Annotated in this window: 74 protein-coding genes, 1 tRNA gene, 1 pseudogene and 1 other annotated feature; of the genes and pseudogenes, 22 read left to right on the forward strand and 54 right to left on the reverse strand. The window is 50.0% G+C overall.

Annotation, left to right across the window (positions count from 1 at the left end):
- The 6 genes and pseudogenes from JZI27_RS14045 to JZI27_RS14070 form a co-directional block, all read right to left on the reverse strand.
- Positions 1–736: pseudogene (locus JZI27_RS14045) on the reverse strand (transposase); the annotation flags it as partial.
- Entirely contained in the window at positions 720–953 is a 234-nt protein-coding gene (locus tag JZI27_RS14050; RefSeq protein WP_280207865.1) for a helix-turn-helix domain-containing protein, read from the reverse strand. The pseudogene JZI27_RS14045 and the gene JZI27_RS14050, both read right to left, overlap by 17 nt.
- A gap of 392 nt (positions 954–1345) precedes the next feature.
- Entirely contained in the window at positions 1346–2809 is a 1464-nt protein-coding gene (locus tag JZI27_RS14055) for a restriction endonuclease subunit S (protein ID WP_280207866.1), read from the reverse strand.
- Between the two features lies 1 nt (position 2810).
- Positions 2811–4280: a class I SAM-dependent DNA methyltransferase gene (locus JZI27_RS14060; protein ID WP_280207868.1), complete on the reverse strand. Its 1470-nt coding sequence runs from the start codon at positions 4278–4280 to the stop codon at positions 2811–2813.
- Between the two features lie 30 nt (positions 4281–4310).
- Complete coding sequence (hsdR, locus tag JZI27_RS14065; RefSeq protein WP_280207870.1) at positions 4311–6671, reverse strand: EcoAI/FtnUII family type I restriction enzme subunit R; 2361 nt, start codon at positions 6669–6671, stop codon at positions 4311–4313.
- Positions 6672–6706: 35 nt separating this feature from the next.
- Positions 6707–6910 (reverse strand): helix-turn-helix domain-containing protein, encoded by a 204-nt coding sequence (locus JZI27_RS14070; protein ID WP_280207871.1) that lies wholly within the window; start codon positions 6908–6910, stop codon positions 6707–6709.
- Between the two features lie 596 nt (positions 6911–7506).
- On the opposite strand from JZI27_RS14070, the gene JZI27_RS14075 reads away from it, so the two are divergent.
- Positions 7507–8211, forward strand: coding sequence for a toll/interleukin-1 receptor domain-containing protein (locus JZI27_RS14075; protein ID WP_280207872.1), 705 nt, complete (start codon positions 7507–7509; stop codon positions 8209–8211).
- Positions 8212–8582: 371 nt separating this feature from the next.
- Here the strand turns inward: JZI27_RS14075 and JZI27_RS14080 are convergent.
- Positions 8583–8658 (reverse strand) — tRNA-Ala (locus JZI27_RS14080).
- A 343-nt stretch (positions 8659–9001) separates the two neighbouring features.
- Here JZI27_RS14080 and JZI27_RS14085 point away from each other — a divergent pair.
- From JZI27_RS14085 to htpG, 6 genes are all read left to right on the forward strand, one after another.
- Positions 9002–9508, forward strand: coding sequence for a GNAT family N-acetyltransferase (locus JZI27_RS14085; protein WP_280207874.1), 507 nt, complete (start codon positions 9002–9004; stop codon positions 9506–9508).
- Between the two features lie 103 nt (positions 9509–9611).
- A complete protein-coding gene (locus JZI27_RS14090) occupies positions 9612–10748 on the forward strand; it encodes a methyl-accepting chemotaxis protein (RefSeq protein ID WP_280207876.1) in 1137 nt (378 codons plus the stop codon).
- Between the two features lie 65 nt (positions 10749–10813).
- Positions 10814–11046: a binding site (T-box leader), on the forward strand.
- A gap of 139 nt (positions 11047–11185) precedes the next feature.
- Positions 11186–12739, forward strand: a complete 1554-nt coding sequence (locus JZI27_RS14095; protein ID WP_122910519.1) for a 2-isopropylmalate synthase — start codon at positions 11186–11188, stop codon at positions 12737–12739.
- 35 nt (positions 12740–12774) lie between these two features.
- Positions 12775–13008 (forward strand): YbaK/EbsC family protein, encoded by a 234-nt coding sequence (locus tag JZI27_RS14100; protein ID WP_280207879.1) that lies wholly within the window; start codon positions 12775–12777, stop codon positions 13006–13008.
- Positions 13009–13157: 149 nt separating this feature from the next.
- Positions 13158–14324, forward strand: coding sequence for a PstS family phosphate ABC transporter substrate-binding protein (locus JZI27_RS14105; RefSeq protein ID WP_280207881.1), 1167 nt, complete (start codon positions 13158–13160; stop codon positions 14322–14324).
- A 97-nt stretch (positions 14325–14421) separates the two neighbouring features.
- Complete coding sequence (gene htpG / locus JZI27_RS14110) at positions 14422–16299, forward strand: molecular chaperone HtpG (protein ID WP_251243765.1); 1878 nt, start codon at positions 14422–14424, stop codon at positions 16297–16299.
- An 86-nt stretch (positions 16300–16385) separates the two neighbouring features.
- On the opposite strand, the gene JZI27_RS14115 is transcribed toward htpG, so the two are convergent.
- The gene (locus JZI27_RS14115; protein ID WP_122910515.1) at positions 16386–16985 is read right to left on the reverse strand and encodes a TetR/AcrR family transcriptional regulator; all 600 of its coding nucleotides are present in this window, start codon (positions 16983–16985) and stop codon (positions 16386–16388) included.
- Between the two features lie 122 nt (positions 16986–17107).
- On the opposite strand from JZI27_RS14115, the gene JZI27_RS14120 reads away from it, so the two are divergent.
- Both JZI27_RS14120 and JZI27_RS14125 read left to right on the forward strand, forming a co-directional pair.
- On the forward strand, positions 17108–17647 hold the full coding sequence (locus tag JZI27_RS14120; RefSeq protein ID WP_251243764.1) for a hypothetical protein: 540 nt from the start codon (positions 17108–17110) through the stop codon (positions 17645–17647).
- A 209-nt stretch (positions 17648–17856) separates the two neighbouring features.
- Positions 17857–18057: a cold-shock protein gene (locus JZI27_RS14125; protein WP_122910513.1), complete on the forward strand. Its 201-nt coding sequence runs from the start codon at positions 17857–17859 to the stop codon at positions 18055–18057.
- A gap of 409 nt (positions 18058–18466) precedes the next feature.
- Here the strand turns inward: JZI27_RS14125 and JZI27_RS14130 are convergent, their stop codons facing one another.
- Positions 18467–21058, reverse strand: a complete 2592-nt coding sequence (locus JZI27_RS14130) for an Ig-like domain-containing protein (RefSeq protein WP_280207882.1) — start codon at positions 21056–21058, stop codon at positions 18467–18469.
- A gap of 213 nt (positions 21059–21271) precedes the next feature.
- Between JZI27_RS14130 and JZI27_RS14135 the strand changes: the two genes are divergently transcribed.
- Complete coding sequence (locus tag JZI27_RS14135; RefSeq protein WP_280207883.1) at positions 21272–21886, forward strand: YdcF family protein; 615 nt, start codon at positions 21272–21274, stop codon at positions 21884–21886.
- Here JZI27_RS14135 and dnaI read toward each other — a convergent pair.
- The 3 genes from dnaI to nrdR all read right to left on the reverse strand — a co-directional run bounded on the left by dnaI (position 21883) and on the right by nrdR (position 24906).
- Positions 21883–22821, reverse strand: a complete 939-nt coding sequence (gene dnaI, locus JZI27_RS14140) for a primosomal protein DnaI (protein ID WP_122910511.1) — start codon at positions 22819–22821, stop codon at positions 21883–21885. The two genes, JZI27_RS14135 and dnaI, sit on opposite strands and share 4 nt — an antisense overlap.
- A gap of 6 nt (positions 22822–22827) precedes the next feature.
- Complete coding sequence (locus tag JZI27_RS14145) at positions 22828–24276, reverse strand: replication initiation and membrane attachment family protein (RefSeq protein WP_280207884.1); 1449 nt, start codon at positions 24274–24276, stop codon at positions 22828–22830.
- Positions 24277–24420: 144 nt separating this feature from the next.
- Positions 24421–24906 (reverse strand): transcriptional regulator NrdR, encoded by a 486-nt coding sequence (gene nrdR, locus JZI27_RS14150; RefSeq protein WP_122910509.1) that lies wholly within the window; start codon positions 24904–24906, stop codon positions 24421–24423.
- 135 nt (positions 24907–25041) lie between these two features.
- Here nrdR and JZI27_RS14155 point away from each other — a divergent pair, with 135 nt between their 5' ends.
- Positions 25042–26211 (forward strand): HD-GYP domain-containing protein, encoded by a 1170-nt coding sequence (locus JZI27_RS14155; protein ID WP_122910508.1) that lies wholly within the window; start codon positions 25042–25044, stop codon positions 26209–26211.
- 73 nt (positions 26212–26284) lie between these two features.
- Here JZI27_RS14155 and JZI27_RS14160 read toward each other — a convergent pair whose 3' ends face one another.
- The 5 genes from JZI27_RS14160 to polA all read right to left on the reverse strand — a co-directional run bounded on the left by JZI27_RS14160 (position 26285) and on the right by polA (position 32383).
- Entirely contained in the window at positions 26285–27331 is a 1047-nt protein-coding gene (locus tag JZI27_RS14160; protein ID WP_251243760.1) for a glyceraldehyde-3-phosphate dehydrogenase, read from the reverse strand.
- Between the two features lie 262 nt (positions 27332–27593).
- Positions 27594–28157: a lytic transglycosylase domain-containing protein gene (locus tag JZI27_RS14165; RefSeq protein ID WP_122910506.1), complete on the reverse strand. Its 564-nt coding sequence runs from the start codon at positions 28155–28157 to the stop codon at positions 27594–27596.
- A complete protein-coding gene (gene coaE / locus JZI27_RS14170; protein WP_183185192.1) occupies positions 28154–28762 on the reverse strand; it encodes a dephospho-CoA kinase in 609 nt (202 codons plus the stop codon). Before coaE ends, JZI27_RS14165 begins: the two co-directional genes overlap by 4 nt.
- Before the next feature lie 22 nt (positions 28763–28784).
- Positions 28785–29612, reverse strand: a complete 828-nt coding sequence (gene mutM, locus JZI27_RS14175) for a DNA-formamidopyrimidine glycosylase (RefSeq protein ID WP_251243759.1) — start codon at positions 29610–29612, stop codon at positions 28785–28787.
- 128 nt (positions 29613–29740) lie between these two features.
- The gene (polA, locus tag JZI27_RS14180) at positions 29741–32383 is read right to left on the reverse strand and encodes a DNA polymerase I (protein ID WP_280207885.1); all 2643 of its coding nucleotides are present in this window, start codon (positions 32381–32383) and stop codon (positions 29741–29743) included.
- 141 nt (positions 32384–32524) lie between these two features.
- On the opposite strand from polA, the gene JZI27_RS14185 reads away from it, so the two are divergent.
- Positions 32525–33325, forward strand: coding sequence for a divergent polysaccharide deacetylase family protein (locus tag JZI27_RS14185; RefSeq protein WP_122910502.1), 801 nt, complete (start codon positions 32525–32527; stop codon positions 33323–33325).
- Here the strand turns inward: JZI27_RS14185 and JZI27_RS14190 are convergent.
- Positions 33314–34042 (reverse strand): N-acetylmuramoyl-L-alanine amidase family protein, encoded by a 729-nt coding sequence (locus JZI27_RS14190; protein ID WP_122910501.1) that lies wholly within the window; start codon positions 34040–34042, stop codon positions 33314–33316. The two genes, JZI27_RS14185 and JZI27_RS14190, sit on opposite strands and share 12 nt — an antisense overlap.
- Positions 34043–34168: 126 nt before the next feature.
- On the opposite strand from JZI27_RS14190, the gene JZI27_RS14195 reads away from it, so the two are divergent.
- Positions 34169–35116 carry a DMT family transporter gene (locus tag JZI27_RS14195; protein ID WP_251243756.1) on the forward strand — a complete coding sequence of 316 codons (948 nt, stop codon included), beginning with the start codon at positions 34169–34171 and terminating at the stop codon, positions 35114–35116.
- On the forward strand, positions 35079–35219 hold the full coding sequence (locus JZI27_RS14200) for a hypothetical protein (RefSeq protein WP_183185190.1): 141 nt from the start codon (positions 35079–35081) through the stop codon (positions 35217–35219). The genes JZI27_RS14195 and JZI27_RS14200 overlap by 38 nt, the downstream gene beginning before the upstream one ends.
- Positions 35220–35246: 27 nt before the next feature.
- Here the strand turns inward: JZI27_RS14200 and JZI27_RS14205 are convergent, their stop codons facing one another.
- The 12 genes from JZI27_RS14205 to citZ form a co-directional block, all read right to left on the reverse strand.
- On the reverse strand, positions 35247–36818 hold the full coding sequence (locus JZI27_RS14205; protein ID WP_280207888.1) for a DHA2 family efflux MFS transporter permease subunit: 1572 nt from the start codon (positions 36816–36818) through the stop codon (positions 35247–35249).
- A 13-nt stretch (positions 36819–36831) separates the two neighbouring features.
- A complete protein-coding gene (locus JZI27_RS14210; protein ID WP_122910498.1) occupies positions 36832–38049 on the reverse strand; it encodes an efflux RND transporter periplasmic adaptor subunit in 1218 nt (405 codons plus the stop codon).
- 4 nt (positions 38050–38053) lie between these two features.
- Positions 38054–38713, reverse strand: a complete 660-nt coding sequence (locus JZI27_RS14215) for an HlyD family secretion protein (protein ID WP_280207890.1) — start codon at positions 38711–38713, stop codon at positions 38054–38056.
- Between the two features lie 9 nt (positions 38714–38722).
- On the reverse strand, positions 38723–39154 hold the full coding sequence (locus JZI27_RS14220) for a MarR family winged helix-turn-helix transcriptional regulator (RefSeq protein ID WP_122910496.1): 432 nt from the start codon (positions 39152–39154) through the stop codon (positions 38723–38725).
- A 177-nt stretch (positions 39155–39331) separates the two neighbouring features.
- Positions 39332–40267, reverse strand: a complete 936-nt coding sequence (locus JZI27_RS14225; protein ID WP_280207892.1) for a VanW family protein — start codon at positions 40265–40267, stop codon at positions 39332–39334.
- A 63-nt stretch (positions 40268–40330) separates the two neighbouring features.
- The gene (locus tag JZI27_RS14230) at positions 40331–41419 is read right to left on the reverse strand and encodes a hypothetical protein (protein ID WP_122910494.1); all 1089 of its coding nucleotides are present in this window, start codon (positions 41417–41419) and stop codon (positions 40331–40333) included.
- Positions 41420–41572: 153 nt separating this feature from the next.
- On the reverse strand, positions 41573–42229 hold the full coding sequence (phoU, locus tag JZI27_RS14235; RefSeq protein WP_122910493.1) for a phosphate signaling complex protein PhoU: 657 nt from the start codon (positions 42227–42229) through the stop codon (positions 41573–41575).
- A gap of 63 nt (positions 42230–42292) precedes the next feature.
- Positions 42293–44080: a two-component system histidine kinase PnpS gene (pnpS, locus tag JZI27_RS14240; protein WP_280207895.1), complete on the reverse strand. Its 1788-nt coding sequence runs from the start codon at positions 44078–44080 to the stop codon at positions 42293–42295.
- A gap of 14 nt (positions 44081–44094) precedes the next feature.
- Positions 44095–44790, reverse strand: a complete 696-nt coding sequence (locus tag JZI27_RS14245; protein ID WP_122910491.1) for a response regulator transcription factor — start codon at positions 44788–44790, stop codon at positions 44095–44097.
- Positions 44791–44944: 154 nt separating this feature from the next.
- Complete coding sequence (gene mdh, locus JZI27_RS14250) at positions 44945–45883, reverse strand: malate dehydrogenase (protein ID WP_122910490.1); 939 nt, start codon at positions 45881–45883, stop codon at positions 44945–44947.
- 51 nt (positions 45884–45934) lie between these two features.
- Positions 45935–47218, reverse strand: coding sequence for an NADP-dependent isocitrate dehydrogenase (gene icd, locus JZI27_RS14255; protein WP_122910489.1), 1284 nt, complete (start codon positions 47216–47218; stop codon positions 45935–45937).
- 148 nt (positions 47219–47366) lie between these two features.
- The gene (gene citZ, locus JZI27_RS14260; protein ID WP_280207897.1) at positions 47367–48479 is read right to left on the reverse strand and encodes a citrate synthase; all 1113 of its coding nucleotides are present in this window, start codon (positions 48477–48479) and stop codon (positions 47367–47369) included.
- A gap of 428 nt (positions 48480–48907) precedes the next feature.
- On the opposite strand from citZ, the gene ytvI reads away from it, so the two are divergent.
- Complete coding sequence (ytvI, locus tag JZI27_RS14265; protein ID WP_251243749.1) at positions 48908–50032, forward strand: sporulation integral membrane protein YtvI; 1125 nt, start codon at positions 48908–48910, stop codon at positions 50030–50032.
- An 83-nt stretch (positions 50033–50115) separates the two neighbouring features.
- Here ytvI and JZI27_RS14270 read toward each other — a convergent pair whose 3' ends face one another.
- The 11 genes from JZI27_RS14270 to JZI27_RS14320 form a co-directional block, all read right to left on the reverse strand.
- Positions 50116–50514: an FxsA family protein gene (locus JZI27_RS14270; RefSeq protein WP_481752812.1), complete on the reverse strand. Its 399-nt coding sequence runs from the start codon at positions 50512–50514 to the stop codon at positions 50116–50118.
- Between the two features lie 60 nt (positions 50515–50574).
- Positions 50575–51006 carry an acyl-CoA thioesterase gene (locus JZI27_RS14275; protein WP_122910486.1) on the reverse strand — a complete coding sequence of 144 codons (432 nt, stop codon included), beginning with the start codon at positions 51004–51006 and terminating at the stop codon, positions 50575–50577.
- A 396-nt stretch (positions 51007–51402) separates the two neighbouring features.
- Positions 51403–53664 carry a ribonucleoside-triphosphate reductase, adenosylcobalamin-dependent gene (gene nrdJ, locus JZI27_RS14280; RefSeq protein WP_122910485.1) on the reverse strand — a complete coding sequence of 754 codons (2262 nt, stop codon included), beginning with the start codon at positions 53662–53664 and terminating at the stop codon, positions 51403–51405.
- A gap of 353 nt (positions 53665–54017) precedes the next feature.
- Positions 54018–55772, reverse strand: a complete 1755-nt coding sequence (gene pyk / locus JZI27_RS14285; RefSeq protein ID WP_251243748.1) for a pyruvate kinase — start codon at positions 55770–55772, stop codon at positions 54018–54020.
- A 40-nt stretch (positions 55773–55812) separates the two neighbouring features.
- Positions 55813–56772, reverse strand: coding sequence for a 6-phosphofructokinase (gene pfkA, locus JZI27_RS14290; protein ID WP_122910483.1), 960 nt, complete (start codon positions 56770–56772; stop codon positions 55813–55815).
- Positions 56773–56985: 213 nt separating this feature from the next.
- Entirely contained in the window at positions 56986–57942 is a 957-nt protein-coding gene (locus JZI27_RS14295) for an acetyl-CoA carboxylase carboxyltransferase subunit alpha (protein WP_122910482.1), read from the reverse strand.
- A complete protein-coding gene (gene accD, locus JZI27_RS14300; protein WP_122910481.1) occupies positions 57909–58853 on the reverse strand; it encodes an acetyl-CoA carboxylase, carboxyltransferase subunit beta in 945 nt (314 codons plus the stop codon). The genes JZI27_RS14295 and accD overlap by 34 nt, the downstream gene beginning before the upstream one ends.
- A 21-nt stretch (positions 58854–58874) precedes the next feature.
- Positions 58875–59057, reverse strand: a complete 183-nt coding sequence (locus JZI27_RS14305) for a glutamate decarboxylase (protein WP_122910480.1) — start codon at positions 59055–59057, stop codon at positions 58875–58877.
- Positions 59058–59133: 76 nt separating this feature from the next.
- The gene (locus JZI27_RS14310) at positions 59134–59805 is read right to left on the reverse strand and encodes a FadR/GntR family transcriptional regulator (protein ID WP_122910479.1); all 672 of its coding nucleotides are present in this window, start codon (positions 59803–59805) and stop codon (positions 59134–59136) included.
- Positions 59806–59883: 78 nt separating this feature from the next.
- Positions 59884–61128, reverse strand: coding sequence for an NADP-dependent malic enzyme (ystJ, locus tag JZI27_RS14315; protein WP_122910478.1), 1245 nt, complete (start codon positions 61126–61128; stop codon positions 59884–59886).
- Positions 61129–61307: 179 nt separating this feature from the next.
- Positions 61308–64736, reverse strand: a complete 3429-nt coding sequence (locus JZI27_RS14320) for a DNA polymerase III subunit alpha (protein WP_280207902.1) — start codon at positions 64734–64736, stop codon at positions 61308–61310.
- Positions 64737–64878: 142 nt separating this feature from the next.
- Between JZI27_RS14320 and JZI27_RS14325 the strand changes: the two genes are divergently transcribed.
- Positions 64879–65196, forward strand: a complete 318-nt coding sequence (locus tag JZI27_RS14325) for a YtpI family protein (protein ID WP_280207904.1) — start codon at positions 64879–64881, stop codon at positions 65194–65196.
- Positions 65197–65348: 152 nt separating this feature from the next.
- Here the strand turns inward: JZI27_RS14325 and JZI27_RS14330 are convergent, their stop codons facing one another.
- The 3 genes from JZI27_RS14330 to JZI27_RS14340 all read right to left on the reverse strand — a co-directional run bounded on the left by JZI27_RS14330 (position 65349) and on the right by JZI27_RS14340 (position 68845).
- Positions 65349–65993 (reverse strand): DUF2087 domain-containing protein, encoded by a 645-nt coding sequence (locus tag JZI27_RS14330; RefSeq protein WP_280207906.1) that lies wholly within the window; start codon positions 65991–65993, stop codon positions 65349–65351.
- A gap of 174 nt (positions 65994–66167) precedes the next feature.
- Entirely contained in the window at positions 66168–67478 is a 1311-nt protein-coding gene (locus tag JZI27_RS14335) for a DRTGG domain-containing protein (RefSeq protein WP_280207907.1), read from the reverse strand.
- Between the two features lie 209 nt (positions 67479–67687).
- The gene (locus JZI27_RS14340; protein ID WP_280207908.1) at positions 67688–68845 is read right to left on the reverse strand and encodes a DUF445 domain-containing protein; all 1158 of its coding nucleotides are present in this window, start codon (positions 68843–68845) and stop codon (positions 67688–67690) included.
- Between the two features lie 93 nt (positions 68846–68938).
- Here JZI27_RS14340 and JZI27_RS14345 point away from each other — a divergent pair, with 93 nt between their 5' ends.
- From JZI27_RS14345 to JZI27_RS14370, 6 genes are all read left to right on the forward strand, one after another.
- Complete coding sequence (locus JZI27_RS14345; protein ID WP_280207909.1) at positions 68939–70354, forward strand: YheC/YheD family endospore coat-associated protein; 1416 nt, start codon at positions 68939–68941, stop codon at positions 70352–70354.
- Between the two features lie 5 nt (positions 70355–70359).
- Positions 70360–71448 (forward strand): YheC/YheD family endospore coat-associated protein, encoded by a 1089-nt coding sequence (locus JZI27_RS14350; protein ID WP_122910471.1) that lies wholly within the window; start codon positions 70360–70362, stop codon positions 71446–71448.
- A 2-nt stretch (positions 71449–71450) separates the two neighbouring features.
- On the forward strand, positions 71451–72827 hold the full coding sequence (locus JZI27_RS14355; RefSeq protein WP_122910470.1) for a YheC/YheD family endospore coat-associated protein: 1377 nt from the start codon (positions 71451–71453) through the stop codon (positions 72825–72827).
- Between the two features lie 113 nt (positions 72828–72940).
- The gene (locus JZI27_RS14360; RefSeq protein WP_251243741.1) at positions 72941–74251 is read left to right on the forward strand and encodes a YheC/YheD family endospore coat-associated protein; all 1311 of its coding nucleotides are present in this window, start codon (positions 72941–72943) and stop codon (positions 74249–74251) included.
- Positions 74252–74257: 6 nt separating this feature from the next.
- Positions 74258–74734 (forward strand): GNAT family N-acetyltransferase, encoded by a 477-nt coding sequence (locus JZI27_RS14365; protein ID WP_122910468.1) that lies wholly within the window; start codon positions 74258–74260, stop codon positions 74732–74734.
- A gap of 139 nt (positions 74735–74873) precedes the next feature.
- Entirely contained in the window at positions 74874–75824 is a 951-nt protein-coding gene (locus JZI27_RS14370; protein ID WP_280207910.1) for a hypothetical protein, read from the forward strand.
- Positions 75825–76052: 228 nt separating this feature from the next.
- Here the strand turns inward: JZI27_RS14370 and JZI27_RS14375 are convergent, their stop codons facing one another.
- The 10 genes from JZI27_RS14375 to JZI27_RS14420 form a co-directional block, all read right to left on the reverse strand.
- The gene (locus JZI27_RS14375) at positions 76053–76604 is read right to left on the reverse strand and encodes a hypothetical protein (protein ID WP_280207911.1); all 552 of its coding nucleotides are present in this window, start codon (positions 76602–76604) and stop codon (positions 76053–76055) included.
- 71 nt (positions 76605–76675) lie between these two features.
- Positions 76676–78370, reverse strand: coding sequence for a hypothetical protein (locus JZI27_RS14380; protein WP_280207912.1), 1695 nt, complete (start codon positions 78368–78370; stop codon positions 76676–76678).
- A gap of 3 nt (positions 78371–78373) precedes the next feature.
- Entirely contained in the window at positions 78374–79300 is a 927-nt protein-coding gene (locus JZI27_RS14385) for a hypothetical protein (protein WP_280207913.1), read from the reverse strand.
- Between the two features lie 5 nt (positions 79301–79305).
- Entirely contained in the window at positions 79306–80673 is a 1368-nt protein-coding gene (gene glmU / locus JZI27_RS14390) for a bifunctional UDP-N-acetylglucosamine diphosphorylase/glucosamine-1-phosphate N-acetyltransferase GlmU (protein ID WP_280207914.1), read from the reverse strand.
- On the reverse strand, positions 80670–80876 hold the full coding sequence (locus tag JZI27_RS14395; protein WP_122910462.1) for a YwzD family small protein: 207 nt from the start codon (positions 80874–80876) through the stop codon (positions 80670–80672). Before JZI27_RS14395 ends, glmU begins: the two co-directional genes overlap by 4 nt.
- Positions 80877–80926: 50 nt before the next feature.
- A complete protein-coding gene (glmS, locus tag JZI27_RS14400; RefSeq protein WP_280207916.1) occupies positions 80927–82759 on the reverse strand; it encodes a glutamine--fructose-6-phosphate transaminase (isomerizing) in 1833 nt (610 codons plus the stop codon).
- 48 nt (positions 82760–82807) lie between these two features.
- Positions 82808–84169, reverse strand: a complete 1362-nt coding sequence (locus JZI27_RS14405; protein ID WP_280207917.1) for a nucleotide sugar dehydrogenase — start codon at positions 84167–84169, stop codon at positions 82808–82810.
- 25 nt (positions 84170–84194) lie between these two features.
- On the reverse strand, positions 84195–84983 hold the full coding sequence (locus JZI27_RS14410; protein WP_122910459.1) for a response regulator transcription factor: 789 nt from the start codon (positions 84981–84983) through the stop codon (positions 84195–84197).
- Entirely contained in the window at positions 84980–86422 is a 1443-nt protein-coding gene (locus tag JZI27_RS14415; protein ID WP_280207918.1) for a glycosyltransferase family 2 protein, read from the reverse strand. Before JZI27_RS14415 ends, JZI27_RS14410 begins: the two co-directional genes overlap by 4 nt.
- A 17-nt stretch (positions 86423–86439) precedes the next feature.
- Positions 86440–87615: a HEAT repeat domain-containing protein gene (locus tag JZI27_RS14420; RefSeq protein WP_280207919.1), complete on the reverse strand. Its 1176-nt coding sequence runs from the start codon at positions 87613–87615 to the stop codon at positions 86440–86442.
- Positions 87616–87771 lie beyond the last annotated feature (156 nt).

An 87771-nucleotide genomic window follows, 5' to 3' on the forward strand; every position in this document is an offset into this window, starting at 1 on the left:
ATACGTCGGACGCATTGTACGGAATGCACTTCGTGCCTAGTGTGTACAGTACGCGAATGAGCTTCCCGCAGAGTACCACGATGGACTGCTTCTTCTTGAGCGGATTATGACTTCGCTTCGTAAAGTAATGGTGCAACGCCTTGAATTCGGCGTTTTTGGCGACCATCGGCATCATCGCCCGAAATAGCAAGGCTCTTAGTCGGGATCGTCCACGCTTGGTAATCGTGGACTTGCCCTTCTTCTTGCCGGAACTATTCTCTTTGAGGTTAAATCCGGCAAGCCGGATAATCTGCTGCCCATGGTCATAACCGCTAAGATCACCAACTTCAGCCAAGAAGCCCGCCAGCGTAACAACGCCGATTCCTGGTACTGTCAGCATTTCATTTGTACCTGGAATTTGTGCAAGCAATGCTTCCACTTGCGCCATGATTTCTTCAAGTTGTCTCGAGAATAGTACATATTGTTCCAGTAAGGCCCTGAGCTCGATTTTCGCCGCCGTCAGCCCTTCGGTAAGTCCAATTGAGTTTGTGGCAGCTTGTAGGAGTTGCGCTGCACGTTTGGAGCCAACCGCTCGCTTCACGTCTTCCTTCCATCGGCGCACAATTGTACTCGCGCCAAGCGATACAATCTCCTGTGGCGTCGGAAATTCACGAAGCGTGATGAGCGAGGCCTTTCCTTCCCAATCTTTAAACACAAGGCTGTACTCCGGAAAGAAGCGATCAAGCCAGGTCCGGATGTTCATTTAACCAGCCAAGAATCCTATCCCGATAGGGATTCAACTTTTTGCTTCTGTGATTAAGGGAATTGACCCAATCGGATGCCTCCTCAAAAGTCATATCTAGATATTTATAAACCGTGTTCCTTGACAGATCCAATTTCTTTGCGATGGCTGCCACCTTAAATCCTTGTTCTTTTAATTGATGAACCCGAAGATACAACAGTAATTTTTCCACCTTTCCAATCCTCCAGCTAAGCCAAGTTGAAAAAGTAATGATAGCTTAACTAGGTTAATATTTGAAGAAAAAGTGTTAAATTCTATTTGGCGGAAACTGTTGAATTTAGTTTAGCAGTTACAAGTGCCTCCTGTACGGGTAATTGTTCTTTGGTCGGAACGTTTCCCAGTTTACAGAAGGTGCTTTTTTTATTCAAACCCCAACGCCCCCTTGAGGGTTTGGTATATATTACCTTCTTTATAGGAGGTTCACAACAAGGTATTCTCATTGTTTTAGTTTTATTTAATTGTCGCATAAAATAGCCAGGTCATCCTCAATACCCCGGATTGGGGATACTCGGACGATCTGGCTTGAAAGGTTGTATTGAATGATCAAAGGTTTAGGCGAAGGATTCATTTTACCAATTGCTTTGTGTAAGGCATTAGTTCTTCGATCTTGGCTACGATTCTCTTTTGTTCTTTGAGTGGAGGGAGTGGGATGATGCAATGCCTTAAAGTTTCTTGAGTAATTTGATTAATTGTAGTAGTACCAGTTTCCGGTAACATTGAGTTTCGGAAGTACGCTGAATTAATTATATAAAGAATGTACTCATTGCATACACTCCTGTATATTGCCATGAATGCACCAAAACTCATTCCTCCTTTGTCAATCATCGCAGCTTTACCTACTAGCCTCTTACTTCCGTTCCTAGCACAAATCAAGATATCCCCAGTTTGACACATCTTATTATCTGGGATAGTACAGGATACTTTAACAAGGTCGTTGTAGTCTAATTGTCCATCCTGAATATTACTGGAGCGCAGTACAATTGTGCCTTCATTTGTAATATCGGTCGGCTTATATGTTAAACCAATGTTCGTCGTCCCTATTTCCCCAAGCCTCACCCATTTCCAACTCTCGGGAATGTCGTATGGTATCTCTTCTTCCGTAATAACAGGCAAGGGCTTCTCACGTTTAATCTTACCTTCTTTAACCAGCCTTTCTTTCTCTGATTGAATCTGCTGATACAGTTCCTCGGCGGTTCCTTCTTCCTGCCGCTGTTCAACTAATTTGCCTTGGATGGCGTACTGCAAAATCGACTTTTGCATTTCTTCAGGAAATCTCTTGTTGAGTTCCTCCACCTTGGCATGGGCGTTATCGTATTGACTGACGTAAGGCAATAATTCCTCGATCTTGGCTACGATGCGCTTCTGTTCATCGAGTGGGGGGAGGGGCACCAGCGTAAGTCTTACTTTATCTGAGTTTAAGTTATTAACAACTGCACCTGCTACTCTTGATTGAAATTGATTAAATACCATTTTCGAGCTTAGTAAATAATACAAAAAGTCCCTGTTAAAAATCTCTACCATCTGGCTTAAAACCAGCCAACCGTCATGGATGCAACCATCAATATTTAAAATATATGGTCTGCCAAAACTCATTGAATTACTTAAGAGAAAATCCCCTTTTCTTACATATCTGCTTTTGTTCATTCCTTCTTTTATGATTTTTTCGTTAGTGCTGTTAATATATTTCCCGCCCTTATCCGTATCTCCAATCTTAATCCAATTGATACCGTCAGCGGAGTTAGTTATATATGCTTTAATTGGTCTCGGGGAACCCCCTCGTGCGATCTCGAGTACGTCCCCCAGCCTGGTCCATTCCCAACTTTCAGGTATATCGAACGGAATCTCATCTTCTGATATCTCCGGCAAAGGCGTTTCTCGTTTAATCTTGCCTTCCTTCACCAACTGTTCCTTTTCTGCCCGAATTTGTTCCAATAGTTCTTTTGCCGTTCCTTCTTCTTGCCTCTGTTCAACGAGCTTGCCTTGGATCGCTAGCTGGAGGATGCTATTCTTCAAGTCTTGTCCGTTCATCTCATTTACCCCCAAGCATGGATGTGATCTGCTCGAGTACATGATCAATTTCTGCGTTCAGAGATGCCCGTTTCTCCTGGTATTCCTGAATTAGCGCCATCGGGTCAAGGATTACTTCCTCCTCGTGAGGGAAGCCGCAGAGGTCAATGTTATAGCTTCGGTCTACGATCTCTTGGATGGTATACCGTTTAGCTTTCGGATGACCGTCGACTTCGATCTCTTCCCGGTGATCCCACCACGCTAGGGCATCAGCAAAATGCTCCAATTTCATCGGGCGCGTCTTCGAGAAATTCTTTACCCCCTCGGGCATATCGAGTCGGTAAAACCAAGTATCCTCAGTCGGCTTCGAGTGATCAAAGAACAAGATGTTCGTTCGAATCGACGTATACGGGGCAAACACGCTATGCGGCATTCTGACCACCGTATGGACGTTAAACTCGCTGAACAATTTCTTCTTTATGTTGAACTTCGCATTGTCCGTCCCAAACAAAAAGCCATCGGGAATAATGACCGCTGCCCTACCGTCTCGCTTTAAGCGGTACATAATCACATTCATAAAAAGGTCGGCCGTTTCCGAACTACGAAGCTCTGTCGGGAAATTGGCTTTCACGCTTTCCTTCTCGCTTCCGCCATAAGGAGGATTCATCAAGATGACGTTGAAGGGTTCCAGCTTCCGCATCTCTTTGTAATCCATCTCCAGCGCATTGCCGTGGAGGATTTCGGGGTCATCCAGATCGTGAATGAGCATATTGGTGACGCACAGTAGATGGGGCAAGGATTTCTTCTCGATACCGTACACCGACTGGTTATACATTTCCCGATTCTCGAGCGAGTTGCCGACTTGGGGCTCCAGCGCATTCAATGCCGAGGTTAAGAAGCCTCCGGTACCGCAAGCGAAGTCCCCAATCCTTTCGCCGAGTATAGGCTGGATCACCTTGACCATAAAGTCAGTAACAGCTCGGGGCGTATAGAATTCCCCGGCATTTCCAGCGCTTTGCAGATCCTTCAGGAAGGATTCGTAGATCGCTCCGAACTCGTGGCGCTCCTTATACTCGGTGAAGTCAATCTCGTCGATAATATTGATCACTTGCCGTAAGAGTACACCGTCTTTTTGATAGTTGTTCGCGTCTTCAAACGCAGATTTTACGATAAGTTGCCGCATCGGCGTATCCTCATCGATCTCAATATTTTTAAGGGCAGGAAATAACGAGTTGTTGACAAAATCCAATAGCGCGTCCCCGGTCAATGCTTGTCCGTCTTTATGATCCACTGCCCAATCTCTCCACTGTAGTCCTGCTGGAATGATTGACTTGTAATCATCGACAACAAGCTCCCACATTTCTTCCTTGGCATCGTAGATCTTTAAGAACAGCATCCAAACGATCTGCTCGATTCGCTGGGCATCGCCATTGACCCCCGAGTCATTCCGCATCACATCTTGAATTCTTTTGACAATATTCCGTATGGTCATCCTTCGTACCTGCCTTGTCTTCGTTGTGGTTTACGCATAGTAAATTTCGTTCTTCAACTCTTGAACGGCTTTCAAATAAGCCTCTTTACCCCCGAATGCTTTGATGATTTTCATCGGGCTGCCCATTTGGGCGAATTCCTTGAGCATGAGAACCTTAGTGTCCTCGATTTCTTTAATTCCGTCGTTAGCGTACTTGTTCAGGAGTCCTTCAATAACTTGCTGCGCGATATCGGAGTACTGGTACAGATAATGCCGCTTCTTCACTTGTTCGGCTCGCTCTTTCTTGGTGAGCGGCGGCTTGTCGTAGGCAAGATGGCAAATGAGGTCAAAGTCATCCAATTCGTTATCGCCAAGTTCTGCTCTGACCGCATCGAGCCATACACCGCGCTCTTGAAGTTCGTCGATGATCGCTTGTTTTTTCTCGGCTTGGCTCCATGAGCGCAGGAAGTCGTCCAGCCGCGCATAATGCTGCAAGATGTTCTTCTTCGTGTAGTCGATCAGGCTCTCCGTGATGAGCTTACCATCTTGCCCTACATATTGCACGCGCTCGGAAAGAACCGTTACAGCCACGTCTCCGATGTAATATTTGCGGGGTTTCTCTTGTTCGCCATCGTCAGTGCTATTCCCTGCCCCGGAGCCATATCCCGGCGGGTTTTCCCGTGTGCCTTCATCTCCACCTTCTGGTTCGGGGTAGCCAGCTTCCGGATCATCAACCGGATCATCCTGATCCAGATCAATGACCACCTCCGGTCGTCCGTCAAAGGCAGGATCGGCGAACAGGCGACTGGAGTTCCGGAAGTCCATGATGGTAAAGTATGTTTTGCCGTACTCCTCAAGGAGCCGGGTACCCCGACCGATGATCTGCTTAAACTCGGTCATACTGTTAATGTTATTTTCCAGCACGATCAACTTGCACATCTTCGCGTCTACCCCGGTAGTCATGAGCTTGCTTGTGACCGCGATGACAGGATAGGGGCTCTCCTCATCAATGAAGTTTTCAAGCTGCGCTTTGCCTTCATCGTTGTCCCCCGTAATTCGCATAATGTACCGATGATTCTGGGCATACAAGTCTTGATTCGCTTGGATCAGCGCTTGTCTCATCCGCTCCGCATGCTCAATGTCGATACAGAACACAATCGTCTTACTCATGCGATCCGTCTTCTGCAAAAACTCGGTGATTTTGGCTGCGACGACCCTGGTGCGATCATCGATGACCAAAGTGCGGTCAAAGTCCTTCACATTGTACTCGCGATCCTCAATTTCATTGCCATATGTATCGACTTTCCCAGCTTCGGGTCGATAGCCTTCCAAGTCTTTATCCAATCCGATACGAATTACTTTATAAGGAGCGAGGAAGCCATCGTCAATGCCTTGCTTGAGTGAGTATTCATAGATCGGCTCGCCAAAGTATGAGAAGCTTGACGCATCCTGCGTCTCGATAGGTGTGGCGGTACAACCGATATGGGTAGCGGATGAAAAGTAGTCGAGAATCTTTCGCCATGCAGACTCTTCCTTGGCGCTACCCCGATGACACTCATCAATGACGATGAGATCAAAGAAGCTCGGCTGAAACTGACGAAACGTTTCCTCACCATTTTCGCCCGTCAGTTGCTGATACAGCGCAAGGTAAATCTCGTAGGAGCTATCCAGATTCTTATTCTGCACCTTGGTCATCTTGCCGCCAAAAGGCTTAAAGTCCCCAGACATGGTCTGGTCTACCAAGACATTGCGGTCGGCAAGAAATAGGATCTTCTTCTTTAACCCCGATTTCCAGAGCCGATAAATCATTTGAAACGTCATGTACGTCTTACCCGTTCCAGTGGCGCTCACGAGTAAGACGCGTTTTTGACCTCGTGCCACAGCATCGACCGTTCGATTGATCGCGATGCGTTGGTAGTACCTTGGCGTTTTGTATTGCGGTACATAGTAATACGGCTCCAGCATCACTTGCTCTTCTGCTGCACTAATGTTCTTATCGCGCAAATAGCGGTCATATAGTTCTTCTGGGGAGGGGAAGGCATGTAGAGGCAACTCGCTCACTTCACCTGTAATGAGATTTTGTTCGACGAAAGCATCGCCATTGGATGCGTAGACATAACTGATGTCCAGTGCTTTGGCATAATCAATAGCTTGCTGCAAGCCTGCACCGACCGGTTGTCGGTTGTCCTTGGCTTCAATGATAGCAAGCGGAAAGTTCGTTTTATAAAAGAGCACGTAATCGGCACGCTTCTTCCGACCGCGAGCCGTCATGCTGCCACGCAATATAATTCTACCCGCTGTAAATGCATATTCCATCCGAACCTGTCGTTTCAGATCCCAGCCCGCATCCGTAACCGCTGGCGTAATATACTGGGCTTTAATATCTTCCTCCGATAACGATCCCTTTCCCATACGCCCATTCCTCCCCTCGTCATGGGTAAGTCTGTTTACTCAAATTCAAATTCGACAATGTCGCCGATATTACAATTGAGACACTTGCAGATTTTATAGAGACTCTCCAAATTGACAGGCTGTCGCTTCCCAAGTCGAGCCAAGATGTTGAAGGTAAGCCCTGCCTGATCTTTCAGATCGGTCTTATTCATCTTCTTATCGATCAACAGTTTCCACAACTTATCGTAGCTGATCACCATATGAAGTCCTCCTATTGACAGTGGCCGACAAAACTACTCTTTCCATTATATCACATTAGCACACAGGGAAGTGAGGTAATCTTACGATAATGCAAGATTGAGAGTGGGGATGAGAAAAAGTGAAAGTCGCTGACTATCAACTGGCTTGGGTGTGGATATGAGAGATGGTTCCCCCAAACAGCACCGGATGCACGATGTCTAAGCCTACCAGAGCACAAGATTGCCCCAAGGTTAGAAGCCACCAACTAGTACCACCTTCATACCGATCTCAGCGCGGCGGCTGACATCAGTTTGACAGTTGACAAATTCGAGGTTCAATTTGAGATACGGCTGCATGAGGGAGAGCAGATGCCGCTCGGTCGCAGGGTCTATTTTCGAGTTGATATACATGGATAGGTTTGATCATGAAAAACGCTTCCTTGGAAGTTTGTTGTGTGGTAGATTTCTTGGGGCGTTGTTTCAAGATATTCTCATCGTTTTGGTTGAATTTGCTGGAATGAAAAAAGCAACTGGAATGAGGGACTGGAGATAGGATACATCTACGGAAACATGATACAATAGTTTTAATATTCAAGTTATTTAGAGGAGGTAGAGACATGGCTAGATGTACAGCCCCAGTAGAAGGACATCGTTCGGCGAGTGCCGCAGCCAACTGCCCAGCATGCAGAGGGAGTTATCGCCGCTATAGTAGTGGTGGCGGCTACAGCTCATACTCGCCCTCGCCTTACTCCACTTCCCTGACAAGTGGGGGCGGCAGAAGCAGCGGCGGCGGTTCCGTCCGCAGTTCAAAGCCGCGCTGGTCAGGAGCAGGTTCGGCTCTATTGTACACGTCCGAAGAAATTCGGTCATTAACACCAATCCGCAACAGCGTCGAAACCCTAGCAAAACAACCTGACCTTCGTGACGTCTTCCTTTGCCATGCGTGGGACGACAGGAAGGGAGCCGCCAAGGAGTTGCACGATCTGTTAGAGTCACACGGTGTCTCCGTCTGGTTTAGCGAGAAAGACGTTGGCCTTGGTGTGCCGCTGCTTCGCGCTATTGACAAAGGCTTGGCCAACTCGCGAGTTGGAATTGTGCTTGTGACTCCTGCATTGCTACGCCGCCTCCCAACAGAGGGCATTGCCGACAAAGAACTTTCGGCACTCCTTGCAGGTGATCGGCTCGTTCCGATTGTGCATGATACAACATATGAAGCTCTCCGCGAAGTCAGTCCCTTACTCGGATCACGAAGCGGATTGAACACTGCAGAAGAGCCCATGGCAGACGTCGCGGCCAAGCTCGCAGAGTTAGTCGCCCTTTAAGCTCTATTAATCTACCAAAGTTTGCTGTTCAGTTGGGACTGTTAGGATGCTTTGTTGTTTCACGCTTACTTGGCAGACGCCGTTGTACAAGGGTTAGAAAAGGAGACCTCGCTATATGCAAGGTCTCCTTTACTTTAGATTTGAGCAGTACTGTCACATCTCATTTCGTACCATCAATATTAGGCACTCCACATGATTGGATTGCTTTGATTTAGCATTTAAAACCAGCACGATGACTCCAATTAGAAGCCACAGGGTCAACGAATAGTTGCAGAAACACTACTGGCGCTGGAGACATACACTCTCTGCCATCCAACAACTAATTCTAGATACAAAAAAAAGGCATCTCTGCCGTTTCGTCGTTGGTTGTTTGGTGGACCTTAGCGGGATCGAACCGCTGACCTCTTGCATGCCATGCAAGCGCTCTCCCAGCTGAGCTAAAGGCCCATATATTTCCTTTCAAGGAAACGAATTACATGTAACGCTGGTATTCGATTTTCAATCATTCTTGAGGCAATGTTTCCGACAACGACGTACTCCCAGCTGAGCTAATGCCCCATGAACTGAACAAGATTTATCTTAGCATGGAGAAAATTCAATGTCAACAAAAATTGCGCCTAAATTATCCATAAACGAATACTGCTGGAATGAACCCAGTCGGGCTTCTCATCCTATTCGATATAACTGTATCCGCCCCATAAATAACAACATCAGCTTGACGAAATAACGGTATACAAAATACATTTAACCGTATAAATATCCAAACCAATGCGAACCGGGAGGAAAGCTCGTGCCACTCACTCAAGATCAACTTTGGACCAGAAACGATGAATTCACTATCAGTACAAATAAAGATTATTTAGACGTCGAAGCCATCTATCAATTCCTCAATAAAGAATCCTATTGGGCGAACGGCATTGCAAAAGAGCTGGTACAAGCAGCGATTACCCATTCAAGCCTATGCTACGGAATCTACGAAGGAAACCCTTCGATCGGTCAGGCTAAACAAGTGGGTTTTGCTAGAGTTGTTTCCGATTTTGTCCGCTTCTCTTGGTTAGGCGATGTCTTCGTTCTACCCGAATACAGAGGAAAGGGGCTTAGCAAATGGCTGATGAGCATCATTGTTGAACATCGCCACTTAAAAGGAACCAGTTTTACACTCGCCACAAATGATGCCCATTCCTTATACGCTCAATTTGGTTTTCAGCCACTCGGGCAAATGGAAAAACGGATGGCTCGGCCGCTGAATTGGGACGAGGTGTACAGAGGTTACAATTTAACCAGGAACCAAGAATGATCTTCACGGACACAGACACATGCTTATCTATTCTAACTATACAGCGCAATACAAAAAACCATGTAGGCCTTATCCCGGTTTAATTCACCAAGATAAGGCCTACATGATCCTCGTCATGACCGTCGCCGCAGTCCTTGTCATTATCCTGGCAATCATCATCAGCGGTACGATATCCAAACCGATCACGAAGGTCATTGAGCAGGTAAAGCGGATTGCCAATGGCGATCTGACCAACAGTGTCACCGTAAAAGGCAACGATGAAATCGCTCAGCTCGGGCGCCATGTGCAGGACATGACAGATCAGCTGCGAGAATTGATTGGCAAGGTAGCTCAGACATCCGAGCAGGTGGCAGCATCCGCCGAAGAATTGACAGCTAGTGCGGAGGAAGCGAGCCGTGCCACGGAACAAATCTCATCTTCCGCCCAGCAAATCGCTGCTGGTGCAGAACAGCAGGTAACGAATACTGACGTTTCCCAAAAAGTCGTTAGAAAAATGTCCAGCGAGATCTCGCAAATCTCTTTGCTGAGTCAAAAAGTGACTACCCTTTCTGACGAAGCAGTCGAGACCTCTGCGAACGGAAATCAGGTCGTCGTCCAATCGATGGAGCAGATGAAGCATATCGAAGAAACCACGAATCGGATTGCACAAACGGTCAACGAACTGGGCAACAAATCAACGGAAATTGAAGAAATCATTTCCGTGATCACAGGGATTGCCAACCAGACCAATCTGCTAGCACTGAATGCCGCGATTGAGGCGGCACGTGCTGGGGAACACGGGCGTGGATTTGCAGTCGTGGCCGATGAAGTCAGAAAGCTAGCCGAGCAATCCGGTCATGCTGCCGAGCAGATTAGCAGCATCATTCAGCAAATTCAGCAAGATATTCGGATCTCGATGACTGAAATGACTGAAGGCCTAGCAGCCGTACAAGCAGGCACCCATCTGACAGAGCAAGCCGGGGATTCCTTTAGCGCGATTTCGAGATCGGTCAGTGACATCTACAGCCAGATTCAAAAGGTCACTGCTGCTATCAAGGAATTACAGGCTGGCTCAGATCAGATGGTTACCTCGATCGAATCCGTACAGAGCATCTCACAGGACTTTGCCGGAACGACTCAGGAGGTAGCGGCAGCCTCTGAAGAACAAAATGCCTCGATGGAGGAAATCTCAGCAACCTCCATGACGCTAGCCAGAATGGCGGAAGATCTGCAAGAATCCGTCAACTCCTTTAAGCTGTAGAAAATTTCCTGGCTTGGTATTGACACATGATCTTGCATCCCATATAATAACTAAAAATTTGATATGTAAATGTCGCGATTAGAAATAGTAAAAGTGAAGGAACCTTTCAGAGAGCCGTTGGGTGGTGCGAAACGGCAGCGTTGGTCACTTTGAACTCGTCTATGAACAGCTGCCTGATAAGTAGGGTTAGCCGGAATTCCACCGTTATAGGGATAGATGGTGATGGCCATCGAAGAAGATCATTTCAAGCTGTTGAAATGAATTAGAGTGGTACCGCGAGTTCAACCTCGTCTCTATACGTAGAGACGGGGTTTTTTTATGTGAAAAACGTCTTGACGTTTTTCATTAAACCGTATAAGACCGCTTGCGGTCTGCAACGAAATGGTCATGACCGTTTAGTTGCATTTCATTCATTCAATTTTGAGGAGGAAATGAAAATGAGCCGTAAAATTATTGTGTTGGACACTACCCTGCGTGATGGTGAGCAAGTTCCGGGCGCCAAATTGAATGTGCAGCAAAAAGTCGAATTTGCCCAGCAGCTGAAGCGTCTTCAAGTTGACATTATCGAAGCAGGATTCCCCGCATCCTCCGCAGGAGATTTCCAAGCGGTGCAAGAGATCGCCAGAAGCGTTGGCGACACCGTCTCGATTACGGCATTGGCTCGTGCGGTCAAAGGCGATATCGATGCGGTATACGAAAGCATCAAGCTGGCACAAAATCCGTTGATTCACATCGTGCTTGGCACCTCCGATATCCATGTGGAGAAAAAGTTCAGCCGCTCCAAGGATGCTGTGATGGAGATGGGCGTGGAAGCAGTCAAGTATGCCAAGACGCTGCTCCCCAACGTGCAGTACTCCACGGAGGATGCTTCTCGGTCCGAATTTGAATACCTGTGGAAAACGATTGAGGCTGTCATCAAAGCCGGAGCAACCATGATCAACGTTCCGGATACGGTCGGCTATGCGGTTCCAGACGAATTCGGCGAAATGATCCGCAAGCTGAACGAGCGAATGAAAAACCTGAATCCGGATGTCATCCTCAGCGTGCATTGTCACAACGACCTCGGACTAGCAACGGCCAATACACTTTCCGCCATCAAAAATGGGGCGGACAAAGTGGAGGTCACCATTAACGGTCTGGGCGAACGCGCCGGAAATACTTCTCTGGAAGAAGTCATCATGGCGCTCAAGGTGAGAGAAAACAGCTTCCATTGCCATACCAACATCAAATCGACCGAGCTGCTCAGAACCTCCCGCCTGCTCACCTATCTGACCGGACTGGATGTGCAAGTCAACAAAGCGATTACAGGAGACAATGCATTTGCCCACTCCTCCGGCATTCACCAGGATGGACTGCTGAAGGATAAACAAGTATATGAGATCATGTCCCCTGAGGAAGTCGGCGCCGAAAGCATGGAGCTGATCCTGACTGCCCGCTCCGGTCGTCACGCCTTCAAGAACGCTGTTGAAAAGCTTGGCTTTGACACGAGCGATGCCGCTGAATTCGAAGTGCTTTTTGATAAATTCCTGACCTTGGCTGACAGCAAAAAAGAAGTCTACGATCACGACGTATTTTATCTGGTGACCAATCACCGCACACTCGATGTAAGCAACAATCATCTGTACGAGCTGGAGTCCTTCCAGGTCATCACCAACGATCAGACTCCTACTGCTACCGTCAGCCTGAAAAAAGGCACAGAGATTTTGACTGGCAGTGCCGTTGGCGACGGTCCGATCGACGCCCTGTACAGTGTCATCAAAAACCTGATCGGGCACGATGTGCAGCTGAAGGATTACAAAATCAGCAGCCTGTCGCGCGGAAAAGAAGCCATCGGGCGCGTCAATATCCGTATCGAGCACAATGGCAACGTCTACTCTGGACGCGCAATGGACACTGACATTATCAAGGCAAGCGCTCTTGCCTTCCTGAACGGAATCAATGGCGCTGTGCTGGATGCCGCACAGGAATGTCCCACTCCCGTACAAGGCTAGTGTGCAAAGTCGTACAAACGAAAGGGTAAGCCAGTATGACGCCTTTAAAAGAAAGCGCTCAACGCGTACAACGCCAGTTGCAGGAAATGGGGTACGCCAATCAGGTGGTTGAACTGCCGGATAGCACGAGGACGGCTCAGGAAGCCGCTGATGCGACCGCACGCGTCTCCGAAAAGCTGCTGAAGGCAGGTCATCCCAAAGCTGTATTTGAGTTAAAGCCGGATGAGCTCGTCAGCATGACACAAGGGCAAATCATCTCCATCCAATAGATCACTCCCATTCATCATGCGAACATATCACATGCGCAAAAATGAAGCCGACCAGCTCAAGCTGGTTGGCTTTTTGTTCGCTCCCCTTCCCCTAAATTATTCCAATCTATTATAATGAATGTTCATAGAGATGAAAGGAGGAGCCACCGATGGGTGAATGGATCGGAAAAATCCTCGGTTATTTGGCAGCTGCATTCTGCATCGCGTTTATCGGTTTCGCCATTTTGATCATTACCCTCTTAAATGGCGGACAAATTTTTTATGCGCCATTGGTGATCGTGGTGACGGTTGTATGCTTGATCTACATGTTCATGCTCTTCTTTGTCCCGACCAAACTCCGCATCGCCAATCGTTCGCTTGTCGGATTACTGGTTGTATGTGCCTTGACTGTCACCGGATATGAAATCAATCAAGCGTATCACAATAGCATCCCGACAGTGAGCGAGCAGGATTTTGATTTACGTGCCTACCAGCCTTATCAGGATAATACCAAGGCACAATCACTAGGACAGCCCGCGACTCTGAAGCTGGATTCGAATTTGCCCCGCCTAGATGGGGCGACTGCCTTGTATCCGCTCTACTCTGCCTTTGTGCAAGCCGTCTATCCCAAAAAGGAATACGATTTGCACGATCACCAGGTTCGCGCCAGCACGACTCCAGAGGCGTACGAGTATCTGCTGGATGGCACTGCGGATATGATCTTTGTCGCCGGCCCTTCCACGCAGCAGCTGGCCGTCGCGAAGGAAAAGGGCGTAGAAATGAAGCTGACACCGATCGGGCGTGAGGCATTCGTCTTTTTCGTCCATGCTGACAATCCTGTAAAAGGGCTGACTACTGAACAAATTCAAGGCATCTATTCCGGTGCCATTACCAACTGGCAGGAGGTGGGCGGCAAAAATGAACCGATTCGCGCCTTTCAAAGACCAGAGAATAGCGGCAGCCAGACTGCTTTGGAGAAGTTCATGGGCAACATCCCGATCATGGAGCCACCGAATGAAAATCGGGTCAGCGGCATGGGCGGCATTATTGAAAAGACTTCGGATTACAAGAATTACCCCAATGCGATCGGATATTCGTTCCGTTTTTTCGCAACGGAAATGGTTCAGAATGGAAACATCCGCCTGCTCGAAGTAAATGGCGTCCTACCGTCGAAGGCTACCATCGCCGATCAATCCTATCCGTTGTCCTCAGAGTTTTACGTGATCACAGCGGGCAGCCAAAATCCGAACGTCCCCAAGCTGATTGACTGGATTCTGTCAGAGCAAGGGCAAGCCTTGGTCGAAAAGACAGGTTATACTCCGCTCACAGGCTATTGACTTTAAAAATGGGGACTGCTATAAAAAATAGTGGGTAGCACTCAAAGACCGAGAGTGCTAAAACTTGATCTACTTTTTGGGGAAAGGGGCTATTCCAATGGAAAAAAAGCAGTTTCAGGCTGAGTCCAAGCGACTCCTGGAAATGATGATCAACTCCATTTACACGCAAAAGGAAATTTTCTTGCGCGAGCTGATCTCCAACGCTAGCGATGCGATCGACAAAATCTACTACAAGGCTTTGACCGACGACAGTCTGCATTTTGACAAGGACAGCTATTCGATCAAAATCATCCCGAACAAGGAAAACCGGACATTGACGATTCGCGATACCGGGATCGGGATGACGCAGGAGGAGCTGGAAAGCCATCTGGGCATCATCGCAAAAAGCGGCTCTCTCGCCTTCAAAAACGAAAACGAAACCAAAGATGGCCACACCATTATCGGACAGTTCGGTGTCGGCTTCTACTCCGCCTTCATGGTAGCGGATGTGGTCACTGTGATCAGCAAATCAGTCAGCCACGACCAGGCCTACAAGTGGGAATCGACCGGAGCAGACGGCTACACGATCGTGCCTTGTGAAAAAGAAACGCCAGGCACAGACATCATCCTGCAAATCAAGGAAAATACGGAAGACGAAAACTACGACGAATTTTTGGACGAATACCGTCTGAAAGCGATCATCAAGAAATACTCGGATTTTATCCGCTACCCAATCAAGATGGACATTACCAGCCAACGCTTGAAAGAAGGCAGCGAAAGCGAGTACGAGTCTTATCAGGAAGAACAGCGCATCAACAGCATGGTCCCGATCTGGCGCAAAAACAAAAACGAGCTGACCGAGGAAGATTACGTGCAGTTCTACAACGAGAAGCGCTACGGCTTTGACAAACCGCTCAAGCACCTTCACATCAGTGCAGACGGCGCTGTCGTCTATCAGGCGATTCTCTTTATCCCGGAGAGCATTCCTTTCGACTATTACTCCAAGGAATACGAAAAGGGTCTGGAGCTGTATGCCAATGGCGTACTCATCATGAACAAATGCGCCGACCTGCTCCCCGACTACTTCAGCTTTGTCAAAGGGATGGTAGATTCAGAGAGCTTGTCGTTGAACATCTCCCGTGAAATGCTTCAGCATGACCGTCAATTGAAGCTGATCGCCAAAAACATCGCCAGCAAAATCAAGAGTCAACTGCAAAGCATGCTCAAAAACGAGCGCGAGAAGTACGAGCAATTCTACCAATCCTTTGGCAGACAATTGAAATTCGGCATGTACAGCGATTTTGGCATGCACAAGGATACACTGCAGGATCTCGTTATGTTCACGTCCTCCAAGGAGAAAAAGCTGGTTACCTTGGACGAGTACGTATCCCGGATGCCGGAAGATCAAAAATATATCTACTACGCTTCGGGAGAGTCTGTTGAACGAATCGAGAAGCTTCCTCAAACCGAGCTGGTGTCCGACAAAGGCTATGAAATCCTGTATTTCACCGAGGATATCGACGAGTTTGCGATCAAGATGCTCCAGACCTACAAAGAGAAGGAATTCCGTTCCGTTTCCAGCGGAGATCTGGGCATAGAATCCGATGAAAAAGAGAACACGGACAGCGAAAACCAGGAAAACACCGAGCTGTTCGACTATATGACGAACCAATTGGCCGGAAAAGTAACCAAGGTACGCGCCTCCAAACGTCTGAAATCCCATCCGGTCTGCCTGTCTACCGATGGAGAAATCACGCTGGAGATGGAAAAGATTCTGAATGCCATGCCGAACAATCCGCAGGTAAAAGCGGACAAAGTGCTGGAGATCAATATCCATCACGATGTGTTCCAATCCTTGAAGGAGGCATATGCCAACGACAAGGAAAAGCTGGCCTTGTATACGTCCCTGCTGTACAGCCAGGCGCTCCTGATCGAAGGACTGCCGCTCCAGGACCCGGTCGAATTTACGAATGACATCTGCAAAATCATGGTCTAAGAAAAAGGATGCGGCAGAAATGCCGCATCTTTCGGATAAAGACTCGCAACCGCCGGCATCCAATCCCGGCGGTTTCCTCTTTGCAGCTAGTTTGTTTCATCTTCTTTGCATATCGATTGGATATGAGAGGTAAGCACCCGTATGATGCGTTCGGGCCTCAATCGTTGCGATTCCAGTAGTGCATGCAGGGCAATCCCGTCGATAATAGCATATAATTTCTCCGCTTCCAGCTCCAGATCCAACCCTTCCCGAAGCAAGCCATGATGAGCTAAATACTCGAGAGACCTTTCCAGTTCAGGGAAAAAGCCTTGATGCATCTCGTTTTGGGAAATCGTCTCGTACTTTTGATGAAAGGTAAAGGCAAACCAGACCTCCATTTCAGCCATCCTCTGCTCATCCACAGGGACTAGCTCAAGCAAAATCTGTACCATCTTCTCTTTCGGGCTCATCTCTCGCATAGCGATGTCTTGAATGCGCTGGGTCGCCCGTTCCTTTACCAATCTCATTGCAAAGCTCAGCAATTCATCCTGTGTGGAAAAGTAATGGCGCAACGCCCCTAATGACAACCCGGCTTCCTGGGCAATATTTCTCACCGTCGCCCCTTTCATACCCTGATTGAAAATAACCCTCCACGTAGCTTCTGCAATCTGTTTTCTTCGTTCTTCATGATCCACTATTTTTGGCATGCCTGTATTGTAGCAGAGGAAAAAGAAAAGAACAATTTTAATAGTACATTTGTATTATTTAGAAATAAATGTTACAATTCACCTGCAAAAGTAAACTGTACGCAAAAGGATGTGAGGAAATCTTGTCTTTTGTCGCCTGGATGATCGTCGCCAGTGAGGTTGCTTTCTGGATCGTGATTTTACTTGGCCTCTTGGTACGCTATGTATTCAAAATGCCTAAGCTTGGTATGCTCCTGCTAGCACTCACACCCGTTATTGACCTGATCTTGCTTGTAACCACGAGCGTGGATTTATATCACGGTGCTACCGCTACTCTAGCTCACGCTCTTGCTGCTGTATACATCGGGGTCTCGATTGCCTTCGGTAAAAGCATGATTTCGTGGGCAGATGAACGCTTCCAATATTACGTCGCAAAGCAAGGACACAAGCCTCTCAAGCGCTACGGCATGGACTACGCTGTCCATTATCTGAAAAGCTGGGGACTTCATGTCATTTCCTTTTTGATCGGAGCTGGTTTTTTGGCCGGGCTGATCTATTTCGTCGGCGATCCTTCCCGTACTGAAGCGCTATCCGGGGTACTCAAGCTCTGGACACTGATTCTAGGGATTGATCTGCTGATCGCGATTTCTCATTTTATTTGGCCCAAAAAGGAAAAAGCTTGAGCGAGGTGAAAGATCAGGTGGGAATTGCCGAAACTATTTCGTTTGCCATTCTAATTGAAAATTTGCTATCCATTCAATTTCCTGTTATGATAATAAAGAATTATTTTTGTTCGAAGTAAAGGATAGCGTAGGATAAATCTTTCGTCTTGATCATCCTGAGAGCAAGGATAGTAATATATGTGTGGCTATCACACTTGGAGGCAATAACAATGGAACAAGGTACAGTAAAATGGTTTAACGCAGAAAAAGGTTTTGGATTTATCGAGCGTGAAGGCGGAGAAGACGTATTCGTTCATTTCTCAGCTATTCAAACTGACGGTTTCAAAACACTTGATGAAGGTCAAAAAGTTACTTTTGACGTAGAACAAGGTCAACGTGGCCCACAAGCTTCTAACGTTCAAAAAGCTTAATGACAACAATCAAAAAACAGACTCTTTTTAGGAGTCTGTTTTTTTGTTGTCCGAACAAGCCAACTGAAAAACCCTACTCGTAATATGAGTAGGGAAATGGTACGGAACAGTAAATGGTAGACTCAGTATAACATAATACGCATGGATTTCCTATCGATATTTATCTTCTAGAAAGTCGATGACTTCAACGATGTAACTATTAGCGCCTTCGACTTCACATTACGGAATTCACATATAAAAGGGACCCCACGATACGTTCATCGGGTGCTGTCACGCTGGAACATGTATTTGTAGATGGCATATCGATTGTGGTGTAATCGAAGTAGAATCCTCCATTTTCCGTCCACGTCGTAGAACCTTAAAAGACCAAAGGGACTTCCACCAAAATGGAAGTCCCTTTTTCATTCATCTATCTCACGGTCACCACAATCGGTGTCTTTTTACCGCCATATTGCACGTAAATCGTCGCTTTACCCGATCCAGTCGCCTTGATCACGCCGTCCTTCACATCGGCTACCAGCAGACGATTGGTAGTCCAGAGAGCCGGCTTGGTCACGTTCTGCTCTGAGCCATCCATGTAAGTAGCTGTAGCTGTCACTTGCTTGACCTCCCCTTTGCTCATGACGATCTGTACGACATCGGTTTTCAGGTACTTGAGCGGATCAACATCGACCGGAATAGACACTGTCTTGCCGCTGTATCGCGCTGTCACAGTCGATTTGCCAAACGCGATACCCGAAATCAAGCCTTTGGAGACGTCTGCCGCTTTGTAATTGCTTGTTCTCCACTCCGCAGCAGAAGTCACGTCCATCGTGCGCCCGTCTGAGAGAGTAGCGATCAAGGATACTTGAGCTGTATTTTTCGATTTCAGCGTGACAAAGCGCTTGTCTGCCTCCAGCTTGGTTACGATGCCTACTTCTACTGGAATGCTGATCGACTTTCCGCCGTATTTGGCGGTAATGGTCACGCGGCCACTGGTGAGTCCAGTCACACGTCCCTGCGCCACATCGGCGATTTTGACGTTGGAGGAACTCCACTCGGCATCAGCACTTACTTTCCTGGAATCGCCTGCAGAGTCTGTCGCCGTCAGGGCGAGATCAGCCGATTCACCGACAGTCAGGATGAGGAGTCGCGGATCGATAGCCAAAGATTGCGCTTGTCCTACCTCGACTGTAACCGTCACGGTTTTGCCGTCAAAGGTTGCACTGATGGTCGTAACCCCGGTTCCTACTGCCGTAATTTTACCTTGATGCACTTCAGCGACAGCAGCAGAAGAACTGCTCCAAGCGGCTTGCTCGGTTACATCCTTTGTCGTGCCATCTCCGTAGCTGGCAGTCACCCTCACTGTTTCACTATCATCCTTGGCCAACACGAGCTTTTTCTTGTCTACAGTCAGGGTCTGCATCACGCCTACCGATACAGGAATCGTCAGAGTGCGCGTTCCCAGTGTGGCTGTAATCGTCGTTGCCCCTGTTCCTACCCCTGTCACCAAGCCTTGGCGTACGGTTGCTACGGCTGGTGAAGTCGATGTCCAGGTCAGTTTATTCGTAACATCTTCGCTTTCACCGCTATTGTTCGGGAAGCTTGCTTTCACCGTGATTTGCTTCGCTTCACCGATTTGCATGGCGAGATTGGTCACATTGGCTACGAGGTTTTGCGGCACGTCTACATCGACCACCAGCGTAGCTGTCTTGCCGCCATAGGTCGCCTTCACATTTGCAGTTCCCGGTTTATAGGCTGAGATGGTGCCATCCTTGGCAAAAACCGCTTCTTCATTGTCCGAAGACCATTCTACTTTGTCTGTAATCTCTTCCTTCGTTCCATTTGCGAAGGAAGCTTTTACGATGACATCTTCTTTCGAGCCGCTTTTCATAACCAGGAATGCGGGTACGATGTCCAACGAACGCGGAACTTCAACATCCACTTTCATTTGAACGGTCTTGTTTCCATAGGATGCTGTAATGACAGCTTCCCCGGAAGATACGGCATGAATCTGACCATTGCTGTAATAGGCGACGCTTTCTTTGCTGGAGGTCCATGCCGCCTTGTCTTTCACGTCCAGGCTGTCTCCATTTGCGTAAGTAGCAGTCAGGACAACATCTGCTGTTGCTCCCACTTTCAAAAACAGATCCTGCTTGTTCAATTCGAGTTTTTGCGCCATATCGACATCGACTTGGATCGTCGCTGTCTTGGTTCCGTAAGAAGCGGTGATCACCGCTGTCCCTGCGTCGTACGCCTTGATTTTCCCTTTGATGACGTCAGCTACTTCAGCGTTGCTCGTCGACCACTCGGCTCTGTCCTCTACGTTTGGATTTTCCGAGCCATCTGGGAAAATCGCCTTCAAGCTCACTTGTTCTTCTTCATTCAGCAACAGCGATACCTTGCTTTTGCTAGACTCCAGGCGATGCGCGATTTCGACACTGATCGGGAAGCTGAACGTCTGGCTTCCGTATTTCGCAGTCACTTTTGCTGTTCCTGAGCTTAAGCCTTTGACCTTGCCATTGAGTACGGTGGCGATCGCCCCTTTGTCAACGGTCCAGTCAGCTTTGGCTGTTACGTCTTCCTCTGTACTGTCGCTATAGACGGCAGTCAGCTGTACTTGGTCCTCCTGTCCAATCCGCGAATTGACGGATTGGGTCTGCGAGGTCAAGGCTTTCACCTTCTTTGTTACATTCACATCTACTACCGCAGAAAAGCTTAGATAGGAGGCTGTAATGGTCGAATTCCCGACGCCGTTCCCTGAAATTTTCCCTGCATAAACAGCTGCAATCGTGGAATCTGCACTCGTCCAAGTGGTATGTAAAGTCACGTCTACCACCTTACCGGACTGATAGACAGCATTTGCAGTCAATTGATGGGTATCCCCAGTCTCCAATGTCACTTTATTTGTCGTCAGTACCAATTTGCTGACCTCGTCAGCCGCCAGTCCGACCTGATTTGTTCCAAATCCGCCTAGCAGCAAGACGGCCAGAAACAGGAGCATCGTCTTTTTCCAGAACATTGCTAGCCTCCCCGCATGTGTATAATCTACTCTTCTAAAACCGATTCCTCCATTACGTTATCGGCTTTTCAGGGAAATAATTTACTAGTTCTTAATGTCACCGATATGTCGAAATGCGTAACTACACGGAAGGATTGCTCGTCTAAACTATGTAGATAGGTGCACGCTGAAAGAGAAGGCACCTTGAGTTGACAGGAAAAGGAGAGTCTCCCCGTGTTCTTCAAACGAAAGAAAGCATGGCGCAAAAAAATTCTAGTTCCCCTTCTGGGCATCCTGATTTTGGGTGCTACTTGGGCTGGATACAACTGGTACCTGATTGAAAAAACCATACAGGAAGCAGCTCCGCGTCATGCTGATGTCGGTATCGTGCTTGGTGCAGCGGTCTGGGGAGAACGTCCCAGTCCCGGTCTACGTGAGCGACTGGATTACGCTCTCTGGCTCTATAACGAAGGGTATGTTGAGTATCTACTGGTTACGGGAGGATTGGGAGAAGGTAAAAAAGTAACCGAGGCTTTCGCCATGCAACAGTATTTGCTGGAACAAGGCGTACCTGCAGATGCCATTCTATTAGAGGAAAAGGCGACGAGCACATACGAAAACCTGCTGTACAGCCAGCAGGTTATGGAATCGGTGGAATCTGTGAAATTGAAAAGCGCTCTGGTGATTAGCCACGACTATCACATAGCGCGAGCAAAGACGATGGCCGATGACCTGGAGCTGCCTGCTGCCGCTGTCGGCGTTCAGTCTCATGTCCTCTACTCGCCCTACCATAAAGTGCGAGAGATCCTTGCTCTCGCACACTGGCAAGTGACCCGGATCTGGAATTAGCTGTCCACCCGATGATTTTTTCGCAAGATCTCATACACCTCGACAAAATGACGAATCCGCTCCATGATTCGTGCCGCCTTGGTCCGTTCGATGCGGTTGCCATTGGAGATGGACAGATGCTCCTCCAGCTCCTCCAGCGAATAGTTGGAGGTGAACAGGGTGGGCAGATGGTTGTTTGCACGCTGGTTCAGAATAACACCCAGAATCTCGTCTCGCACCCAGGGCGTCAGGTTTTCTGCACCGATGTCATCCAGAATCAGTACAGGTACTTCCTTCAAAAGCTCCAGCTTGCCGACATAGGACTGATCGGAGATGGAGTCCTTCATTTCACGGATAAAGTCCGGTACGTAGACGAGCATCGACGCGACGTTGCGCTCCGACAGCTCGCGGCCAATCGCTCCCATGATGTAGCTCTTGCCCACTCCAAAAGGTCCGTGCATGTATAAACCCTTGACCCGTTCTCCTGTCCCTACTTTTTCACAAAACAGAACAGCAGCGTCCACAGCAGCAAAGTTCCCCTCGTCGATGACCAGCCCTTCAAAGGTGGCCTTCATTGTCTCCTCAGAAACGTAGTAGCTGCGCATCAGACGACGCCGTTTCAATTCCTCATCATGGGAAAGCTGCTTGTTGCATGGCGCGATTGCACTGACAATCGTCTCGTTCACCAACTCCAGCTGTGTCCGATGCCCTTTTACGAGATTGGGGCATTCCGTCAGACCAGGGCAACGCTCGCACCAGTACTGTTCCTTGACGGCAGTGTAGACACTGGAGAGTGAGCGCAGGTAGTCATCCCTCGTGAGCTCGGGATGCTTTTGCGAAAAGGCTTTTAAATAGGATGACGAACCCAGCATCTTGTCCAGCTGCTGCTCCGGAGTCAGCAGCTGACGGGGAGTTCGTTTTGCAAGCTCTTGCATAAACTGGCCGATCGACTCCATCTATCGTCACTCTCCCTTCTGTCTATTGCGCAGCATTGCCAGACGCTTCTGCAATTCCGGATAATCCTGAATCGATTGACCCTTTTTCGCTTCACTTGCCTGATTTTCCTGCGACATCTGCCATTCCACAGAGGCTGGCAGTTTATCTTCCAAAACGGCTCGTCCATTTCGACGCGCCGGGGCTGACTCTTTCTTCGGCCGCTTCGTCTTATCCACGACCTGTACGCGCTGTTCGGCACGCTCCACGATCTGCTTCACTGCCTCGTCCACGGTTGCAATCCGCTTGGCTTTCCAGCTGTCACGTATCGTCTCCATATACGCTTTGGGCAGCTCCATTTGCATGCTTGCAAGTGTATGGAACAACAGGGCATTGACTACTTCTGGCTGCATGCCATCTGCGAAGACCAGAGACTCTGCACGCTCCAGAAAGACCTTGCTCACACGGCCTCCAACCACACGCTCCAGCAGCGTCAATGGGGAGAGCAACCGACAGGCTCGGACGAATGCTTCACTGCCTGCTGGTGGCAAATTACCCGGTCCCCAGTCCTCCTCTTCGCGCAGGTCGGCAGGGACATTGCGGTACAGCTTGTCATCGGTATAGCGCTGCACCAGGCGTTTGCGGAGGACATCAGCATCCAGGCTACGGTCCTGCTTGTAGAGCGTCCAGTCGCGCAGCTCCTGGCCCAATCCCCAGCTATCCAGCTGATAAAAATGGCACAGCTGATACAAAAGCTCCATGCTGCTTCCACCCAATACCTTTTCCGCATCCGCATTGTCCGGCAGATAGAGGCGCAGGGAGGAGACGCTGAGCGGGTGATTCACTTCTGCTTCAAAGCCTGATTTCATGTCAGCCAGTGGATAGGCTGTCTCCATCTCGGATAAAAACTGCTCCCGCTCCGAACCCTTTTCCACCTCAAGCTCAGACGGTTTCAAGGATTGAAACACTTCATGAAAATCCTTGGTCACATTTTCCACCGTGCTGTACTCCTGCATGAGCTGGCTGGCGAGTGGGTCTGCATATTGCTGTCTCAGCTGTTGAAAACGGATATTTTCGATCTTGTTCAAGAGCATCAACGACAGTACGTAATCAGCAAAAAACTCTCCAGGTGTGAGAGGCGGTTTTAGGACGTATTCGTAAAAATAGTCACGCTGCGTGTTTTCCCGGCGTCGCACTTCCAGAAGACCGATCGCCTCCAGCCGCTCACGTGCTGCCAACAGCCGATCCAACGACAGCGAGGTGGCCAGCATCAAGGTTCGGTGCGAGCTCTCAGCTGCTGCACCGCTCACTTGCTGAACCTCATGAACAAGCAGTTGGTAGAGGGCGAATGATTCGACACCGATGATCGGCATATAGAGCTGAGTGACAAAGCCTGTTTCGGCAATGCTGAGTGGACGGATCATTCGCACCAGAAACCTGTCCTTAGGTGTCAATTCGTTCCATACTAGTCGGCGCATGTGACTCTTTCCTTCCTTACGTATCTCGTTTTTCTATTATAGCATGGCCACCCTGGCTTAGTGGCGAAAACAGATGGAAAGCCAAAAAGCCCCCGGCTATTCTAGGCGAGAGCACCTTGCGATCCATGTTCGATTGTCCGATCTCTATTCTTTATTGAATGGTGTATGACTGTTTCTGGCTTGTGCCAAAAGCTCCTCTAGCTCTTTCATAAAGACAGAGATATCTTTAAACTGACGGTAGACCGATGCAAAACGGACATACGCGACTTCATCTACATGGTACAAACGCTCCATTACTTTTTCCCCGACATCATTGCTGGGCACTTCGGGCTGTCCGCAGTTACGCAGCTCCTTTTCGATATCGCTGACCACGTTTTCCAGCACTTCCAATGGGACAGGACGCTTTTCACAGGCGCGTACCAGTCCGCGCAGAACCTTATCTCGACTGAACTCCTCACGGGTACCGTCTTTTTTGACGATAATGAGAGGAGATTCTTCCACCATTTCAAATGTCGTAAAACGACGTTCACATTCTTCACACTCACGCCGGCGACGAATCGATTTATTATTGTTAAACGGACGAGAATCTAGGACTCTAGTCCCGTTGTACTCACAGAATGGACAACGCATCGCGGAATCAACTCCAATACGGACAATACTTGTAAACAGTGTCCCTCATGTTCCTATTAGAAGTCAAGTCAATCCTTGTACCTATTTAAAGCGTGATTCGAATGGAGTACAATATGGTCTGTTGGAGGGATTTAGATGCGGCTAGTATCTTTGAGACAAGTCCGGCCAGGCATGACACTGGCCCGTACCGTTTTTACCCAGGATGGCAAGGTGCTTTTGGGGAAGGGAATGAACCTAACGGATAGACTGATCCAAGGATTGATACGCTCCAAAGTAGATGCGGTCTATATCGATGATCCTCGTACCGAGGACATTGTCGTCGAGGATGTCATTCGACCACAGACGAGACAGGTTGCAGTGGAAGCGATCGAAAAAACCGTCAAACAGATTACCAACTCGAATAAACTCGCACGCAAAATTTCTTTAAAAGAGATGGGCTTGCACTTCCAGCGTGCTTTCAGTGCGATATTGGAAGATCTGATTCAAAACAAGCACATGCTGGGTCACTTGACGTCTATTTCTTCTCATTCCCCTTCCCTATACCACCATTCTATCAATGTTGCTGTACTGGCCACCGCTGTCGGCATGTCACTCGGCTACAACCAAATCCAGCTGCGAGAGCTAGGGATTGGAGCGATGCTGCACGATATCGGAAAAGTCAGTCTTCCAGAGGAGCTTCTGCAAACACAGGAGCAATGGACCGAGGAGCAGAAAGAAATCGCCAAGCAGCATACCATGATTGGATTCAATCTCTTGCGAAAGCAGCACGATATCCCGCTCCTGTCTGCTCACGTCTGTCTTCAGCATCACGAGCGGATCAACGGCAGTGGCTATCCCCAAGGGTTAAAAGGAAAGCAAGTACACGAATACGCTCAGATCGTCGGGATGTGTGACGTATTTGATTCTCTTACCTCTCCTCGCCCATGGCGAGCGCGACACATGCCCCAGGATGCGATGGAATACCTGCTCGGCTCTGGCGGTCATTTATTCGAGCATCACCTCATCCAGGCGTTCATCCGGCATATCGCCATCTTTCCGATCGGAAGCAGTGTAGTCCTCAATACAGGCGAAGTCGGGGTCGTCAGCAAGGTAGATCCAGATTACAGCCACCGCCCCACCATTCGCATTCTCAAGGATGGGCGCGGCAATGATGTCCACTCCCCTTACGATCTGAACCTCAAAGGAATGATCCGGCTATTTATCGTCGGCTTCGAGGATGAGCAGTTGTTTCAAATTAGCTCCTTGAAACCGCCACCAGAACAAGCAGAACAGGACGACCCCGAAACGAAAACAGACGGGACATGATTCTCGCGAGCTTTCGTTCAAAAAGAAGCACCTCCACGAATGATTCGGGAGGTGCTTCTTTTGCATTTTTAATTTAATTCACACCTGCAGCTGCTGCTTCTTTCACTTTGCCAGCATTGTTTTGCTCGGCTACGAGACGCACCAGATCTACGACACGGCAGGAGTAGCCCCACTCGTTATCGTACCAAGAGATTACTTTTACCTGGTTGGTCCCCATAACCATCGTAGACAGCCCGTCTACGATCGAGGAATTTTCGTTGCCGTTAAAGTCACTGGAAACGAGTGGTTCATCGCAGAATTCCAGGTAGCCCTTCATGCTGCCTTCACTCGCTTCACGCAGCACACGGTTTACTTCTTCTACAGTTACAGGCTTCTTCGTGTTGATCACCAGATCGACTACGGAGACGTTTGGTGTAGGGACACGCAATGCAAAGCCGTTCAGCTTGCCGTTCAGCTCAGGCAATACGATGCCTACTGCACGTGCAGCTCCGGTCGTTGTCGGAATAATCGATTCACCAGCGGCACGTGCGCGGCGCAAGTCCTTGTGCGGATTGTCGATATTGACTTGGTCGTTGGTAATCGAGTGGATCGTCGTCATCAGGCCTTGCTCAATCCCGAATGCATCGTTCAAAACTTTCGCAACAGGCGCCAAGCAATTCGTGGTGCACGAAGCGTTGGATACAATATGATGGTTCGCATGATCGTAGATGGTGTCATTTACACCCATTACGATGGTTGCGTCCTCTTCTTTCGCCGGAGCGGTAATGACTACTTTTTTGGCACCGCTTTGCAAATGCTTGCCTGCGCCTTCACGGTTCGTAAATTTCCCAGTCGCTTCCACGACGATTTCCACCCCGAGCTCTCCCCAAGGCAGCTTCAGTGGGTCGCGATCAGACAATACCTTTGTCGGCTTGCCGTCTACAAAGATCGTTTGGTCTTTTACTTCTACTTTATTTGGAAGACGTCCGTGAATGGTGTCGTATTTCAACAGGTGAGCAAGTGTCTCGGCTGGATAACTAGCGTTGATTGCGACGATTTCGATGTTGGGGTCCTGAACTGCGCGGCGAAATACCATGCGTCCAATTCGGCCGAAACCATTAATACCAATTTTGATTGTCATAGAGAAACCCCTTCCTCAATTAAGTTACGCTGATCTGTTACCTTTATTATAATAAGTATGACACAATTATCAATGTGTTTTACTGAAAAATAAATATTTGGACGATTTACCCCTGCTGATTACCTTATTGTGTTTTCCTATTTTCGTTCTATTCTCCTAATAGGCTGGAAAAAAAGAATGCACCTATTGGAAACCCGTGGTACTTTCGTGGAGGGCAAAAAAGCGAAAAGTCGCCCCCTCTTTTTATCGAGATAGCGACTTTTTAATGTAATTCATCGTCATAGACCCGCTCATAGCGGTCTTGGTAATAAAGCACGCGCTGGACGTACATGCGCGTCTCCGGATACGGGATGTCCTCCAGATGATCTCTGCTTCCGTTCCACTGTCCATCGCTCAGCCAGCCGTTTACTTTACCAGGCCCAGCATTGTAAGCCGCGATGATCTTGGCTGCGTCTCCTTCATAGCGAGCATGTAAAAACTGAAGGTACCAGGTTCCAATCCGAATATTCATCACCGGATCGTACAGGTAATCTTCATTTGCAGGCTTGAAATCGCCTTGATCTACGATCCATTTTGCCGTATCCGGCATGATTTGCATCAACCCAACCGCCCCTTTTTTGGAGACGCGGTCAGATTGAAAGCTGCTCTCCGACCGGATCACGGCAAGGATGAGATGGGGATCCACGCTGTATTGGCGAGCCGCATCCATGATTTCCAAGCGATACTTGATCGGGTACATCCACTTCCATACCAAGGAAGAATTAAGCAATAAGAAGAGCCCTACCAGAATAAGCAAGATTAAGGCCCTTCTTCTGCCGGGCTTCATGATCCCAACTCCCCACGAATCTCGGCGAGCATGTTTTCCACCTGACGCTCTGTTTCCTCTCTTGTACGGGAATTATCAATCAGAAAATCCGCTTCTTCCCGTTTTTGATCGATCGGAAACTGGGCACGCAGCCGTTTTTGCGCCTGCTCTTCCTCCAGCTCGTCCCGCTCCATCATCCGTGCCAGCTGCATAGCGGCTGGGGCGTACACCACTACTATTTTTTCCACCATGTACTGCAGCTTGCTCTCAAACAGCAATGGAATATCCATAAAAACAATGCTTGCTCCGTTCTTTTCAGCCGTTTCCGCCTCTTCACGCATCACGCGGCGTACCTCTGGATGGACGATGGCGTTTAGCTTTTGCCGCTCGGACTCGTCAGAAAAAACGATCTCACCCAGCTTTTTCCGATCAATCTGCCCGTCTTCCAGCAAGATATCGCGGCCAAAATGTCCAACAATCGCATCGTAAGCAGGTTTTCCCGGCTCCACGACCTCTCTGGCAATCTGATCCGCATCGATGACAGGTATTCCACGCTCACGAAGCATGCCTGTGACGGTGCTTTTACCTGTAGCAATGCCGCCTGTTAATCCAAGTATCATGTCCATCCTCCTCCCCTGCTAGAGGTCGTTACTTCTTCTGACACTTCGGGCAGATGTGTGTGCCTCTGCCGCCTACCACGAATCGGACGATCTGCGTACCGCAATGGACACATGGCTCATCCTTGCGTCCGTAGACCAGGAGGGACTGCTGGAACATCCCCATTTCACCCTGTCCGTTGACGTATGACTTGATCGAGCTGCCCCCTTGATCGACAGCTTCTGCTAGCGTAGCGACGATACTTTCATGCAGCTTCTTCACCTGTTTGCCTGTCAATGTGCCTGCTGGGCGCTCTGGATGAATGCCTGCCTTAAATAAGGACTCGTCCACATAAATATTCCCCAACCCGACAATACATTCCTGGTTCAACAGGAGAGGTTTGATTTTCGTGGGGCGATTTTTCAACAGCTCACGCAATACTTCTGCAGTGAAGCTCTCTTCCAATGGCTCAACACCCAGCTTTGCCAATGGACCAGCCGTCGTTTCCATGCCCAGTGGAAGCACGTCCATTGTCCCGAATTGACGAACATCGCGATAGCGCAGCTCTGTCCCGTCCGTAAAGTGGAAAATGACATGCGTATGCTTCTCCACCGGCTCTACAGCCTGATACAGACCATATCTGCCTTCCATCCGCAGATGGGAAATCAGCACGTCCTGGTCCAGTATAAATTGAATAAACTTGGCTCGCCTTTTGATCTCGTGAATCGTCTGGCCGGTCAATTGAGCTTTGAAGACTTCCACATCATCCGGCTGGCGAATGATTCTCGGCAACGTGACACTGATTCGCTCGATCTTCTTCCCCTTTACCAAGGTTTGCAGCGTGCGAACTACGGTTTCTACCTCAGGTAATTCTGGCATGTTTCTCCTCCTCTCGCTGCCTTTTCTATTCTTGTATAGGAATCCATACCGCTCATGGGCTTTTTCAATAGGGAAACCAAGGCTTTCACAGATGGTTGGGGAAGCCTTGGCAGGGTACTGCCTATTTATTACTTCGCATCGTACCAGCTGCGTCCATAGTTGACATCTGCCTTGAGGGGAACGTTTAGTGCGAGGGCACTCTCCATGACCTCCGGCACCAGCTTTTGCATGGTTTCCAATTCGTCTTCCGGCACCTCAAAGACCAACTCATCGTGCACCTGCAATAACATGCGGCTTTTCAGACCTTTTTCCTGCAATGCTTCTTGCATGCGGATCATCGCCAGCTTGATGACATCAGCAGCTGTACCTTGAATCGGTGTATTCATCGCCGTACGTTCGGCGAAGGAGCGCAGGTTGAAATTGCTGCTGCGAATATCAGGCAGGTAGCGACGGCGATGTAAAAGCGTCGTCACGTAGCCGTCCTGCTTGGCTTGCTTCACGATCTCCTCCATCCAGCGCCTCACGCCCGAGAAAACGGAGAAGTACCGTTCGATAAAATCGCCTGCTTCTTTGCGCGTAATGTTCAGGTTTTGCGACAAACCATAGTCGCTGATACCGTATACAATCCCGAAGTTGACCGCTTTTGCCTGACGACGCATCAGGGAGGTCACGTCCTGTTCCGCTACACCAAACACATCCATAGCAGTTCGGGTATGAATATCCATCCCCTTGCGGAAGGCATCAATCAAGTTCTCGTCACCTGAAATATGGGCCAGAATACGCAGCTCGATCTGCGAGTAGTCCGCAGCCAGGATGTACCAGCCCTCTTCAGACGGGATAAACGCCTCGCGGATCTTTCTGCCCTCTTCCATCCGAATCGGAATGTTTTGTAGGTTGGGCTCGGTGCTGGACAGACGTCCAGTTGCCGTAGTCGCCTGATTGAATAAAGTGTGTACCTTCTTTGTTTTCCCGTTGATTTCCTTGGTCAAACCTTCAATATAGGTCGATCTCAGCTTGCCCAGCTGACGGAAAGTGAGGATAGCTTCGATGATCGGATGGTACGGCGCCAGCTTTTCCAGGACATCTGCACTGGTGGACGGGCCCGTCTTGGTCTTTTTCATCACAGGCAGATCCAGCTTGTCGTACAGGATCTCCCCCAGCTGCTTGGGAGAATTAATATTAAAGGAGGTCCCTGCCAGCTCATGGATCTGCTTGGTTAAATCCTCCAGCTTGCGATCCAGCTCTTCCCCCATTTGCTCCAGTCGTTCGGCATTCACCTTGATTCCCTGTTTTTCCATGACGGCCAAGACCAGGCTGAGCGGACCTTCCAGCTCTTGCAAAAGGCTGGTCAGCTCGTTTTCTTCCAGCTGCTCCCGAAGAACCGGGACTGCCTGCCAGATCGCCGTCGCTTTTTGTGCGACATGCTCACTCAGTACATCTGTCTCGGGTACTTGCCGCTTGGCTCCTTTTCCGTACAGCTCCTCGTCAGGCAATACGCGTACCCGCGCGTACTGAGCAGCGATACTGTCCACTGTCGGGTTGCTCTCCGCAGCATTGAGCAGATACGATGCGAGGTACACGTCGAAGTTGATGCCTTTGATGGCAAATCCGTGCCATTCCAACCCGACTGTGTCGCGTTTGCCGTCAAATGTCCATTTTTCCTGACTTGGATCAGCCAGCCAGCTGCGGAATGCTTCCCATTCGTTGGCCACATCCCAGGAGACGTATAGGGAGATGTCTTCATTAGCCAGCCCGAAGCCAAGGATCGGCGCATGGTGGTAATTCTCGCCGTCCATTTCTACGTATACCGCCATCGGCGAAGTGAGCTTCTGTGCATAGCGTTCGAAGTGCTCACTGGTTACCACTTCAAAGGCAAAAGCCTCGCTTGGTTCGCCGCCTGCAGCCGGTGTGGCTACCTTCACCTTGGAGAGCAGCGACTTGAACTCCATCTTCTTGAAGAATTCGGTCAGCGAAACGCCATCGTAGCCCTCGTAGACCGTATCATCCAGATCCAGTTCCACTGGCGAATCGCGCATGATCGTAGCCAATGCCTTGCTCAGCTTGGCCTTGTCTACATTCTCACGCAAATTTTCCTGCAGCTTTTTTCCAGATACTTGATCGATATTTTCCAAAACCTGCTCAACCGTTCCATATTCATGAAGCAGCTTGAGTGCGGTCTTCTCCCCGACACCTGGCACACCCGGAATATTGTCAGAGGTATCTCCCATCAGGCCCTTCAAATCGATGATTTGCAAGGGCTGTAAACCGTATTTATCCGAGATTTCCTGAGGTGTGTACAGCTCGATCTCACTGACTCCTTTGCGAGTCAGCGCAACTGATACCTGATCTGAGACGAGCTGCAGCATGTCCTTGTCTCCAGTAATCACGGTCGTTTTCCATTTCTGCTCGTCGGCTTGCTTCGTCAAGGTACCGATGATGTCATCCGCTTCGTAGCCTTCCAGCTCAAAGCGCTTGATGGAAAAGGCGTCCAGCAGCTCGCGGATGAGTGGGAACTGCTCAGACAGCTCCTGTGGAGTTTTCTTGCGTCCTCCCTTGTACTCAGCAAACTCACTGTGACGAAACACCACTTTGCCCGCATCAAAAGCGACCATGATATGCGTAGGCTTCATTTCCTCCAATACCTTCAACAGCATGGTCGTAAAACCAAGCACAGCATTGGTATGAAGTCCCGCTGACGTGGACAAAAGCGGCAGTGCGTAAAAGGCACGGTTGGCAATACTGTTTCCATCTATCAAGACAAAATGACCCAACGAATCCGACCCCTCTCGTAACAAAACTACTATTCTTAATCGTAACACAGGGGAAACATCTAAGCCAAGCCTCAGGGTGGAATGGGTAAAGACTTCCTCCCTTGAACAGACTAGAAAAAAACGGTTAAGGCAGGCGATCCTATGTCCATGAAAAAAACCATCTCCCTGTTGCTCACAGCTGTACTTGTCTCATGTACAAGCAGCATCCACGCAGCATTCGAACCAATTGGCACTCTGACGGCTCCACCACCCGCTGTGCCCGCAAAACAGGTGGCCTTTGTCATCGATGATTTCGGGAACAATATGAAGGGAACAGAAGACATTTTATCCATGCCTGTACCGTTGACAATCGCGGTCATGCCTTTTTTGCCCAGCACCCAAAAGGACGCTGAACTCGCACACAAAAATGGTCATGATGTCATCGTCCACATGCCGATGGAGCCGATCAAAGGCAAGGCATCCTGGCTAGGACCCGGCGCCATCACCTCTGATCTCACGGACGAAGAAATTCGCAGTCGCGTCAACAAAGCCATTGATGATGTGCCGCACGCCATCGGTATGAACAATCACATGGGCTCCAAAGTAACGGCTGACGAACGAATCATGCGCGTCGTCATGAGTGTCTTGAAAGAACGGGGACTCTTTTATCTGGACAGCAAAACCAATTATAAAAGCGTTGCTGGTAAAATGGCCGAGGAGCTTGGAGTACCGCATATTGACAATGAGATGTTTCTCGACGACTCCCATACAACGGAGCACATTACCAAGCAGATGGAGAAGGTGTGCGCCAGACTGGGTCAGGGTCCATCCTGTATCGTCATCGGTCACGTCGGTCCTGCTGGCAAGAAAACAGCCTCCATCCTGCGCCAGTACATCCCGCGCATCCAGAAGGAGGCTGAATTTGTAACCATCTCTAAAATGGTTTTCCAATCAATCCATTAGCTCCTGCCACCAGCTTTCCTCGACCTCCTGCTCCTCTACCTTCATCTGCATACCCCCGGTAAGGGTGATATACTCGCTCACGGCATCCCGAATGGCCTGAGCGAGTTTTTTTTGCCCAGTAGAATCCGTCATCATCGCACGATCACGCGCATTGCTAATAAAGCCCATCTCGACGATGACAGAAGGACAGTAATTGTGGCGCAGCATATAGTAGGTCTTTCCTTTAACCGGCTTGTGGCTCGTCTCTGCAAGTCGATTGAGCGAGCTTTGCAAAAGCTGTGCAAGCATGTAGCTTTGTTCATTGCTCTGATACAGCATCAGTGGCCCTCTCCTTTTCGAATCAGAAGACCAGTTAACGTGCAGGCTTATCATCAACTGAGGATCGATCAGCTTGGCCAGATTTCTGCGCTGGGCCAGATCGCGAAGATGGCGGGAGCGATTGTTGAGCCATCGGTTTTCTTCACTCAACGCAATGTCCTCGCTCCTGTTCAATGCGACCTTGTAGCCTGCATCGGTCAGCTGACGGTAAAGCTCTTTGGCTACCTGCAAATTGATATCTTTTTCATGCAGGGAGCCATAGGTGGTACCTGAATCAACACCTCCGTGTCCGACGTCGATCAAAATCTGAATGGGGGTAAAAGGAAGTGCATCACTACTCTCTGGCAAACTCATCAACAAAAACAAGAGCAACAGGCAACAGGTCATTCGTTTTCGCATGCTTGTAGGATTTCCCGATTGAAGCAAAACCTCTCAGCAAAACCCGTGAGCATGAACATTGTGAATTGGACGGGCGAACGGTACAATAGGAAGCGTCTTGATTTCCTATCTAAGAAGGTGCTTCTAGTGGTACAGCCAACAGATAAACCGTTGATTCCGCCTTATCTCGTCTTGTTGTTCGGCGTGCTCGCCATCTCAACCTCAGCCATTTTCGTCAAGCTCTCAGACGCTCCGGCTCCGATCATCGCTACCTATCGACTCGTCTTCTCCGTCGTCCTTACCTTGCCGCTCTTGATCTGGAATCGTGGCGCAATACAGGAGATTGGGCGAATGACCAAAAAAGCTTGGTGGCTCTGCATTTTGTCCGGCGCCTTTTTGGCTAGCCACTTCCTGCTCTGGTTCGAGTCGCTCAATTACACCTCGGTAGCCAGCTCTACGGTACTGGTCACGCTCCAGCCACTCTTCGCCTTCATCGGCGGCTATTTCTTTTTTCAGGAGCGAATCCGTCCGCTGGCATTGATGGGTGGCGTACTTGCCATTGTCGGCAGCTTCGTCATCGCCTGGGGAGATTTTCAGATCGGCGGGATGGCTCTCTGGGGAGATGCGCTGGCCTTGCTAGGGGCGATCACTGTGACGGGTTACTGGCTAGTGGGGCAATTTATCCGGCAATACTTATCGTCCTTTTCCTACACGCTGGTCGTGTACTCCGTAACCAGTCTGCTCCTGATTGGCTACGATCTGGTACTTGGCTATCCACTAGTCGGCTATTCGGCACAGGACTGGGGTTGGTTTTTCTGCCTTGCCTTGTTCCCGACTCTACTGGGTCATTCCTTGTTGAACTGGGTCATCAAATGGCTCAACACGACCACGATTTCCATGGGCATTTTGGGCGAACCGATTGGAACTGCCATTCTCGCGTACATCATCCTCGGCGAAGTCGTCACGTTGCCGCAATGGATCGGCGGTTTGATCATCATAGGTGGTATTTTTCTCTTTATCCGCTTTAATCAGCCTGCCAGGAAAGGAGTAAGTGCCAATGAACAAAGGACCCCAGCAACGGAAAAGCCTGAGTGAATACGTAAAGGGACTTCGTGTCTGGGCCAAGATTGGCTGGACCATCGTCCTCGGTTACATTGTGGGGCGGATTATTTATTGGATCTACCGACTACTCTCCTGAAACCAGTAAAGCAAAAGACAGCAACCATTAGGCTGCTGTCTTTTGTTGTGGTGCTTTTTCGGTCTTCTCAGGCTTTTTGTGCAGGAAGTACAAGAATGGAATAGACAGGACAATCGGAATCGCTGAGACCAGGAATGTATCCCCGAGCCCTCGCACCATTGCTTCCTTGGCCATCATCCCGTACAGAATGGTCGACGCGCCTGCGGTCCCAGAGGCAACGTCCACACCTGCTTGCGTGTACAATCCGCCAAGTCCGGTCAGTAATTGCGTAGCCACATTTGTGTTCAGGTTATCGGAGATGGAAGACATATGGAACGTCTGGCGAGATTGCATGACGACCGTCAAAAGCGCAATGGCAAAGGAGCTCATGACCTGACGCAGTACATTGGAGAGCGGCGAAGCATCCCCTACACTTTGCCTAGGCACGGCATTCATCCCTACCGCATTCAAGGTCATCATACAAAGTCCGATCCCGATACCGCGAATCGTCATGATCATATTAATCCATTCGTGCATGCTGTCCGAGGCCAGATTGTGCAGCTCAAACGTGGTAACACTCATGATGATCAAGCCGACCAGACCGATTGGACCGACGCCGTACTTATCCATCAGCTTTCCGCTGATCGGCATCATGACGGCCATCGCGATTGACTGCGGCATCAATAGAATCCCTGTCTCCATCGCGGTAAGCCCTTGAATGTTTTGCAAAAAGATCGGCATGAGGAAAATACCGCCCATCATCCCCATCATGACAAAGCTGGAAGTCAAAATACTGATCGAGAAGACAGGGATTTTCAACAAGCGCAGATCCAGGAGTGGATGCTCTTTGCCCAGCTCGACCCATATAAACAAGGCCAAACTAATAATCGCTACGAAAAACAGGATGACGATATAAAAGGAATTCCATCCTTGCGACTGCCCTTGGCTGAAAGCGAGCAAAAGCGTCCCGAATCCAAAAATGGAGAGAAATGCTCCCAGATAGTCAAACGAGAGTTCCGGTTTTTTCGGCGTTTCTTTCAACAAAATCATACTCATCAATACAGCAAATACTCCAAAGGGCACCCCGATCAAAAAGAGGAACTGCCAGCTTAAAAATTCGATCAGATAACCACCGAGCGTCGGTCCCAATGCCGGTGCTGTCATCGAGGCAATCCCGAATATTCCGAGAGCCATCCCGATTTTTTCTCTGGGCACAATCATGTAGATCATGGACATTCCAAGCGGCATAATCATACCGCCGCTAATGCCTTGGATGACACGAAACGCAATAATGGAGATATCGTTCCAAGCCAGGGCGCATAATACCGAGGATACCGTAAAAGCCCCCAGTGAAAGCACAAAAATTCTTTTAGATCCAAACTTTGCGGACAGAGATCCGCTCATCGGAATCATGACTGCATTGGCCAGCATGTATCCCGTTAATACCCACTGCATCTTCTCCGTTGTCGAGCCAAAGATATTGACCATCGAAGGCAGGGCAACTGTAATTAAACTGTTGTTCAGGATCGCCACGAAGGTTCCAGAGAGAATAGCGAGAAGAGACAGCCACATGCCGCCGCTTCCGCCTTTTTCCTCTCGCTGTGCCACCGCTTCCGCCATGTCCTCACCCCCGCTAGTTTACGCTCACCTTACTGCCATCCGACAGGGCATCTGTCGGATTGACGACAATCTGATCATTCTCGGCTACACCTGCTGTCACGACGGACCAGTCTGAGCTGGAATCGCTGACGGATACCTCCACCTGATGGACCACACCCTGGTCAACAGTGAAGATATATTTCTTGCTCTCCTTCTCGACAATCGCCGAGGAAGGCACTTTGGTACCTTTTTGAGCTTCTCCCTGGAGGTAGACTTCTGCTACCATCCCTGCGCGGAGCAACCCATCCGGATTATCCAGCTTCACCTTGATTGGGAAAGAACTGCTGTTGGCATCAGAGACAGGGGAAACGAATTCAACCTGACCATTCCACACCTTTTCATTCATGCCGGCAACCTTCACATCCACGTTATCCCCGACCTTGACTTGATTGATTTGCGCCTGAGGCACGCTTGCCTCGACCTTCACCTGATCCATTTTCACCAGGACCATCAGCGGAGCCCCAGCACCTGCCATCTCACCCGGATTGACATTGCGCTTGGCTACAATGCCGGATATCGGAGCATGGACGACGGTATTGTCATAGCTGTTTTTTGCCATTTCCAGGCTGACATTCAGGCGAGCTACTTCTGCTTCCAGTGCTGCGACGGTATCAGCCGTAGGACCAGCCTTGGCCAAATCGTACTGTGCTTGCGACTGTTCCAGTCCTCTGCGCGCCTTCTCCAGATCGAGAGCCACTCTTTCCAGCTCTGCCTGCGAGAGTGCGCCGGAATCAAACAGCGCCTTCATCCGGTTGTAAGTGTTTTCTGCGACTTGCAGGCTAGCTTTGGCTTGCTCTACGCCGCTGGACAACTGCTGCAACTGCTGGGTACGCGCGCCTGCCTTGGTATCGCGCAGTCTTGCCTGCGCACCTGCAATGGCTGCCTGCGCTTGATTGATCTGCTCTTGATAATCACTGGATTCAAGCGTAATCAAGGCATCTCCCTGCTTGACCACAGAACCTTCCTGTACAGGTACCGTTGCGATCTTTCCGGATACCTTGGAAACCACTTGTACTTCTTCAGAAGCTACAATCTTTCCGTTCGTCGTCACTCCAGACTGCATAGAGGCAATCTTCCAAGTTTTCACGATAGGCAATGCTTCGGCAGGAGAAGCGGATGACTCGCTACAGCCCGCGGCAATCAGCGAGATCGCTGCAAAGAGGACTCCGAGTGTTTTCGTTGTTTTTTTCATCCTTTTACCGCTCCTTCACATGCACTTTAATTTCTGCGTTCAGACCCGCTGACAATTGAAGGCCTGCTGTATCATCAAGGGCAATTTTAATCGGTACTCGCTGTGTAACCTTGGTAAAATTCCCGCTCGTATTTACCGCAGGCATCAAGGAGAACATGGAGTTCGTCGCCTGACCGATTTCACTCAAATGCCCGACCAATGTTTTACCGGGGTACGCGTCTATTTTGATGTCGACTTGCTGTCCCACTTTGATACGTGTGATTTCTGTCTCTTCCAGGTTAGCAGAGATATATAATTTGCTTTCATCGATAACCAATGCAACGGTTTGACCTGTAGATACGATTTCTCCCACTTTGGCTTGGGTTTTAATGACGGTTCCGGTAATCGGTGAGCGGAGCACACTGTTTTCCAGGGAGGTACCTGCCAAATTGGCTGTATCCTGCTGCCCAACCATTTGATCAGCCATGACGGTGTCACCTTCTTTAACATCCAGGCTGGTAAGCTTTCCAGTCATTTTCGGCATGACACGATAAATATCGCCGGAAATTCGCGCATCCTGTGTGGTGACAAAATTCGCTCCTTGGTACCAGTAATAGTACCCGATGCCTCCGCCGCCTCCGACGAGGAGGAGTAAAATGATATACAATACCAATTTTCGTTTCATCTTTTCTCCTCAGCTTTCTCTCTCTTCAAATTTTTTCAACAACGTTTTCAACGAATGGATGATGCCATCCATTTCATCATTGGAAAATCCCTCAAAATTTCGTTTGTAAAATTCCCCTAAGTCCACATCTACTTCTGCAAACAATTTCACCAATTTCTCCGTTTTCTGTATCCAGACTACACGCCGATCATTTTCATCCCGTGTTCGCTCGACCAGTTCTTCTCTTTCCAGACGGTCAATAATGCCCGATACGGTGCTGTAGGACAAATCCACAGCTTTGCTGAGCTGTCCGATGGTTTTGGGTTCTCCCATGATATGGCGGATTACAACCAGTTGAGGTACGGTAAGTCCGTATTTGGCCAGCTCTTTGGTAGCCATGGTACCTAACGTTTTGTTCAAGCTTTTGAGTAAATCCTTGATTTCCAAAGCCCTATCGTTCATTTGACTCTCCTTTCCCCTAAAATATTTCGTGCGCGAAATTCTTCAATCACAGCCAACACTATACGCCTATTTTTTGTTACTGGCAACTATTTCTTTTCTACCACATTTCTTGTAAGCGCTTTAAAACGCAATAAACAGCACTTATAAAAAGTGCTGCATATGTAAACAAAGTATTCATTAAGGATTACTTGGTTCGAGAAAATCCGGACTTGCCGGACCTTCCTCTGGTGTTTGATTGCGGACGCTCGGCACGTATCTTGGCTCGTATTCGATCTCTGGAAAGGAATGCACGGAAACGTACATTTGTCCGTAACTCGAATGTGCCCGGATCAAGACTGGGTACGCATATTTGTTTTGAAAGACAAAATCAGGTCCATACCAGCTCACTGTGGCATCCCGTCCCGATGGCACATAGGCGACATCGCGACTATGTGAATAGCGCTGCAATATATGTAATCCTGCCTTGTCCACTGCATTGAACAAAGTCGATGAGACCTGGCAGATCCCTCCGCCGATCCCCTCGGAAAGCTCTCCCCGTACGATGACAGGTGCCTGCAAATACCCTTTTGCTTTTGTCCGCTTGCCCACGACTTTGTTAAAGGAATAATTCTCGCCCGGCAACACGACGTAATTGTTGATGGCTTTGGAAGCAAGCATAATATTATGAGAGCGGTTTTTATTGCCGGAATTAAAATAAGTGATGTACTGACCAATCACTTTTTTCCGTACTTGTGAGAGCAGCGCCTGGTCTACTTTTGGGTAAACCTCCAGGTAGGTTACGTTTAACTCCTTGGCACCAGTGCCGTAATAGTAATCATAAACCTGTTGAAGAAATACAGCGCGATTCAGCTTTCGCCCCTTTTTCTCTGGCAGGATCTTGCCGCCATCACTGATTGTGGCATTGATCGGCTCTCGATACGCCAGCTTTTCCACTTTTTCAACCACCCGCTCCAATCGCTCTTCATCCACAAGCGGAACCCCGGAGAAGGGCAGGGTGTAGTCATCACGATCCAGAATCGCCACCGTCTCCTCGCCCATCTCTATGGATAAGAAATCAGCAGGCTCCAAGGGCGTGATCATGAATAGCAGAGCCAAAGTCAAAACGAAACCCATCCAACTGCTCACCTCCTTCCAGTAGTATGAGCAGTCAAACGGGTTTCATGCGAGACTATCGATTCAATTGTTGCGGGCCAGCACGCTCAGGATGGCCTGACCTATCGCTCTTAGCCTCGTCTGATCCGTCGCATCCCAGTACGCGGCATTCAATTGCTCGCGCAGATCCTTGGCATCTACGAGATAGGCGTTGGCCTCTTTTACTTTTTGCGTATAACGGGTCTTGATTTGGTGGATTTGATCGCTGTATTTCTCGTCCGTGCCAGGAGTTATCGCGCGTGCGTACATATCGATGACCTCGTCTGTCTCCTTGCTCGGGAAATACTCATGGGGCGCGGTGCTGTCGAAAATAGCCACACTTTTCTCCGGCAGGATCACCATGTCCAGACTGTGCGGGTCCAATCCACAGTGATAGACTTCGACGTCCATGCCGTTTTTGACCGCTTCCTCCACCAGCTTTTTGAGCATCGTGGATTTCCCAGACCCCGGTCTTCCTTTGATAAAATACCGCTTATCCAGTTGATCAGTCAGCTTCATGATATGATCTACCGGGCCTGCTGGCGTCGCAGCTCCGAGATACATGCGGCGTACACGGGATTCCTTGGGCAGGCTTCCTTGGCCGAAGAACAGCTCCTTGACTTCTTCTGTGATCTGGTTAGCCGCTTGAGGGTCCAGATTGGAAATGTAGATCGCCTCCCAGTCATCGTGAATGCGCAAGGCTTCTCCATATGCTGTGTACGCTTGCTGGTCGTAGGCAAAAATCTTCTCGTACCAGCCTGCGATCTTATCCTTGTATGGCGCAAGCTTATCTGGAATCAACGCCGTCTGCAGGTTTACCTGGATCTCTTTGACGCCCGGTCCCTGCGGCCTCCAGATGCGCGGATAGCTGTAATCCATGATCGCTACCTTTAGCTCTGGAAATACGATGCCATCATACTGCCCATTCATAAAAGGGGAATGAATCCATTCCACCTGATGTGTTTTCTTGGCTAGCTCTTTTCCCATTGTCTCTATCAAGCCAGACGTAATGCCCTCCACGACCCCTGTCAGCAAGTAAATGCGGTCCAATCCCGCGAGCACCGAATCGTACAATGTTCGATACCCTCTGGCTGTGTTGCCCGCCGCGTAAATATGGCGTTCTGCTGTCGTCATCGCAATCCCTCCACTGCTTTGTCTTACACATTTCAGTTCGCTTTATCCTATGCAGGACGCGGACGATGGGCGTCTGTCTTAGCCAGTAATTCTCGGTCAAAGGACAAAAAAGAAAAAGCCGCGACTTTTTAGCTGCGACTTTTTCAAATGAATTTACTTATTCAAATCCGTCATTTTTCCGGTGGACATGTAAATGATCCACTCACAGATATTGGTCACGTGGTCTGCGATGCGTTCGAGATACTGCGCCACCAGCAAAAGATGTGTGGCTTGTGAAATCGAGTCGCTGTTCTTGGTCATGAGTGCAACAAGATCACGGAAAACAGTCGAATACAGCTTGTCGACGACATCATCGCGCAATGCAATTTGCTCAGCTGCTTCCTTGTCGCGAGCAATATAGGCATTCAACGAATCACGCACCATCTCTTTGACGTGACCCGCCATCAGCGGAATATCGATCAGCGGCTTGACGTACTCCTCGTTCATCAAGCGTTTCGTTGTCTTTGCAATTGAAACAGCATGATCTCCCATTCTCTCCAAATCGGTCACCAGCTTCAGCATGGTGCCCAGGCGACGCAAATCATTGCCGACTGGCTGCTGCAGCGCAATCAGTTGAAAGCAGCCACTCTGAATCTCGTGTTCCAACTCGTTAATCATTTTATCATTGACAATGACCTGCTCAGCCAATTGAACGTCTCTTTCCACCAGACTTTTAATGGATTTGTGGATGGCTTCTTCCACAAGCGAGCCCATTGTCATCATTTTGCGATGCAGAACGTCCATTTGCTCTTCAAAGGCGTACCGTGTCATCCTATTTCCCCCTCGTCAGCTCTCAACACAAATGTATACGCCAATTATCTAGGACAGATGAAGCTACTGTAATCTTTCCGTAAATTTTTCAACGCCAGGCAAGAGGATGGTAAACGTCGTTCCTCTGCCTTCTACACTGTCAACAAAAATCTGTCCGTTGAGATTGTCTACCAGATGCTTGACGATCGCAAGACCCAAGCCAGTTCCGCCCGAATCGCGGCTGCGAGCTTTATCTACGCGATAGAAACGCTCGAAGATACGCGATAAGTCAGACTCTGGTATGCCGATTCCTGTATCGATCACTTGTAACCGCAGCTGCTGGTGGGTCACTTCGGTCAAGATCGTGACCGAGCCGTTTTCTGGCGTATAGGCGACTGCATTGGCCAGCAGGTTGAGGATGATTTGCTGCAAGCAATCCCTGTCTGTCATCAGCCAGATATCAGGCTTGGTGCCGGGCAGCGTGATCGTCAGATTCTTACGTTGTGCCGTATCGTTGACAATCGCAACTGCTGACGTAATCACATCCTGTACGTGCACTTGTTCCTTTTGCAGCGGTATTCTCCTTTGCTCGATCTTGGACAAGTCGAGAATGTCGCGAATCATCCGATACAGCCGCTCACTTTCATCGGAAATAATCTGCAAAAAGTTCCGACATGTCTCCTCGTCCTGCATCGCCCCATCCAGGAGCGTTTCCGTAAATCCTTTGATCGACGTTATCGGGGTTCGTAGCTCATGCGAAACATTGGCAACAAAGTCACTTCGCATTTTCTCCAGACGCCGAATCTCGGTGATGTCGTGAAGGACGACTACTACCCCTTTGGACTCCCCTTTGAAATTGATATACGGTGCAAAATTGACGTCGAGGATGCGCTCCTGCGGGTAATAGATGTGGACCTCCTGGCGAAATTTCTCTTTTTTGTCCAGGCAACGGTCAATGTACTGGCTGAGCCCAAAGCTTTTGCCTGCCTCGATGTGCAGCTTGCCTACCACGTCATGTCCAGGCGTGCCCAGAAGCTTTTCTACAGCTGGATTGACCAGCATGATCCGTCGATGCTCCGTGATGAAAATCACACCGCTCGTCATGTTGTTCAACACTCCGGAGAGGCGCTGCTGGTTTTCGGAGATCTCGTACATTTGCTGTTCCAGGCTGGATGCCATGAAGTTAATGGCGCCAGCCAGCTGACCGATCTCGTCCTTTGCTTTGATCCGTACCCTGCTTTCAAACTGACGCTGAGTAATATTGCGAGCTACACGGGTAATCTCTTCAATCGGTCGAATGATGGAAAAAGAAATGCGGGAAACGACGATGGAGCCGATCACCAGCGTAACCAAAAGGCCAGTCAGCAGGCTGTACCACATGTTGTGTATCGTATCGGTAATATCTCGCATGGACATTGCCGAACGCACCGCTCCGATGGTCTTGCCATCCTGCTGCACAGGAACTGCGACATACATCATGTCCTCGCCCAGCGTCTCACTGAATCGCCGAGACATTCCCGTCTCTCCTAGCAATGCCATGCGAAACTCGGGACGGTCCAGGTGGTTTTCCATTCCTCGTGCAGTCGAATAGCTGTCGTACAATACACTACCGTCGTTGTTGATTACAGTGACCCGTACTTCTTCTGTAGGCGCGATCTGCTCTACCTGATTCGCCAGGTTGCCTTGGTGTGAAAACACCTCTGGAAATCGAACCACCTGTGCTAGCAGCCTGGATTCCCGGTACAGAAGCTCATGAAGTGACTGGAGATAGGAATTCTCCAATACCTTGGCAAAATAGACGCCCATCAAAAGCAAGACCAGGGATATCAAGCCTAGGATCGTCAAGGTCAATTTCATGCGAAAGCGAGTCAATGTAAGGCCTCCTGTTATCCTTCCAACTTATATCCCAGACCGCGTACGGTTTTGATATAGCGCGGATTTTTTGTGTCATCCTCCAGCTTCTCCCGCAGGTGGCTGACATGAACGTCAACAATGCGTGAGTCCCCAATGAAATCGTAATTCCATACAGCATTGAGCAATTGATCGCGGGTCAAAACTCGACCTTGATGACTCGCCAAATAATGCAGGAGTTCAAATTCCTTGGGAGTCAGCTCGACTTTCTCCTCCTGACGGTACACCTCGTATTTTTCCGGATAAATGCGGATGTCTCCCATCGAGATGACCATATGCTCCGGCGCTGTCGCGGCCTCTGGTGTGGCCTGGATGCGACGCAGGATGGCCTTTACCCTCGCGATCACCTCACGTGGGCTGAAAGGCTTCGTCAAGTAATCATCCGCCCCAAGCTCCAGACCGAGGATTTTGTCCAGCTCATCGTCCTTCGCTGTCAGCATCAGAATCGGTGTCTGGTTGCGTTCCTGCCGCAGTGTTTTGCATACATCCATCCCATCCAGCTTTGGCAGCATCAGATCCAGAATAATAAAATCAGGCTGTTCACTCTTCACTGCCTCCAGTGCTTGCTTTCCGTCGAAGGCGGTCACCACTTCAAAGCCCGATTTTTCTAAATTAAATTGTAATAGCTTCACAATGGATACTTCGTCGTCTACGACTAATATTTTTGTCATCCGGTTTTCCCCCTAGATTGCCGATGTCATCTTCAGTCTGCCAATTGGGTCGAAGGAAGACAAGTAATTTTTTTGTAAAGATGCACGGATATGGGCCGAAATGGAAAAGGACGCCCCTCCAAAAGAAGGACGTCCTTAGGTTTGGTACTTTTGCTTATTTCAATACAGCCATTACATTGCGTACCGAGTCAGCAGACTTGTCGAGAGCTGCTTTTTCATCTGCTGTGAGTTCCAGCTCGATGATTTTTTCAATCCCATTTCCACCCAACAGGGTTGGTACCCCGAGGTAGAGATCGTTGTAGCCGTATTCGCCCTGCAAGAGTGCAATGGAAGGCAGAATACGTCTTTTGTCTTTCAGGATCGCTTCCGCCATCTGTACCAGAGAAGCCGCTGGCGCATAGTAGGCAGAGCCGTTGCCCAGCAGGTTCACGATCTCTCCGCCGCCTTTGCGCGTGCGTTCCACGATGGCATCCAGACGATCTTGAGAGATCAGTTTTTCCAGTGGAATACCGCCCGCATAGGAGTAGCGAACCAATGGAACCATGTCATCCCCGTGACCACCCAGTACAAATCCCGTTACGTCTTCTACGGATACGTTCAGCTCCATCGCCACAAAGGTACGGAAACGAGCCGTATCAAGCACGCCGGATTGACCGATCACGCGCTCTTTCGGGAAGCCGGAGGTCCTAAAGAAGGTGTAGGTCATGGCATCAACCGGGTTGGACAGTACGATGACAATGGAGTTTGGTGCATAAGTTTTTACTTGCTCCGCCACAGAACGCATGATGCCGGCGTTGGTGTTCACCAAATCATCGCGGGACATGCCAGGCTTGCGGGCAATCCCTGCCGTAATGATAACCAGATCGGCATCCTTGATGTCTGCGTAGTTGGAAGTACCTGTAATGTTGGCATCGAAGCCCAGTACAGGCGAGGATTCCATCATATCCAGTGCTTTCCCTTTTGTTGGGTTTTCCAATTGAGGGATGTCAACCAGTACGACGTCACCCAGTTCTTTTTGACCCAAGATAAATGCTGTTGTTGCTCCGGTGAAGCCACTACCGATAACCGCGATTTTTTTACGTTGGAAAGCCATTTTCAATCCCCTCCAAAATCTTAGTAATCGATGCGTCTTGTCAAGCGGAACTTACATGTTGTTGATCAAAGCATCAGCGAACTCGGAGCATTTCAGCTCAGATGCGCCTTCCATCAGACGAGCGAAATCGTAAGTAACGGTTTTCGCGGAGATGGTTTTTTCCATGGAGTTGATGATCAGGTCAGCTGCTTCGTTCCAGCCCAGGTGACGCAGCATCATTTCTCCGGAAAGAATCACGGAGGATGGGTTTACTTTGTCCAGGCCAGCGTATTTAGGAGCAGTACCGTGTGTTGCTTCAAAGATCGCATGTCCGGTCAGGTAGTTGATGTTGGCACCAGGAGCGATACCGATTCCGCCTACTTGAGCAGCCAGTGCGTCAGAGATGTAGTCACCGTTCAGGTTCAGGGTTGCTACGACATCGTACTCAGCTGGACGAGTCAGGATTTGTTGCAGGAACGCGTCAGCAATCACGTCTTTTACGATGATTTTGCCAGCTGCTTCCGCTTCTTTTTGTGCTTTGTCAGCGTCTCCGCCTTCAGCTTTGATGCGGTCGTATTGTGCCCAAGTGAATACTTTGTCGCCGTATTCAGCTTCAGCCACTGCATAACCCCAGCTTTTGAACGCGCCTTCGGTAAACTTCATGATGTTTCCTTTGTGTACCAATGTTACGGATTTGCGGTTGTTGTCGATCGCGTAGTTGATAGCAGCGCGAACCAGACGCTCTGTACCATCTTTGGATACAGGCTTGATACCGATACCGGATGTTTCCGGGAAGCGGATTTTCTTCACGCCCATTTCGTTTTGCAGGAAGTCGATTACTTTTTTCACTTCTGGAGTGCCTTCAGCCCACTCTACACCTGCGTAGATGTCTTCAGTGTTCTCACGGAAGATCACCATGTCAGTCAGCTCTGGGTGTTTCACAGGGGATGGTACACCGTCGAAGTATTGGACTGGACGTACGCAAGCATACAGGTCCAGCTCTTGACGCAGAGCTACGTTGATGGAGCGGATACCGCCGCCAACTGGAGTAGTCAGAGGACCTTTGATCGCGATCAGGTATTCACGAACAGCAGTCAGGGTATCTTCTGGCAGCCACTCATTGTATTGGTTGAAGGATTTTTCGCCCGCGAATACTTCGAACCAAGCGATTTTTTTCTCGCCTTTGTAAGCTTTTTCTACAGCTGCATCGAGAACGCGAACAGACGCTTTCCAGATGTCAGGACCCGTACCGTCACCCTCGATAAAAGGAATGATCGGATTGTTTGGAACTACCAGTTTTCCATTGTCTACGGTGATTTTCTCACCAGCAGTCGGTTGCGACAAGTTTTTAAACACAGAGAATCCCTCCAAATAAGAAAGTAGGTATTAGAAATATTTCCAGACGTAGGAGAACTACCACATGCCAGTGGTAGTTCTCAAGCTTTCGCCACGAGGTGTATGTGCCATGCATATACACCTGTCACCACGCTCGGAATAGCAATGTTTAGCGGCGGTCGATTGGCACGTAATGCTGGTTGACCGGGCCAGTGTAATCAGCGCGAGGACGGATCAGACGATTGTTTTCATACTGTTCCATAATATGTGCTGTCCATCCAGACATGCGGCTGATCGCAAAAATTGGAGTGAACAGATCGATTTCCAGTCCGAGAGAGATGTATACGGATGCGGAGTAGAAATCAACGTTTGGTTTCAGGCCTTTTTCACCTGTTACCATGTCATCGATTTTAACAGACATCTCGTACAGCTCAGGACGACCGATTTGTGCAGTCAGTTCTTTGGACATTTGTTTCAGCCATTTGGCGCGTGGATCGCCATCTTTGTAGACGCGATGTCCGAAGCCCATAATCTTGTCTTTGTTGTCCAGCTTTTGACGTACGTAGCCTTCCACTTTGTCGAGGGAACCGATTTCAGTCAGCATAGCAGCTACTGCCTCATTTGCTCCACCGTGCAAAGGACCTTTCAGCGTGCCAATAGCAGATACGATACCGGAGTAGATATCAGTCAGCGTGGCAACGGTTACACGAGCTGCAAAAGTAGATGCGTTGAACTCGTGGTCAGCGTGCAGGATCAAAGCAACGTTGAACGCTTTCACAGCTGTTTCAGTTGGCTCTTCACCAGTCAGCATGTACAGGAAATTCTGTGCGATGGTGTAGTTCGCTTTTGGAGCAACTGGCTCCAGACCTTTGCGCATACGAGCAAAAGCAGCGATCAGGGTTGGAGTTTGTGCCATCAATCGAATTGACTTGCGGTAGTTAGCCTCAGTAGTCATGACCTGTGCTTCTGAGTCGTAGAGAGCTAACGAAGAGACAGCTGTGCGCAATGCTGCCATTGGGTGAACACCTTGTGGATAGTTGCGGATGCCTTCCAGAACTTCCGCTGGAACAGCCGCAGCTTCACCCAGTTGCTTTTGTAATGTTTCCAGCTGATCACGCTTCGGTAGCGCTCCATGCCAGAGTAGGTAGACAACCTCTTCAAAGGTTGCGTGTTCTGCCAATTCATCGATGTTGATACCGCCATAACAGAGAACACCATCAACGATCGAACAGATTGAAGATTGAGCGGCAACAACGCCTTCCAGTCCACGGGTAGCTGTCATAGAATTCCCTCTCCTTTTCCACTCGAGTAGTAATGCTTTTCCAGTCCTCGCTTGTCCCGATGACCGGTAAAACAGTCTAAAACGGTTCTATGAAATTGTAAGCAGCGGTTTCTTTCACCCACCACTCATGTCTGGGAATGTATTCCACGCAAATCCTTTCCTGACCTTATTTCTCTCTCAGTCAGGGCAAGGGAAAAGAAGACCATATGGCAACGTTCCACTTTCGCATGGCGAGTTACAGAATCCACCTTAATTCGACCCAATTATAAAAGATTATTGCGATTTTGTGAATAAGGTAAGCGAAAAAATGTTTCAAAGGGTGAAACTTAGTTTTGTTTTTCGGCATAACTTGCCCGTTATAACCCGCTTGCTGCATAATAGAAAATAGGTACATACCATCGGCACAATTGTCAGAGAGGAGAGCACTCTTGAACCGAGAAAACTGGTTGGAACGCTTGTTTCAAATCATTCGTTTTCTATGGATTTGCTTTGTTATCTACGCAGGCTTTTTGCTCTTTAAGTTCGGAACACCCTTACTTTACCCATTTATATTTGCTTTACTCATTGCGCTCCTGATCAATCGTCCTGTCAATTTTATGACGGCAAAATTCAGGTTTCCCCGCTGGTTGTCGGTGATTCTGGCTTTGCTCGTGCTGATGCTGCTGATGATTGGAGCTGCGACGTTGATCGTGACTCAGACGGTCAGTGAGATCAATGAGCTTGCCAAACTACTTCCAGGCGTCACGAAAGAATTGGGAGAATACCTGCAACGAACGATTTCGCAGGATTTCCTCATGGGGCTATACGATCAGATACAATGGATGTACACTCATCTGGACCCGGAGTTTAAGAACAAGGTTGACAGTACCATCCAAAGCGGGATCTCCTCGATCACCCAGACTGCACAGGATTGGGTCGTCGCTTTCCTGAACGGGCTGAAGAATTTGATCGTCTCACTGCCAAATATGGCGACGGTATCCGTGATTTCTCTGATTGGTGCCTTCTTTATCTCCAAGGACTTCTATGTTTGGAAAAAACGCTTTCAGCGGGTTTTGCCCAATGGGGTAAACAGCCGTCTGGATCAAGTCCTCAACGATCTGAAGGGTGCACTGGTCGGTTTCATAAAAGCACAGATTACCTTGATCTCCCTGACAGCCGCGATCGTCATCATCGGGCTTTTGATTCTGGACGTCAACTACGCGATCACGATCGGACTGATTACAGGACTTGTCGACCTCCTGCCTTATCTGGGAACAGGTACGGTATTTGTGCCCTGGATCATCTACCTCTTTTTTAAAGGAAACTACAGCCTCGTCATCGGCTTGTCCATTCTCTACGGTGTCGTGCTCATTTTCCGCCAGGTCATCGAACCAAAAGTCGTTGCTGAAAACGTCGGGCTTGATCCATTGCTGACCCTCGTTGCGCTTTTTGTGGGCTTGCAATTGTTTGGATTTTTGGGCTTGATTATCGGACCTGTCGCACTCGTGCTGATCAATGCCTTGGTGAAGGCTGATGTTTTCTCTGATGTATGGCGATATATCAAGTCAGGCTGATGTCTACAAACTCTACAAACTTGCAAAAAACCGCTTGACCAATGCATGTAGTTGGTTCAAGCGGTTTTTCATGTTGTCTTAGTCTATCTGCGAAAAAAGAACTGGATTCTTCCTGAAGAAATCAATCTCCACAGCCACAGCTTCAAAAGGTGACGTATGATCATGCGAGTGTATGGGATCAGCAGGATCAGACCGAAGACGTCACTGAAGAATCCGGGTGCCAGCAGCATGATGCCGCCGATGAGCACCAGCACTCCATCCATTAAGGTTTCGGTCGGCATTTGTCCGCGGGAGAGCTGCAGCTGCACCAGCCGGAATACCTGAAGTCCTTGCTGCTTGGCGAGCCAAGCGCCAACAATACCTGTCAGGATAACCAATGCCACCGTACTCCATCCGCCGATGACCTTCCCAACCGCGATCAATCCCCATATCTCTATGGCAGGAACGACGATGAACAGGACGATGAGGATGCGAAACAGCATAGCATCCCCTCCTTTTATTCAGAATCAATCATGTACGTGCAAAGGGTGATACTCTTCGTGTCATTCTTCTCCTCGATGCTGGCTCTCCAACCACTGATAAACCTCTGGCTCCGATCTTGGCAATCGGATCGGCTTCAGGTCTGTACTGGTAAAGACATGCATCGTTTTGCCTGTCACGAGCAACTCTTCCTCCGGCAGACGATAAATTTCATAGGCGAAGGTAAGACGCAGCGGGCTGATTTCTGCGACAGTGGTTCGAATCTCTACCACATCATCGTATTTAGCTGGCTTTTTATAGGAAAGACTTGCATCCGTCAGTGGGAGCAGCATGCCTTTTTCCTCGAGTTGTCGATACGTCAATCCTGCATGGCGTATCAATTCTGTACGCCCTACTTCAAACCAGTTCAGGTAATTGGTGTGATAGACGACGCCCATCTGGTCGGTTTCTCCGTAACGGACGCGCAACTGGTGGGTATGGATGATCGGACTCAACTGGATCGCCCCTTTCTCTCTGTACTTTCATTTTACCATAGCCTGTCAGTTCTATGAAAAGATCTGTTCGCTTTTTAATGTAAACCATGCTGTAGTGGGAGAGAGAAAAGCGAAGATCTTTGGGGTACCCACCGAGACGGAGTGAAAAAAACGAAACACGCATTTAAGCGTCCACCCCTGAAAGGCTCCTTGGAGGCGGCTGCTTTGGACGCGGTTTCGTTTTTTTCATGGAGTCGGGCAGTGAATCTCCTGTGCAGGTAGCCCAAGAAGCTGGAGCGTTTTCTCCTGTTTCCTGACCTCCACTGCGGCTGGATCAAACCGAAACGGCAAGAAAAAGGTGCTCCGCAGATAGACAAGCTATCTGTGAAACACCCTTGTATGTTGTACAGCGTGTATTTAGCGAATCGGGCAAGCTCCGCCTTCGCAGGATTCAGCAGTAGACAGATCGGCATCGCGGCCTGTTTCATACTGTTGCAGAATCGCAGGATCGAATGCCTTCATGGAAGCTTTCAGCTGTTCATACTCTTCCTTCGAGCATGCTTCGTACGGAGCGAGCTGGTAGTTTCCTCCATCCAACTGCAGGAAGGAAACGCCGACAAAATTATCCCAGTTGTCAAAGACGATGTCTTCGACTTCACTCCACTCTTCCTTACGCACGGTAATGGTGTTGGAGGAGTTGTGCTCGGTGTACTCTTTTTGGAAACGGAAGTACGTATCGAATTGACGCTTCGCGCTTACTTCATTCTTCGTTTCCTTAGCACCCGAAGAAACCGGGAAGTCAATAACGAGGGTACGTGCATTGGCCATCCGTTCTTCATGTGTATCGCCCGGTGTTCCCACTTCCGGATTCACGGTCCAGCCGAGGGCTTGTACCGCTTTTGCCAACGGATCCTCAGCATTGATGCGGATACGGCGAATATAATACGGAGAGTGCGACCAGTGCAGTCCACTGGAAACGCCACCTGCTACCTGGGAGAGCGTTCCCTCTGGTTTGACAGTCGTAACCAGCAGTGGCGAGTTGACGCGCAGCTCATACGCGTAACGATCCGCTTCATCGCGCGCTGCATCACCCAATAGACGCAAGAGCTCAAGCTCCTGTGCATCGCTGTAGCCCAATGTAGCAAGCGCATCTTTAACCCCTGTCAGCGACGTACCGAGCAAGCGGTCACGCTGCTGCACGACATCCCAGTGAGGCAGTTCGAGCGTCACCAGCGTCATGCGCAGGCCAGCACGAGCTGATTTGCGCTGTGCTTCCAACAGACCATCCAAATCCAGATAGTGCGAGCCATCTGGGCTTTTCTTCACGAATTCCACGAGGTTGACAGTCGTCAGGTTGCAGACGCCGTAAGAATCGAGCAGGATTTCCGCACAAGGATTCAGACCTTCTGCATTCGGACGGCGACGGTTGGCTTCCTCCAGATTGACGAAGCCTGGCTCCCCTTCCAGCTGCATCAGTGTAAATACCAGATGCAGGAACTCCTTGGACGGCTGCTTCATGAATGCGATGGAGTTGTTGGACATCCGGCGGTGATCCAGACCATTGCGGCCGTCGCCAACTTTTTGAATCGTGTCAAACCAGACCGGTTTGTTTTCGCCCAGCAATTCCCCTACACGGCGGTGATGAGCCAGCTGTTCATCTGTCCAGAAGCCGTTGATTCCGTATTTGGCCATCATGCACTCGTAATCGTCATGGTCAAAGAGGAAGATTTCCGCAGTTCGGCGCACGCCGCCCACCACGACATTCGCTCCAATCAGATTGCCGATATCGAGAATATGTATCGGACGGATTTTTCCGTAGCCCTTTTCATCGCTCACAATCGGTTCCAGATGCTGATCAATCTGGTTTTTCAACACTTTATCGATTCCTTCGAACATTTCGCGAAGTGGCTCATGTCCGCTAGCAGTACCCCCGAAGCGCTTCAGGCGCTCACCTTTTGGACGTACACTGTTGTAGGAAATTTTCACGGTATGGATATTTTCATATTCTTTTTCCGTCAGGATTTCCAGGTAAAGGCGAAGGGATTCTACCCAGCCTTCCTTGCTGTCCCCAACGTAAATTTTGGCAAAGCCGTTGTCCAGTACGTTGACCTCAGAACGCTCCAGGCGCTGATGCTTTGGCAAGGGCTTGTACTCGGAAGAAAGCAGAGTGACATTGGTGCGGATCGGACTCAAGCCTGCAGCCATTTCCTTCGTGCACTTGAAGCCTACACCTGTACCAACCAACAACAAATAAAACAGGTCGCCCAAATCAGCCCAGGATCGGATATTCAGGAAAGAGCAGTTGAAGTTCGCCAATGGGTATAGATCGGCAACGCCATTTTCCGCGCCCCCAACCCACAGTGTGCGTCCAGACAAAAACTGACGAAGGTTGAACATGTTGTCGAACAATCCTTCTGCCTCTTCCTCCAGCTTGCGGATGTCTGCATACATCCCGATTTTTTTCAGGTGCTGATAAGCAAGCTTGATATTGTAATCCACCGAGCGACGGCATGTTTCCTTCCAGGTTTCTCTTCTACCTAACTCAGGAATAAAACGGGAATAAGTGCGGTAGTAAACAAATTGTCCCAATGGACTCATATGCAAAGGAAAATCTGGGTATTTCGCTAAAAAATCATCCCCTAGAAAACGCGTTGGGGTAATCGTCTCAGTGGCCAGCATATCGGTTCCTCCTTAAAATCTATACTATCTAGTTAACTCTTTTTCCCCGGAAAACTCAATAGCTTTCTCAATATATAGTGCGCAATAATTTTCGACAACACTATATGTTGTGTCTCTAGTAAAATAATGCTTGACAACAAATCAGGTACTTTTTACTAGTTTAACTCTTTCAACCTTTGAGAGTTACCGAACGATTTTACCAGATTCACTGCCTGCATGCATCCGCTAAAATACCCCGTTGTACCCTGGTAACTTTTGCTATGCATGATCTACAGGCAGCAAAACGGCCAAGAAAAAAAGGATGACCGATTGTCACCCTTCTTCTCTTTCGGATGAAAAATGATACTTTCTACCTAAAGCACACGTGCATGTCCCGAATAGATATGTCCACGGCCAGAATCAACCGTGACCACGGTTCCTTCCTTCAAAATCTCGGTAGCGAGGTTCACTCCCAAGATGACAGGAACGTTTAAATTCAGACCGACAATCGCCGCATGTGAGGTGAGCCCACCCTCTTCGGTGATGACTGCCCCTGCTTTTTCGAACGCCTTGATCATATCGGAGTCCGTACCGATGGTGACCAGAATAGAGCCTTCCTCCGTCTTTTCCAGCGCTTCCTGAGCGGATCTGGCTATGACGACCTTGCCGGTGACGACCTTGCGACCAATCCCCTGTCCTTTGGCCACTACATCTCCAATCACGTGAATCTTCATCAGATTGGTCGTTCCCACCTCACGAACAGGTACTCCTGCTGTGATCACGACCAGATCTCCATGACGCACGTAGCCGCTCTGGAGCGACTCCTGCACAGACCTGTCCAGCATTTCGTCCGTTGTATTAGCCATCTCCCCCAGAACTGGATAGACGCCGTTTACGAGCGACAGACGGCGGATTACGCTCGCATGCGGAGTGACAGCTACGATCGGTGCTTTCGGACGGAACTTGGACACCATCCGCGCCGTATGACCGCTTTCTGTTGCCGTAATAATCGCTGCTGCATTCAGATCAAGCGCCGCATTGGCTACCGCTTGGCTGATCGCATCCGTGATAGTCACCTGTTTCAGCTGCGCCTGTTTGTAGAGAATTTCTCTATAATTCAGCTCCTGCTCAGCGCGCAGGGCGATCCGGTCCATCGTTTCTACCGACTCTACCGGATATTTGCCCGCTGCTGTTTCCCCGGATAGCATGATCGCGTCGGTACCGTCAAAAATTGCGTTGGCCACGTCGCTTGCCTCCGCTCTTGTCGGACGAGGGTTGCGCTGCATGGAATCGAGCATTTGTGTCGCAGTGATGACCGGCTTGGCCAGTTCATTACACTTTTTGATCAGCTGCTTCTGGACGAGCGGTACTTCTTCTGCCGGGATTTCTACACCCAGGTCACCGCGCGCTACCATGATCCCATCGGATACAACCAGGATTTCGTCTACGTTGTCTACACCTTCCTGGTTTTCGATCTTGGCGATGATATCGATGCGAGCATTGCTCTGCTCGAGAATCTGACGGATTTCCAGAATATCAGAAGCCTTGCGGACAAAGGATGCCGCGATAAAATCAACGCCCTGTGCAATACCAAATGCAATATCTTGAGCGTCCTTCTCCGTAATCCCTGGAAGGTTGATTTTGACTCCAGGCACGTTGACGCCTTTTTTACTTTTCAATGTCCCGCCGTTTTTGATCAGGCAGACAATATCCTTGTCGTGAACCTGATCGACGGTGAGCCCAATCAAACCATCGTCGATCAGAATGGTGTCACCAGGAGCGACATCTGCTGGCAGCTCGTCATAAGTAATGGAGACTTTTTCAGCGGTTCCTGCTACTTCCTCTGTTGTCAGTACGATGCGGTTTCCTTCGACCAGCTCGACTGCATCTACGGACAGCGTACCTGTGCGGATTTCTGGCCCCTTGGTATCGAGCAAGATCGCGACCGGCTTCCCTGCCTCTTCTGCAGCCTGGCGGATATTGGTGATCCGAGCAGCGTGTTCCTCATGTGAACCGTGCGAAAAATTGAGCCGGGCCACATTCATCCCTGCATGGATCAGCTTTTTCAAGGTTTCAACCGATTCGCTTGCGGGTCCTATCGTACATACAATTTTTGCCTTCCTCAACATTACAATCTGCCTCCTCTATGCTCCCTGCCAAACACAATTCCTATATGGACAGCGTTCTAGCCAACTGGTAAATCGATAGATCCAACTGATGCTTTTTCGCTAATGCTTCCTTAAAATCCACATCCACGATCTGATTGTTCTGGATGCCCACCATGCGATCCCGCTTTCCTTCGAGCAAGAGATCCACAGCAGCTGCACCCATCCTGCTCGCCAGCATGCGGTCCATCGCTGTAGGAGAACCTCCGCGCTGGATATGTCCCAATACAGTGACTCTCGTCTCCCATCCCGTCGCCTTCGTGATGGCCTCGGCATAGGAAGTTGCACTGCCGACACCTTCTGCCACGATGATAATGGAATGTTTTTTCCCGCGCCGCTGTCCAGCGTGAAGACGTTCGAGAATATCCTCCATATCTTGCTCTTCTTCTGGAATGATAATCGACTCGGCACCAGCGGCAAGCCCTGCCCACAACGCCAGATCACCGGCGTCGCGTCCCATGACTTCAATGATGTACGTTCTTTCATGGGAGGTAGCCGTATCGCGAATTTTGTCAATCGCATCGACGATGGTATTTAATGCCGTATCAAAACCGATGGTAAAATCGGTGCATGGAATGTCGTTGTCGATCGTCCCAGGTACGCCAATCGTAGGGATCCCTTTTTCCGTCAGCTTTTGAGCGCCGCGAAACGAACCATCTCCTCCGATGACGATCAATCCTTGTATCCCTTGCTGGTGCAGCTGATCCACGGCTCTTTGCTGACCTTCCTCTGTCTTGAAGGCCTCGCTGCGAGCAGAATACAGTATGGTTCCCCCACGCTGGATGATGTCACCTACAGAGCCTAGCGACATTTCCTCAATGTGCCCGCTCATCAAGCCCTCATATCCGTGATATACCCCATACATCTGCACACCGTGATAGGCAGCACGACGAACAGCAGCCCTTACGGCGGCATTCATGCCCGGGGCATCTCCACCACTGGTCAGTACGGCGATTCTTTCCACGCGATCTCCTCCCATCCTCTTAGCATGTCGCAAACTGGCATCAGTATGTACCAAATCCCCTTTGAAACATGCTGTATTAGTAAAAAGATGATATCTGTTATACTCGTTCTTCTTTTGTGCCATACTTTTTCAAAGATCTGTCAAATGCTTTCTCCGAATACGATTGTAGCAGATAATCCGTGCAGAAAAAAGCCAAAAAACGCCCCCTGCACATTACAGGGAGGCGTACTCTCCAATCCTTTTGAACTTCTCATAACGATCCTGTATCAATTCATCTGGTGTCATTTGACTGAGCTGTTCCAGTTGCTCCACCAGCAGGTTTTTCACTAGTCCTGCCTGCATCATCAAATCGCGATGCGCTCCGCCAAAAGGCTCCTCCACGATGCCGTCGATCACACCCAGCTCCAAAAGGTCCGGAGCGGTAATCTTCATCGTTTCTGCTGCGCGCATGCCCAAGCTGGAATCTCTCCAGAGAATAGCAGCCGCACTTTCCGGCGCAATCACGGAGTAATAGGAATTCTCCAGCATAAAGACCCGGTTCCCCACACCGATTGCCAGTGCACCGCCACTGCCGCCTTCACCAATGACGACGCAGATGATCGGCACTCCAAAAGTGGCCATTTGACGCAAATTGCGGGCAATCGCTTCACTCTGTCCACGCTCTTCCGCAGCTTTTCCCGGATACGCACCTGATGTATTGATAAAGCAGATAATTGGTCGGCCGAATTTGTTCGCCTGTTCCATGATCCGCAGTGCTTTGCGGTAGCCTTCCGGATGTGCCATCCCGAAGTTTCTGCGGATGTTGTCTTTGGTGTCCTTGCCCTTCTGATGTCCGATGATCGTCACTGGTCTTCCGTCCAGCTTGGCAATTCCGCCGACAATCGCCTGATCATCTCCAAACAGACGATCTCCATGCACTTCCATAAAATCAGTAAAAAGAAGCTGTATATAGTCCAAGGTTGTCGGTCTTTCCGGATGGCGCGCCAATTGCACGCGCTGCCAAGGCGTCAGGTTGCCGTAGATTTGTTCGGCCAGCTCCTTCGCCTTTTGCTCCAAGCGCTTCACTTCATCGGAAAAATCAATGCCTTTTTCTTCTGTAAAACGGCGCAATTCCTTAATCTTGTCGTGCAATTCTACTAATGGCTTTTCAAAGGGGAGCTCTCCTGCCATGCTTCCACTCCTTCCCGCGACGTGTGCATCTCTACCAGCTTCGTGAGCGTGGCACGCATTTCCTTACGGTGAACCACCATGTCAAGTTGTCCGTTCTGCAGTAAGAATTCCGCTGTTTGGAAGTCTTTTGGCAACTCCTGGCGGATCGTCTGCTCGATGACACGACGTCCGGCAAAGCCAATCATGGCACCCGGTTCTGCGATATTGTAATCGCCCAATGACGAGAAGCTTGCCGAAACACCGCCAAAAGTCGGGTTGGTCAATACCGAAACGAATAACAACCGCTCCCGATCAAGACGGGACAAAGCAGCGCTTGTCTTGGCCATCTGCATCAAGCTGAGGACACCTTCCTGCATCCGGGCCCCGCCTGAGGCTGAAAACAGAACAAAGGGCAGACGTCTATCGATCGCCCGCTCAATTGCACGCGTAATTTTTTCACCAACAACAGAACCCATACTCGCCATACGAAAGCGTGAATCCATTACTCCAATGACGATGCGATTGCCGCCTAGCAGTCCTTCACCTGTCATAATGGCTTCGTTCAGGTTGGTGTTTTCCATATCCTGCTCCAGCTTTTCCAAATACCCCGGGAAACCAAGCGGATTGGAGGTGATCAGTTCGGAATCGAATTCCTCTGTGAGCACGCCTTCGTCCAGGATGGCAGCCAGGCGCTCAGGCGCAGACATGGAATAGTGGTACTGGCATCCTTTGCAAACGCGCAGGTTTTTATCCAAATCCTTGGAGTAGTGAATGGTTCCGCAGTGCGGGCATTTATTCATCAGTCCTTCGGGAACTTCCTTTTCACGCACTCCCGCTTCTTTCGCTTGATTGCCAGAAGCGGGGACACGTGAGAGAGTTTCCGACGGGACGGTAGCAAATTTTCGCTTTTTGCCAAAAAGGTCTTTAAGCACCGTTGCACCCCACCTTTCTCTTCAGCGAAGGATTGTGCCAAATACTTCCTGGACCTCGTGAACTTCGCTTTCGGGAACGAGTATCTCGTATTGCTTGGAGACTTTCGCTTCACGAACTTTTACCAGGAATCCTTCATCTGTCAAACGTTGCTGTATCCGTTCTGCTATTTTTGCGCTGGGAGCGATGTAGATGACCGTCCACATGCTGGCTTCCTCCTCGATCGTCCAATACAGGTCTGCATCATCATATCACAGGCCTGACGCCAGCCGCAAATGGTTGTCAGAGCTTGCTATTTTCCAAATGTTGTCGCATTTTCTCGACCGCTACCTGCACATCTCCTGCACGGATTGCCTCCATGATTTCCCGATGCTCCTGCACGGCCGTGCTCGCCCTGCCCTCACGAGACAGAGATTCGACACGAATGCTGTTGCTGTATTCGACTAACGGCGCCCAGATCCGGTGAAGGATGGAATTTCGGCTGGAGCGACAGATGACCCGGTGGAATTGATAATCTTCTTCCGCCGGTACTTCTCCGCGCCCGATCCGTTCCTCGGCAGCCGCCAGAATCCGCTCCATCTCCTCAAAATGCTTTTCCGAGGCACGACGGCAAGCCAGACGTACAGCATCCAGCTCCAACATTCGGCGCATCTCGATCAAATCCTTCTTGGACTTTCCATCTTGCAGGATAAAAAAGCCCAAAATGTCAATCAATCGATTATGTCTGTAGTGTTTCAGAAACGTGCCTTCACCTCGGCGCGTTTCGATCAGCCCCAACAGCTCCAGTGCACGCAATGCTTCTCTGACGGAGGACCGTCCTGCACCCAACTTCTCCGACAGCTCTCGTTCGGACGGGAGCTTGTCACCGACACGCAGGTTATTCTCCTGCACGATCTGGTGAATGTGCAGGAGAATTTCTTCGTATACCTTTCGCTCTTGGGAAGAGTCGAGCACGATAAAACCTCCTCTACTACTGCCTGCTTCAAGTGAAATCCCGGGGCAAGCACGTGGTATGTACCCGGAGGTCGTTTCTTACACTTCCTGATACGAAATCGCAGTCAGCTTTTTGGTCTTTTCCTTCACCGCTTCCGGATCAACCGTGATGCGCGCTACGCCGCTGTCCATCGCTGCTTTTGCTACCGCAGCTGCAACATTTGGAGCCACACGTGCATCGAATGGCACTGGAATGACTTTGTCTGCGGACAGCTCTTCTGCCGCGATCAGGTCGGCAATCGCATATACGGCTGCGAGCTTCATCTCTTCGTTGATCTGAGTCGCACGAGTATCCAATGCTCCGCGGAAGATGCCAGGGAATGCCAGTACGTTGTTTACCTGGTTCGGGAAGTCGGAACGTCCAGTACCCACTACTGCAGCGCCAGCCGCTTTTGCGTCATCCGGCATGATCTCAGGATTTGGGTTGGCCATCGCGAAGATGATCGGATCACGATTCATCGACTTCACCATTTCAGTTGTAACAGCTCCTGCTACGGATACGCCAACAAATACATCGGCACCTTTCATTGCGTCAGCCAGTTCACCCTGCAGCTTGTTACGATTGGTGATTTTTGCCATTTCTTCTTTCACTGGGTTCATCCCGAAGGTACGGCCTTCGTACACAATACCTTTAGTGTCGCACATGATAACATCCTTCACGCCCATCGATACCAGCAGCTTGATGATGGCAATACCTGCTGCCCCTGCACCGTTGGCTACGACACGAATGTCTTCCAGCTTCTTGTCAACAACGCGCAATGCGTTGATCAGGCCTGCTGCCGTCACGATCGCTGTACCGTGCTGGTCGTCGTGGAAGATCGGAATATTGGTTTCTTTTTTCAGACGCTCTTCTACCTCGAAGCATGCAGGCGCTGCGATATCTTCCAGGTTTACACCACCAAAGGTAGGCTCCAATAATTTGACTGTTTCCACGATTTTGTCCACATCTGTCGTGTTCAAGCAGATCGGGAATGCGTCTACACCTGCAAAGGATTTGAACAGAACGGCTTTTCCTTCCATGACTGGCATCGCAGCTTCTGGACCGATATTGCCCAAGCCGAGTACTGCTGTTCCATCGCTGACTACAGCGACCAGGTTGCCCTTCATCGTATAATCATAAACTTTGGACTTGTCGTCAAAAATTTCTTTGCATGGCTCTGCAACGCCAGGAGAATAGGCAAGGCTAAGGTCGCGCGCGTTGCGAACCGGCACCTTCGTTACCGCCTCCAGTTTCCCCTGATGCTTTCTGTGAAGTTCCAATGCTTCCTCTCTGAGATTGGACACCATAACCACTCCATTTCGCGTTTGTCTTTACTGTCAATTTGCTTGTTTTGTACTCTCGGATCATTCATCCAGCTTTTTCATCAGAAGTGGTCTGACCACTTTTTTGATTATGCTCCCATTATAACAAAACCCGTTGTCCTGTAAACCTGCTGAAAAAGGCAAAAAAGGGAGGACATTGATCATCCTCCCCCATTTTTAGGCATTTCTTTCGTAATTACGCTATCAGGACCTAAAATTTCTCGCGCATGCTCCAAAAATGATGGATCTACATGAACGCGATTTTCATCCGGCAAGCGAATGGTCTGTTTTTTTCCTACGTAGTACAAAATGACGGGAATCGTTCCTTTTTTTTCGACAAACAAGCGCTGAAGCTGCTGCAAAGTCGAATCCCGCTCCTGGTCCGGTGATATTTTGACAAACAATACCAGCTCTGTCGAAGCCTGCGGCAGGGTATCTGCGTCCCAAAACCTGGATGCCAGCAGCTTGACCGTATCGTCCTGATGATCGACACGTGCCTCGGCGATCAGCATGCGCTCTTTCTCCAACAGTTCGACGTGTTTGCCATACACCTGCGGAAAGACGACGATTTCCACCGGCGCCGTCTTGTCCTCCAGTGTGACGAATGCCATCGGATCTCCTTTTTTCGTCTGAATGCGCCGCACGTTAGTGACCATACCGAATACCTTGACCGTCTTGTCTCTCGGCTGTTCTACCAATGAGGCGATAGCTGATACCTCTGGACGATTGAACAAGTGTGCGTACTGATCCAGCGGGTGTCCCGAGATGTACACCCCGAGCAGGTCCCGCTCCTCCTGCAGCTGCTGCGCCTGCGAAAACGGCGGGATTTCCGGATACTCCGACGGATCACGCACAATAGCTCCGCTCTCTTCACCGGCAAACAGATTCAACTGGTCCGCATCCCGTTCCACCCGTCTGCTCGTCGCTTTGCCAACGGCCTCATCGAGCAGGACCAGAAGCTGGCTCCGATGCCCGGGCAAGGAGTCGAGCGCCCCGCACAGGACGAGCGATTCTGCCACGCGCCGATTGACCAGTCTCCCATCTACCCGTGCACTGAAATCAAATACGTCTCGATAAGGGCGATTGGCGCGCTCCTGGACGATGGATTCGATCGCCCCGTAGCCGACATTTTTCACAGCTGCCAGGCCAAAGCGAATCCCATCCTGCTCTACCGTAAAAAATGCTTCGCTCTTGTTCACGTCGGGAGAGAGTACAGCCAGCTTCAAACGCCGCGCCTCTTCCGTATACTCTGCGATCCTGCTCTGATTACCGATGGACAGGGAGAGCAGGGCAGCCATAAAGGCTAGCGGATAATTGGCTTTCAAATAGGCCATCTGATACGCAATCATCGCATAGGCGACCGAGTGGGCCTTGGGGAAGCCGTAATCTGCGAAGCGGACTATCAAATCGTAGATTTCGTTGCCAAGCTCGGCTCCGTAGCCCTGTCTGACACAGCCTGCGACGAACTTCTCCCGCTGCTCAGCGAGTAGCTCCCGTTTTTTCTTGCTCACAGCCCGGCGCAAAATATCGGCCTCGCCCAGACTGAAACCGGCAAGGGAGGAGGAGATTTTCATGATCTGCTCCTGGTAGATGATGAAACCGTACGTCTCGCCCAGGATTGGCTCGAGCACCGGATGCGCGTATTTTACCTGGCTCTCGCCGTGCTTGGCCGCAATGTACTGCGGGATGATCTCCATCGGCCCCGGACGGTACAAGGCCAAAACGGCGATAATGTCATCCAGATCGGTCGGTTTCAGCTCGCGCAGGACATTGCGCATGCCGGCAGATTCAAGCTGGAAGACACCAGTTGTGTCTCCGTGTGAGAGCATCTGGAAGGTTTTCGCATCGTTGGTCGGAATCTTTTCCAGGTCGAGCTGTACCCCGAGTTTTGTGAGATGACGTAGCGCCTCTTGAATGATCGTCAGGTTGCGCAGTCCGAGAAAATCCATTTTCAGCAACCCGACTTCTTCGAGAATTTCCATCGGGTACTGGGTGAGCGCCAGCCCTTCGTGTCCAGTCTGCAACGGTACGTACTGTGTGAGAGGTTCACGCGAGATGACGACTCCCGCAGCATGCGTCGACGCGTGGCGCGGCAGTCCCTCTACGCCCTTGGCGGCTTCAATGAGCTGAGCCGCCTGCTTGTTTTCTGCACTTAGCTTACCGATATCCGGATTTAGCTGCATCGCCTTGTCGATCGTCATGCCAGGCGATTGCGGAATCATTTTCGCGACCCGGTCCACCAGCCCCAGGGACAAGCCCAGAGCTCGCCCTACATCACGTACAGCTGCCCGCGCAGCCATCGTCCCGAACGTAATGATCTGCGCCACGCGGTCATGACCGTACTTGTCTGCCACGTAATGAATCACTTCATCTCGCCGCTCCACAGAAAAGTCGATATCAATATCCGGCATCGTCACCCGCTCCGGATTGAGAAACCGCTCAAACAGCAGGTTGTAGTGCAACGGATCGACATTGGTAATTTTCAGGGAATAAGCGACCAGACTACCAGCAGACGAGCCGCGGCCTGGTCCCGTCGGAATCCCCTTTTCGTGGGCATAGCGCATGAAATCCCAGACAATCAGGAAGTAGTGCGTAAAGCCTGTCCGTGTGATGATGGACAGTTCGTGGTCGAGTCGCTCTTTGACCTGCGGCGTGAGCTCCCCGTAGCGCTCCCGGCAGCCTTGCTCGCACAGCTCCCGCAGGTACTGTGTCGGCTCTTGCCCCACAGGCAGCGGGAATTCCGGCAAGATGTGCGACCCAAAAGAAAACTCCAGCTCACAGCGCTGAGCGATCTTGACCGTGTTGGCCAAAGCCTGCGGCGCATAGGCAAAAGCAGCCGCCATCTCCTCCGCGCTTTTTACATAGTACTGATCTGACTCGTAACGAAAGCGATTCTCTTCCCCCACTGTCTTGCCTTCTCCGATCGCCAGCAGCGTATCGTGCAAGACGTAATCCTCTTGGTATATATAATGAACGTTGTTGGTAACAACCAGCGGTATCCCTGTCTCTTCACTGAGCCGAACAAGACGGGTATTCAGCCTGCGCTCAATCTCCAGCCCATGATCCTCCAGCTCCAGAAAAAAGTTATCCTGGCCAAAGACCTGTCGGTACCAATTTGCCGCTTCTTTTGCTCCGTTCTCATCACCAGCCAGCAACAGACGCGCTACTTCCCCTTCACGACAGGCGCTCAAGGCAATCAATCCCGCGCTGTGTCGCGTTAGCACTTCCTTGTTGATGCGCGGCAGGATATAGTCGCCCTCTGTATGAGCAATCGTGGCGATTTGCAGCAGGCTACGGTAGCCCTGTTCATTTTCAGCCAGCAGGACCAAATGATTGGGCTGCGGAGCATTTCGGACCCGATCCTGCAGGTTTCCTTCGATCAGGTAAACTTCCATTCCGATGATCGGCTTGATCCCTGCCCGTCGACACGCTTTGTAGAACGGGATGGCTCCGTACAGATTGGCGTGGTCAGTAATCGCCAGTGCCTGCATGCCCAACTCCGCTGCACGCGCTACCAACTGTTCGATTCTCGCTGCTCCATCCAGCAAGCTGTATTCCGTATGCACGTGCAAATGGACAAAAGCGGTCATCGTTTTCCTTCCTCTCTGAAATCCGTTCTTTCTATTATAGCGTAATTCTGTTCGAAGTGGGGAACGAGCGTTCTTTTACTTGTTTGCTATCTCGGCATTTGATAGGATAAAACAAGATTGCTAGAGAGGATGACGTTTTCACATGTGGCAAGCCTTTTTCTTGACCGGAGTTCTCGCTACGCTGGTAGCCAGCGTTTATTTCAGCATGGCAGCGCGCAGACGCGGCATTCACCCGCTGGAGTCTCGCATGACACTCGGAAAAATGAACGTCTGCTTAGGGATATTTGTCAGCTTGCTTGGATTCAATCAGTTTACCTTTGAAGAGCTGGATACGATACGCATTTTGGTTGCCCTGATCTTGATTTTTGTAGGGGCTATGAATCTATTTTTGGGCTCTCGCAACTTTTTTCGCTATCGCAGAGCTTGGCAAGAGGAAGCATCAAAAAATAAAGGGAGCTGACTGGTCGTCCGCCCCCTTGCCTGCTGGATGCTTTTTTCCTGTATTACCATCTGTTTATTCTGGCTAAATGACTTTTTCCTACGCTATAATGAGCGTGTGTGACATCCTAATGCTTCAGACAACCCGAGTGCAGTGCCGACGGTTGTCCTTTTTTATTTCCGCTGGTTCTCCGGCTTTGCCCACATCTCTTCCGGATTCAACTCATAGACCCCGTCCTCGCGATACATATAGTGGTTCATGATGAACTCACGGCGAATCGTCGCATAATCCTCATGAAACTGGCGAATGTAATCGCTGATCTCTTTCTCGGTATACTTGTGCCCTTTTTTCAATCCACGCACGATATGTTCGAACACGATCAGTTTTTTCTTGCGCTGCGCCGGAATCTGCTTCAGCTTGCCCTCGGCTGTAAAAAACGACCGAATCACCTGTATGCTTTCCACGACCATCTTGTTTTCTTCTCCTCTCTCACCTCTTGTTTCCGCATCCGTGTCAGCGAACAAAGAATCTCCTGCTCCACTCTTCGCCCGATCCAGCACGCCTACAATCGCTTGTGATTGCCGTTTCACATTGGCTTCATGCAGATAAAAGTAGACGGTATTCTTGTCCCGTCTTTCGTATACCAGACCTGCTTCCCGCAGCTTTGCCATATGATGTGTGATCGTCGGCGGCGTCACCCCGAGCTTTCCCGCGAGTGCCTGTCCGTGCAGTGGTCCATTGGCCAAAATCGCCAGGATTCGGACTCGCGTCGTGTCTCCCATTGCTTTATAAAACGAAACCAGTTGATCGAGCTGCAAGTGACATTCTCCTCCTGCTCATCCGAGTACCTAATTCGATGATTATCTAATCTATAGTGTAGTAGAAGGGCCGTTCCTTGTCAATTTCCACATCGCAGAAGGCGAAAAAAGAGCAGCTCCACACAGGCTTGTTATCTCCTGTGTAAAGCTACCCTTTCATTATTCGATTGGTCTTTAACGCTCAATAATTTGGGCAGCAATCATCGCCTGACCCACAATCTGATCCCCGTGATAGACAGAAACCTCGGCTTTTCCATAGCGGCGACCAATGTCCAAAAGCCGCGGCTTCACCTGAATCTGGCTTTCCATCTGTACCGGCTTCAGGAAATAGACGGTTACATTCTCCGGCACCATGTCGCCGCGGCGATGATGACGCAGCAGGTTACAGGCAGCCTCCACCATAACCGTGGTCATGATTCCGCTGGCGATCGTCCCGAGATGGTTGGTCATCTGTGGTGTCACTTCTCCAATATACGTCAGTTCATCCGCTTGCCTCTCTTCGCGGAAATGGGACATGATCAGATTCGGGAAGGTTTCACTCATCTGCGGCTGTTTGGCTGTAAATTGGAGGGCCTTCAGCACATCGTTTCGGCTCAGTACCCCCACCAGCTTGCGGTAATTGTCTACGACAGGCAATAGCTCGATGCCTTCCCAGACCATCATGTGCGCAGAGGATGCGACAGATACACGCGGTGAAGTCGTGATCGGATTTTTCGTCATCACCTTGTCGATTGTAGCCGTCTCATCATGACCAATAATGTCCTTGGAGGTGACGATCCCGATCAAACGCATCTGCTCGTCCACAACCGGAAAACGGGTGTCTTGATACAGCTCTGTATACTGATGCCATTTCGCGACTGAATCGGAGGTGAGCAGCACCGGCGTCTCTGCCAGCGGCTTCAGCACGTCTTCCACCATCACAATTTCTTTTTTGATCAAGCGATCGTAGATAGCCCGGTTGATCATCGAGGCCACTGTAAAGGAGTCGTAGCTGGAGGAAATGATCGGCAGTGCGAGACGATCCGCGAGCTGCTTCATTTCATCGCTCGTGTCAAATCCCCCGGTGATCAGTACGGCAGCACCCTGCTGCAACGCAATTTTATGTGCCTGATAACGGTTCCCCACGATTAAGAGGCTGCCCGCATCAATATAACGCATCATCGCTTCGAGCTGCATCGCACCGATGACGAATTTGTTCAGTGTCTTATGTAAACCTTCCCTTCCCCCCAACACGTGGCCATCGACAATATTGACCACCTCAGCGAAGGTAAGCCGTTCAATGTTTTCCTTCTGTTTTTTCTCGATTCGGACCGTACCCACACGTTCAATCGTGCTCACGTATCCTTGTGTCTCCGCTTCCTTGATCGCACGGTATGCCGTTCCTTCGCTTACATCAAGGTCTTTGGCGATTTGCCGCACGGAAATCTTCGAACCGATCGGAAGGCGATCGATATGTTGTAAAATTTGTTCGTGCTTGGTTGCCATGTCGCCTGAATCCCCTCTCTTCATCCATCCGCCCACACCTGCGTTAGCTAGCTCCTTCGAACAATATACCCGAAGGCGAAGCAAAAAAAAAGGGTAGCTTTACAGCTACTCCGTCAGAAAGTATATCATTAAGGGGGTTTTCATCGTGCTTTTATCATAACCCCGAAATATTACAGGATTATTACAGTGGAGTTACAATTTAATTTCAGTTATGAACCGATCCATTGCGCGAGCAAGCCTTGTACAAGCCCGATGACCCCTCCCAAGATAAAGCCAAGGACGGTAATCATGCGAAATTCTTTTCCTGAGATGCCGATAACCATCTCTTCGATTCGCTCCATCGGAAAGCCGTCTACTTGTCTGGTGACAATCTCACGCACCGGTATCCTGCTGACAATGCGCTCGATATTGTTTTGCAGCGTGCTCACCATCCAGCCCGCCATCCGTGGAATCGTCTGTGTGAGGAGCGTCTCCCGAAATGGTGCCGTCACTTGAGACAGCGGCTCATCGATGAAGCGCAGACTTTGCACCTCCAGCTTGGAAAATAGAGCCACTGCCCAGTCGTCCACCTGCTCACGCCCCAGCCAGGTCACTACCTCTCCCACTTTCTTATCCAGCAGCTTATCCGCTTCCTGACTCAAGAAATGATGAACCTTTTGTGAAAGCTCAGGACTTCGCAGTAGCTCATCCAGATAGGGTAACACTTTGTTCATGATCTTGTCGTCGCCGAGAAACATGCCGACCAGTCCGCCAAACATGCCTCCTCCCCCCAAAAGACCGCGGATCATCTCTTGAAGGGTCTGTTGACCTTGGGGAGAGTGGAGATACCCACGCAGTCGAGTCAGCAGCACTTCACTGAGTGAAGCAACCGCTGCTTCCACGCGTTCTACTCCCCCCTGGGCGATCAGGTCGCGCAAGGTGCGGTCTTCGTTCTGGTGCAATGTCCGTTCAACAAAAGCACGCCAGTGTAAAAGAACAGGAGTGCGAACCGTATCACTCCATTTTCCTTGTTCATCGAAGACCTGTGGTACGGTCGACAGCAACAGCTGGCGCAGGGTACGCTCGTCCGACAGCCAACCCCGGACGAAGGAATCCAGCCAGTCCGCCAGATTTTTCTCCAAATCTCCCTGGGTGATGGCCCGCTTGATCCCCTCTGTGGTCAGCAAATGGTCCTCTACCAACCTGCCCATTTGTATCGCGATGTCGTCTCGTCTACTTGGAATGAGCCCAGGTGTGAAGGGAATGCGCCAACGCCCTATATACCAAGGTCGCAGCGGTCGGAAAAGCATGCGAATGGCCAACTCGTTGGTCACTCCTCCAATCGCCGAACCGACCGCAATGTTTACCAATATTAACCAACTATTCATAAATCCTAACAACCTCTCTTCTAAGCATGGCACCAAACCATTTGGCTACTCATACCATAGACTAACTTCATGCCTGATGGGAAGGGGATAATCATGTCTTACGTACCAACCGTCGTTCAAGCATACGAGCCAAAGTCGGAAGTAGACCTTTACCTGCCCCAGGCGCGTATGCGTAAATGGAACCTTCCAGCATCCACAATAACGATTCAATTCGGAAGTAAAACGGTTCGCGCCCGCGTAAGCAGCATGGATAGAAGCAACCAAACCCTAGCCCGACCATCATTGGTTCAGTCCTTACATCTGCCTACGGGAGTCCCGCTTCTGGTGGATTACCAGGCGAGCGAGCAGTCTCTTGTGTTTGGCCCGTATTTGGGTATTTTGGTGTCCGCGTACAACTCCCAATATCCGCTCTCCCCTTTTGGTCCGCTAACGCCGTTTTTCAACGAGGTTGCGGACATTAGCCGAAAGCGTGGCGGCATCATCTGTGCTTTTCGACTGCAGGATGTCAATTGGGATGCGGGAATTGTCCGCGGACTGGTTCGCAGAGGCGGCGCCTGGAGACAGAGGGTTCTGCCTCTTCCCCAATGCATTTACAATCGCCTCGTCTCCCGCCAACGGGAACGAAGCGATGCTATGACTGCATGGGTACAGCGCTGCAAAGATGCCAATATCCCGTTCTTCAATGAAAGATTCCTGAACAAATGGCACGTTCACTCCGCTTTGGAAAAACAGGAAGCCGCGGCTCCCCATCTGCCCGGCATGCTTCGTTACCAAAGCCAGGATGATCTACAAACCATGCTAGCCCAGTATCGCAGCGTCTATGCCAAACCAGCCAATGGAAGCATGGGCCGTGGTATCATGCGTGTGCGTCGCATGCAGAACGGCTATCAGGTGGTCAGCCCCGGCGGATTGAACAAACATTTTGCCAGTTTACCTGGACTGCACCGATATCTGAACAAACGCATAAAAGGCAAACCTTATTTGCTCCAGCAAGGTTTACCTCTGATCGGCATCCAGAATCGCCCGACTGATTTCCGCGTTCTGGTGCAAAAAGACCGCAAAGGTGAATGGTCCGTCACTTCACTGGTCGCACGTCTGGGACAGAACCGCATCGTTTCGAATGTGTCGCGTGGTGGCTCAATGCTAACTCCTCTGCAAGCCTTGCGTCTGTGTGGTCCCTGGGCAGGCGCTGTCCGCCCCACGCCCCAAACCCTGAAGAATGTTGCCTTGAAGCTGTCCGTGCTGCTGGAGGAAGCCCTCCCAGGCAATTATGCCGAATTTGGCGTAGATCTGGGTGTCGATGTGCGCGGGCAAGTGTGGTTGCTTGAGGTAAACAGCAAGCCCTCCAAGACAACCAACACCATCCCGCTCCCCGAAGGAGTAGAGGAACCGCCCCGCAGAGCGCGTCCCTCTGTCGTACGCATGCTTGATTTTGCTTCCTATGTAAGTGGCTTTCCACGTTCGGCAGCCATTCGAAAAACGACGAGCAAGAAAAAAAGACGAAGGTGACATCCATGCCTGCAAACAGAAGCTTGGGCATTATGACTCGTTGTCAAGGCTCTCACTTTGTCGACAAGGGGTACTACAGAAAGCTGACCCTCTTCGGACGTAAACAAGGAATTCGCGTCTTTGTCTTTTCTCCGCGCAAAGTTGATTATGCCACACGAACCGTGAAGGGCTTCGAATACCGCAATGGTGCCTGGCAAAGCGGGACCTTTCCGCTTCCTGCCCTCGTCTATGACCGCTGCTTTATCGGCCCATCATACCGCCACTATAAACCATTTGTCGAAAAGTTGCAAAATGACCCTGCGATCTCTTTTTTGGGATATGGCCTGTCCGGTAAATGGCAGGTGCAGCAGATGCTGAGCAAATCACGCGAGCTCGCTCCGTACCTGCCGCCCACCCAGCTTTATACCCTAGCCCATCTGGAGCAGACGCTGGACCAATACGGTGCCGCAATCATCAAGCCGACAGCTGGAACGCATGGCATCGGCGTCGTCCGAATCAAAGTGGTTGACAACGGATTTGAAATCTCGGGACGAGGGCGAGAAAATCAGCCCTTTCGTCGTGTTATCAAGGGACGCCCCAAACTAAAACTCTTTCTATCTACATTCACAGCAGGGCGCAAATTCCTCGTCCAGCCCTATCTCGAGCTACACACGGCAGATGGCACTCCCTTTGATGTCCGAGTCCTCGTGCAAAAAAACGGCCGCGGAGAATGGGAAACCACAGGCAAAGCCGTGCGCCTGGGAGATCCGCGGAGCATCACATCCAACCTGCACGGCGGAGGGAAAGCCGTCCCGCTTGAGGCTTTTCTCGCCAGACATTTCAAACCCTCTCTCAAAGTGCGAATCGAACAACAAGTAAACCGATTGGCAAGCGAACTCCCTGCTTTTCTGGAGCAATCCCACGGCAGACTGGTCGAGCTGGGGATTGACGTCGGCATCGATCGAGCCGGAAATGTGTGGGTTATTGAAGTCAACAGCAGACCAGGGCGAACCGTCTTTCAAATGATCAACGACCCTGTCGCCAAGCATCATTCCATGACTCAACCGGTTCGTTACGCCAACTATCTCATGAAAGAGCGTGTAGGAGGTTACTAAGCATGGAAACAACCAGAGTGCGGCTACGCTTCCTTACCCATCCCCATGTTTGTGGGATCATCCTGCCGATTCATCTCTGTCAGAAGCTGCAGCTTCGTCCGCGCCAAAAAATAACGATCATGCTGGGTAAAAAGGAAGTCGTAGCAACAGTCCTTCAAGATAGACAAAATCCAGACAGTACCATCGTCAAGGTAACCAGTCTGCTGCGATCAGAACTCGGTATCCCGCACGGTGGGCTCATCAATCTAAAGCGGGAAGGGGACGTCCTGCGTATCGGTCCTGCGATCGGTATTGTGACGACAGGCATACGCAAAGACTCCAAGCAGCCGATTGGCCCCAGAACCTCGTTTTTTCACAAGCTTTTACAGGCGCAAGAAGGCAAGGGCGTTTTCTACTACATCTTTTCTCCGCATGATGTGGACTGGAACAACAATCTGGTCTCAGCCTGGTTCCTGCAGCGCAGCAAAAAAGGAGGCTACGTCTGGCGCAAACGGACGACTGCCATGCCTGATGTCGTCTACGACAGGATTCCATCACGTTCTGCAGAGAAGCATGAATCTGTCCGTGAGTTTAAATACAAGCTGGCTGGCTATCCGCATATGCCGGTGTTCAACCAAGGCTTTTTTAACAAATGGCGCGTCCATCAGCTGTTGTATCCCAACCCGGAAGTAAATGAACACATTCCCGAGACCTACACTTCCCCATCCTTGCAAACTGTACGCAATCTGTTGAAAAAATACCCCATCGTCTATCTCAAGCCCAAAAACGGCAGCCTGGGCTATGGCATCGTCAAGGTCGTTCACCAACCTGGGAAAGGCTACGAGGCTTCTTATCACACTGGGAGCGGTAATGTAAAACGCCATTTTACCAAGCTCGCCTCTCTCTATCAGCACGTATTCCGTACCCGTCGAGTAAGTGGCTATCTGGCCCAGCAAGGGATTTCTCTTCTGACCTTCCACGGACGTCCTTTTGATTTCCGTGTCCACCTGCATAAAAACCAGCTCAATGAATGGGTCGTCTCCTGCACAGCAGCAAAAGTCGCTGGGTCTGGCAGTGTCACGACACATGTTCGCACAGGCGGGACCGTGATCCCCGGGGACGAACTGCTGACCCATCTGTTCGGAAGGCAAAAAGCCCTGATGACGGAGCGGATCAAGGATGCGTCCATTCGTCTGGCACAAGCAATCGAACAAGCGAAAGGAATGGATCTGGGTGAATTAGGCCTGGATATGGGTATCGACACACACGGCCACGTCTGGATGTTCGAAGCCAATTCCAAGCCAGGTCGTTCGATCTTCAAGCACGCAAGGCTGAAGCATGCTGATCAGGAATCCCGCAAGCTCCTCGTGGATTACAGTTGCTACCTGGCCAATTTTTGACCGATGTCCGACACGCACAGAAATGATAAGCACTCGCTTATCATTTCTGTGACGCTTGGCAAGGTAACTGGAACTGTCCACGATAATAGTTTTTTACGGAAGGAGGAACACCCATGCCTCAATTGCGCTCCGGGTGGCTGACCATCCTCCCCAGCGGCAAGTGGTTTGTCCAGCTTCCGCGTCAAGCATTAGCAAAACGTGGAGGCAAGCCACTGATCGCCAGTCTGGGTCCCTTCTCTCAGCAAAAACGGCTGTACACAGGGCTCCCTAGTCAACAGCCTGGTCGCATCCGCACCCGGATCAACTGGAAGATGATCAACCATTCACTGCGAATTGGACCGATCCTTGGCATCCTGACTGTCGGAGAAGGGGCTACTTTCGTCGGGAATCGGGATAACTTCAGAGATATCTGTTTATCGGGGAAAAAATGGGGTGCATTGGTGTTCGTCTTCACCCCCCAAGGCATCAATTGGGAGAAAAAGCGAGTTCGCGGTTTTCTGTACAACGATCGAGATCACACCTGGCAGAACGTGGTGATGCCCTTTCCGCATGTGATCTACAACCGCATACCTACGCGAAAGGCAGAGCAGCAGACAAAAGTGCGCCAAACCTTGGAGAAAGTGAATGAGATGCCCAATGTAACTCTATTCAATCGCTGTTTCTTTGATAAGCAGGAGCTATTTTCGATCTTGAAGGAATACCCTGAAGTCCAGCCCAATCTCCCTGACACCAAGAAACTCGATACACTTGCCCGCTTCCGCCATTTTTGCTCCGAGCATCACTTTGTGTACCTCAAACCCGTTCGTGGCAAAGCAGGCGAAGGAATCATGAGAATTGAGTACAAAAACGAAGGCTGGCGTGTCCAGCGCCTAAAAGACTATAAAGCCATCACACGCCGTTTTTCCAATCTGGAGGATCTTTGGAAGTACGTAAAAGGGCATGTGCGGCAAAAGAAATACATTATGCAGCAAGGAATCAGACGGGCGCGCTATCGTGGAAAGCCTTTTGACCTGCGCGTTCTCGTCCAAAAAGACGGCAAAGGTGAGTGGGGTGTGACAGGGGTCGGAATCCGACGAGCAGGTTCCCAGAGCATCACGACCCATGTTCCTCGCGGCGGCTCCATCCACTCTCTTTCCAGCGTTCTACAAGCGCTGTTTCCAGATGACGCGCAAAAAGTAGAGGAGAGCATCCATCAGACCGCCCTCACCATAGCCGGTTCCTTGCACAATGAGATCAAGGATCTGGCCGAGATGTCGATGGATTTGGGGCTGACTACCGATGGGAGTATCTGGTTTTTCGAAGCCAATGCAAAACCGGAAAAATTCGATGAACCCGCAATACGTCGGCTTTCCCTTTCCAATCTGATTCATTACGCACAATACGTCTCCCGTTTGCAAAACGGACGTGGATTACAGGCAGGATAGAGGACTATGAAACTGAAATACCTACAATTACCCCCACAAGCATTGGCTGAATCGCAAGCCACCCTGCTTCGTTTTGTCCGACAGGAAGGAGATCGGCGGATCACCAAGCAAGCTCTGGATTGGCTCGACAAGCTAAAGCCCAAGATGCTCTCATCTCATGAATCCAGTCTGGTGCTGGCCATGCGCGGCAAGCAGGTAGTCGGTTTGTTCGCAGTCTGCCGGTTCGGTTTGCAGCACTCCTTTCTCGTCGTAGACAAACGATACCGCCATCGCGGAATTGGCAAATCCTTGACTGCATATACATGTCAGCTATTGCCCAAATTGTACGTGCGAGTCGCGATGGATAATGAAGCAAGCCTGGCTTTATTTCGAAGCCTGGGGTTTGAACTGGTAAAAGCTTCGATCGGGCCGACTGGCAAGCCAACCCTATGGCTTGCTCATGGTCATTGGAAACCAGAGGATTTGCAGGAACATGCCGGCTAATGGACCGGCATGTTTTTTGATGGTACAAGAGGGTGATTTCAAGGATGGATAGACCAAGTTTTTGAAATTCTCTTGCTATGTTCATTCATGTATCAGCTTGCAATCCTTGGTAAAAAGTAATGGCAGGAGGTGGTCAATCATGACCTACAACACAATCAACAACATGATGACTAATCAGCAAAATCAACTATCCAGCATTCCGCAATCTGCCAATTCCATGTTCCAGCCAGGCTATGCCGGCACCAACACACAAGAGGTGCAGCACTGGAATCAAGGTGGCCACACTCAGACATCTATCACCCCTACATACGGAACGATGTCGTACAGCGGAAACCTTGGCAGCGCTTCAGCACAATCGATGTTTCAGCCAGGCTTTGCAAACACCAACACGCAAGAGGTAAGACAGCTCAACGCTGGCTATGCCGCTCCACAGCAAAACTATCAACAAGCACAAATGGGTGGCTTCCAGCAAAACCAGGCTGCCTTCCAGCCATCTTACGGCATGCAGGCTAACTCAATCTTCTCTCCTGGCTTCGCCGGAACGAACACGCAGGAGGTCCAAGCCCGCAACAACAGCAGCTACACCGGCTACAGCAGCATGAACGCACTGCCTATGCAAAGCGGATACGCTGCCCAAGGCCAAGCTCAGCTCTACAGCGGAGGAGTTGGAAGCATTTACTCCCCGGGCTTTGCGGGTACCAATACACAAGAGGTTCAAGCTCGCAATAACACTGGCTATGCTGGACAAAACAGCATCGGTTACGCAGCCCAGATGCAAGCTCAGCCATTCAGTGCCGGCACCGGAAGCGTGTTCTCCCCTGGCTTCGCAGGTACCAATGCACAGGAGGTTCGTCAAAACAATCAAGCGGGTTACTCCTCCCCGTCTCTAATGTCTGGCGGATACCAACAGCAACAGTCGTACTACTCCCAGCAGCCACAGCAGCTCCAAGCTTATTCAAGCCCGTTCGGAGCAGGCGCACAATCGGTCTTCTCACCGAACTTTGCTGGTACAAACGTGCAAGAGGTGCGCTCCCTGAATGCAGGACAAGCTCCAGCGCATACAGGCTCGATCTTTCCAGGCAGCTTCTAAGATCAGGTAAGCATACCTCAATGGAGATTTCTTCCGTGTGGAATGAAAAGGAGGTTGTCGCAAGTCTTCAGGCTTGCAGGCAACCTCCTTTTTTCTATACAAATTTGTACATGAGAATATCATCGATATAGTCATCGTCGCTTCGTTTGAATTCCTTGACCTTTCGCCCCTCATTTTCCAGTACATGTCGTATCGAATCTTCTTGCTGTTCAAGCGTTTTGTTGAACATTACTCTACTTTCGGAACACCCTCATTTTCCGCAGCTTCCTGTCGAGCCGCTTGAATCGCTTGATATAAGGCATGTAGGCTCTGCAAGCTTTGTTCATCCACCGTAAATGTGATCGCGCCAAAGCGGTAGGCATCCTGATCGATCAAGGTGGCGATATCCTCTTCTTGTGCGAGCTGCCCACGGACACACGCTTCTGTTTGCTCGAGCTGTTCTCTGACTACCAGATGCTTTTCCAACACCGGCAAAAACGCCTCCCGGACCATAGCCAACGCCTCATCCTTCTTCGCCAATCGGTACAAGGCAAGCTCGATCTGCAGCCAGCAGGTCACATAAAAATGAAACTCCAGAAACAAGGTCGTCAGCGCTTGAAGCAGTTGCGCATCATTTTGGTTCCCGTGACTCTTTTGACAGGCAACGCGCACCTCTTCTTTTTTTTCCTGAATCAGATCGTAGTGGCTGACAGCACCTCGGTAAAACTTACGGACGATATTGTACAGCATGTCTGATGTTCGAGGAGGCAGTCCCTGATAACGGTTCGGCACATCACGCATGGTCTTGTATCCTCTCCTGTTGCCTTTTCCTTATTGTACAACAGGAGACGCCAGGTTACTGCCCGGAAGAATTATTCTTTTGCATGTTTCCAGTATTCATAAGCGTGAACGGCAATACCTTTAAAGGAAGAATACACTTGCAGCGCTCGCGTCACGAGGTCAAGCTGCTTCATCATCTCCGCTTTTCCTTCCTCGTAGAAGGATACGTACTTGCCTTCATGACTCTCTTTCATTTCGACGGCGACAATCACTTCTTTACCAATGCTCTCCGCGTACTTGATTTCACTGTCCACCAGACTCAATATACCGCCGGGTCCCTCTGCGAAATCACGGAATGCCATCATCGTCGTGTGGTCCAGCTGACTGATCATCCAATGGCTGAATGGCAAGTCTGTCTGTCCGGGAGTCGGCGAATTATCCAGCCAGGCGGCTAAGTCGACGCTTGTTTTCAGCTTTGAACTTTGTTCCATCTCTTGAACAAAAGCCTGGATGTTCTCCATCCATTGGCGCAGCAGTCCTTCTTTGTCTGTACGCCAAATCGGCATGACGTAAGGCTCGATGTCCAGATGAACACCTTCAAATCGCTCATCCTCACCTACACTCTCGTTATACTGCTTAACCCATTTGACCAATCTGAGAATCTTGCCGCGACTCTCCTCCAGAGCCCAGATCGGATGTCCTCCCATCGCGTGAACCTCTATTCCTGCAGCTCTCGCTTCCTGAATAAATTCACGGTATTTGGAGGTGGATAAGCTCATATCGATCCGTATGTACAAGAGGTTGATATCATGCTCTTTGGTAAAAGCGAGAATTTCCTCTTTTTCTGTATGCAGCAGCTCTGCCCGCCAAATGTACGTACCCAGATAGTGGGAAGGCTTTTCTGGAGGAATCGTAGCAGGGGCTAGCTCCTTCCAATACCTGTAGTCGTGAATGGCTACTCCTGCGTAGGAGGGATGCTGTTCCAGGTGTTGCGGGAAAAGCTCCAGCTGCTTCTCCATCTCGTCCGTCCCCTCTTCTGCGAACGTCGTATGGTCCTCGTCCATGTGTTTGAGGTTAACAGCTACCAGCATCTTTTTGCCCATCCGGTCAGCATCCTCCATCTCTGACTCTATCAATGACAGAATACCGTTGGGACCCGTCATCTGGTCTCGGTAAGCCATGATCGCAAGCGTATCGAATTGACGAATCATCCAGGTGGAAAGAGGCGCTTCCTCTCCGTCCTCAGAAGGAATTTCGTCGAGCCAAAACGCCAATGCGGCACTTGTCTCCAGAACGGAGTCCTGCTTGACTGCTTCTGTGAATACACGCATGTTGGTTTGCCATTCACGCACGACCTGTGCACGATCTTGATTCCACTGCTTCAGCAGGTACGGCTCAATATCCAATTGAATCCCGTGAATGCGTTCTTCCGTGGATGCCTCTTGGTTGTACTCCTTCACCCAATCGACGATTTGCAGCATTCGCGCCTGGTGTGCCTCCAATGCCCAGGCCGGATGACCCGCTACCGCATGGACCCTGATCCCTTGCGCATACGCTTCACTGATGAAGGAACGGTAATAGGCAAAGGATCTGGACATGTCAAAGCGCAAGTAGATGATATCGATGTTGTTCTCTCTGGAAAAATCGAGTATCTCCTGTCTCTCCTCCCCGATCTTCTCAGACTGCCAGATCCAGGTGGCTTTACTCTTCTGATCCGCTGAGGAAAAGCCGAATAAAAAGCCGATCGTGAGGCAGAGAAAGCTAAATGTTAGGCTCTTGGCTTTCATTCATCACAGCTTCTCCTCTCTTTGACTTACCTGCTTCCAGCTTTCATAATCATGGATTGCACTGCCGCCATAACCTGGGTTGTCAGCAAGTGCCCGGTGCAGGATTGCCAGCTCGCTCATCATTTCCTCCGTTCCACGCTCATGAAAGCTGACGTGAGCCCCTTCCCCGGAATCCAGGATGTTGACCCCAACAACGACCGATCTTTGCTTCTGGTCGTTCGCATCGTCGACGATTTTTTCCACGATGCTCAAGATGCCATTGGGTCCATCTGCGAAATTGCGATAGGCCATCAGCGTGATGCTGTCCAGCCTTTGAAGCATCCAGCTGCTCAATGGTTCTTGTGTTCCAGGGACATGGACCGAATCAATCCAAAAGGGAAGATCCGCGCTGACCAACAGACTGGTGTCCTTTTTCGTCTCAGCGACCAGATACTCCATATTCTTCATCCATTGAAGCACGACACCGTCCCTCTCCTTCTTCCATTCAGGAAGGAGATACGGCTCAATATCGACATGAATGCCCTGAAATCGTTCGTCTTCCGCTGCCCTGTTATTAAACGCCTTTACCCAAGCGATGAGGTCGCCGATACTGTCGCGATTGCGTGTAAACACCCAATTGGGATCTCCGCTTAGCGCCTCGACCTTGATCCCTGCGCGACTCGCGAGCCGGTTGAAGGTGCGGTAGTCCCGAGGAGAGATCTCGACTGGCTTGATTTGCAAATAAATCAGGTTGATCTGGTTCTGTTTGGCAAAGGCAACGATTTCCTCTGGCTGGGAAGCGATCAGTTGGGCATCCCATATCCATGTCGCCTTGGTCAGCGTTGGTCTTTGCGCGACCACGGACAGGAAAATCAGCAGCAAAGTGAGCAGCAGCGGCAGCCATAACCGTTTTTTGCGGAGGCTTGTTCGCCCTAGCCACGTTCTGGTCATCCTGCCTAGGTCATCTCCACTTTTTTGCGGTAGTTTTCCTTGTTCACTTGCCGCTCTCTGGCTATCGCCAACGCTTTGCTCGGGACGTGGTCTGTGATCGTAGAGCCCGCTGCTACGTATGCACCTGCCCCGACCGTTACCGGAGCGATCAGATTGACATTGCAGCCGATAAAGGAATGATCCTCAATCGTCGTCTTCTGTTTAGTTGTCCCGTCATCGTTCACCGAAATGGTTCCGCATCCGATGTTGACATGGCTGCCTACCTCACTGTCTCCCAGGTACGAGAGATGCGACACCTTGGAATAATCGCCAAGACGTGTGTTCTTCAACTCCACGAAATCTCCGACTTTCGCTCCAACGCCGACGTCTGATCCCGGACGGATATAGGCATAGGGTCCGACAGAAGCCTGTGCATGAATCGCGCTCCCCGCCACCGTGGAAAAGGAAAGGTTTACCCCCTGATCCACCTGACAATCAGTCAGATGTACATGAGGACCGATTCTGCAGCCTTCCGCGATCCGCGTGTTTCCGCATATAAAGCTGCCCGGATAGATCACCGAATCTTGTCCAATTCGCACATCCGCCTCAATGTACGTCGTGGCTGGATCAATAATGGTGACGCCGTTGCGCATATGTCCTTCATTGATCCGCTTGCGGAGCAGCTTTTCCGTATGGGCAAGCTGGATGCGATCGTTCACACCTGTTCCCTCATCAGGATCTTCGCAGATGCAGGCGGATACGGTGCAGGATTGCTCCTGCAAAATCGCGATGACATCGGGGAGGTAGTACTCTCCCTGGGCGTTGTCGTTCTTGATCTGCGGCAAGCTCTGGAACAGCTTTTGATTGTCGAAGCAAAAGATACCCGTGCTGATCTCGCACACTTTTTTTTGTCCTAGGGTTGCATCTTTCTCTTCGACGATTTTTCGCACGTCTCCGTTTTCATCACGGATGATTCGTCCATATCCGGTAGGATCGTCTACGATGGAGGTCAGTACGGTAGCAGCTGCCTGCTTGCTCAAATGGTGGAGAACCAGCTTTTGCAGTGTCTCTTTTCTGACTAACGGGGTATCTCCATTAAGGACAATGGTCACTCCTTCTTTGTCTTGCAGGATTGGACTGCTCATCGATACGGCGTGGGCCGTCCCCAGCTGCTCCGGTTGGAATGCGTACTCTACTCTTGCTCCCAAGTGTTCCTTCACAGCTTCTGCGCCGTGCCCGATGACGACGACCAGATGACTCAAGGCCATATCCTCCAGCAGATCAACCACATGCTCGATCATCGGTTTTCCGCATACGGGATGCATGACTTTGTAGAGGTTTGACTTCATACGCGTGCCTTTTCCGGCTGCCAGAACTACAGCATGAACACTCATCCAATCGCCTCCTGTTGACTTCTCGTGCTGAGAGTGGCCCGCCCCACTTGCTCCTCCTGCGGGAAGTACGGTTTCAATGCAGTGGTTAAACTGTCGATGATCATGCGGGAATCGATCTCTTTTTTCTGCATGCCAAGCTGATAAGCCTGAAGCATGATCTGAAGCAGGGTCTCCTGATTCAACCTTCCATCCGAGTTGCTCATGTGACGGACCTCCTCGTCGTCTTATTGTGAATACCGTCCTTTGGAAAACGCTACTCGACCGTTACACTCTTGGCCAGATTGCGAGGCCGATCCACATCATTACCCAAAGCTACAGCCGTGTAATACGAGATAAGCTGGAGCGGGATGACACTCAGGATCGGTGCTAGGAGCGGGTGCGTCGCCGGGATCAGGCATACGTCATCCACTGAGCGGTGCAATTCCATGTTGTCTTCTAGCGCTATGCCCAATACGACCGCTCCTCTGGCTTTGATCTCTGTAATATTGCTGACCATTTTTTCGTGCAAATGGGCTTGGGTAGACAGCGCAACCACGCGTGTCCCTTCTTCGATCAAGGCCAGGGTCCCGTGCTTCAATTCTCCTGCCGCATAGGCTTCCGAATGGATGTAGGAAATTTCCTTCAGCTTCAGAGAGCCTTCCAGAGAAACGGCGTAATCGAGACCGCGACCGATAAAGAACATCTGGCTTTCATCTTTGATAGATGCTGCATACGCGCGAATTTCATCCGCATGCGTCAAGATTTTCTCCACCTGGTCAGGCAGCTGGGTCATCGCATGCAGCAGAGCCTCTCTTTCATTTGCAGCAATGGTCTGTTTTACCTGGGCAAAGTACAGACCCAGCAAATAAAAGGCAATGACCTGAGACGTATAGGCTTTGGTCGAGGCTACTGCGATCTCCGGTCCGGCGTTTGTCGTGATGACGTAATCTGCCTCGCGCGCGATGGAGCTTCCCACGACGTTGGTGATTGCCAATACGCGGGAGCCGTTTCGCTGTGCTTCACGCAGCGCAGCCAGGGTATCTGCCGTCTCACCGGATTGACTCACGACGACAGTGAGCATTTTCTGTGAGAAAAGCGGATTGCGGTAGCGAAACTCGGAGGCGACATCCACCTCGACCGGGATGTGCGCCAGACTTTCAAACACGTGCTTCCCGATCATGCCCGCGTGATAAGCGGTACCGCAAGCCACGATATAGATTTTCTCGATCTCCTTCACAGCTTCCGGCAAAAGCCCCAGGTCTGGCATCGCAATTTCCCGCTTGGCTTCGTCGATCCGTCCTGCCATCGTATTGCGAAGTGAACGCGGCTGCTCATGGATCTCCTTGAGCATGTAGTGATCAAAGCCGTCTTTTTCAGCTTGTTCCTTGTCCCATTCAATCCGGATTTGTTTGCGGTCGATCGGCTGACCGGTATCGATATCCTGTAGCAGCAGTGAATCCGGGGTCAGGATGGCCAGATCGCCATCCTCCATGACGTAGACATCACGTGTATGCTCCAGAATAGCCGGGATGTCGGAGCCAATGAACTTTTCATTGTCACCCACACCGATGATCAAAGGACTGGCATAGCGGATTGCAACGAGCTTGTCGGGTTCGTACTCACTCATGACTGCCAGTGCGTAAGCTCCGCGAATATTTCCAGCTACCTGTCTGACTGCCGCGACGAGATCGCCGTCGTAGTGCTTGGCTAGCAAGTGGGCTATCACTTCGGTATCCGTCTCCGATGAAAACACAATGCCTTCATTGCTCAACTCTTCTTTGATATCGAGGTAGTTTTCGATAATGCCATTGTGAACGAGCACAAATTTGCCTGTTTCGTCCGTATGCGGATGGGAGTTTTCATCTGACGGACGTCCATGTGTCGCCCATCTGGTGTGGCCGATACCCATCGTTCCTGAGAGACTTGCTTTTTGCACGTGCTGATCCAGAACATCAATTCGTCCCTTCGCTTTGCTGACCGCGATTTTTTCTCCATCGCATACAGCAATCCCGGCAGAATCATAGCCGCGATATTCGAGTTTTCTCAGACCGTGTATCAATAGAGGCTGTGCCTCTCTATATCCGATATAGCCCATAATTCCACACATGTTATGCTTACCTCCCTTAAGTTCAGGCCGAATCGTCAAGCCTGTCGTCTAGGCGAGCAGGCTGACGATTTCCTTTTGTTGCGGGACCGAAACAGCCATCCCGATCTTGTAAATGTGGGAGCCTTCCACACCTTCAAATGCATTGCGCGTATCGATAACAGCCACTCCCAGATCAGCAAGCTCCTGATAATCAAAGCTTTTGTGATTAGTGATGAGCACCATGCAATCATAGGTGCGGAACCGTTCCAGATCGTAGTCGATAGAATGGACAGATTGTCCAGCCTTGTTCACGAAGTGTTTGGCATGCGGATCATAATAGTCCACGGTAGCTCCGTTTTTCTTGAACTGCTCATAGAGTTCCAGCCCAGGCGACTCGCGAAGATCGTCTACGTCTGGCTTGTATGCCATTCCCAAGATGAGAATTTTGGAGCTGTTGATCGATTTTGCGTACAGATTCAGCACCTGTACGGTCTTGTGCAGGACATAATCCGGCATGCTGTCATTGATGGATTGCGCGATATCAATGAACTGACTGTGAAAACGGAAGCCTTTTGCTTTCCAGGACAGGTACATCGGATCAAGTGGAATGCAATGACCACCGATGCCTGGGCCTGGATAAAACGGCATGTATCCGAATGGCTTTGTCGATGCAGCCTTGATCACTTCCCACACGTTGATGCCCATTTTGTCGCACATCAACGCCATTTCGTTCATAAAGGCGATGTTGACACTGCGGAAGGTGTTTTCCAAAAGCTTGGACATTTCCGCTACCTTTGGTGTGGATACCGGAACCACGGTCTTCACCAGATTGCCATAGAGGGCCGTGCCCAGCTCGATGCATTTCGGCGTTGTGCCACCGATGATTTTCGGCGTGTTGTGCGTGTTGAAATTTCGATTTCCCGGGTCTACCCGTTCTGGCGAATAGCAGAGGAAAAAGTCTTCTCCCGCCTGATACCCCAGCTTTTCCAGCTCCCACTGAATCAGCTCTTCCGTCGTGCCGGGATAGGTGGTGCTCTCCAATGTAATCAGCATCCCTTGTTTCATGTACTTCTTCAGCTGATTGACAACATTGGTAATGTACGATGTGTCGGGGTCCTGATTGGGACTGAGCGGAGTAGGGACGCAAATGCTGACTGCATCCAGATTTTCAATGGCGCTGTAATCCGTTGTTGGATAAAAACGTTTCGTTGCCAGGCATTCCTGCAAGGTCTCATTGGAAATATCCTGAACGTAGGATACGCCTGCTTTCAAACTATCGATTTTCCCTGGATGCAGATCGATCCCGACGACGGTATAGCCGCCCTTGATGGTCTCTACAGCAAGTGGCAAACCAACATATCCAAGTCCGATCACACCAACCTTTGCTGTTCTATCCACAATTTTTTTCTGCAATTCCTCGAATCTCCCCATACTCGGCTCTCCCCTTTGGCTCTCTTTATGAAATCAATCGCTTTACTCGTGCCGCCAATTCAACCGGTGAAAAAGGTTTCGTTATGTAGTCGGAGGCACCGAGTGCAAATGATTTTTTCACGTCTTCTTCCAAGCGTTTGTCTGTGAGAATGACGATCTTGCTGCCTCTCTCAGCATCCGAATGCTTGATCCTCTCTATCATCTGATAGCCATTCATGATCGGCAGGTTCAGGTCTGTGATGACCAGATCTGGGGTCATCTCCTGGTATTTCTGAACCCCGTCCACACCGTCATTGGCGACGATTACCTGGTAGCCTTTTCTCTCCAGATAAATGCTCAGGAACTCGTTGACGGCCTCGTCATGATTGACGAGCAATATGCTGGCTGCACTATCCCCAGCATCCTCTGCTTGGGGATCAAACAGCTTGATCTCACCAACCCCGGCTAGCTCCATCACAGCATGATGCATGCTTCGCAGCAGTTGACCTGTCGCTCGCGTGCACTCCTCGAAGCTGGCGATCAGCAAGCTGCCAGCCAGAAGATTCGCGTTCTGCAGATAATCCTTCACCAGGAGCGCATGAAAATGGGTATCGCTCAGCTTTTGATGCTTTAAAAAGATGCTCAGTACTTGCGTGTTTTGGTCAAAAGCGTAATGCGCCTCTTCTTTGGAGCTGTTGTGAGCTAAATCTCTTTTGACAGTCTCCAATCCTTCCACGCTCAAATCCTTGCAGCTCACCAGGATAATGCCGCATCGGAAATGACTTGATTCCGAAGCTTCAATCAGCTGATAGAGTGTCGCTACGAGATTACTCATCCTCTTACCTCCAGACTTGAAATGGTTTTGTTCTCTTCGACTTTCCAACTGGTTCGGGTCATCGTTCCCCACGAGTTGTTATTTCGCATGTATTCGATATGACCGAGGAATCTCCAGACCACGCCAATCTGTCGGTAGCCGAAGAACATCAGAATGGTATAGAAAAGCATTTTGACGATATCCTGAAACCGCGGATAACGCCGAAACGCGATTTCTTCCAGCAGCAGCGCACCTATTCCAAGCAGCAACCCATAGACGATGTTGAGTGACCCGTAGAGCAGCAACACATCTACGTTGGTCATATCCATCAAGGCATAGCCGATCAGGGCCAATAATCCCGTGATGCGGAAGTAAGGGTTTAGTGTTTCAAAAAGGATATTGTACGGCAATGTCACTAATCCAAATATTTTGTACTTGGGTCGAAGCACCATGTTTTTACCGTACTCAATCATGTTTTTCAGGTTTCCTCGACCCCATCTGCGGCGTTGACTGCCCAGGATCTTCCACGTGTCTGGAGCCTGTGTCCAGCAGACTGCATCCGGGCAAAATGCGACGCGATAGGGCAGGTTGTTTTCCAGCATGTACTTGTGCAGTTTGATGATGATATTCATATCCTCACCTGGGTAGCCCTCGCGATAGCCGCCTACCTTAATCACATAATCCTTGCGAAAAACGCCAAAAGCACCGGAGACGATAATCAAGCCATTGATCGCACTCCACCCGATTCGTCCTCCCAAAAATGCCTTGAGGTATTCCACCGATTGCATCATCGGCAAAAACTTGTTAGGCAGGCGAATCTCGCTGACGATTCCGTCCTCGATTTTGCAGCCATTGGCAATGCGAATATCTCCGCCTATTGCCACCGTTTCCTCGGGATTTTCCATATAGACGCGAGCAATGCGAATCAATGCATCCTTTTCCAAAAGCGAATCGGCATCGATGGACGCAATCAACGGGTAGTGGGAAAGGTTGATCCCTGCGTTGAGCGAATCTGCCTTACCGCCGTTTTCCTTATCGATCAGATAAAGATTGGGGTAAGCGGGATTATGGTAAATCCCTCGTACATTCCCTGTATTCAGAACAGGCTGAATGACCGCGTTGCTCGATTCCTGAAGCTTGAATTCCTCAATCAACACCTGAAGGGTCTCATCACCAGAACCGTCGTTGACCACGATAACCTCGTACTCGGGATAATGGAGTGACAGCAAGGACCTGACGTTCTCAATAATCGTCAACTCCTCGTTGTACGCAGGTACCAGGATCGAGATCGGCGGTACATGCTTGGAGCCGGACAAAGCCTGAAAGCGCGAGTACAGGGAGCTTTTGAGAATGCTCATGATGCTCTTGAACGAGAACATCATAATGATGAAGTACAGCGAGTTGATGACGATGACGTAATAGGTGGCGAATATCCCGTAGTAAAGCAAGAACTCTCTCATAACATCCTCCCTTCAGCCTACTTTTCCAGTGCATGGACCGTTTTCATCGATTTCTTGTTCCACTTTTGGTAGAAATAGAGTTTTTGGTTGTAGCTGATCTGCTGATCCAAATCGACCAGGTTATGTCTCCCCCGCTCCAGCTCTTTTTGGACCACCTGATGGGCCATCTCACGGATGCGGCTGTCCTGCTCCTCCTCCATAATTGCGCACAGTGCCATGAAGCCTTCTACTTGCAGCTGTGCCAAACTGTTCGTACTGTTGTGCGCGACCCACCAGTGCGGATCTTTGACTGCTCGCTTCAGCAATGGAATATACTGTGACAATCCCAAGGCTCCAATCGCTTTTGCCATGATCGAACGCAGCTCCCAATCAGGATGCGTCATGAACAGATTGACATTCTTCGCAGTGAGGTAGCGCACGTCGCGGCACAGCAGCTTGACGACCTTGATCCTGACTTCCTTGTCAGCCGAATCAACGAGCGCATGCAGGATCGGGTCCATATTGGGCTGTGCGTGGGCAGACAGACCAATCAATCCAATCTTGATCAGATCGGCATCCTCTTCCTTCAGGAAAGAGACGAGCAAGGGCCCTGTATCCAGATGACTGTCGCCCAAAATATCGACGATCAACTGGTGGCAATTTTTCCGATGAGCAGCCAACAGCTCCACCATCTGGCGCAAATCCTTCTCGCTCCGCGCACATTTGGCGATCGCACGGGAGATGATGAAAATGGTAGAATCGAAGTCGCTTTTTTTCAGCAGGCGAAGGAGCCCTTCTACCGCTTTCCCGGAGCGCATCATACCGAGATTGAAGGCAGCGTCGATCTTCGTCCATTTCCACCAGCTGTTCAGCCGGTTTAAATCCAGTTCTTCCAAGCCCATGTCCACACAGAGCACGATCAGCTTTTGACGGTGAATCCCGGTAAAACGCTCCAGAAGCTCAAACAGCTTTTTCTGGATAATCTGCTTTTCCCTTCGTGTGAGATTGCCGGGTGGCAGTTTCAGGCGTTCCTCTTCTTCTCCATAGGCCTGCAAGTAGATAAAGTAGTCTTTGTATTTTTCCAGACACGTCTTCTCCTGTTTATCTGCAGCAATGTGCCGAAGCTTCAGAGCCAAGAGCAAGATCAGGCCAAGCACCGTCACTCCGCATATGAAGTAAAGAAAGTAGACGGCAAACGATAGTGGTGTCTCCACATTTCCACTCCCCATCCAATCAAGGTTTGATCTCTTTAGTGACAGGTACATCCAATTCCTGAAATATTTTTTGAATCAGCGGATCACTAGCGTTGCATTAATTTTTTCACAGCATTCAAAATCATCATAATCTTCGGTATTCAGGTGTTTTCGTGC

The sequence above is a fragment of the Brevibacillus sp. AY1 genome (assembly GCF_029870785.1).
In the GTDB taxonomy this organism is placed as follows: Bacteria; Bacillota; Bacilli; order Brevibacillales; family Brevibacillaceae; genus Brevibacillus; species Brevibacillus invocatus.

Excerpts from the sequence above, each read along its gene's own strand:
- JZI27_RS14190 (WP_122910501.1), bottom strand. The coding sequence starts at position 34,042 with ATGCGAAAACGAATGACCTGTTGCCTGTTGCTCTTGTTTTTGTTGATG.
- htpG (WP_251243765.1), top strand. The coding sequence starts at position 14,422 with ATGGAAAAAAAGCAGTTTCAGGCTGAGTCCAAGCGACTCCTGGAAATG.
- JZI27_RS14185 (WP_122910502.1), top strand. The coding sequence starts at position 32,525 with ATGTCCATGAAAAAAACCATCTCCCTGTTGCTCACAGCTGTACTTGTC.
- coaE (WP_183185192.1), bottom strand. The coding sequence starts at position 28,762 with ATGGACATGATACTTGGATTAACAGGCGGCATTGCTACAGGTAAAAGC.
- JZI27_RS14125 (WP_122910513.1), top strand. The coding sequence starts at position 17,857 with ATGGAACAAGGTACAGTAAAATGGTTTAACGCAGAAAAAGGTTTTGGA.
- citZ (WP_280207897.1), bottom strand. The coding sequence starts at position 48,479 with ATGACAGCTACCCGTGGACTGGAAGGCGTTGTTGCCGCTCAATCTTCA.
- mdh (WP_122910490.1), bottom strand. The coding sequence starts at position 45,883 with ATGGCTTTCCAACGTAAAAAAATCGCGGTTATCGGTAGTGGCTTCACC.
- JZI27_RS14095 (WP_122910519.1), top strand. The coding sequence starts at position 11,186 with ATGAGCCGTAAAATTATTGTGTTGGACACTACCCTGCGTGATGGTGAG.
- JZI27_RS14225 (WP_280207892.1), bottom strand. The coding sequence starts at position 40,267 with ATGGGTTTCGTTTTGACTTTGGCTCTGCTATTCATGATCACGCCCTTG.
- JZI27_RS14335 (WP_280207907.1), bottom strand. The coding sequence starts at position 67,478 with ATGGCAACCAAGCACGAACAAATTTTACAACATATCGATCGCCTTCCG.
- mutM (WP_251243759.1), bottom strand. The coding sequence starts at position 29,612 with ATGCCAGAATTACCTGAGGTAGAAACCGTAGTTCGCACGCTGCAAACC.
- JZI27_RS14130 (WP_280207882.1), bottom strand. The coding sequence starts at position 21,058 with ATGTTCTGGAAAAAGACGATGCTCCTGTTTCTGGCCGTCTTGCTGCTA.
- JZI27_RS14245 (WP_122910491.1), bottom strand. The coding sequence starts at position 44,790 with ATGACAAAAATATTAGTCGTAGACGACGAAGTATCCATTGTGAAGCTA.
- JZI27_RS14145 (WP_280207884.1), bottom strand. The coding sequence starts at position 24,276 with ATGCGCCGACTAGTATGGAACGAATTGACACCTAAGGACAGGTTTCTG.
- JZI27_RS14320 (WP_280207902.1), bottom strand. The coding sequence starts at position 64,736 with ATGACCGCTTTTGTCCATTTGCACGTGCATACGGAATACAGCTTGCTG.
- pyk (WP_251243748.1), bottom strand. The coding sequence starts at position 55,772 with ATGTTGAGGAAGGCAAAAATTGTATGTACGATAGGACCCGCAAGCGAA.
- JZI27_RS14090 (WP_280207876.1), top strand. The coding sequence starts at position 9,612 with ATGATCCTCGTCATGACCGTCGCCGCAGTCCTTGTCATTATCCTGGCA.
- JZI27_RS14350 (WP_122910471.1), top strand. The coding sequence starts at position 70,360 with ATGCCTGCAAACAGAAGCTTGGGCATTATGACTCGTTGTCAAGGCTCT.
- JZI27_RS14075 (WP_280207872.1), top strand. The coding sequence starts at position 7,507 with ATGGCTAGATGTACAGCCCCAGTAGAAGGACATCGTTCGGCGAGTGCC.
- JZI27_RS14220 (WP_122910496.1), bottom strand. The coding sequence starts at position 39,154 with ATGAACGATAGGGCTTTGGAAATCAAGGATTTACTCAAAAGCTTGAAC.
- JZI27_RS14410 (WP_122910459.1), bottom strand. The coding sequence starts at position 84,983 with ATGAGTAATCTCGTAGCGACACTCTATCAGCTGATTGAAGCTTCGGAA.
- glmU (WP_280207914.1), bottom strand. The coding sequence starts at position 80,673 with ATGAGTGTTCATGCTGTAGTTCTGGCAGCCGGAAAAGGCACGCGTATG.
- JZI27_RS14165 (WP_122910506.1), bottom strand. The coding sequence starts at position 28,157 with ATGAAGCCCGGCAGAAGAAGGGCCTTAATCTTGCTTATTCTGGTAGGG.
- JZI27_RS14215 (WP_280207890.1), bottom strand. The coding sequence starts at position 38,713 with ATGAAACGAAAATTGGTATTGTATATCATTTTACTCCTCCTCGTCGGA.
- JZI27_RS14230 (WP_122910494.1), bottom strand. The coding sequence starts at position 41,419 with ATGACGACAGCAGAACGCCATATTTACGCGGCGGGCAACACAGCCAGA.
- JZI27_RS14105 (WP_280207881.1), top strand. The coding sequence starts at position 13,158 with ATGGGTGAATGGATCGGAAAAATCCTCGGTTATTTGGCAGCTGCATTC.
- JZI27_RS14210 (WP_122910498.1), bottom strand. The coding sequence starts at position 38,049 with ATGAAAAAAACAACGAAAACACTCGGAGTCCTCTTTGCAGCGATCTCG.
- JZI27_RS14345 (WP_280207909.1), top strand. The coding sequence starts at position 68,939 with ATGTCTTACGTACCAACCGTCGTTCAAGCATACGAGCCAAAGTCGGAA.
- JZI27_RS14070 (WP_280207871.1), bottom strand. The coding sequence starts at position 6,910 with ATGGTGATCAGCTACGATAAGTTGTGGAAACTGTTGATCGATAAGAAG.
- JZI27_RS14200 (WP_183185190.1), top strand. The coding sequence starts at position 35,079 with ATGAACAAAGGACCCCAGCAACGGAAAAGCCTGAGTGAATACGTAAAG.
- JZI27_RS14380 (WP_280207912.1), bottom strand. The coding sequence starts at position 78,370 with ATGAAAGCCAAGAGCCTAACATTTAGCTTTCTCTGCCTCACGATCGGC.
- JZI27_RS14055 (WP_280207866.1), bottom strand. The coding sequence starts at position 2,809 with ATGAACGGACAAGACTTGAAGAATAGCATCCTCCAGCTAGCGATCCAA.
- glmS (WP_280207916.1), bottom strand. The coding sequence starts at position 82,759 with ATGTGTGGAATTATGGGCTATATCGGATATAGAGAGGCACAGCCTCTA.
- nrdJ (WP_122910485.1), bottom strand. The coding sequence starts at position 53,664 with ATGCTGGCCACTGAGACGATTACCCCAACGCGTTTTCTAGGGGATGAT.
- JZI27_RS14100 (WP_280207879.1), top strand. The coding sequence starts at position 12,775 with ATGACGCCTTTAAAAGAAAGCGCTCAACGCGTACAACGCCAGTTGCAG.
- JZI27_RS14385 (WP_280207913.1), bottom strand. The coding sequence starts at position 79,300 with ATGACCAGAACGTGGCTAGGGCGAACAAGCCTCCGCAAAAAACGGTTA.
- JZI27_RS14155 (WP_122910508.1), top strand. The coding sequence starts at position 25,042 with ATGCGGCTAGTATCTTTGAGACAAGTCCGGCCAGGCATGACACTGGCC.
- JZI27_RS14305 (WP_122910480.1), bottom strand. The coding sequence starts at position 59,057 with ATGTGGACGGTCATCTACATCGCTCCCAGCGCAAAAATAGCAGAACGG.
- JZI27_RS14205 (WP_280207888.1), bottom strand. The coding sequence starts at position 36,818 with ATGGCGGAAGCGGTGGCACAGCGAGAGGAAAAAGGCGGAAGCGGCGGC.
- JZI27_RS14355 (WP_122910470.1), top strand. The coding sequence starts at position 71,451 with ATGGAAACAACCAGAGTGCGGCTACGCTTCCTTACCCATCCCCATGTT.
- JZI27_RS14370 (WP_280207910.1), top strand. The coding sequence starts at position 74,874 with ATGACCTACAACACAATCAACAACATGATGACTAATCAGCAAAATCAA.
- JZI27_RS14405 (WP_280207917.1), bottom strand. The coding sequence starts at position 84,169 with ATGGGGAGATTCGAGGAATTGCAGAAAAAAATTGTGGATAGAACAGCA.
- JZI27_RS14325 (WP_280207904.1), top strand. The coding sequence starts at position 64,879 with ATGTGGCAAGCCTTTTTCTTGACCGGAGTTCTCGCTACGCTGGTAGCC.
- JZI27_RS14160 (WP_251243760.1), bottom strand. The coding sequence starts at position 27,331 with ATGACAATCAAAATTGGTATTAATGGTTTCGGCCGAATTGGACGCATG.
- JZI27_RS14365 (WP_122910468.1), top strand. The coding sequence starts at position 74,258 with ATGAAACTGAAATACCTACAATTACCCCCACAAGCATTGGCTGAATCG.
- JZI27_RS14340 (WP_280207908.1), bottom strand. The coding sequence starts at position 68,845 with ATGAATAGTTGGTTAATATTGGTAAACATTGCGGTCGGTTCGGCGATT.
- JZI27_RS14115 (WP_122910515.1), bottom strand. The coding sequence starts at position 16,985 with ATGCCAAAAATAGTGGATCATGAAGAACGAAGAAAACAGATTGCAGAA.
- JZI27_RS14295 (WP_122910482.1), bottom strand. The coding sequence starts at position 57,942 with ATGGCAGGAGAGCTCCCCTTTGAAAAGCCATTAGTAGAATTGCACGAC.
- nrdR (WP_122910509.1), bottom strand. The coding sequence starts at position 24,906 with ATGCGTTGTCCATTCTGTGAGTACAACGGGACTAGAGTCCTAGATTCT.
- phoU (WP_122910493.1), bottom strand. The coding sequence starts at position 42,229 with ATGACACGGTACGCCTTTGAAGAGCAAATGGACGTTCTGCATCGCAAA.
- JZI27_RS14060 (WP_280207868.1), bottom strand. The coding sequence starts at position 4,280 with ATGACCATACGGAATATTGTCAAAAGAATTCAAGATGTGATGCGGAAT.
- JZI27_RS14360 (WP_251243741.1), top strand. The coding sequence starts at position 72,941 with ATGCCTCAATTGCGCTCCGGGTGGCTGACCATCCTCCCCAGCGGCAAG.
- JZI27_RS14415 (WP_280207918.1), bottom strand. The coding sequence starts at position 86,422 with ATGAGAGAGTTCTTGCTTTACTACGGGATATTCGCCACCTATTACGTC.
- hsdR (WP_280207870.1), bottom strand. The coding sequence starts at position 6,671 with ATGGGAAAGGGATCGTTATCGGAGGAAGATATTAAAGCCCAGTATATT.
- JZI27_RS14395 (WP_122910462.1), bottom strand. The coding sequence starts at position 80,876 with ATGAGCAACTCGGATGGAAGGTTGAATCAGGAGACCCTGCTTCAGATC.
- JZI27_RS14375 (WP_280207911.1), bottom strand. The coding sequence starts at position 76,604 with ATGCGTGATGTGCCGAACCGTTATCAGGGACTGCCTCCTCGAACATCA.
- dnaI (WP_122910511.1), bottom strand. The coding sequence starts at position 22,821 with ATGGAGTCGATCGGCCAGTTTATGCAAGAGCTTGCAAAACGAACTCCC.
- JZI27_RS14270 (WP_481752812.1), bottom strand. The coding sequence starts at position 50,514 with ATGCTGTTTCGCATCCTCATCGTCCTGTTCATCGTCGTTCCTGCCATA.